Here is a 115,343-nt window from a genome sequence, read left to right as displayed (position 1 = left end):
GTTTTTGGTTATTACCCAACCCAATAACAGTCAAATTAAAAGGCGTTGAATTATTGAGTTGATACCCTTTATGCGTTTTCATTAATGTGACTTTATGCGCCCAATTTGTCTCAGACTCAGCTAGAATGGATGCGGGTCGATAAAAAAGCTTCACCCGCGATTGCAAAGCAATTTGTAAGGTATTCGCATCATGAGATTTAGGCGGAACTTCCCGTAAATTAAAATAAAATACGGATTCCCTATCTTGCGGTAACTGGCTAAATAAAGGCGTAACACTCAAGCGAACTAAACTTTGGCTATTCGGCTCAACACGTTGTAGAGGTGGCGTGGCTAATAATGCACCCTTTATTAACTTCTGACCTTGCTGGTCTTCAATCCAACTCTGCGCTAGGTAAGCTTCTTCTGGGTTATCATTAGTTATTTTGATATTGATCGATTTTGCATTCCCGGGGAAAATGATCCGAGTTCGATCCAAAGTCACGGCTGCATCGGTATTAAAGGACAATATTGGTATGGCAAACAGCACTCTCATAATCCATTGATGATAGATATCTAACTTCCACATAATTAGCCTCACAATCATTTACTTGATGACGAAGAAATTGAACCAAGAGCTTTGACCGAAGAACACGGCAGTAATAATAGATCCGTAAGCTCATCTAATTTTTCAGGTAGAGATAACTCGCACTGTGGCTGGTTATTCCAATACAACGACAGTTTTTCTTGAGGTGAGACCCCCACTAGCCATGTCACTCCACCTTCACCAATAAGTCCCAATTCTTGGTTATTTTTATTGCGAACGCTCGCGCCAAAAGGTGGGTGCCTTCCATCAGACAGAACAAAAACAGCGAATAACTTATGGCCTTTCATCACTGATAAGCTGCGATAACCAATGGCGCCTTTGGTTAAGGTAATATCTGTTGAGGGATCAAGGCTTTCTATATCATCAGGAAGCTGACTCGTATTAATTGAGGCGGTTGATTTCCGGTAACTATTCATATTAGGAATAACAGCTAATCCAAATGCATTGGTTTTAATCACGCCATTATCGAGAGGAACGCCGCTCACATCCGGTGTTTCAATCATAAGCCGTGTATCACCGTGCGCTGAGCGGTGTAATGCCGCCCCTTTAGAGGTTAATGTGACCCCACCATTTATTGACCCACCAATGCTGTGGTATTGATCTGGTACATAGCTCGCATTTATCGATGTACTTGCTTGGGACAGGTCTCGTGAGTAGAAGCCACTCAAACTGGCTTGGTTATCAATATGTTGGCCATGGCTATAACCCACATTGATATTGTAATTGTCTTGCTCCCCATAACCGCTATAACCAACCTGATGATTAAATTGGTTATTTCCTGCTGAGCGTGAGTAGAGCTCAGAAAATGTGACACTATGCCCACGGAATAATGGCAAGGTGAGATACAGATTAATAGCATCATCTTCATTACCATTGTCTCGTTCAGTACGAGTCGCTGATAATGATAAATTTGCCGCATTTCGGGACAGAAGTGGAAAATTTAAAGGCGCATTAATGTATAAGCCATATTGTGTTTGTGAATCATGCTGCCAATAAGTACTGTATTGATAATTAAGAGAAATATTAAAATCATCAAAATATTTATTTAAATATAATTGATAATTTTCTTTTGCTGCCTGAACACCATTGCCTATTCTATCTTCATCCATAAATTGCGTCAGTGTTCGGTATTCTTTGTCAGCAAAGCGGTAACCCGCAAAGGTAATATCGGTACGTAAATCATCGAAAGATTTTGCGTAATTAACACGATAAGAGCGCCCTTGGCGTCTTTTATCTGAAAAATCGGCAAAGGATTGAGTGATATCAAAAGAAACCGCGCCTATTGAAAAAAGATCTCGTCCTATCCCTAGCGCTGCACTTTGGTAATAACCATTAAGCTGAGTTCCGCCATATAATGACCATGCATTTGAAACACCATATGATAATTCACCACTTACAACAGGCTCCCCCGTCAAATGCCGATTGTCATAACGCGTCTTTCCCATCGCAACCTTATAGATAGCCCGTCCAGGACGTGTTAAATAAGGTAACGAGGCGGTACTAATACTAAATTTACTCTCTTCGCCATTTTCTTCACGTACCGTCACATCCAATACGCCACGAATACCACTATCGAGTGTTTGAATTCGAAATGGCCCCGGAGGAACGGCTGTTTCAGAAATAATACGTTCTTGACTGCGAACAGTCACAATTGCATTAGTGTTTGCCACACCAATAATTTCAGGTGCATACCCCACTAATTTAGGCGGTAGCATGCGGTCATCACTTTCTAAAGAAAAACCGGTATATTGCCAAGACTCAAAAATATCCGAATAAAAATAATTTTCTCCCACGGTAAAAATTGAAGCGCTATCTTTCAATGAAGTAAATGCATAAAGACGAGTAAAATCAAAGTTGTGTTTCTCTTGAGGGTAATCCCCCCGTTGCTTCTGATAAGATGTACTGTAATCCCCACGTAAGCGCCAAGCCCCCCAATTTACCCCTGTAATCCCATTGCTTGATAAATAGATTTGCCGATTACTATCCGTTTCTTTAGTTGCAGAAATATTCGCATTGTAATCAATAAATGCGCCATCTATTCCCTCTTCCCATAAATTAGCAGGTACCCAATATGGGTCGCGATATTCCATCCATATTTGTGGAATAATCATTTTCAGCGACAGCGTACTGAGCTCAATGGTAGTTTGAATCCCATCTAGCGCAGAAAAATCGAGACATTTCCCATTATGGGAAAGTGTCACCTTTTTCATTGCAGAACGCTTTAAACCAATTAACTCAAGGACATCAGGAGGAATACAGATAGTTTGTGCCACTTGAGTTGATTCACCTGCGATTGGTTTGTTTTCATAAACAGAGATATCGCGGGGTGCCCCTAAACGTTGCCCATTAACAAAGAGAGTAAAAACATAATTCCCCGGTAGCGTATACCCGGCAACCGAAAACTGGCTCATATCAATATTTTGAATATCATCTGCATCTAACACATCTGTATTAAATTCAGTTGCAAATGCTTTCCATCCCATAAGACTCGGTAACAGAAAAGCAATGTGCCAAGCTAGTTTCAATTTTTCGTTAATTTTGAACACCATGCTCTATACCATCCTAGCTATACCAGATTAAATGCAATAAGAATGCATCTTCAAAATGAAGTTTATAAAAGCGTATTACTCGTGTGTGTTATTGGTAATCGATGAAGAAACGGACCAGTCCGTAATAACGACCTGCTTGGATCGGCTGTCCGGTTAATTCCAAACGTAGGAAATAGCGTAGGAAAAGGCTGTACCCTGATTTATCTTGATACAACACATTGTTAGATAATGAATAATCCTTATTGGGTTGTAATCGTATTTTTGCATTATCTAATACCGATATACCTAATCCTTCCGAGGCACCTTGTAGTGTAAAAGCATCAATATATGGTGCATTTTGGCCAACAAAGCGTATCTTCCATGTTTTTAGATCAATGCTTGAATAGGCACTACCGCAATCTTGTAGCTCGATAATAAAAGGCTGGTCATGCATTTCTCGTTGCAAGTTATTAGATAAAAAAGAAAGAGCCAAAGAAGAAAAATCAATAGTTTGATAGCGGTTTTGTAACGAAATTGAACACGGTGCATCAATGACGCTGCCTTTAAGTAACGTTATTGCATTGACGTTGTAGGGTTTACCATTTTTGGTGTCTGCATGTGAATGAATACTAAAAATAAGCATTACCAACAGTACCGTTATATTCATAATCCTTTGATAACTATCCACAACCCCTCCTATAGCGGCTCACTATTTAACCACCAGTTAATTCTGGCGGTTAAACAATTTAGTTATTGATAGGTAATACGAAAGTTTGTGACTGCACTGAACTTACCTTCCGATACACTTTTCGTTGTATCAACAGCTTTCGCTAATGCTTTGAAAGATAAAACATTATCACCTTTTTTATTGATGATCCGTGAGAGTACATCTTTCGCTTTTCCAAATTCAAATCCATCAATGCCAATTCCCACATTGTTGGTATTACCTGCAGAAGTAGAAAGTAAAGTATTTGTTGCATCCGCATAGCTTTGGCCTGTAAACACTAATTCCATTGATTTAACAGCAATAGGTTTTCCGGTTACATCAGTATCGAAATCAGTGAAATCACACCCAGTAAATTCAATATTAAATTTCACTTCAGCCACACGACCATTTTCCAGTGCTCTACGAGATAACTGTCCAAAATCAATAACTTGCTTTAGTGAAGATTGGGCTATATTACAAGGCGTGCTAACAACGACACCCTCAAAATCAACCGTGCCTGTATTGTCTGCAGCAGAATTTGCTGATAATAAACCCGCCATCAATGCAGTAAAAATAAATAACTGAGTTGATTTTGATAATTGAGGTGCAATATTTAATTTGGTTAATCGCATAGATTTTTCCTTTCAATTAAAAAATAAAACTACAACAAATACACTATTAGAAATTTAATAGCGTAAATCTGATTCCCATATTTAATTCAATGAAAGAGGATACAAAAACCAAGTATCACACTATGAGCGCATAATTAAATTAACGATATATTTGATTGAAAATCATCTTTTTTTTGGTTTTCCATAATAATAGAAAAATGATCTTTCGATGAGGTAAAAAAGCTCATCCTGTGTTCTTATATCTGCAATTTCACTCGAGTAATTAACTAAAACTTTGAAGAAAAATTCTAGCCAGTTTTTTTCTAATACGATCAGAAGGGTATTCAATACTTCAACATTAATACCGGTTTCCCCTCTTTCATAACGAGAAACCTGCTGTTGACTTATTTTTAATATTTCCGCTAATTGGTATCCTGTTAATGATTTATCAATTCTAGCTTGTCTTAAAAACAACCCAATATCTCGACGTAATAATATATTTGTTTTTGTCATATTATTTCCAATGAGTAGTACTCTTATATGAAATTTTAAATTACTCATTGCTAATTTAAAAATCGATTTATTTTTATATAAAATAAAATTTAGACACATCAAAAAATAGATAGAAATAACTTAATTTAAATATAGGTTTATTAATTAATTCTGTAAATACGTTTGTATCGATCGAATTTATATAATTTGATAGTCATTTCCTATTAAATTATATAGCTTGTGTTTCATGATTAATAAAATTAAAAAATAAACAATTAAAATCAAAGTGTTAAAATGAATTTCAATTAAGATAATAGAAAAGTAAATTAATTACATTAAAATATTAACATACCGGGGAAAATAAAATTAAAAGAACACATTAAAGCTTTCAATTAAGACAGATAAATATATCAAATTTACACAAAAATAGAGTTAAATAATAAAATCAATAAATAAAAAAAATGACAAATATAACGCATTAATAATTATTTAAATAATTACTATCAGCTTACGTTATATTCCCCATAATTAACATAATTAAGATTTAAAATAAAATATCCATTTACTGCATTTTTTATGCATTTATAGCATTTTTTATTTAAACACCTAACAACTTATTCAAATATCCGTTAGAGTAAAACTAAAAAGGAATTCACAATGACAGCAAAATTTTATAGTTACCAACCACAGCAAGGTCACAAGCTACCCCACGACCCTATTCCATCACTTATTGGCCCTAGGCCGATTGGTTGGATATCAACCCGTGATAGCAAAGGTAGAACCAACCTAGCTCCCTATAGTTTTTTCAATATTTTCAATTATTCACCACCTATATTGGCCTTTTCGAGCGTTGGGAAAAAAGATTCAGTCACCAATGCCATTGAAACAGGGGAATTCGTTTATAACCTCGCAACATTGTCACTAGGTGAGCATGTAAATATGAGTAGCGCCACACTCGCACGTGGCGAAAGCGAGTTCACACTAACGGGGCTATCAACTCTCCCCTCGACATTAGTTTCGCCGCCTCGTGTTGCTCAAACACCCGTTTCAATGGAATGTGTTGTCACGCAATACCAACAACTTAAACGTGCTGATGGCCAGTTATTGGATACTTGGATGGTGATGGGTGAAGTCGTCATGGTGCATATTGATGAGTCAGCATTGAATGATGGCTTATATGATTGTGCTGGCCAGAAACCACTATTACGAGCAGGAGGACCTGCTGATTATTATTGGATTGAACAACAGCAAAACCTCAAAATGTATCGCCCTAAGTAACCAGAAATCGGAGTAATAAGTATCTTTCTGAGGTTTATTACTCCGATATGTTACTCTTATGGATAGAATTGACAGTTTAGCTGCTCACTGCTTTCTGGATAGGAAAAATGCTCAGTAATTAAATCAAATTGCATTTCAGATGTTTGAAATGGGTTTTCCCCTGCTAAATTGCGGGCCACAAGCCTTGCTTTACACTCATCATTACTGACCTGCAATACATGAAATATATAATGAGCATCAGATGTCTGCGCCAATGATCTTAACCATTGCCTTTGCAAGGGTGTATTAGCAGGAAAATCCATCACAATATTATTTCCAGCCAGTATCAATTGCTTGATATGACCTTCTAATACTTGCTTCACTAAAGCACTTTTCTCAATATAGTGAACTAATTCAGTAATTTCATTAGGGTAAAGTGCAGCAAGCCACTCATCTTCACAAAGCAAAATAGTACAAGGCGAGTTAGCCAATTGTTTTGCTAATGTGGATTTCCCTGAAGCGATTTTGCCACAAAGAAAATGCAAACGAGGTTGATTTTTTAGTAATGATGATGCTTCTGCTAAATTCATAAATCGTTCCTTACTGAAGTATTAACCAGATAAGAACAAAAAACCCGCCTTATCTGGCGGGTTTAGGATGTCGCTTATCCCCACCACTAAGTGATGGTAATAATAATGTTTAAGCTAACGACACCCTGTGACATATAAATTTCCCAAATGGAATTATAATCAACTTATCAGTGGTCAATACAAACTGTCAAACTTAGTTGAATTATGAGCATAAATAAAAGAGGTTTTGAAAATAAATTTGGAAAATCAATTTTTTGATTTTCGGCTGATAACACAAAGCGGGAAAAACCACGCTTTTATCCCGCTTTGTCAACAACCTTAGACCTGAATAAATTCAGGTCTTTTATTTTACTAACTAATGTTTACCATTTTTATGGTGATTAAGTGTTTCTTCTTTTAAATCAAGTTCATCACGTAAACGATGGTACACCCTTTCATTGATATTTTTGCTTTTACGCATTTGATATAACGCGTCCCGTTTTGCTTTTAATGCTGACTTGGACATCTCACGTTCCATATCAATCATCTTATGTAAGTCATACACATCTGACTCAGTTTCATCTGAGTTATCGAGTCGTCTGCCATAAATTTCTAACAGTTGCGCCCCAACCTCAGTACGCATCGCAATTTCATCCATATCATCCGATGGGTGGTTCATCAATTCACGTAAATGCGCCATTGCTGCCTCATTTAAGGCTAAACGCGCTCGAATTTCGTCATTATCATAAGGTAAATCTTGTACCAGCCCCTTGGTTAAAATTGGCAGCGCAATACTGGCAATCAGCAATGAACATAAAATCACTCCCATTGCTAAGAAAATAGCCACATCACGATTCGGAAATAATGAACCATCTGGCATCAGTAATGGTAATGTCAAAATACCCGCTAACGTAATCGCTCCACGCACACCTGCTGTCGCCATAACCGCCATCATACGAATATGCATGACATCAGCTTCTTTACCGCGACGGCGTTTATGGAAGACCGTTAGAGTCATCGAGATCCACACCCAGCTAAACCGTAAAACCGCCAAGGCCACAGTAATGATTGCCACATACACAAATAACATCCAAGGGTGACTCGCCCCAGCCGCTTCTGCGACAGCAGGCATGTTTGTCCACATACCGGGTAACTGCTCACCTAACAAAATGAAAATCATTCCGTTCAACGCGGTTTGTACCGTGTCCCATACCGCTTTACTTTGCATCCGTGTAGCGGCTTGCATACGCCCTGCAATTTTTTCATAGTGCATGGCAATACCAGCAACCACTGCGGCTAAAATACCGGAAACATGTAGATGTTCAGCTAATAAGTAAGCCGTAAATGGCATCAATAGGCTGATCATAATTTGAATAGCAGGCTCTTCACCAGTACGCTTAACTAACAATTGATTTAACCAACCAATTGCCCAAGCCACCAGCAAACCAATTAAAATTCCCCCGAATGCAACGAGCACAAACTGCCCCGCCGCTGAAGCAAGAGAAAATGTACCTGTTAACGCAGCGACCACCGCAAAACTGAAACACACTAGGCCCGTTGCATCATTCAGCAATGACTCCCCTTCTAGAATATGTGCCATTCGCGATGGCAATGGGGAATTGACAGTCATTGCAGACACTGAAACAGGGTCTGTTGGCGACAAAATAGCAGCCAAGGCAAAGGCAACAGCTAAAGAAATAGCCGGAATTAACCAATGTATAAAAAAGCCCATACCAATAACCGTGACAACCACTAGGCCGATGGCTAACGACATGATCGGTTTAATTTCTTGGAATAAGGCTTCTTTAGGAATACGCCAACCGTCCAGAAACAGCAAAGGAGGGATAAATAAAAATAGAAATAGATGAGGTTCAAATTCAACTGTAAAACCGTATAAAGACAAGCCAGCCCCTAATGCTATCTGAATCAGGGGTAATGGAATAATATCTTTGAGCAATCGTGAAACAAAAACGCTCACAACAACGGCTAATAAAAAAACGAGTACAAGTGTCACTACTGACATTGATTGCTCCATGTTTAGCTAATCATTAATTATCAGTTATGCAGTAAATAGATAAATTGAATCAATGTAAAGTAGCAATTAATCATCTGATATAAAAATAATAAATTTAAGAAATAGCCTATCTATCATTAAGTTATAAAATTACCGTCAACTTGAGCCGTCCATAAAAAACTTATTTATCTATTTGATATAGAACAATTAAATTCTTATTTAAACAATAAGTTATGCCTTACTATTAAAAACCAAACTAAAGCACCATTAACTGACTATTCTTTTGTTTCACTAAATCCATTTCCGCTACCCAGCTTTTTCTTTTTATGATTATTATCAGAAGTACTTTTATAGGTAGTATTGGCATTTTCTAGGCTATACCGCTCAATTAATTCTTGTAGTACTTGCTTAATAACCTTACTTTTACGTAACCCCAAGGGCGCTAAAACAGCCTCTTCGTGTTGCTGTGCAGCAATAAGTAAACCATCAACCAATGACATTCCACTTGATGTCACACTAACAAGTGTTATGCGCTTATCACTGCCATTATAGTTACTGTGGCGAACCACGTGCCCCTGCTGCTCTAATCGTTGTAGTACACGAGTAATTGTAGGTTGTTTACTCACCGTTTTTTGTGCAAGTTCGGTGATCCCCATCGAGCCATTTCCTGCCAGTGTGGATAACACTCTCCACTCTAATACTGACAAACCTTTTTCTTCAACAATGGCATGAAACTCGGATGAAACCAACATCCAAGCCTGCCCCAACAGGGCAGGCAAATAGTTATCAACAAAAACCTTTGAGTCTGCCATTCGCTCCCCTTGATAGATTCTTGAATTATTGCGTTTGGTTACAACTCCTCAAGAGTAACAGAAGCCGGCTATAATTCAGCTAAAACTTTCCACTTAACAATGAACCAAACCCATCAACGCGCGTTTCTAAACCCAGTTTTTTTAACATCATATAGGTAGTCGCCACCGAAGAAGATAACACCGGTAAACCAACTCTGTCTTCAATTAGCTGTATTGAAGGTAGTGAAGGCATTTGCACACAAGCAGACGCCACAATTGCATCTACTTGGGTATTGAGCTTTTTAGTAATTTCCGCTGGTGCTAATGGATTTTGCCGCCCCACGTCTAAATTATCGGGGATTTCCAGTGAAATACTGTCTACCACCTCAATGCCTTCACTTTCAATATAATCAATCACAAGCTGTGTCAGCGGTTTCATATACGGCGTTAAAATAGACACTTTCTTAGCGCCTATCGCATGCAAACCATCAACCAATGCTCCTGCGCTAGTCACTACTGGCGCTGAATGGCCGTTATCTACCGTTCGTTGGAATAAGCGTTTTTCGGACACTCGATGATAACCCTTACCCATGCTCATAATGGCCACTAAGCAAGCATACCCCAGCACATCAACCGCGGCATCTGATAATTCAATAGCGCAGCGGTCACTATCAGAGTCCATTTTTGCCAACTCCTCTTTGGTCACTTTTTGCATACGCATACGGCTTGAATGGAAAGTGAAGCGTTCCGCAAACAGGGCTTCTCTTACCCGTAATATGGACGGAATTTCGGTTTCCATCGTCGTATTTGACGATGGGACAATCTGCCCGATACGATATGTACGTGCTAAACTCATGACTCGTTCTCCCCAAATGACTCAGCTGATTCTGGAAATACGTTTAACGCCTCAGTATCTTGCCCATCACCGTGAAAACGTGCGGCGGTTAATGGCCGACGGTTTACCTGTAAATCAAAGATATCAAAACGATTATAATTCCCTGTAATATCATGCATTTGCCGTGGTTGAATGCAGCGATTTAAATTAATTTCACCGTAAACGATACCTTCTTCGTCAATCAATGGTTCGCCGACAACACGCCCATCAGGCCCGATAATTCCAGAAAAAGCACTATTTGGCCGAGCCAGTAGCTCCCGTGCTTCTGGGTAAGTTGTAGACATTGCATCAATAATCTCTTCTGACACCGTCGAACAGGAAACTATCGTGAAAACCTTGCCTTCGAAACAGTGGGCTGAAGCGCGCAGACGGATCGCCTCTGCCATGTCATAGTCTTTCGGCGCAACGGGTAAGGCGATATAACTCGCAATATGGACTAACTCACCCTGTGCCAATAAAGCAAAACGAGCCAGTGTATTGGTGTTTTCCCCACAAGCTAAGGCGCCGAGAGGCCCAATACTGGTTTGGTGCACTTTTAATGAGGACGCATCTCCATTTGCCCACGTCAGTTTTTCCGCCCATGTTGGAACTAATTTGCGATGGCGCCCTAAAATTTTTCCTTCATCTGAAATAGTCACTAACGTGTTATATAACGTAGCAATTCCATTCGGATTGCGTTCATTCACCCCAATCACAACATTGATGTGATGACGTGCCGCCGCTTGAGCGATTTTTTGGATTTCAGGCCCTGGGACTTCAATGGCAGATTTGCACAGTTTTTCAAACCATGGGCTGCCGTCTATCGGGTTCATCACCCAGCTCCAATAGGGATAACCAGAAACAAACACCTCTGGAAACGCGACCAATTTCGCCCCGTTGTCTGCCGCTTCTTCAATTAAACGACAAACTTTATCTACCGTAGCATGGGTATCGAGAAACACGGGAGCAGCCTGTACCGCAGCCGCTTTAAATGTCTGCAAATTCAGCATATTTCCCCCTTAAACGGCAACAACTGGATGACGCAATTCACCAATGCTCTCGACATATGCCTCAATGACATCTCCCGGCCAGACCCATTCTTGTGGCGTTCTACCTGCCCCCACACCCTCTGGAGTACCTGTCGCAATGATGTCACCTGGTTCTAATGTGATCCCTTGGCTAATATCTTCAATCAATGCATTTACATTAAATAGCATATGACGTGTGTTTGAGGATTGTTTGGTTACCCCATTCACTTTTAAGCTTAAATCTAGGGAATGAGGGTCCGGTATTTCATCAGCAGTGACAATGCAAGGCCCAAATGGCGAATAAGTATCTTGCCCTTTAGAGTAAATCCACTGCCCCGCACGACGGCAATCACGTGCGCTCATATCAATCATCAAGCTGTAACCAAACACATAATTAAGCGCATCTTTTGCCGTAACACTTTTCGCACGCGTGCCGATAATCACTGCCAATTCAACTTCCCAGTCTAATTGTTGGGTAATTTTGGCGTTATGTTCAATAGCATCCCCCGGTCCAATCACTGTAGTTGGTGGCTTAGAAAAAATAACCGGTTGCTTTGGAAGCTCTTTTGAGGTGTCTAATGTACGGCTGGATTCCGCCACGTGCTCAACATAATTCAAACCAATACCAAAAATATTTTTACGTGGACGAGGGATTGGAGCCAAAATTTTCACGTTTTGCACCGGCCAAGCAGTCCCAGCAGGAAATTGTCCCTGATAAGAATTTAAGAGTTCAGTTCCAACGCGTACGCCTTGTGGGCCTAAATCGATAAAATCCAACATATTGTCAGGCAAGTATAGCACTTGCTCTTGGGCAAGAAGAGCTAAATCCACTACTTGATGGTTAACAATTGCTCCTAAACGAGCTGCTGCGGTTACATCAGAACGATAAGTTATTAAGCGCATTTTCTTTCTCCTTGAATGAGGTGTCTCACTCACTTCTTCACGTAAATTGGAATAATAAAATGTTTAAATTAATTACTAATAAATATGGTATTCACCTAGCTAATGACTTTTTGGTTCCCATCATTTTCAACTAGAGCTTCTTCATAATAGAGCCCCAAAGATTGCATTACGGGTAAGTCATTAAAGCAAAACAGACATGCATCATCGGTTTGTGAGGTATTCACATGTTCATGGAACATCCATGATGGCACACAGAAAATATCCCGCTCTTGCCAATCAAAACGCTGGCCGTTAATCACCGAATACCCTTGCCCTTTGGCTACTTGATAAATAAAGCTACCCGTATGACGATGAGCTTTACCCACAAAGCCCGGACGTAGTAATTGCATACTTGCCCCAATAGTTGGCATCACCGGCCCACCAGTGAGAGGGTTGGTATAGTGCATTAAAACGTCATCAAATACTGAGCCATCCGCAGCCTTGGCTGCACGGCATAGAGCCTCGTAAGTTGGCCCCCATTGGTATTTAAATAATGGCGAATAAGGTTTATCCCAACCGATATCATGAGGGCGTAATGCCGTTCCCCCCCACATGCCAACTGGGTAGTCGATAGGGCGTGTTTGTGCTTGGTGCAAATCAGGATGCACTTTGTAAAAACCAGCTTCCATGGCATTGACTAACGGGATATCAAGCCCATCTTGCCAGATACAAGGTAAGCCATCTTCCGCAACACCGTGCTCATGCCATGTTCCATTTGGCGTCAGTACAAAGTCGTTGGCTTCTAGCATCATTTTCTGCCCTTCGACAATGGTGTATGCCCCACGCCCTTCCATAATAAAACGCAATGCTGAAGACGAATGAGCATGTGCCGAAGCAGCTTCTCCTGGGTGCATTACTTGCAAACCTGAGTACAGCCAACCGACTGCAGCAGCCACATCTTGGCGGCCGGGGTTATTTAAATAAATTACGCGGCGTCCTGCTTTTTCTGGTGTCACCAATTCGACTGAACGTAACACATGCTCACGTAGGTCACGGTAGCGCCACAACACCGGAACTGAACTTGATTTGGGCTGCCACGGTTCAATCTTGTTTGCTACCGTCCATAGTGCACCTGTCTTCAACGCATCCAATTCTTGGTAATACGCCACTAGTTCAGGGGTATCTGCCACATCGGCACGACCTGCCACATTTTCTCGATATTGGTCATGGGAGCGTGTATTCATGCTATTTTCCTCTTGGTTTACCAAAGCCTTTAACGCGACTTCAAGGATTGAACGAGTTGCTGGCGCCCATACTCATACGGTGCCGGCCAACAAGTTTCCCACCCATAACGCGCACATTCATGTAAGACCCATGCAGAGTCAGAAAGTAATGGTCGAGATAAAGCGCACAAATCTGCCCGTCCAGCGGCAATAATGCTGTTCACTTGGTCTGCGTCAGTAATCGCACCGACGGCAATAACGGGTATTCCAGCCTCATTACGAATACGGTCTGCCATTGGTGTTTGATACATCCGACCATAGATTGGTTGCTGTTGTGGTGATACCTCACCTGAAGAGCAATCAATCATATCCACTCCCACTTGCTTCATTGCACGGCCAATTTCCACTGCATCATCGACCGTCGTTCCACCGTCCACCCAGTCCGTCGTTGAAATACGCACACACAACGGCTTTGACCACACTTGACGTACAGCATGAATGACAGCTAATGGGAAACGTAAGCGGTTTTCTAATGTTCCACCGTAGTTATCTGTACGCTGATTGGTTAATGGAGAAATAAAGCTCGACAGTAAATAACCCTGTCCTGCTTGCAGTTCAAGCCAGTCAAAACCGGCCTCTTCGGCACGTTTTGCTGCGGCAACAAATTGGCTTACCACCACTGTCATTTGCGCCTCGGATAATTCCACCGGAGTTTGTGAAATATTCGCTAAATAAGGCAACGCTGAAGCAGAAACTAACGGCCAGTTATCCGCATCCAGTGGGTGATTTTCTTTTTCCCACCCTCGCTGAGTTGAACCACGGCGTCCTGCATGACCTAATTGAATCCCAATTTTGGCTTCCGTTTTTTGATGAACAAAATCAGTCACCCGCTGCCATGCGGCGACTTGCTCGTCACTCCAAATACCAACACAGCCTTTTGTCACTCGAGCTTCGGGGGTAATAGCTGTCATTTCAGTCATGACTAATCCCACTCCGCCTAATGCACGACTCCCCAAATGTACCAAGTGAAAATCATCGGGTACGCCCTGATTAGCGCAATACAATAGTGTCGGTGATGCAACCACTCGGTTATTAAGCGTGACACCCCGCACGTGATAAGGCGTCAGCATAGGCGGTACTTTTGCCTTTGAAGTCACACCCGTTTGTGCTGCAAACCACTGCTCGTAATTTTCCAACCATGCAGCATCCCGCACTCGCAAGTTTTCATGGGATATACGCTGTGAACGCGTTAAGAGGGAATAAGCAAATTGCTCTGGTGCTAAGTTTTCATAGCGACAGACATTTTCGAACCACTCTGTCGAATTACGTGCTGCATTCTGAATTTTCAGCACTTCGACACTACGCACCGTCTGGTAATGCGCCAGCCCTTTACGTAAATCACCTTCTGCGGTTTTCAAGCTTTCACACAGCTCAATAGCATCTTCTAATGCTAACTTGGTTCCCGAGCCTATCGAAAAATGGGCCGTATGAGCTGCATCGCCCATCAAGACTACTGGAACATCTTTCCCCTGTGTTGGCTGTGTCCAATGCACCCAATTTTCACAGATGACGCGAGGGAAACGGATCCAAATTGCGGCACCACGTAAATGAGCAGCATTAGCAATCAGTTTTTCACCATCAAGCCACGGTGCAAATAGCTTTTCACAATAAGCGATGCCATCCTCTTGAGACATTTGGTCAATACCCGCTTTAAGCCAAGTTTCTTCTGTCGTTTCAACAATAAAAGTCGATAATCCCTCTTGAAATTGATAGGCATGAACTTGGAACCAACCGTGCTCATTTTCGGCAAATAAGAAGGTAAAAGCGTCAAAAATTTTCTTTGTACCCAACCAAACAAAACGGCAACGACGTGGGTCAATATCGGGTTTAAACACGTTTTCGTAACGCGTACGTACCGCACTATTAATACCGTCAGATGCAATGAGCAAATCGGCTTGGTATTCACGAGCAATCGCTTGATCATCTGTGACTTGGGTTTCAAACACCAACTCCACACCCAGTTCCAAGCAACGGTCTTGTAAAATATTGAGTAACTTTTTGCGCCCAATACCAATAAAACCATGGCCACCACTGCGATTACATACACCTTTAAAATGCACATCGATATCATCCCAGTGACTAAATTCTGCAGAAATAGTTTCTGCAGAAACAGGGTCAGCTTGGCGTAAATTAGTGAGTGTGGCATCAGAAAATACCACTCCCCAGCCAAAAGTGTCATAGGGACGATTACGCTCCACCACCACAACACGGTTTTGCGGGTTCTGCAGTTTCATCAGCAACCCGAAATAAAGCCCTGCGGGACCACCGCCAATACACACGATATTCATGGAATTTCTCCTTTACTTACACAGGTTGCTGAGCGGTTAATGCCTGATACAGGGCATCGGGAATGGGGATTGCTTGATGCGTTTCTAATGATGTTGTGACATAGGTTTGTGTCACTTGCATACGCAATACGTTATCAATACCAACACAGCGTTGATGTAACGTCAGAGACTTGCGGCCAATACGTTGGACATGCAGTTCTAGCATCACGTTATCCCCCATTTTACTAATGGCTTTGAACTCTGCTTCTAGGTGTACCGTCGGCAATCCAAAGCGTTGCTCCATGATGTAACCAGCAAAACCTTGAGGAACTAATTCATCAACCCAACGTTCAAGTAAATTATTAAACATCACGAAATACTGGGGATAGAACACGATGCCAGCGGGGTCACACTCCGAAAAGTGGATTTTGTGTAGCTTAGTAAATATCAGTAAACTCATGATGTTGTCCTTAATTCATTGCTAAACGTTGGCGGCATTTTTCTAACTCTTTACCGTGTTCATCAGCTAACGCAGCCTCGCGCAACTCCCGTAAGTTAATGGGCGTTAATTTGCTTCCTTGCTGCACAACGATATCCATTAATATTTGGAAATTACGCAATCCTCTCGCATGAGTGTCGCTATAGCCCTTAACAACACGTTGGCACTGAGTAATTTCTGTCGCTAGAGCTGGGTTAACTTTCGCTGCTTCAATCACAGTGGTGAGCCATTTTTCAATACGTTGCGTTTCTAGTTGATAGCGTAATGTCGAACGCCGGCCTTTTCGCCATGCCGCTAATACATACAACTGTAAAAAACCAAATAAAGAACTGGTAGTGATAGTGCGCCCTTTTTCGGTCATTTTGCGAAGCGCTTTGTGTAACCAATGTGGGCGCATTAACCAGCGCCCCAAATTTTTGGGAAGCGTTTCGCAAATCTCTTCAATTCTTGGATGCATAAATTCATTGATATCCAATAATTGGCTATCTTTTGCCTGTACTTCATTACGAACGCGAGCAAAGCGGCTATCACGAATTTTAAGGTCAGCAACTCGAATGGTGTCTTCATAGGACATCCACAGTGCTAAGTGGCGTGCAAGTGCTCGTTGCAAACGTTCATCTTGTCCACCCTCTTGCGCAAAGAGGTTATTGAGGCGTTCTAAATACAAAGAGGCATATGCAGGATCTTGGTAATCAATAAGTCGGCGAACCCCTTCAGTGACGAGATACTGCGCATGAGGAGAAAATTCGTGTTGGATACGCGCTAATAGCTGCGATACTTGTTTATTTTTTGGTGAATATACGATGCTTTTTGTTGATTCAGATTGGTACGCATCTTCAGGTGTCGCGGCTTTTTCGGCTCCTAATGTAAAAGCTCGCAAACTTGGCTTTACACCAACACCACCGCGGACAATCGTTTCTTCGAATTGTGCACGGCTAAATGGCAAAACACCGGAGCCAAACAATGCACCAAATAAAACAGCGCTGATCACACTGCCGCTTTCTTGTGCCGCTTGCGCCATATCAAAATGAATAAACTGGCGTGCGGATGCCGCAGCATGACGAATCAATGCTTGGCTATCGACTCGCCCATCACCCATCGCTGATTTTTCAGCAATGGAGTAAACCCGATGTGTCGAGCTAATTAATGTTGTGCGCTCTGGGGTAACAAAACCACGCTGTACCGCTCTGCCCGCTTCCATTAACTCAGAAGCCAATACAACATCTACATCACCAGGCATGGGCATCAGAGCTAACACAGGTGAAGGTGTTTGAGGGTTGTCAGCCCCCGGGAAGAGTTCTACATAATATATTGTTGCCCCTGTGCGCTGTGCCACGCCAGGAACTGAAGTTGTTTGGGCAAAATAGCCGTTTTCTTCACCTAGGTTAACAACCCAGTCAGCAAGCACCCCACCACCTTCACCACCCATGGCTAGAATGGCAATTTTAATCGGCTGTAATGCAACTTTTGTCGATGGTAATGCAGTTGATAACGAATTCATGCATCCCCCTTAAAAACTAAATTGTTCACGACGACGTGCATCACGGCGCTGTAGATAACCAATAAACCAACCACGAACACGGTGACGTAACTTGTCCCAACTATTCGGGTTAGTAATAATTTGAGCCTTAAAGAATGAAGGGCACAAAACAGCCGCGTGAGAGACTTCACCACATAACCCACAGCCGACACAGCTATCCATCACTGTTGCAACTGGGTCTGTTCTTAGTGGGTCTTGACTTGGTTTAATGGATAAAGACGGACAACCAGACAAACGAATACAAGAGTGGTCTCCCGTGCAGGTGTCAGGATCGACCCCGAAACGCTCACGTACCACCCGTTTACCGGCAGCAACATCACTGCGTACTTTTTTCTTTTCGCGGCGTTGTTTGTTTAACATGCATTCGCTTTGTGCAATCAGAACTTTTGGGCCTTGCTCATCGGTTGTTAGGGCTTCACGTAGCGTATTGGTCATGGCTTTTAAGTCATAGGTGTGTTTAATGGTTTTCACCCAATTGACCCCAACCCCTTTTACTGCTTTTTCAATTTCATGGCCGGTGCTGCGAGTTGGGTTCAGCGCTGTCGACGAGAGAATATCTTGCCCTCCCGTTGCAGACGTATAGTTGTTATCAATAACAATTGTTAAATTATCACTACGATTAAAAACACTGTTGGCAATACCACTGGTTAAACCGTTATGCCAAAAGCCGCCATCACCCATCACTGAAATTGCACGCTTCCCTGCTTTTGCATTCAAGGCCGCAGCACCTGCGCCACCTAACCCATATCCCATGGTGGTGTTACCTAAATTAAATGGCGGCAAGATAGAAAATAGATGACAGCCGATATCGGCACTGACATGGTGTTCGCCTAATTCACGCTCCACTAATTTCATCGCAGTGAAAATAGGTCTTTCAGGGCAACCTGTGCAAAACCCTGGTGGGCGAGCATGGACAGATTCTTCTAATGTCGGCTCTGCCGCATTGACGTACTCAGGTAAGGATTCATCAGGCTGTTGAGTGGTAATATTAATCGTTGGGATACGAATTTGTTTTGCAGCCGCTTTAACTTGTGGCGCTATCTTTCCATAACATTCAAAGAATGAGCGTAAGCCCACAAGTACTGTCGCAGTATTATATTCTCCCGCCATTGGCAACATATCCTTACCATGGAGAGCAATATCAATCTTGCGTTGACGTAAAATATTCGCCACATTTTGCTCGACAAAATTTGGCTGCCCCTCTTCCAAGATTAAAATCGCTTTTTTATGGCGACAAAAACGTTCAAATTCATCATCAATCAATGGATAAGCTACATTCATCACATATAAGGGAATTTGGCTATTACCAAATACATCGGCTAATCCAAGCTGATTTAATGCGCGGATCAATGTGTTGTAACAACCGCCTTGTAGTGCAATTCCAACATCATCCGAGTCCTCGGAAAAAAACTCATTTAACTCATGTTGTTGAATAAATTTAACTGCTGCTGGCCAGCGAGCTTCTATTTTTTCTTTTTCATGTAAGAAACTAGCGGGAGGTAATACAATGCGACTGACATCTCGGGTTGGGTTCTCGAGTGCATCCTTGACGGTAAATTTTGGATGTTGGTTATCCGCACAAACAAATTGCCCATGAACATGACAAGAACGAATACGCATTTGTAACATAACAGGTGTATTACTGGCTTCAGAGAGCTCAAAGCCATCTTTCACTGCTTGAACGATGGACGGTAAGTTGGGACGAGGGTCAAGCAACCACATCTGCGATTTCATCGCAAAAGCATGGCTACGCTCTTGCATAATAGAAGAACCTTCACCATAGTCTTCACCAACAATAATTAAAGCCCCCCCTAACACCCCACCAGACGCTAAGTTAGCTAAGGCATCAGACGCGACATTGGTTCCTACAGTGGCTTTAAACGTCACGGCGCCACGCAGTGGATAATTTACAGAGGCTGCTAAAGTTGCCGCTGCAGTTGCTTCGCTTGCGCTATTTTCAAAACGAATACCATATTCGGATAAAATATCTTGCGCATCAGCAAGCACATCCATCAAATGGGAGATGGGAGCACCTTGATATCCAGCAACGTAAGATACGCCTGACTCTAATAACGCTTTTGTGACAGCAAGGATCCCTTCACCACTAAAGGTTTCACCTTGCCCCTGCCGTAATTTTTGAACTTCTTGTACAAACGATCGCTCAGCCATTTTAACCTCACCAATCAACATCAGAACGTTTTTATCTTTCTTGTGTTTCTTATTTGTATACCTTTTGTTAATTAAAGGTCAATCCATGATTAATCATGTAAATTAGATTTATGCAGAGAGTGGATAAGGCTTGCAGACAGGGGACAAATAGCGAATTAAAACAACCAGAAAATTCGTTTTCTTTCTAAATAACTTAACAAAAATAACCCAATAAAAATAAATAAAAAATACTGAAAAGTATGAATCAAAAGGAAATAGATCTCACAAAAACAAATGAATCAGGAAAATAAATCACCATAAACAAATTACTTAGAATGTTAATCTAATCAAATAAGAAGTAGATGGGTAAATATAGAATACAACATGAAAAATCATGTATATTTTGCTATTGAAAAATAAAAATAACTTTATTTTTTATATTGTTATCGATATCACAATAATCACATAGTTTCTATTTTCTTGCAGTTTTCGGATAGTTTCTGCATGTTTTTATCTAGGTAAGAAAATATGTTTATGTTATGTTCAGTTCATAGTTGGTTACAAAATAATTAACAAAATGTTAATAAAAAAGAAGAAGGAATCCATTTAACTTAAATGGAAGTCATTCCTTCCTCAGATAATAAACTATCAAAAATATAATAATTAATTGAATTCATTGAGAAAAACATATAATAAGCAATATTAGTCAGACCCACTTTTGGTTATTCTATAAAGTAGGGCTGGCAAATCATTTTGGAGGTACCTCCGATGTTGAGCAACTCATGGTCCCATTCATCTGCACCTCAGATTGAAAACCAACTCTGTTCTTCAGAGCGTTTATTATTTACCTCAGCAGATCCTGAAGAGATTAAATCGATGGTTGGCCGAGTCATGAAGCCTCATCAATTTAACTCACTTAATCCGCATCAACGTCTTGACGCTCGTATGCACTACATCCCAATGGGGGACATTTCTCTTAGTCGCTTGCGCTATGGTGCAGACGTTTCTATTGCACCGGGGCAATTACAAGATTTTTTTCTAGTGCAAATGCCTCTATCAGGTACAGCAATCATCGAAAGTGGCGGAAAATGTATTGAATCAACACCGCAAATGGCGTCACTCCTCAGCCCCGAAGAATCAACAACAATGCGTTGGAATAGCGATAACGATCAATTCATGTTACGTATTTCACGGTCTTTACTTGAAAGATCGCTAGTGGGTCAGCTGGGACATATTCTCGATAAGCCCCTAGTCTTTGAATTAGGATTTGCTTGGCAGTCCTGCATTGCGTGGCGTACTTTAATGAATTACCTCATTGAATGTGCAACCCGTACACCCGATCTTTTGCAACATAAACTGATCACAACACAGGTCGAACAATTAGTTTCTGTCACACTTCTTTCAACCCAAGGCCATAATTATACCGAAGATTCAGGCATGCGAAGAGCAACAATCCGCCCCCGGCACGTACGTCGAGTACAAGAATATTTAGAAGCGCATGCCCATGAGCCAATCACCGTTGAGCAGCTTGCACACATCGCAGGGGTCAGCTTACGTAGCTTATATGCTGGTTTTAAAGAGTTTTTAGATATCAGCCCCATGCAATATTTGCGCGATTTAAGAATGGAACGTGTTCGAGCAGAACTCCTTTCAGGAGAAGCCACAAGCGTCACAGGGGTCGCTTTACGTTGGGGTTTTGCTCATATGGGGCGTTTCAGCGCGGAATATAAACAACGTTATGGTGAGACCCCAAGCCAAAGCATGAAAAAAGCCTAAATTCTCAACAATATCTTTCTTACAAATAGCCCCATATTGTTATGTAAAGGCAATATGGGGGTTTTAATATGCAAATATGTTTTAAAAAGGTATCGATGCTTTCAAATAAATTTGGGAGCCTTCCGGCCGGTTTCTGACTTCAAAATCCTTTTCCCATTTAGCAGTAAATAACCATCCTTGCGGGTTTGCATAGCGAATTGAAGGGCCAATGGAATAAGCTCGAGCTTTCCCTTGTGCTGAATTTGGCCCACTGTCATCTGTCGTTTGCCAAAATGCATAGCCCCCAATTCCTGCCACCCAACCATTACCAAACCCCCAACCTAGGGCGTAATCCGCATGAAAAGCTTGGCCTGAGCGTGTTTTAGTATCGTTATTACGGAAGTTAAAGTCATACATCATTTTCAAGTCAGCATTAACACCAACTGGAGGAATATAGCTAATTGCCCACACTGGCTGCAGTGCCCAGTAATTCTTACCTAGGCTTGAGGGATCTGTTTTGCTGTATTTACCCGTAGGCGCATATGCATCTAGTCCAACCACATAGTGTAAATCAGCTGAAGGGTGAAACCCTAATGCAGGACCAAATGTAATGTCACCAAGGCCGCGACTGGTATCCTTCTTACCAGCGGCTTTCGCAGTGACATCCAATAATGGCACTATCGTATGAAAAGCGAGGTCACCACCAAAGACTTTTTGGTCTGTCACCCAAATCAGTCGAGGTGCTAATACGTTCACATTGACGCTAAACCCCGGAACTGGGATTTTATCTCCTTTATTATCGCGAATACTGTCGTAATGCGCATTTCCACCATACATCAGTACATGAACCCCTTGCGGCGGCAATGCACCTGACATAAAGTTTTCTAGCCCATCAGGGTATACCCCCAAACCGCCGCCTTCGGTGGCAATCGTACCAAACGATAGTACGCAGAGACAAGAACCTGCTACAAGCTTACCGATTATTGTTTTTTTCATCATGTTTCCTGCCATAGTGGATTGTTTTACTGTGTGTGCTTTGCCTGTTATGTCGCAAATCCCTTGCGGATTTATTATGTCCTGCGTTTGACTGTCAATTTTTGGGCAACAAGGTAACCTGAGCCACCACCAAGACCGGGACCAGGGTGTGTTGAAGCACCGATATGAAAAAGATTTTTGACTGCGGTTTGATGTGTCTTTGTTTGGCCCGTCGCAGAAAAAGGTCGCAACCAGAAGAATTGATCGGGAGAACATGTCCCTGAATAAGGATCTCCGCCGACAAGGTTACAGTTATAGTTTTCCAAATCTGCCGGAGAAATGGCTTTGCGGCCAACAATAAGCGAAGAAAAGCCGGGCATAACAAGTTCCAAACGTTGCTGAATTCGGTCAGCAACAGCTTCTCGCACTTGCTCATTCCAACACCCATCATCTGGTATTGAAATTTCACCAGCAGAATCCCCTTTTAAAACTCGGGGAAGCTCCTGCATTTGGATCCATAAGATCCACCCTCCGTCAGGAGCTCGACTGAGATCAAGCGCGGTGGGCTGGCCAATACCAAATGTCGGTTTATCCGGTAAGTAGCCATTATTTGCCTGCGTTACCGACAAACACACTTGTTCCATGCTTTCGGTGAAATGGACCAGTGGTACATTTAGCAATTCAGGGTTACACCACGGGGGAGGAGCGCTTAAAGCAAAATGAATTTGCATTCCCGCCCGTCCATAGCGGTAGCCTCTAGCTTTTTGTCTTACTTGGGAGGAAACATTATCGAGCAATGAGCCATATAACTGCGTTGGGGTGACGTTACAAACCACACTTTCAGACGCAGTGACGATTTGCCCATTCACTTTCACTCCTGTAGCTCGTTGGTTTTTTCCCTCACCGACAGTGATAATTTTTTCAACATGCATACCCGTTTTTAGCTGACCACCGTGTGCTTCAATGACCTTCGCAAAAGCCTCCACAATGCGAGCACTACCGCCTTTCACTACAGGCATTCCCCCTGCGACCACAGCTGCAAAGGTTAATTTTCCAATTAATGCAGAGCTGGCTTCGTCTGGCCCCAGTCCAGTATGCAATACCCACGGTGCCATCAAAGCTCGACTAAAATCATGTTGTAATTCACGTTCTGACCAACGGCGAAAGCTTTCTATTCCCGCTTTTGCAAAATCAAGCAAGCCATCAACCCCACGTTTTCGCCATTCTGAAAATAATAATTTCAACATGTTAGCACTGTAGGGATTTTGCCCTAATAGGCCAAACGTCAGTGCTGCGTCTTGCGTAAACAGTTGTTCAGCCATATTACGAAATGCTAAGCCGTCCCCGGGAGCCAATTGGTCAAGTTGTTTCGCCGCTTGGCCGATATCCCGCTTCAGTGCTATCGACTGGCCATCCGGTTGCACTAAACCCGTTGAATAATCACACTGAGCAAACTCTAATCCATACTGTTTTAAATAGGGTTCTAACTCTTGGTATCCTGGGCTGCCAACAAATAAGGAGTACCAGCAAGAAAGTAGGTCGTGGGTATAGCCTTCAAATAAATTTTCAGTGCGGATACAGCCCCCTAAGCGGTCATTTCGCTCAAGAACCAAGACGGACTTTCCACGTACCGCCAACAAGGTGGCACACATCAATGAGTTCAGTCCACTGCCCACGATAATCACTTGAGGGGTCGAATTTGTCGTCATACCTCACCCCACAAGTGCGAGTACACGTAGCGGGCTACCTGAACCCCCTTCAATTTTAAGTGGCGCAGCAACTATCACGATGCCTGTTGCAGGCAGTTTGTCGAGATTCGTCAAGCATTGCAGGCCATACTTATTATTGCCATGCATTAAAGTGTGACAGGGATAAGGTACTGGCCAACTGTATGATTGACCCGCATCTGTATTAATGGTTTCAACACCAAACCCTTTGACATCACGCTGATGAATTAACCACTCTACCGCTTCTTGAGATGGCCCTGGAGTGTGTGCACCATCTTCTCGCATGCTTACATAAGCAGTAGGGTCATTTGCCTTTTTCGACCAATCCGTTCTAAAAAGTACCCAAGCCCCTTTAGGTATTTTGCCGTGTGTTTCTTCCCACTTTTGTAAAAACTCCACAGTTAACACCCAATCTGAGTTTTGAGCGACTTCTTTACTGGCATCCACCACGACCGCTGGTGCTACAAAATTTTCCACAGGAATAGTATCAACGGTGTTATTGACTTGGTCTTTACCACTAATCCAATGAATTGGCGCATCAAAATGCGTACCAGTATGTTCTCCACAGCTAAAATTATTCCAATACCATGCTGGGCCGTTATCATCGTAGCGAGAAATTTGTTCCATGCTAAATGACCATACTTGTCCAAATTGTTCTGGCAGTTGCAGTGCAGGAAATGATGGAGACAAGGTTTGTGTCAGGTCAATAACTTGAATATTTCCTTGCTGCAATTGTGTAGCAAATGCCATTAATGTTTGCTGGTTCATAGTCTCTCCCGCGCTCAAGGCGCTTCATGTAGGGCAGTAAAGCTACCGCCATGGAACACTAACGGTTTACCCGTTTGACTACCGATACGGCGAACATGCCCCACCATCAATAAATGGTCACCAATCGTGTCTTGCTTATGGTTTTCGCACACCAATGTGGCAATAGCGCCATGCAAGGCAGGAACACCTTCTGGTGTCAGGTGAATCGACACATCTGCAAATTTGTTTTCAATGCGCGGGTTCGCAAAACGCATCGCAAGCTCTTGGTGACCATGCCCTAAAATATTGATAGTAAAGTGAGAACAATCACGAAAGACCGCTAAATTGGGTGAGTGATTTACTAAGCTCCATAGCACTAAAGGTGGATCAAGTGATAACGAAGCAAATGAGTTGATAGTCAACCCAACATCACGCCCATCTGCAGTTCGAGTGGTCACAATCGCCACGCCTGTTGGGTAGCATCCCAGCAGGTTGCGCAATATTTTTGATTCAAACTCAGTTTGGCCCCATTCGCTATCACACATGGCTATATCCTCTGCAACCATAGACATATTGATATCTCCCCCATTAAGCTCTGGCTTCTTCAATCATTTGTGATTGAATATAAGCCTCACAGGCAGCTCCATCTTTCCACCAAGGGAATAATACTGGTGGATAATTAAAGGCATTCGCGATGGTGTGTGCGAGGGATGGCAGCTGCTGGGCTGCACCCAATAGATGTAAAATATGCGGCTCAGGTGGAGCGAGTAAAGAATTGGTCCATTCCACAACATGGCGACCATATTTCCAGAACTGCTCAAATGTGTCATTCATCCACTCGGCAGTGTAGGGCTTGTCACCACGGGCTAAGATTGCGTCATAGTAAACTTTGCAGGCTTTGGTCGCGTTATTTGATCCTTGGCCAGTCAGTGGATCATTGGTGACTAGTGCATCTCCTAAACCAAACACAATGTTACCTGATGGCAAAGTTAACACTGGTTTTCGCACTGTTGGTGCAAATCTTCCTGCTAAGATGCCATTATCATCTGTTAGTTCAACGTTGTGACAACGTTCAGCTTCCCAAGGTAAATAGGTATTGAGAATTTTTTTACTGTAAGCCAAATGTTCCTGTGGAGTACGTGCTTCATTCCATTGATCCATCGGCCCACCGGGGATCCCCTCAAACACCATAATGTGGCAATCACCGCTATTCGTCAGTGATGGGAAGACGAAATACTCCCCTACACCAGGGATCAAATTGAAAGACACTTGTGAAAATTCTGGGGTTGGTAACATGCCATGCACATAAGTCAGTGCTAAGGCACGTTGTGGCTTGTCATAAGGTGAGCGGGTCGTATCGCGCTCAAGCAATTTCACTATTTCCCCTTTCCCGCCAGCCAACACGACTAAGTCGTGCGTTTGCGCTAAGCGTTCCAGTTCTGCGATACCAACATCTTCAATGCGTAAATTCCCCCCACGAGCAGCGAATAATTCCATCCAGTAAGGCATTTTGATACGTTGGTCGACAGCTTGGGCGTAATTATCGAGACGCGAGCGCCAAGAAATCACTTTTTCCCCTGCTTTTTCGGGATGAGGAACAGTAAAACCAATGCCTTCAACTGGCGGACACTTTTCTTCCCAAAAATTGATCCCTAAATCACGCTCAAATTGCAGTGAAATATCGAACATGCACTGACTCGACATCACGCGGCCATTTTTAACATCATCTGGTGTGCGGTTGGTGGCAACCGTGACTTCATAGCCTTTATCAAGTAGACCTAAAGCCAATGGCATACCCGCTTGACCACCACCTACAATAGCGATACGGCGCATAGTATTTTCCTTTGAAAAATAGTGAGAATGGTGTCTTACTGTGCAAGACGAGGGATTGCGGGCTTAGCTTGTTCAGGCCCCATAGCGGAGTAACCGCCATCAACAGCATAATCAGCACCAGTAACAAAACTGGCCAAGTCAGAAAGTAGGAACGCGACAACCTGAGCGACTTCTTCTGGGTCACCAACGCGTTTTAATAAATGGTAGTCAGCAGCGACACGATCAGTTTTTTGGCGGTCACCTCCAGTGATTTCGTCCATTACTCGAGACCAAGTCCAGCCAGGAGATACCGAATTGACACGAATACCCTCACCCGCATAATCCATTGCTTGGCTGCGAGTTACCTCCAACATGGTGGCTTTAGATGCGGGGTAGAGCCAGCGGCCTGTTTGCGCGACAGAAGAGGAAATACTGGTGAAATTGACGATGGCACCTTTGCCCGATTTTACAAAGTGTACTTTTGCAAACTGTGCGGCCATCACCGCACTTACCACATTTATGTTCAATGCAGTGAGCCAATCCTGCCTTGAGGATAACTGGCCTTCATCGAGATAAGTGGCAGCCAGATTAACTAAAAAATCGAGTTGACCATATTTTTGTGCAACACGATCAATACCTTGCTTGAGTTGTTGGTCATCCGTAATGTCTACAGACTGAAAATCAATATTCGGGTTACTTTGTGCAACCTTTTCACCATTCTCTTTATCAATATCAAAAATAGTGACGTTGACACCGTAATCACTGAGTACTTTTGCAACGGTCGCCCCAATTTTGGTTGCGCCCCCAGTGACTATAGCAACTTTGTTATTCAAACCTTTCATTTGCGATGCCCTCTCTATCACACTTATTCGCTCACAATAAATTCACAAATAATTAACAAGAGGAATGATTACGCAAAAAGAGGAAAATGGTGTAGCCGCTAGGCGCGAAAATTATCCATTTCGCGCGGTAATTTAAATAATAAAATGATGATATTTATGAATAAATAGCCACATCTTGCAGTGGCTATCCAGATTATGAAAAGTGTGATGATAGGTAGATGTGAAAAATGCTTTACGGGCGCTCCAAAATTCGTGCTCCGGGGCCTCTTTTTCCGAGTACGTCATCAGGGTTACGCAGTGGGCAATCACTTAATGATAAGCAGCCACAACCAATACAGTTATCCAATTCATTACGTAAACGCGTCAATTGCCGAATACGCTTATCTAAAGATTTACGCCATTGTGTCGACATCTCCTGCCATTGTTCTGAAGTCAGCGCACTATTTGCAGGAAAACGCCCTAGTGCATCTTGAATTTCATGTAATGGGATCCCTGTACTTTGCGCGACTTTAATAATGGCAATATAACGCAGTACAACAGAGTGAAATCGTCGCTGATTCCCTTGAGTTCGAGTACTTTGAATGAGTCCCTTTGATTCATAAAAATGGACTGTAGAAACAGGTACTCCTGAGCGTTTTGCCACTTCGCCCACCGTTAGTGCCCGCGTAAAATCAATTTTTTTCCCCTCGCTTTTCTGAGGTTTTATCGTTTTTGTGTCTTTGTCCGCCATTTTATCTCACCTTTGCTTGACCTCAACTTAACTTAAGGTTTTATAGTGCCACCCTGCTAGTTTGTCAATTGAGGTTACTTTTTAAAAGGGGATAGGTTTATGCCATCGGTGATTACCAAAATGTTAGAAAGCAATAGCTTATGGATTATTGCTCGCTTACTCATCTTGGTTTTATTTATTTCATCTGGTTTAGCCAAAGTTTTTGATTATGAAAATAGTCTGGCCGAAATGCGCGCCGCAGGTCTGCACCCAGATTGGTTTTTCAACATTGCTTCTGCCGCTGTCATGTTAGTTGGCTCTGCTCTTGTGCTATTTAATCGTCTTTTATGGCTTGGAACTGGGGCGCTAGCCGTGTTTTTGTTCCTCACAATTGTGGTTGTCCACACCTTTTGGAGCTACACGGGAGAACAGGCTCAAATCGCGATGTTTTGGGCAATTGAACATATCGCTGTTATTGGGGGCTTAATTGCTATCGCCATTGCAGGGCATTTTCGAGGTCTTTATTTCGCGTTAAAAGCGCAGAAATAGAAGGAAAATTTAATGAATAAAAAAACAATAATGACACTTTGTTCCGTTTTAATCGCTATTGGGGCGGGTAGCGCGATTTATTCGACCTATGCCCAAAATGAGGAAGACGAACAAGCAGCTTACCAATATCCACCCGTAAAAGTGGCATTGGCTCCTGTTAGCTTAGATACCGCGCCTCGCACCTTTTACGGCGTGGGTGAGTTAGAAGCTGGCAGCCAAGTGTTAGTCGCGGCAGAAACCAATGGCCGTATTACGAAAATTGCATTTGAATCTGGCCAACAAGTCAAAAAAGGCCAATTATTAGTGCAGCTCAATGATGCCGTTGAACAAGCGGATTTATCACGTTACCAAGCACAGTTGCGAAATGCGGCTCGCTTATACGAAAGAACCCGTTCATTATCTGCGCAACATTTAGTGGCAGAGGCTCAAGTGGATAGCACACGTGCTGAACGTGATATTGCCCAAGGCCTAATCCGTCAAACCCAAGCATTAATTGCACAAAAAACGATCCGAGCGCCATTCGACGGAACGATAGGTATTCGCCAAGTCCATGAAGGTCAATATTTAAACCCCGGCGAAGCTATTGCCAGCTTGGTGGATACCCAAACCTTAAAGCTCAATTTCTCTTTAGATGAACAGGCCTCACCGGAACTGCATCAAGGGCAAATTGTTGATATTACGGTTGATGCTTATCCCAATAAAACATTTCCAGCTCGTATTACTGCCATTGATCCACTCATTGGTAAATCACGCACTATCGCCTTGCAAGCCACACTGGAAAATAGTGATGGCACCTTAAAAGCAGGGATGTACGCCAACGTGAATGTGGTACGCCAAGCCAGTAATGAGGTCATTACGATCCCAGAAACCGCAGTCACTTATACCGCCTATGGCGATACTGTGTTTATTACGCAAGGTGAAGGGGATGCGATGACCGTTAAGCGAGTGTCCGTAAAAACGGGGCAACGTTGGGATGGCAAAATTGAAGTAGAGCACGGCTTAAGTGCTAACGATAAAGTCGTCACTTCTGGGCAATTACGCTTAAACGACGGCTCCGCTGTCACTCCAGTTGCCCAAGATACATTGTCTGAATCTGTCGCTAACACAGCTCAAGGTTCATAAGGAAGGCGCAATGAAATTTACTGATATTTTTGTTCGCCGACCGGTTCTGGCTCTCGTGGTCAGTGCGTTGATTGTATTAATTGGTTTATTTGCACTGAGTAAGTTGCCTATCCGCCAATATCCACAGCTTGAAAGCTCGACGATCACCATTACTACGCAATACCCTGGTGCATCGGCTAAATTGATGCAAGGCTTTGTGACGCAACCCATTGCCCAAGCCGTTTCCTCTGTAGAAGGCGTCGACTATTTGTCTTCTTCTTCTGTGCAAGGAAGCAGCCTTGTCACCGTACGAATGGAACTTAACCGAGACTCCACTCAAGCCCTTGCGCAAGTAATGGCGAAGGTGAACCAAGTTCGTTATAAATTACCTAAAGAAGCTTATGACCCTGTGATTGAGCTTTCCTCTGGGGAATCCACTGCGGTTGCTTATATCGGTTTTTCCAGTACCAATCTATCCATTCCAGCCCTAACAGATTACATTTCTCGCGTCATTGAGCCAATGTATTCCTCAATTGACGGCGTCGCCAAAGTTCAAGTTTTTGGTGGGCAACAGTTGGCGATGCGTTTATGGCTTGATGCCGATAAATTAGCCGGCCGAGGTCTAACTGCTGCCGATGTTGCGCAAGCGGTTCGCCAAAACAACTACCAAGCGGCTCCCGGCAAAGTCAAAGGTGAGTTCGTAATTTCCAATGTTTATGTTAATACCGACCTCACGAATGTCGATGAGTTTCGTGATTTAGTGATCCGCAACGACGGTAATGGATTAGTACGTTTAAAAGATGTGGGAACCATCGAATTAGGCGCTGCTTCCACAGAAACCAGTGGTTTAATGAATGGTGAGCCTGCGATTTATCTTGGGTTGTTTGCCACCCCAACGGGTAACCCATTGGTAATCGTTGATGGCATGAATCAATTAATGCCAGACATCACCAAAACATTGCCACCCGGTGTCAAAGTGGAAATGGCATTTGAAACTTCGCGCTTTATTAAAGCGTCTATTGATCAAGTTATTAGCACATTAATTGAAGCTCTCTTGATTGTTATTGTTGTTATTTACCTCTGTTTAGGGTCAATTCGCAGCGTAATCATCCCAATCTTAGCTATTCCACTATCAATGTTAGGTGCAGCCGCACTAATGATGGCATTTGGCTTTAGTATTAACTTACTAACGTTACTGGCCATGGTATTAGCGATTGGTCTGGTTGTCGATGACGCTATCGTGGTCGTCGAAAACGTCCATCGCCATATTGAAGAAGGGAAATCACCGGTTTTAGCGGCTTTAATTGGAGCTCGTGAAGTAGCAGGGCCCGTTATCGCAATGACAATCACCTTGGCAGCAGTTTATGCACCAATCGGGCTCATGTCGGGTTTAACAGGGGCTTTATTTAAAGAATTCGCACTCACCTTGGCCGGTGCAGTAATTGTTTCCGGTATTGTGGCGTTAACCCTTTCCCCTGTGATGAGCTCTTTTATGTTGAACTCAAAACAGAATGAAGGGCGTATGGCGCATATGGCAGAAACCTTCTTTTCTACCTTAGCCCATTACTATACCATTGTATTGAATTTCTCTTTGAAAAACCGTTGGTTAACAGGTATTATTGCCATTGGTGTCTTCATTAGCTTACCACTGCTTTATCAATCTGCCCCTCGTGAATTGGCCCCTGTGGAAGACCAATCCAGCGTATTAACGGCAATCAAATCTCCTCAACACGCTAACCTCGAGTATGTAGAACGCTTTTCGCGTAAGTTACATGATGTTTTCATGGAATTACCGGAAACAGAAAGTACTTGGATTATTAACGGGACCGATGGCCCTTCCGCCAGCTTTGGGGGAACTAACTTAACGTCATGGGAACAGCGTGATCGCGCTGCATCTGAGATCCAAGGGGACTTACAAGGGCGTGTCGGTGATGTTGAGGGGAACAGTATTTTCGTTTTCCAATTACCCGCTTTACCGGGTTCAACGGGGGGCTTACCAATCCAAATGGTTCTCAGAAGCCCGCAGGATTATTCCGTACTCTATAAAACCATGGAAGAGATCAAGCAGCAAGCACGTGAAAGCGGCCTATTTATGGTGGTAGATAGTGACCTTGACTATAACAATCCTGTAGTAGAAGTCCGTATTAACCGTTCAAAAGCAAATAGCTTAGGCATTCGCATGCAAGATATCGGCGAATCACTGACCTTATTAGTGGGAGAAAACTATATTAACCGCTTTGGGATGGATGGCCGCTCCTATGATGTGATCCCTCAAAGTATTCGTAGCCAACGCTTAACACCGGAAGCCCTTTCACGCCATTATGTGAAATCGGAAGCGGGGACGATGATCCCACTGTCAACGGTGGTCGATATCAATACCCAAGTTGAACCGAATAAACTCACGCAATTTAATCAGCAGAATGCGGCAATTTTCCAAGCAATACCCGCCCCTGGGGTCACGTTAGGCCAAGCTGTTGCCTACTTAGATAATATTGCCAATGAGCTACCTGCCGGTTTTAGCCATGACTGGCAATCCGATTCGCGCCAATATAAACAAGAAGGAAACACCCTCGCCTTTGCCTTTATGGCGGCGCTCATCATTATTTACTTAGTCTTAGCGGCACAATATGAAAGTTTAGTCGACCCATTGATTATCTTGATTACTGTTCCACTTTCAATTTGTGGCGCGTTAATTCCATTGGCACTTGGCTATGCGACATTGAATATTTACACCCAAATCGGCTTAGTCACATTGATTGGCTTAATCAGTAAACACGGAATATTGATGGTTGAGTTTGCCAATGAATTACAAGCCAATGAAGGGCTAGATAGACGGCATGCCATTCTCAAAGCAGCACAGATTCGTTTACGCCCAATATTAATGACAACTGCGGCAATGGTGATTGGTTTAGTTCCGCTGCTATTCGCCACTGGAGCCGGCGCCAATAGCCGCTTTGGTTTAGGTTTAGTGATCGTCACCGGTATGTTAGTTGGTACATTATTTACCCTGTTTGTTTTACCAACCATGTATACCTTATTAGCCCGTAATCATAGTGCAACCGCACTTACACCAAGGCGCTATGAGCTTGCCGAAGCGAATCGCCTAATCAAAGAAACTGAGGAGACGTCCCAATGAGAAATACGTTAGCTAGCCGTCATCAACGTAACAACCGTACAGTCAACGAAGTGGAAGTGAATGCGATGAGCAATAGCATGGCAATGCTATTAATTTATCATGGTCTCCCTGCTGGCCTGGAAAAATCCCATTCCACCTCGCCCCCGAATACCTTAGGTAAGCCTACGCGCTAATGCAAATAGCCGCCAAATTATTTAGGTTTGGCGGCTATTATCAAACAACATGACAAAGAACTCTATTGGCCTTCGTAAAAAGCTAAAACAAGATTACCTTCCCGAATAATAATTGGGTTGCCGGGTAATGCATCCAACAATTCACGCTGAGAACTTTCTACGACCACCGCCACATCTTTATAATGGTAGTTTTTCAATAAGTCAGGTAGCTGTTTTAAGCTGTAAAACCGATTAACGGCATCTGGGTATTTGAGCCCGTAGCCTAATTCCCCAGTTTGGTGAAGCATTGTAATATCACTACGTTTAAGTACCCATGCTAATGCAGTTCCTAGCCCTACATTATTAGTTAACAATACAGATTTATCAGCTAATTGGTGATGATATTTCGCAATCACCTCTTGCGGGGTATTATTACTAGCAATACGAGATGGGATCACATGCCCTACCGTTAAGCTAATTGCCACCGTACACACTGCAGCTAAATACCAAAACCGTTGTTTAAAAGAGACCAAAGCAACCAATAACCAAAAAATAAAGGCACCCGCAGCTAACCATAATTTTCCACTTTCATCGGCCTGAAACACATTCAGTTTAGGGTAATAAGCAGAAACAATAATTCCCCCAGCAATAGCGCCACCGATTAGTGTGTTAATCAATGCATTCAAGCGAATAGGCAGTGTTTTTTTCTCAGTGAGAATTTTTTCAATGTAGGCCGCCATAAGAACGGCAATAGGTGCAATACAAGGCAAAATATAGGTCAGTAATTTTCCTTTAGTGATACTGAAAAATACAAATGGTGCAATAAACCACATCAGAAAATAAATATGTACCCCTTTTTGCTGCCATGCATGGCGTAGCGCGCCAAAAAGGTACCCCAGCCAAGGCAATACCGCGGCAAGTAAAATAGGAATATAAAACCAGAATGGGGATTTATTTTGCGCATTATTCGCCATAAAACGTTGAATATGCTCAACCCAGAAGAAATAGTTCCAGAAATCAGGCTCACGACTAGCAATGACAAAAGCCCAAGGTAAGCACACGACAAAGGCAGTAAATAGCGAAACAAAAGAGAAAACAAACACTTCTTTGAATTGCTTAAAGTAGATGGCAGTTACTGAACACACCAGCAAAGGTAACACTAAAACAAGAAAACCTTTTGTTAATACGCCTAACCCACAGGCTACTCCCATCATCATGAAGGCGAATAATTTATGAGAGAAGTATTTTGTCGTTAACCCCCATTGGAAAAAGAAAATCACCATAGTGATAAATGCTGTCACGATGGGGTCAAGAATATTGTAGGTGCCGATGGTAAAGACCATCAACATTGAAAGATAAATAAACACCGCGTTGAAAGCGAGACGTGAGTTTTTCCAAGCCATTTTGGCACTGAGATACACAAATAGCCCACTGACTAATGTACTAAATACTACGCCAAGGCGAACAGAAATGTTATTTTCACCAAATAACATTTGGAAAATAGCCCCTACCCAATAACCAAAAATAGGCTTCTCAAAATAACGAATATCTAAAAGTTCAGGAACGCTCCAGTTATAACTAATAATCAATTCCCGACTAATTTCCGCATACCGCAGTTCATCCGGTTGCCACAATAACCTACCGTTTAATGGTAAAAAATAGGTTACTAGGACAAAACCAAATAACAGGCACCATTTAAGGTAGGCAACTTTATTGTTTGCCATAATCATCTCATCTCAACCATTCTTGTTATTGATATTTAATAATTTTATTTAGTTCATTTGAAAAACACTTTCTTTTTATTTAGCTATTATCGTTATGGCGATTAAACCCCATTTAAACAAGTCAAAAGTTAATTGGTATGAATACCGCTATATATAAACAATTAATAAATGGAAACTACATTTTGTCGATAAAAGAGATAAGAATCGCAGATTAAGACTGAATACTTAAAGAATAGTTCAGTATTTAAAAATAAGATAAAAATTAACTTACTCTTAATGTTAGTCATTAATACAAAAAATATACGGTAATTTATAAACAAAAACCGGTCAGGGCATTCGCCATAACCGGTTATTATTCATGCCAAGTAAAGCTATTTGGCCGCAGATAACGCTTGTTCAAGGTCGGCTAAAATATCATCAATATGTTCTATACCAATCGATAAACGAATCATATCTCGGGAAACCCCAGCTTGTGCTAATTCTGCGTCATTGAGCTGGCGATGCGTCGTTGATGCAGGGTGGCAAGCTAGTGATTTAGCATCACCAATATTCACCAACCGCACAATCAGTTTCAAAGCGTCAATAAAGCGAGCTCCTGCTTCTTGGCCACCTTTAATACCAAACGACATAATACTGGCAGGTTTGCCGTTCATATATTTCTGTGCTAAATGATGTTCAGGGTTGCTCGGTAGCCCTGCATATTTCACCCATTCCACTTGAGGGTGATTTTCGAGGTAATTCGCAACTTTTAGTGCATTTTCAGTATGTCTATCCATTCTTAACGCGAGAGTTTCTAACCCTTGTAGAATTAAAAACGCATTAAATGGTGACAATGCGGCACCCGTTCCGCGCAGTGGGGCAACACGGCAACGCGCAATAAAGGCAGCGGCGCCAAAATGTTCAGTATAGCTTACACCATGATAAGCCACGTCAGGCTCTATCAATAATGAAAAACGGTCTGGATACTCTGCCCATGGGAATTTACCTGAATCAATAACCATTCCACCCAGTGATGTACCATGGCCGCCAATATACTTAGTCAATGAATGAACCACGATATCTGCCCCATGTTCAAATGGGCGGCATAAATATGGGGTCGCTACGGTATTATCGACAATCAAAGGCACACCATGGCGATGTGCAACTTCAGCGAGTGCAGCAATATCCACAATAAAACCCGCTGGATTTGAAATTGACTCACAGAATACGGCTCGAGTCTTGTTATCAATAAGCGCTTCAAGTGCTGCTAAGTCATCGTGCTCTGCAAAACGGGTTTCAATTCCTAAGCGTGGCAAAGCGTGGGCAAGTAAATTGTATGTTCCGCCATATAATTTTGCCACGGAAACAATGTTGTCACCTGCTTGTGCGACTGTTTGGATCGCATAAGTAATTGCCGCCATTCCAGAAGCAACAGCCAACCCTGCTACCCCCCCTTCAAGGGCAGCAACACGTTGCTCTAGAACATCATTCGTTGGGTTCATAATTCGCGTGTAAATATTACCCGCGACTTTTAAATCGAAGAGATCAGCGCCGTGCTGAGTGTCATCAAAAGCATAAGAAGTCGTTTGGTAAATCGGTACGGCAACAGACTTGGTAGTAGGATCAGGGGAGTAGCCCGCGTGAATCGATAATGTTTCTAATTTCATTCGTTATCCTTGTTACGACACACTGGAAAAAATGCAATTGTCAGAGGAGGTCCATAATTATGTTGTTATGATGCTGTGATAACTCTAGATATTACCTAAGACACCATAGTGAGCAACTAATTGAACTTGAAATTATTTCACATTGATAGATGCAGCAATGGTGATTATCACACCCTTTAGCTTAAAAATGAGTTATATCTATGTCTATCCTTATAACCTATTTCGTATTGATATAAAAAAAGCCACAACCTATACAGGTCATGGCTTTGCTTCTTATATAACTTTATTTATAACTATAGGAAAGCGCCATAAATAACCGAAGTAATAGATGCTAACCCACAAACAAAGGTGAAAATTTGAGCAGGTTTTGACGTACTAAATTTCTTCATCGCTGGAACAATATTCATCGACACAACAGGCAGAATAAACAGAATAGCGGCAATCATTGGCGCCCCCATCGTTTCAATCATGCCTAAAATACTTGGGTTACGAATAGTCACAATCCACGTTGTAATCACAATAAATAACATGGATGCCATTTCAATTTTCTTTACAGAGAAAGAAGAACGAGACTTGATTAACCCAACTAAACCTTCATGAGCCCCTAAGAAGTGACCAAAGTAACTCGATACAATCGCAGCAAAGGCAACAATCGGCCCTAAGTAGGACAAGATTGGCGATGGATTGATATTCGCGATATGTGATAACACACTGATATTTTGTTCTTTCGCAACAGCAAGTTCAGCTGGGCTTAATGATAGCACCACAGAGAAAACAAAAAACATCACAAAGCCAGTCAGCATTAATGCGGCCCCGCCAGTGATCATATCTGTTTTCACAATAGCATTATTGCCGAATTGTTGGCGCTGGTCTTTGGTGAATTGGCTGATGATTGGGCTATGGTTAAATGAAAATACGATAAGGGGGATCGCCATCCAAACAACCACTGGCATTGAACTCCAGTCTGGTGCCACCTCTAGCATTGACATATTCCATTCAGGAATTAAATACAATGATAAAGCTAATAAAATGAAGACCAAAGGGTAAACCATTAGAGACGTGAGCTTTAACATCAGGTCACGACCAAATACCACCCCAGCAGTCATTGCAGCAATCAGCACGCCAGACAATAACCATCGTGGTAGTGGGTCTATCCCTAGTTGATTGACAAGAAACGAATCAACCGTATTTGTAATACCCACACCGTAAATTAGTACAATAGGGTAGATAGCAAAGAAATAGGCAAAGGTAATAATATTTGCGCCTATTTTACCAAAATGCTCTTCGACCGTGTCGGTAATATCCGCATTGGGATTTTTTGAAGATAAAACAAAGCGAGCTAACCCTTTATGGGCCAACCAAATCATTGGAGTGGCAATTATTGCCAATACGACTAATGGCCAAAACCCCCCGGCACCGGCTTTAATTGGCAGGAATAGAACACCTGCGCCAACAGCGGTTCCAAATAAAGAAAGTACCCAAGTAAAATCCTTATAGGTCCACTTACTGGCAGGTTTATCTACTGCGACTACTGCTTTTTCAATTGTGCTCATCTTGTGTTCTTCATCATTAACGTTATTAAAATAAGATGTGCAGATTTTGCATTAAATGAGCAACAGTACCTAATTTAATTACGCTATTTTTTTCAACTTTTTGGTGTAGATCTCGTTAATAACGTAAAAAAAACAAATACCACGTAATTATTCTGTAAATAAATAATTTCGCAATTAATTAAAAGAATAAGTTTTAGATATAAAGTATTTAATTTTTAATTCGAGAAAGGGCTGAATGATTCATTCAGCCCTTTTTTTATCTGAGAAACTGAAGTTTTACAGATAGACAGGCACTAATATTTCTGTCGCAATCACGACCACAACCAATCCAACTAAAACTGGGATTGACGTTCTTTTCACCACTTCGAACGGAGAGATTTTAGCCATACCAGACACGGCCACGACAACCCCTGATACAGGCGATAAAGTCCGACCTAAGTTAGAGGCTTGCAGCATTGGGATCACTAAATAAGCTGGATTGACCCCCATTTGTTTTGCTAAGTGAGGAATTAACTCAACAAATGCATAGAATGGGGCATTACCCGAACCCGTTGTCATCGCGGCTAACATCGTGATCACCACCAGTGCGATCATCATCACTATAGCGCCTGAACCGAATGATTGAGCAAGGTCAATTAGCCCTTTAATAAAGCCAATCGTGCTTAAACCTTGTGCAAATACCCCTGCTGCCACTAATAACATCACGACCGTTGCAAATGCTTCTGCCATGCCTTTGTAACAAACTTCTAAGCCACTATAGACATGTTTAGCGCTGAAACTACGAATAAATTCAATGACTGCTGCCAAAATAATACAGCCAACAATAATAGTAACAATATGCAATTCAGGCGCCCATTTGCCATCAAACACTAAAACACCAATAATCGGTGTGAAAGGTAAAATAGCGTAGAAAGCAGGTGCATGGGTTTTAATTTCATTAACATCTAACATTTCAGTTGTGACATTTTCTTTTCTGTCGAGATAACGCTGCCAGAAAAAGTGGGCGATTGACATTGCCACAATTGCCGCGATAGAAATCGGTAAGGTCGTTTTAAATGCAAAGTCGATTAATGGCATTTCGGCTGCTTTTGCCGCTAAGATAACATCACCAGACGTTGGCGCTAAAATAATTGCCGCTGGCGATGCACAGATTGCCGCTGCTGCACCACGACTGATCCCGACATTCACCATGACAGGGAATAGCGTCGCCATCAGTAATACTCCGAGGCCGGTTGCAGAGGAAACAGCTAGCGACATCAAACATGCCACAATATAAGCAGCAACCATCAACAAATAAGGTGAGTTGATCATTTTTAATGGCTTAGATGCGATTTTCACCACGACATCATTCGCCCCGATATGAGTCATATAAGATGCAAATCCACATAGCACCATGATCATCATACCAAGGTCGCCACCTCGGCTCATTAATAGGAATTTTATGTATTCCAAAATATCTGTTACACGCCACCCCGTCGTCGGAACAGAACCTGGTAAAATACTTTTTCCCATAATAGCGGTAATGATCAGAAGTAAAATACCCCCGGTCATTAACACTCCCGTTGCGGAATATCCTTTTATGATATAACGCCCAACTCCAATGGCGACAATAACGCCGATTAAGAGCTCAATCATTTATTTCTCCTGCCTGTCTTATTTTGTAATTATAAAAAAAATTACTCTGCCTAATTATTAAGCAAAATTCACTGACAATGATCATGTCAGCAGATGATTTTTAATATAGAAATGCGTTAAAACACAAGAGAAATAAATAAAAAATCTATTTTTGGCGCCCATTTACAGCCGATAGCCCCAAATATTAATAAAGAATAGGAAAATCAGCTTTGTTTAGCGATGTAATGTTTTTCACATTAAAGAGGAAAATTGATTAACTAAATAACTCATAAATCATATCACCAAAAAAGCCGCGATATTGCAGATAACGAATTTGCTTGCTCTTTTCTTTAAAATCTTTAGGAATGTTATCCCCAAACTTCTTATTGCGCACCCATGCGGCCTTTTCAAACCAGTCTACATCTAAAGTGGCAAAATGCTTTTCCACAATTGTTTCAGGAAAACCTTTCTGCCGCATTTCTTGTTTTATCCGCAATGGGCCGTATCCCTTGCGCAGATAACCTTGCATTAATAACCCTGCGACACGGTCATCATCAAGAAAATGTTGCTCACTTAACCGCTCAAGCACCAATTCAATTAAAGGCTCGTCAATAATGCCTTCATTTTTTTCATACATACGCCGTTTCATACGGGCAAATAGCTCAGCTTTACCGTAATCACGGCGGGAAAGCATAAATAAGGCATATTGGTAAAGCTCGGATTCATTCATAGCGTTAAACTTTCATCATTAAATTGGGCGCATTGCGCGCCCAGTCTAACATAAACCTTTGTACTCTAGCTTGAATAAGCATGTGATTTGGCTGAGCGCAGTCAACACCCATGCAGCTTGAAGTATGACGAGTTAGTGAACTTGAGTACCACTTAGCAGTTTATATATCGTATCCGGAGTATAGCTACCGTCTTGGAAATAAATTGTCCAGTCCGTAATATCATCACGTGTTAATGGGTAAACTTCCCCTTCTTGCATATTTTGCACATAAAAAGGATGGTTTATTAAGCGCCCTTCAAATTGGTCACCATGCCAAGAAACAGGTTCAAACCACATATGTTCATGGCCATCGAAATCTTCTTCCGCATCATGGTAGCCAATACCGCATTTCACCAAAAAACGCCATTCAGAGTCTTCAGTTTCCTCGTTTTTACCGAGGAATTTGGCAAAAAAACCCTTCTTCTGAGCAACCGGTTTTGGCCCGTAGTTATCTAACATATGAGTGAAATACTCCCAACGTAACTTAGCTTTGCGGGACATATCGGCCGTTTCTTCGTCAGTACGCATAAACATCATGGCATTTTGATCTTCAAACCCTTCAAAGAAGCTTTCTAAGGTTGGGTTTTCTTGTGTTACACGGAATAACATGGCTGAAGGATGTTGATGAGATTCGTCTCTATCATGCCAATCTCCCATAAAACGCTCTGATGATGCATCTCCAAACTCGAAACTCATCTCTTCTAGCGGTTTTAAATCATCAATGGGTGTGGATTTACCTACATGTAGCAGCCCTTCTTCAAACGGTACTGCAACTAAATATTCATAGCCCGCCTGGGTTTGTCCAATAAAAATCGGCTCATTAAACACGATTTTTCCGTGAGTAATGCTGTTATTCACGAAGCTCCAAAACAGTTCGGGAATACCATAATAAGAAGCAATCGGGTGCGGTATAATAATTTCCGCTTCCGACAAACCACAACGTGCCAACCCGTGCGTGTGGAACCAATACATGGTCGGCGCACGCTCTTCTTCTGGCTTGTCTTCGTTGTCTTCTTGGTCATAAATGGCATGAACAACATACAGAGAGTCAATGCTTGGCATCAAGTCATCAATGAGTTGGAAATTAAGCCACTCACGAGTAAACACTTTCCCTGCGGCAGAAATATCCAAGCCCAGTAATAAGTCAGGTACCAAGATTTGAATGACCTTTAGCTGCTGCAGATAATTGACTAATGGTTGCCCTTGAAATAAACACTCAACAATCACCGCTTGAGGGGCTGCACTTGCTTCTGCATACAGCTCAGGGCTAATTGGGTCAGTGGCAAAATAAGGGTTGATGGTATATTCAGGGTCGCTATCCACTAAAGCGATATAAAAACGCAATTCTTCTTCACCTTTTTTACAGCTAAAGAAAAAACCGCCATCCTCTGGAATGTAATCTATCTCACCCTCGGTGAAATAAGTTTGTTCTTCTAAACGCTGCTCAAGTAATAAAGACGTCAGCTCAGAACCAGGAATAGCAACCATCATTGATGCTTCTTTCTCGCCCTCACCTGCTGCGGTATCAAGGTAGTGTTGTTTATTATTCATTTTCAGACCTATTAATAAGTGACTGTGGCGAGGATATCAGCTTATATTCATTAAGAATATTGTGATTATTCTTAACAAACTGAGATTGTGATTTGATCCTTCGTATTGCAACTAAGTTAATAAATAATCATTATTCGACAATCAGTTATTCTACTTTTCATACGGTATTGGCTGAGGCACAATAATGCTCTTTCTTTAATTTGCTTTATATTGATGAAGCAAAAGTCCTATTTCAATAAAGGTAATTCAAATATGGCTGATTTAACCAAGGCACAAAAAGAATATGTCGATGATCTCGCAATGCAGCGTGTTTTTGATATGAATAATGATGACGTTTTTGTGGATGCTTTAGAACAAAAAATTCACCAATTAGAAGACCATTTGAAAGCCTATTTTCATGAGCGTGTTAAGTTTCATCAGCAAACTAAAAAATAGCCTTTTGCCTGCTCAGTGCCGGTATTGTTTATTATATCGGCACCTGCTCTATCCCTTTCATATAGCCATCTTAAATAAATAATAAACACACATTTCTTTAGTTCAACTTATCAACAAAAAAGCATTAAGCGCCATCTAATAATAAATTTCTAATGATAGAATTCCAATCATCGCTGTACGACTAATAACAATTTATCTATTACACTTCTTTATTGTCCAAATATTGAGCCAATTTTATGAAACGCATTCAATTCAGTACTGCACTGATCCTTTCTTCTATTATGAGCATGTCTGTGAGCTTTGCCGATAGCGATCGTCCATTATTTTCAGTCTCTGTAAGTGAATCTGGAGTACCACAAAATAATAGCGAAGGCGGCATTACTCGTTCTTCTACCACAGAGTCACGAGTACTGCCGATTTGGGGCGATGAAGCCCGTGCTCGAGGGTATGATTTACCGGAACCATTTGGGGCAAGTTATGGTTATATGAATATGCGCCAAGATATTGTGGTGGATAGAATCGGGTTTATTATGCCTAAAAACCCAGATACCGCCGCTGCGCTGAGTATTGATGCAGGCCACACACGACAAAAAAGTGAAACACACACTCTAAAGATAGACTCTTGGATTTTTCCTTTTTTAAACATTTACGGGTTATATGGCCACACTAAAGGTAAATCACATACTACATTAAACGGCGGTAGTTTAGGTGGTTTATCCTTAGATTTTTTACTTAAAGATCAACCTTTTGATTTAGATTTCAAAGGAAAAACTTATGGTGCTGGTTTTACTTTAGCCGGAGGTTATAACGACTTTTTCACAACATTAGATTTAAACTACACCAAAACTAACCTTGATGTTTTAGATGGTGACATTAAAGCTTTAATAATTTCCCCTCGTATTGGTTATCAATTCACTTTTGATCCATTAATTGATGGGCAAGGTGATACAAAAATTCAAATTTGGACTGGTGCCATGTACCAAGACATCACCCAACGCTTTAAAGGGAATGTAAATAAACTCGATTTACCGCCGGCATTTCAAGGTTTTATTAATGCCCTAGATGACCCTGGCATGAAATTCGATGTAAAACAACATCTTGCTCATAAATGGAATAATACTGTCGGTGCTCGTGTCGAGTTTACGCGTAATTTTAATGTGCTCACTGAATTCGGTTTTAATAACCGTAATACCTTCTTTGTATCTGGAGAATTCCGTTTTTAATGTGGCATTCGGCAATTATTCAAAGGCTGGCCTTGCTCAGCCTTTTTATTATTTTTCCTGCTAAAGCAGATTTTCTTCCTGACCGCCAGCAAATCGATGGCTGGCTAAACGATCTCGGTGGGGAAAATAGCTTTGATGAAAGTAAAACTGTTGATTGGGGCATATTGCCAGGACCATTTTATACCCCCGAAATGGGCATTGGTATTGGCACCGCACTGGTTGGTTTATATCGAATAGATAAAGAAGATAAACAAACCCAGCCATCTTCTATTGGATTAAGCGGTTTTGCATCGTCGACCGGCGCATTTGGATTAAATTTTACCAATTATAATTTTATTGATAACGACCAGTGGCGGTTATTTGTTTCCGGCACCATTAACAATATTCCCACTTATTATTGGGGTAAGGGATATTCTGCAGGGAAAAACGATCACAACAAAGAAAAGTACCATTCTCAAGAGTTCCAAATAACTCCAAGAGCCTTATACCAACTGGCTGATTCTACTTATGTCGGGCTCGGTTGGAACTTCTCATCAATCAATGCCAGCGATCCTGATGATGGTGCGAAACAGTATTTCTCCAAGTCAATTGGGGGTCGCTCGGTGTTAAATTCAGGCATCAGTGCATATTACAGTTATGACACACGAGATTTCCTGCCCAATGCCCATCATGGTCAAACTTTTGAGGCCGTTTATACTTATTTTACACCTAGCCTCGGTAGCGATACACGCTTCCAAACCACCCAATTACAATATGCCTATTACCATGCCTTAGCCGAAGAGACTGTTATTGCATTCGACAATTATGCAAGGTTTTCAAGCGGAAATGTACCGTGGAACCAGCTATCATTACTTGGTAATGGTAACCGCATGCGCGGGTATTACGAAGGCCGTTATCGCGATAACAATATTTTCACCAGCCAAATAGAACTCCGCCATAAACTCGATTGGCGCCATGGCGTTGTTGGTTGGTTAGGCACAGGAACCATGAGCGATACTGCATCCGACTTAGGCCAAAGGCATTGGTTGCCCACCGTAGGTGTTGGCTACCGTTTTGAATTTAAACCAAGAATGAATGTTCGCTTGGATTTAGGTGTCGGCCGCAACAGCACAGGGGTTTATTTTCAGGTTGGGGAGGCATTTTAATGTTCAAATGGGTTCTGGCAATGGGGATTGCGCTTTTATTAGCCGCCTGCCAAAGTCATGACAAACTGGAATTGCCTGCCATTGAGCCTGTAATTACCCCCTATACTTTTGAAGCGGCCTCACAAGCTTGGCCTGTGGTTGCTTCCTTAGCTCCTCCACAAGGTTTGCGCGCTTGCTGCGCTTTTGGCTACAACTTGCAAGCTGAACTGTGGGGATTACCAGTCCCATTTTACACTATCGATAATATCGTTGAAGCAGATAGCCTCGGTGAACATCATTATAATGACAGCTTTTTAGGTGCCTCTGCGGCATTAATGGGGCTCAGTAATGAAAAAATAGGCTTACTCTATACGGATAAAAGCGGGTTTATTGATATTTCCCATGTCAGAGATACTGCAGATTATACTTTTTACTTATTTAGCCAAATTTACCCACGCCTTGGCCAACAATGGTCGCTGTCACTTAGTGAAGAGTTGGCGGATAGACAAATTCATTTCAGTGCATTTAAACCACCACAATCTGCCAAACAACGTTATACCCTAAGCGCCTACTTAGCCGCAAAATTAGCTTTCCAGCTCGCAGTATGGCATGAAATTGCGCAGTGGTATGGTTATCAATCTGTACCGGGATTTTCCGAAGGGATTTCCGCATTTTCCCCTGAAGACCTGTACTCAAATTTACTTGGTTCCCGTCTCGCCTTAACTTTGATACTACAAGGCCGAGCAGACTCTTTAGCCACTTATTCTCAATCAATGGAAAATATTCTTCCACGAGCACTTCAGCGGCTAGGTAGCAAAGAAAAAAGTATAACCCGCAAAATGTTTGATAGCGTAGATGGCTTATGGTGGAACAGTTACCGTAGAGTACCGGAGAAATTTCTTGTTTTAACAAGGGATTACCAAACAAGTGACCAACGTTATCCTCTGATGCCCCCACAAATTATGCCATCTGAAAGCTTATTTTTAACGTTGCCTGATCGCTATCTCAAATATGATTTGTCATTACTCGCACAACTGCGTTTGCTCCCTACTGGTAACATGAAACAGCTCCCCAAACCAACCTCTTATTGGACAGTGGCAGATTTTCCACAGCTGGCGGAAGATGCGAAGCAACAAGATTTACTGCAACAAATTTTAAAACCTTAAGGCCTATTTGAGATATCCATATGACTCATCCTATAGGACTTTACTCTGACATTGTTGCACTTAAAAACTAAGGTAAATGTCACTTTTTACTCATTTGCAGATAATAATCTAATTTCACTTTTGTCTCCTCGATAGGCTTTAATAAAACGATGGAGATCTCATTTTGGTTAATAAATAGCCTATTAACTGCTTATTTTTCAGACAAAATAACCTTATAATAACTACATGAATTGTATGCTTTTTGCTCGAATTTAACTTAAGTCAAGCGTGGGCACTGCGGAAATAAACAGTTTAATTAATCATTCTTCATATGAAAATATACCAATAGAAACTTTACACCATTTAAAATCAGTTGATTCATAATAATATAAAAAAGCCTACAAAATAATACAGAAATTTCCCTAATGTCACCCGGATAAATGTAGCTCGTAAAAAATTAATCTGCTAATATTCGCTCGAATTTTGTTCAGAGATACTTAGGAGAAGCAAATGCCCTCTCGAACGATGAGGACAAACGCCGTCTTCGCTTTCTTATTTTTACTTTTATTTTCGAGCCTGAGTATGGGCTCCACCAGTACCAGCACAATGCTCAATAAAGAGTATACTAATAAAACTGTGCAACAGAATGTAAGTCAGGCTAAAACCTCACTCCCTGATTTACGTAAATACCCTTCTGGTACACCTCGAAAGAAAGCATTTTTGAAAACGGTTGTCCCTGTTATTGAAAAAGTGAATAAGCAGATCATGGCTGAACGTACTTGGTTGTTATCAGTACGAGCTAACAAGAAGTGGAGCGCCCAAGAATTGCGCCGTCTTGAGCAAATCTGTAATAGTTATGGTATGAAATGTAGTAACCCAAAACGTTTAAATTGGGACAAACTATTGAGTCGTGTCGACATCATGCCAACGCACTTAGTTGCAACACAAGCAGCAACAGAGTCTGGCTGGGGTACTTCACAACTCGCACTGCAAAACGGTAATTTATTTGGTATGCGCTGCGGTAGCGGCTGCCAAACTAAGCAAGGGAAAGTCAAAGGCTATTCTTCCTATGCTTCTGTAGAAGATACCGTAACTGCTTACATGAAGAACATGAATACCCATAATGCTTATGAGTCACTACGTACTTCACGAGCAAAGCAACGTCTATCAAAAGATGAGCTAGATACTAAAAAGCTAATCAATGATATGAAAGGATATTCAGAGTTAGGTTCAACCTATAACCGCTATTTACAAGAGATGTACGCGAGTAATGAAGAATTGATTACACAAGCTCAACAAAGAGCAGCCACTCGCATTTAATTTTGTATCACCAGGTACAAGACATAAAAAATCCACTTCGTTAAGTGGATTTTTTTATTATTTTTTAGGTTGACTCTATTGCTCTAAATAGTTCGAGTGGTGGCAAGGCGATAAGAGAGGCTCCCTACTGCCAATCAAAAGCATTACTTGTTTTTTAATGGCTTTTATTCATTATTTTAGATTCACGCCATTGCTCTAAATAGTTCAAGTGGTGGCAAGGCGACAAGAGAGGTTCCCTACTGCCAATCAAAAGCATTACTTGTTTTTTAATGGCTTTTATTCGTTATTTTAGATTTATGCCATTGCTCTAAATAGTTCGAGTGGTGGCGAGGCGGCAAGAGAGGCTATCCCTAGGAGCATACATAAGTATGTGACTAGGGTAGCTGAACGTAGCCAACAAAGTCACCATTCGAAATATGACGAGCAATATGACAAGCAATATTCTGATTGCATAGAAAAAGAGATCAAATATCATATACCCTCACCTTCTAACAAAATAATTAACATCTTTGAGTCTAATATGAATTTCTTCTCTTTTGAGTTTCTTGGCTCTTTCTTAATTTTTTTTCTTATTTATTGGGGTTGTCAGCCCAGTGCAAAACTACAGAATGGCTTATTAATCACTGCTAGCTATTTTTTTGTTTATTCATTTAGCCCTGACTTTGCTTATATTTTATTTAGCTACACACTGATCATTTATTTGCTTACCAATGTGGCAACTAATTGGCTCTCTAGTCGATGGATATACGGTATTCTTACCGCCGTCATTATTGGTTTCTTTACCACTTTTAAGTATTACTCATTCTTCCAAGAGACTATCCAGCAAACACTCGACAAATTTGGTTTTAGTGTTGGCCTTCCTATATTGGAGATACTCGCACCTCTTGGCCTCTCCTTTTATGTATTCCACTCGGTAAGCTATACCGTATCGGTTTGCCGCAAAGAAATTCCTAAAGCTGATTTCTTTGACGTGACACTATACCTTGCATTTTTTCCAAGTATCGTTGCGGGACCAATCAATCGTGCGAAGAACTTTCTTCCTCAAATACAAGCTGAAAGCCGTGAGGTTTTAGATCCTCGAAAAGCCATATTGCTTATCTCATTAGCACTGGTGAAATTGTTTTTATTTAGCTCTTACTTATCTGAAAATTTTGTAAACCCTGTCTTTGATGCCCCTGTGGGTTACAGTGCGGGAGAGATTCTAATAGCAACCTATGCGTATGCTTGGAATATTTACTTTAACTTCTCTGGTTATACCAACCTGGTGACGGGCATCGCGTTATTATTAGGGTTTAGAGTTCCTGTTAACTTTAATGCGCCTTATTTAGCTGCAAATTTAAAAGAGTTTTGGGCTCGCTGGCATATCAGCTTATCAACCTTTATTCGCGACTACATTTATATTCCCCTTGGCGGTAACCGCAAAGGTTTTAGTCGTATGAACACTAATGTATTCCTTGCTATGGTCATTTCAGGGTTATGGCACGGTGCTGCAATGACATTTGTGGTATGGGGAGCCATTCATGGATTAGGGATTGTATTACTCAATCTTAAGAGTTTATGCATGGAAAAATTAGGATGGACTCAAGTGATCCCTAATAAAACATTATCAGTTTGGGTTTCGCGTATTATTACTTTCCATTTCGTCTGTTTTGCTTGGATCTTCTTTCGTAGTGCCTCATTTGATGATGCACTGCTAATAGTGAATCAAATCACTGCATCTGGTTTTATCGCTTCTATTAATGCAAGCTTGGGATTATTAGTCGCATTTTGGCTACTACTGATTACCTACCCTTATTTTGTACAAGGCTACCATTATGTGGCGAAAAAATACCAAACTATTCCTTGGTATTATTACCCTATTCCGCTCGCGATTATTCTAACCATTATGTTTATGCTTTCTCCTTCAGGTATGCCGGGGTTTATTTATGCTAACTTCTGAGTTTAAAAATACCCTCATCAAGGTTGGGCAGATTTTATTTATTGTCCTCGTTGCCGGCCTATTATTAATTTGGTTGAATCAAAGCTCACTAGAACGATTTTGGCAGCAGAAATATCATCAAGATACCCCATGGGCAAAAATGTCGGGTAATCCTATCTGGGATTACGGAGCTTATTTACATGATGGTGCACTTGAGGCTGGAAGCCTATTTACTTACTACGCATCAGGGCAAAAAGCGCAAGAGGACAAGCAAGCGGCAGAAATCGCATTGGCCAATAAAGACAAAGCACTCAGTTTTCCCACCGGGTTTCAAGTTGGTCTTCATTTTGTGAATGGCTATGTTTACCCAGCTGAAAGCTTATCGATTACCTTCCCTGAACGCCTGAAACGGCCACAAGCTAGGGAGAAAAACCCCAAAATTAACTTTGGTGGTTTTACTATCAAAACAGATCAGCCAATCGTGCCAAAACATGTTGCCAATATCGAAAAAGGCCAACAAGTTCTGTTTGCGGGGGACTCCATGATGCAAGGTGTTGCTCCACATGTTAAAAACATGCTCTTGAAAAAATATAATATTGATAGCATTAATCTAAGCAAACAAAGTACAGGATTAGCATATCCACGCTTTTTCAATTGGCCACAAACCATTGCCAAGGCATTGAATGATAACCCGAACATTAAGGTTCTCGTCGTTTTTTTAGGCCCTAATGACCCTTGGGATATGCCACCACAAACGGGTTATAAATACGTCAAATTTAAAAGTGAAGATTGGGAAAAAGTGTACCGTGAACGGATTAGTGATATAATATCGACCGCTCGCCAGCACAATGTTGATGTTATTTGGGTTGGCCCCCCTAATATGCGTAAAAATACGCTCTCCGATGGTATGAAATTCTTGAGTAGCCTCTACCAATCTGAAGTTGAGGATAACGGCGAAATTTACTTTTCTGTCAATGATGTCTTTAAATATAAAGGCGATACCTATTCTGACTATATCGGTGATGCAAGCAGTACAATTAAATTGCGAAGTGGTGACGGGATCCATTTCAGCGGAAAAGGCCAACAATTGATTGCTGAAAAAGTATTCTCACTCATTCATTTCGAAGAAGAGGAAGAAAAGGAACCTCATGAAACTGAACAAACTGTGTCAAGCTAAGTCCAAAATATTGGCGGGTAGCGTGATTGCGCTTTTATCGCTGGGCTTATTGTCTTGCCAGAACACATCAGACAAAACACGTACGACTAGCCTCCCCAAAGGCCAGCCTGCGGTTGCACAAGGGCAGTTGATCAATAACGCCGAACCTAATTTGCCACTGTTGGCGAAAAAGCTACGCCAAGGCAACCAACAAGTGCATATCGTCCAAATTGGTGACTCACACACCGCCGCTGACTTTTTCAGTGGCAATTTGAGAGCCTTGTTCCAGCAACGCTATGGGGATGCGGGCCCAGGCTTCATTCCACCTATTTCAGTACCGGGACAACGTACCGCAACCATTAACCGTATGAGTGAAAAGAAAGAATGGTCTCTGGCTTCCAGTCGTAAAGATGAGCGCTTTGATTACCCACTTGGTGGGCTAATTGCCGAACCACAAGCTGCCAACAGCAAAGTGGTGCTTAAGCCTTTACAGCCGGCGCTAGGGGCTTACCAGCTACAGACTCTCTATCAAAGCGCAGGTGATTCACAAATGCGTGTCGCTCCTGCTGTTTCTCCCAGTGTTGCATTGCCAGCCACGGGTAACCAGTGGGTATTTTCATCCCCTGTAAATACCCAACTTCCCGCTCAGGTTACTGTTAATAAAGGTAATGGGTTAAAAATTGGTGGGTGGTTAGTGCGTTCACAAAAACCAGGAGTGATGCTTTCAGCACTTGGGCTCAATGGTGCAACATTAAGTATGGCAGATAAATGGCAGCCACAATGGAGCGAAACTTTAGCGCAAATGTCGCCTGATATGGTGATTTTAGCTTATGGAACCAATGAAGCTTTTAATGATACGTTAGATTTAGCCGCTTATGAGCAAAATTTACGCGCTAAAATCCGCTTAATTCGCCAACAAATGCCTAACAGCGTTATTTTGCTTATCGGCCCGAATGATTCACTTAAATTTAATAATGCAGCTAGTTGCCAAGCTCAAATGCCTGTGAATCTAATGAGTGTGATACAAATTCAAAAGACGGTTGCTGCTCAGGAAAATACGTTATTTTGGGACTGGCAAGCCTTTATGGGTGGCCCTTGTTCAATTCGCACATGGGCAGCTCAAGATTTAGCCCGCCCAGATAATGTTCACCTTTCTGTTGAAGGGTACAAAAAGAGTGCTCAAGGTTTATATAGTCAGTTAAGCCAAATATTAAATTAATTACTGACTCAATGCACGATAAGGCAGAGGTATTTTCAACGTACCCTGCCTTTTTATTTACTACTATTTTTAATATTTATCGCCTAATAGTGGCTATTTCACTTTAGCTTTTTTCTTACTTATCTTTTTGTCACTCTAAAAATCCAATTCCAATTTTAAAGCTAAAATAATTATTTCAAATAAAAACAACAAATTAAAAACATCACTCTCGGAATACTACTGACTAATTACGAATTTATTTTTCCTTCTAAAAAACATAAAAAATCGTGACCATTAATTAAATCAATGTACACCGCATAAAATTAGTATCCCTGCGTCCCTTCTAGTAAACCACATCGCTATACGCTGCGATTTATAAAACAAGGAGGTAATAGCAAACCACTTTGCAGCTTATGCAAGCTCAGGGTTTGTTGTTAAAAAATGGAAACCGTGAACAATTCTTTGACACAACCAGAATAATTTTACGGTCTAAATCGTAGGTAATATTTATTTAGGTTCAAAAAATGTCGACTAATTTCTGTGTAAAATCGTTTCATACCTGTATTGAAGGTCTATCAAATAAAATAAAAAATAGCTTTTATCTAACTCACTCCCTACTCTTTAAACTGAGCTCGGGTGAAATTGACATGCGAATAGAAGAAGGCCCATGGCAAAAACTGACAGCCTCAGATATTTGTTTTCTCCCTAAAGGAGCATCAATTGAGATAATTAATCGTGATAGTCAAAATCTGCTAGCTGTAGATGTACTTCCAATGACCACAGACATGTTAAAATCCTTTTATCAACAACAATCTGCATTATTTATTCATAAGAAAAAAACATCTTCAATAGGTCAAATTTGTTGTACTAACTTACAAGAAAACCCAATTATTGAAGATGTATTTCACTCTGCCATTAAAGAAGTTAACTCAACTGCCAACCAGGATATTATTCATATTCATTTGGGTTTTATTTTGTCATTTTTTTTACTGGTGAATGAATTTATCCCTACATTATATGCATCAATAAATATTTCGATAAAAGATAAAGTATATGACTTAATTTTTCATAGTGCTGGTAAGCAATGCCATACTTTAGATACTATCGCGAAAAAACTCCATATGAGTTCTTCAACACTTAAACGGCGACTGGCCAGTGAATACACCAGTTTTTCTAAAATTAGCTTAATGTCACGAATGAATAAAGCGATGATATTATCGAAAACAGAAAATATGCCTATGACACGTATTGCCCAAGAAGTCGGCTATGATGATGTGCCTTATTTTTTACTGGCATTTAAAAGTTTTCATGCACAATCAAACATTCCTCATTCTTTGTCTTAATTTATTACTGAATTTATTACTGATCCTTTAGCATTCTTAAATAAGTATTCGAGCCTTACCTGTCCATGGTAGGGCTCTAATTTAACTAGAAATAGTGATTATCTACATCCACTTGAATCATTGTGGTATCTATCTGGGGTATATCAATATGGGGAGCGGGTGTAATAGTTGCATCAGGTAACTCAGTATAAATAGTAATATTCCCTTTTAACTGCGCCTGATTTCCCGCTTTGTCATATGCATTAATTTCATAATCATACCCCCCATCTACTAATGGGCTTGCCACCGAAATATCCCATTGCCCTGACTCATTCGCTTTTTGTTCATAGGTATGACTATCAATTGTTAAAAATACTTTAGTATCAGGCTCAGTTATCCCACTGAACTTTGGCGTATTAATATTGGTTATATCATTACATTTTTCACTGATGCCAGTTATTACATCTAAGCTACCTGCAAGCTCAAGGACAGTGGTATCAACCGTCATTTGTCCTACCAGCGCCTTACTATTCCCCACCGCATCTTTGACTTCAATACGATAATCATAGGTTTTATCAATCAAGGTATCAGTTACAAATATCGTCCATTTTCCTTTTGCATCTGCCATCCCTTGATAAATTTTACCGTCAATTTCAAGCTCAATAGCTGCACCAGCCTCTGTGACCCCACTAAATTTTGGCGTATTAATATTCGTTATATTATCGCCTTTATGGCTTGAGTCAGTGGTGGCATCTAGCCCACCTAAAATTTCTGGCGCTTGAGTATCAACAGTAATTTTTCCGGTTAAATTGCTTGTCCCTAGGTTCCCCGCAATATCCGTTACCCTTATATGATAATCATGTGTACCGTCTATTAGTGGTTCTGTTAACGTAAAACTCCACTCCCCCTGTTTATCAGCAAGGATATTCTTGTAGATATCTTGACCCACTGTGATTTCCAAATAAGCACCAGGCTCTGTAATCCCAGCAAGAGTCGGCGTCGTCAGACAGGTTAAAATATTCTGTTCAATGGTAGAGTCCGTAGGGTTCACCGCACCACCAATAAGATATTCAGGCGCTAATGTATCAATCATCAATTGCCCTGAAACTTGGCCTTTAAGACCTTGAATATTATCAATCGCAAAAATCACATAATCATGAATACCTTCACTCAATTCAGTATTAACGTGAATTAACCATTCCCCTTTTTCATTAGCAATGGTTTCAAAAGCTGAGGCCACTTTATTATCAAACACTAATCGAATTGTCGCATTTGGTTCAGTCATGCCGCTAAATATCGGCTTATTTACATTGGTGCAGTTATCCCCCTGAATACCTGAGTCTGCCGTTAGCTCCCCCGTCGCCAAAGCGATAGTTTTTACCGTAAAATTGCCCGATATAGGTTGCATGCTAGTTTGGCCAAGAATGTCATGCGCTTCGATTTCATAAGAGTAAGCCCCCTCAGCCAGTGCTTCCTTATCCGATAGTTTAATTTGCCAGTTACCATCGTGGTCCGCGGCCGTATGATGAATATTTCCATTGATCGTCAAGCGTACTTGCGCGTTAGCTTTGGTTGTTCCACTAAATGAGGGTTGGCTAACATGAATAATTCCATCACTTGTTAGTGGATCGTCTAAGACTGCAGTTAATTCAGGAGGGGAGATGTCATAGACTAAATCAAATTCAAACTGCGTTTCACGACTAACTAAGTCCTTTGCACTAACCGATAATTTAATACTTTCACCATCCTTAATATCGACAGGAACAATGTCGTTGGGTAATTTTATTTGCCAACTCCCTTGGCTATTTGCCTTCGTTGTACCCAGTATTTTTCCATTTGCATCTTTGATGCTCACCAGACTCGCGACGCTTGTAGTACCCGTGAGTGTTAAGTCATTCTGGTTAAAAAGTAATTTGCCGTCTTTTTCAGAAATTAGTTGTTTACCATTCACTCCAAATTCAATACTTGGTGTCGTCTTACCGGACTCATCACTGAGCACTTTAATAATCACTTCATGCTCAGTTTTATTACCGGCGATATCAAATGCCGTTATTTTTGCCACATGCTCACCATCAGGTAACGCTAGCTCATTAGCAAACACCGTTTTAGAACCATTATATTTAGTTTGTAGCTTACTATGCCGAGTCGTTTTCCCATTCACGTTTATCAGGTAATAATCCATGTTTCCATGATAAGTGAAAACCAGTTTAGGATTGGTTACATTCGCAACTTGCGTCCCCGCATGAACCTGCTTATCAACAACATGAAAATCATTAAATGTTGGTGCCTTAGTCAGGATGTTGAGTGTCGTTTGCGCTGTCATAAGGCCACCATCATCTTGAACAAAGGTAATATGATAAATACCATCACCTTGAACTGGTACCTCAAAGTGCCACTCCCCTTTATCATTTGCTTGGATCGAGTAATTTTTACCATTCACCTTGGCTGAAATTATGCCACCTGGGGTTATTTTTCCTTTATAAACTGGGTGCTTATGGTTGGTATAATGATTTCCGTGTTGCCCAGAATCCGTATCTGGGTCCAGGTAAAACTTAAAATCACTAATTGTGACGAAAGAAGAAAACTCCCTTACCGAACCATAAACATCTTTAAATGTTAAGGTATAAGGTACTTCGCCTAAAGGAAGCTGAACATCATCGGGGACTTTAAAATCCCATTTTTTACGTCCATTCGTTAGCAGAACGTTATATTGTTTACCTCCTATCATTATAGAGGCCGAGAGTTCATCACGATCCGACGCCCCAGAAATCGTTCCCTGTAGCTTTGGCGAGCGGCTTGAACTCAGTGAACTATTGATTTCTCCGGTACTGCTCGACTCTGCGGCCACTTGAAATGTCACATTTAAAACACTGTCCTTGATTTGAATGCCTTTTTCTTCAATCGATTGCTCTGTCACTATTCCTGATGATGAAGTTGCAACCAACACCATTTGGTCAAGATCATAACGTCGATCAGCGACAAGAAAACCGGGAGGCAAACTAAAAGACCAATTTCCCTCGTTATCAATATTGGTAATGGGAAAAATATGCTCAACTTTCTTACTCAGTCTAAATTTAAACTTTAAACTTGAACCTGGGGTTACTTTTCCTGTAAAAGTTGCCTCTAAGTCATTAGTCGATTTATCACCATGAAATTTACCTAGGCTCCACTGTGAAGCCAAAGCCGCATTTATTATCTTTGGTGGATTATCATTTATCGTCAGCGTGCCTATTTTTTCGAATTGATTATCTGCCGTATCCGTAACAGTAATTTTATAATCACCAATAAAATCTTTCGGTAATTCATTGGGTAAAGCTAAATTCCAGAAACCATTGTTATCAACAACTGTTGAAGCCAATTCATTATTTAGTTTCAGGGTAATTTCACTCCCCGGTTCACTTTTTCCGGTAAATACAGGTTTACGATGTGCCGTAATAAAGTTTCCTTTGGTTCCGGTATCCGTTTCTGTGCTGAGTTCAATAGCTAATACGGGGGATATCGTATCAATAAAGATATTTCCAGAAATATCCTTTGTTTGCCCATTTGTCGGGTGCTCAGCCGTCACAAGATACGAGTTATTTCCTTCCGCAAGCTCTTTGGCTTGAATTTCCCAGTTTCCAGTCACGTTATCAGCGAATACAGAAAAGCGTTCATTCCCGATGATCAGTGTCACTTTAGCCCCCGCTGTAGCGAACCCTGTAAACTTAGGGGCTGTAATATTGGTGATATAATCACCTTTCTTTCCACTATCACTCGCAGCGTCTAATGTGGCGACAAGAATCGGAAATTCAGCTTCCCCACCTCCCACTGATGGGGGTTGATACGTGAAACTCTGACTGATTGTATCTTGGTTGCCCGCCGCATCCTCTGCGGTGATCTTGTAGTGATTATCCATACCGACATCTGCATCAACATCAAAAATCAGAGACCATTTTCCTTGGCTATCGGCATAAACTGTTTTAATTTGTCCTTTGAATTCAGCCGTAATTTTACTTTCGGGGTCAGCTTCGCCACTAATTTGTGGTCTTTTTAAATAAGTCACCGAAGTATTCGGGTTTTCTTGGCTTGCAGGATCTAAATGTGCGGTCAGTGTAATATTGCTATCGACAATGAACTGACCGTTGGATGTACCAACATTTCCAATGGTATCGGTCACACTCACTTGATAATCATACTTGCCGTCTTTATCCACCGCAGGCAACGTTATTTGCCACTGCCCGTCTTTGTCTGCAATGGTGCTGTACTCCTGCCCCGAAAATTGGATAACAACCGTCGATTGGGGTTTGGTGCTCCCTGCCAAGGTCACCGCTTGTTGTTGGGTGATATGGTCGCCTTTGAGCCCCGAGTCACTGCTTTCGGTCAGTGTCGCTTGTGCGGCGGGTGAGGTGGTATCGATATGCAGTATTTCACTGATTTTCTCACTATTACCCGCAATATCAATAACCTGCACCTTGAGTGAATGACTTCCTAACGTGAGTGGTGAGGTGATCAACACCAACCAATTCCCTTGACTGTCTGCTTGCGTAGAATATGTTTTTCCATCAATCGCGATGCTGATTTTGGCATTTGCCTCACTCAGCCCAGACAACGTTGGCGTCAATTGACTAGTGATAAAATCCGACTGGTTATTAAGCTGTAACGTCGTCGGGTGCAAGGTGGTTTTTATCTGCACAGACTCTGTAACCACCGCGCTATTGCCCGCCACGTCCGTGGCTTTCACTTCATAATCATAAACGCCGTCGGCGAGTATGTTTTGCGCCACTACCGACCATTCACCATGGCTATCCGCCGTCGTATTCAACTGCTGCCCGTCAATCGTCAACGCGATAAGGCTGCCTGCTTCCGCTTTGCCTGAAAAATGCGGGCGGGTCTCGTTGGTGATGTTATCGCCAATATTACCGCTATCCGACTGCGTATCTAGCTGTACCGATAGGCTATCCACCTGCGTATCTACGGTAAAATGCCGGTTGGATGTGCCAACATTTCCAATGGTATCGGTCACGCTCACTTGATAATCATACTTGCCGTCTTTATCCACCGCAGGCAACATTATTTGCCACTGCCCGTCTTTGTCTGCAATGGTGCTGTACTCCTGCCCCGAAAATTGGATAACAACCGTCGATTGGGGTTTGGTGCTCCCTGCCAAGGTCACCGCTTGTTGTTGGGTGATATGGTCGCCTTTGAGCCCCGAGTCACTGCTTTCGGTCAGTGTCGCTTGTGCGGCGGGTGAGGTAGTATCTACCAATAGACTCTGGATAAATATACCCTGATTCCCTACATTGTCTGTTACCGTAACGTTTAATACATGTGAGCCATCTGCTAGGTTATCAGTGATGGTGAGTGACCAATCGCCTTGCTCATTGGCTTTGGTGAGGTACTCTTTTTCAGCCACCTTAACGATAACATTGGAATTGGGATCTGTTTTCCCCGTAAGCGTTGGCTTGACTTTATTGGTCAAGAAAACCGCTGAGTCATCAAGCAGTACACTAGCATCGGGTTTTGATGTTTTGATGGTAACGCTCTCAGTGATGGTTTTTTGGTTACCCGCTGTATCCACTGCAGTAACTTGATAAGCTAGTACACCATCAGACAGTGGCTTCTCGACTGTAATTCGCCATACCCCTTTATCATCAGCAATTGTCGATAATGTTTGCCCTGAAATCGTTAGCGTTACCGAACTCCCTGCTTCAGCTTTTCCTGCAAAAGTAGGAACTTGCTTATTCGTTAGCCTTCCCCCAGTCGTTTCAATATCCGAATGCCTATCAAGGTTAACAGAGAGGTTATCAAGCTGAGTGTCCACTTCAAATTGACCACTCACGGTGACAGGTTTGCCATCACCGGAGGAGGCTACTAATGAATATTCATATATTTTATCTTCTAACGGTTCTGTGATTTTTAATGACCATTTCCCGTCTTTATCCGCGGTTATAGGGTACTTATGATCATTAATCGTTAGATAAGCCTGACTATCGAGAGAAACGACACCCATAAATGTTGGTGTATTAATATTCGTAATGTTATCGCCCTTTTTACCTGAGTCGGACTCTTCGCTTAATTTTCCCTGAATAAAAACCTGTGCCATCGGTTTAGCTATTTGGGGCGTTGCAGATGGTTTATTGGCAGACTGAGTGGATGATGATGAGGAACTTGTTGGCATAGCGACAGGTGCAGATGGTGGAGAGAAGGTTAAGTCGCTGTCTTCTACTGGTACTTTTTCTACTTTGCTTTTTTGATTTAGCTGTTTTTTCGCTTCAGCGAGCTTTGTCAGTGATGAGCTTAATAACACTTCTTTTTCATCTTTCTCTGAAGACAAGGTCTGAAGTGTCTTTTCTAATTGTTGATTTTTTTGATTTAATTCTGCCAATTTTTTACTGAAACTTTGTTCATCATCTTGCCGATTATCATCTTGCTGCTCGTCATCATCTATTTGTTTACTCTTATTTTTTGAGGCTTGATTATCTGCATATTCAACGATATCACTCGTTAATTGCTCTTTGATATAAACGGCATCGGCGCCCACATTTAAGGTTATTGAGGATAGAATTTCATCTTGTGAAAGAATCGCCCCCTGCTCAGTCGATAATGTCATATTGCCTAAAATAACTTCTGACAACCCATTTTTAATGTTCTCAATAGAGCCATCTGGCTTAGTGATAATTAAATCAAGTCCTTGAACTTTAAACTTTTGGATTTCTATATTTTTTAATTTATCTGTGATAGTTTTATCTTTCATGTTCTATATCATTATATTAATAAATGAGGTCATCAGCGAATACTCACATGCTGGCGTTAATAAAAACAATTATATCCATTTAATTAAAAATAAAACGCCTTCTAATATAATTTGGCCTGACATCCTTTCTTTTTGAGCTCAAATTCAAGTGAGTTCATTGCAATAGCGACTATAATATGAGCATGAATTAATAACGTTGTTTCTAAAATGAAAGAATCAGATATGGAAAACGATGACGATAGCTCTGATGAAGAACTCGCCCCAATGGTTGATGGGCTAAGTGGAACATTATGCATAATTATTCTAGTTTCTATGGTATTTATTTTTAGCGGAATGAAAACCGCAGAAACTTATATTCACTATGGAGAACTAAACTTTGAAAAAACAAAATTAGACATACCAAATAAACGAATTTATTTTAAAGGCGGCATTCATTTATCAAAAAGTGAAATTCCTTTAATAAAACAAGAAATAATTAAAAACAAAAGTAAAAAAATCATTATCAATGGTTATATCAATGATAAAGTCAGCCACAGTAAAGAAAAAAACATCTATAACCTTCTTTATATGGCATCACTAATTAAAAATCTGGGAATAAATAAAGAGGTTGTTCTAAAACAAGGAACAAGTGAACATTGCCCAGGTTGGAATTCATGTATTTATTGGGATTACAAATAACATGTACTATCTTGGATTATTTTTTTATGCTGCAACGTTTCTCGCTTGTTTTTTATTACAATCAGTACGTGAAATGGTTCAGCAATGTCTATTACTTGCTCCTGAAATAAGCTACACGATGATTGGGATTTATATTTACCCTTTAATTATCTTCTTATTTCATCGATTTTTTAATAAAAGTAAACAAAGCAACTATACATTGCTTTCAAACCAAACTAAATTATCTGCATCTGTCACGGTATCATTAGGGTTAATTGGAACATTTATTGGCCTAACAGGGATGATCACTGCTATCTCAGCATCACTTGGGGGAGAAGGTGATATCTCAGAAAAAATGAATGCTATGATTTCATCTATCTCAATGGCACTGAATTCAATGTCTTTTGCATTCTTAACGTCCATTCTTGGTGTTTCTATTTCAGTTTTGCTATTAGTTAGTTTGAATTTCTTTCATTTCTTTTACCAAAAAGAAAATAAAAAAACTGCACAACAGACATCTGTAAATTACTCAGAAGAACTTAATCACATTCAAGAAACCCTAAACAAATTACAGAAAGTGAATATTACTATAGCGCAAAAAATGATTTCTGTGACTGAAAGTAATGAACTTGTGACCGATATTTCGTCACACCTCCTAACTTTATCCAACACTGTACAAGACCACTTAGCCGTTTTACAGTCAATAAAAGACGCTGATGACGACTGGAAAAGAAAATTAGCGGTTTACTTATTAGAAGAAAAAATAAACAAAAGAAATGAAAATGAGAAAATATCAGAAGAAATATTAAAAATCGACCAAACTACGCAATGGCTAAAAGAAAACACCATTGAGAGCAGAAAGAAACTTTTAACCTTATTATCAATGGATTAAGTATATGCGCCCTATCACATTAGGTTTATTATTAACTTTACTATCAACAAGTTATAGTTTTGCCAATCAAGGCACAGAAAACTTTCAAACCTTTATTAACCGAGTATTAGAAAATTCTAATCCAGTTCAAATAAAAGCGTTAGAATTAGAGGCTGAAAACCTTAGAGCAAAACAGACAGATTATTATTATCTACCTAAAATATCAGCATCAGGAAAAACAAAAAGCCATGATGGGAGTACCAGTAGTCATATTACTGCCAGTTCATTAATCTATGACACTGCGTTAAGTCACCGGTTTAATGAGAAAAACTTGAAATTAAAAATTTCCGCACTTTCACTAAACAAAGAAAAAGAAGAACTTTACACCGCAACAACAAATAATTTAATTGGTATTTATTACCTCAATGAGCTAACAAAAACAACAGCTGATTTAAATAATAATGCTAAAAATATTTTCAAGCTCATTACTCACCGTTATAAAAGTGGCATAGCAAAATACAGCGATGTTGAGCAAGCCTCTTTGTTGATGCAACGGATTGAAACAGAACTACAGAATATAGAAAAAGAGATTGAACAATATAAATCAAATATTGAGCTTTTATCGGGGATTACCTTTCCTTCGAAAGGTGTACAAGTACCCAAAAATCTATTAAAAAAATTACAAGCAACCGTTATTGATAGTGAAAATGCACAACAAAATAATGAATATAACTTGCTGCGCATGCAAGCTGAGGCAATGAAAGAAAATGCTTATCAACAAAACCCATTCTTGAATGTTAATGTTATCGCTGAAGAACGATTTGTTGATCAAGTTAGAAGCCGTAACGAATCTTACATGGGAATGGAAGTTAAATTAAATATTTTTGACCTTGATAAAATACTGAGCGAAAAATCTCAACTAAAACTGTATGAAGCAACAAAAGGAAAAGCAGATTATAAATATAAAGAATCAACCGCTAAAATTAAAAATTTAAAACTAATTGCTAACTCAAATTCGACTGAACTTACAGGGCTGCATGCACAACGTAAGACTATGCGTTCAATAATTAATAGCCAACAAAGGGAATATGAGATATCACAGTCCTCTTTCTATGAAATGGTGAATACACTTTTTGATATGTTAACAATGGAAAGACGCATCGCTGAGTTAATGATTGCTGATATGAAAAACAAAATGGAATATATCCAATTAACAGGGAAGTTAACTGAAATTGAAACGTTATCTAAATAAACTAAATCAATTACCTAAAAAGGTGAAAATACTTCTCGGTATCACATCCTTATTTATTGGGTATATTTTATTAGCTAAAATCGAAATATCCTCTCCAGGAGAGGGAGTTATCTCAGGTGTCTCCAACCGACTAGAAATAGTCAGCCCAGCGTCTGGGTTTATTAACCAATTCGCGATAAAAACCGGTGATAAGGTCGAGAAAGAGCAAATTTTATTTTCCTATACGAATTTAGATGTCTTTCATCAAGAAAAAACATTAACCAACCTCGTTACATTTGCTAATGAACGTATTAATGAGTTAGAAGAAAATAAAAAATTGTTAAATAAGATCCTTGATGGAAGTATAAAAACAGAGTCTGAATATTTTTTCTTTGCGAAAGGGTTACAGAGTAAAACATTAAGCGCCTATAGAGAACTCTATGGCCACATTCTCTTACGCATGGAGATAAGCAATTTGCGAGATAAATATATCTCACAAATTAAAGAATCTAGTGAATTAGAAAAGCAGATTAACATTCTGAAAAAAAAAGATTTATTATTAAAAAATGCAAGAGCTCCTGAAATTGAAAAACTCAATAATAACGCTGAACTCAGCCGTACCAACGCACTGATGACATCAGGAGAATTAAATGCTCAAGGGCTATTACGAGAAATCTCACTGCTAGAAAAAAAATATACTGCGCGGCTTATCGGTGAGATCCAAGAAAATGAAACTCTCCTTCATCGCCTGAAAAAAGAGAAATTAGAAAACAGTGGGCAGATGGATTTACTGCGCAATAAAATAAGAGCGAATAGTGTGTTATCGCCAGCGAATGGTGTGGTACTAAGCATCGAAAAAGATTTAGAAAAAGGTTCTTATGTTGAAGCTTCTAATTTAGTGATGGTAATTAAAAAACAACAGGATACACGAGTCATTGAAGGTAAAATATTAGCGAAATATCGTCCTTTTATCGCACCGAAACTGCCAGCAAAAATTGTGGTAAATTCCCCCGGATTTAAAAAAATCATTAGCGGAAAGGTCACAAAAATTAGCGCTGACTCCTTCACTGACAGAGAACGAACCAACCAAGAACGCTATTATTCAGTACAAATTACACCTGAACAAAATACCGAGCTTCTTCCAGAGCATGACGGCTTACCGGTGATGCTCTATATCTCAAGTAAAGAGATTTCAGTATTTCATTATTTAACCGCATTAGTTAGCGATAACATGACATTTAACGTTTGGTGACCCTATGTTAGGTTTTATTTCTGCATTATCTGCTGCTGTCGCAACCATGACATTACTCATGGCCGTACTCTTAGCCAATGTGTTATCGAGTACAATGGCAGCTGAACAAAATAAAGGTAAAACTGCATTTATCGGAATTGATGACAACAATACTGAAACTTCCTCATCTATAAATAACGATAGTAGCGATGTAGATGGCAATGGCAATGGCAATGGCAATAACATAGTGAAATCATTAATGTTTAGCCACGATACCTTGAAATTAATTGTTAATAAAAAAGTTAAATCTATTGATGTTTATTGCAGTTATGGAAATAACATATCTTTTGACGCCGCAATGACCTACACCATCTATAACACAGTGTTAATTAAAAAAAACACACCTAATGTACACATTAAAGCATTAAAGCCGGTTGAAGATAATCAAGGGATTAACGCTTGCTTCCTGAAGAGTGAAGAAAATGAAAGAAAGTAATTTCCATGATGTTATTAATCAATATTTCAAGATATTAGGAGAACCATTTACCCCTCCAACACTCTCGTATGACAATAAATATATACTAAATAATATAAACGAATTTATTGATAATGATTTTTTCAATTATCAATATGTTTCTATTGTAGATTTTAGTGAAAGAAAGCTACCAGCACTGTTTATTATGGAGATAACTGATGGAAAATATATTATCATTAAAAATCATCGAGGCCAGCTAACCAATCTAACAACCGATTCTGCGATAACACATCAACTAATTGAAAATAAACATTTATTTTCATTCTCTGCACGTGAAAACATGCTCAATGAAGCGAATATATATAAATCATTGATTAAATTAACACCAAAATCAAATTTATTTTCACTACCTTTAATCGTATTTGCACTATTATTGCCTTTATATTCAAACCTATTTAATTCCCGACTCGTTTATAGCGAGTCCATAAGCTCAATCTTATATATTAGTTTTATTTTCATTGTCGTTATTGGTTTAGAGTTTTTTATTAAACACATTATTCATGAACAAAATATAAAAAAAACAAAGCTTAATATCAGCATTTTTAATCGTTATTTTGTTAACCTATTAAAACAATCTAGCTGTAAAAGTGCTTCAATTAAGGTAAGAACAGCAGAAGCGTCAATCTTACAGATATGGGAAATTAAACCACAAATTATTTATGATATTGGGTTAGCCATTTTATTTTCATTTTGCATTATTGGCATGTTAGGTTTTTATTCATTATTGCTATTGAGCTATTATGCTGGGCTTATCTTTTTATGTCTTCACGTCCGCTTTCTTTCCTACAAAAATATGCTGAGAGCTAATGCCTTAAACTATGAAAAATCAGCCATGTACTACTCATTAGAACAAAAAAAACATGAACTTTGTTTTGCCAGAGATGATCATTTTAAGCAGTACATCAGTATAAAAACTAATGAAGATGAAAAAATAAAATTAAAACTAAGCGAGGCCAATCACCATTGGATGGAAATTATCAAAGTAAATACGTTTTTATCCATGATCGTAATGTACATAGCTAGCTATTTGGCTATCGGTGAAGGGAGTTTAAGCTTAGCTTCCGTAATTGCCGTCATGATCATTAATGGTCGACTTTCTGGTGCAATCACAAGCGCGATTAATCGCTTATTTATCGTAAAAACGCACCTATTTCATATCAAATCCAGTATTGATCAGTTAAAAAACAATCAGTTTATTCATTTCAAAGTAGATGGCATAACAACAGATTCAATAACACATTTTAGTGCAAAAAATCTTAGCGTTAGTATTCATGGTAAAACGATTATTAACCCGCTCAATATTGAAGCCAAACCCGGTGATGTCATCGGTATTACGGGTATTTCAGGAGTAGGAAAGACATCATTAATGAAAGCCTTATGTGGAACTTCAGAATACTCATCAGGGGATATTACAATCAATGGTATTGGTATCGATGAAATTTCCCAATCCTTTTTAACCGAAAAAATTGCCTACCATAATGGTATTTCAGCATTCATTCATGGCAGCATTCGTGACAATTTTAATTTCTACGGTGTATTTGATAACAGTATCATTGTTCGACTAACCAAATTATGTTGCCCGAATTTACTGATAAGTAAAGAAACATTAGACGATACACTCGTCACTGACATCGCCGCCTCTACCGGGGAAAAACAAAAGTTACAGCTCGTCCTTGCTCTATTAAAACAACCTGACATGCTATTTTTAGATGAATCAACATCATTTATGGCAACCTCTGATGCACTTTCATTCTTACAATTAATGAAACAAGAGTTTAAATTAAACAAATCAATTATTTTCTTTTCTACTCACGACTTAGGGTTAGCCTCATTTTTTACAGCACATATTGAATTATCATCGGGTCACGCTAAACGCATTAACTCCCCACAGCATCACAATGAAATTGTTATTCCTAAAATTAGCTTGAGCTAATAAAGCAAAACGCCCACTTAATTGTGGGCGTTTTGCTTAAGTTTTCATTCAATGAATTTAACTTTGGTGTGTTTTTATGAACCGTATTACAAGAACATAAAGAACACCATACCAACGATTGCCCCTGTCGTACCAAGGATAGTTTCCATGACTGTCCAAGTTTTTAAGGTTTGCGCTTCTGTCGCCCCCGTAAACTTGCCATATAGCCAGAAACCAGAGTCATTCACATGGCTTAAGATCAATGAACCGCCTGAGATACAAATCGCTAAAGCCGCCAGCTGTGCTCCTGAGTAACCTAACTCACTGATAACAGGGAGTACCAAGCCTACTGCAGTTAAACATGCAACAGTGGCAGAACCTTGAATAACTCGTACTGCACCAGCTAATACAAAACAAGCAACCGCAATCGGTAAGCCAGCACCAATTAAAGAGTCACCTAACGCAGGGCCGACACCTGAATCCACTAAAATTTGTTTAAATACACCACCAGCACCCGTCACCAGTAAAATGATCCCAGCGGGTTGAATCGCTGCAGAACAAACTGCCATGACCTTTTCTTTATCCATACCATAACGGAAACCTAGGCCATAAATCGCCAGTAAACACGCTAGCAGTAATGCGGTGAAAGGATGACCGATAAACTCTAACCAATGCTCAAGCGTGGTTCCTTTTTCAACTAAATGTGTTCCGATGGTTTTTAAACCCACTAATACCAATGGGAAAAGCACTAAACACAAGCTAAATCCAAAGCTTGGCATTCTGCCATGTTCTGTATTTGGCGCTTGGTAATCTGCTGGAATATCAATATGAACAAAGTTACTGATAAATTTACCAAATAAAGGTCCTGCTAAAATCATGCCTGGGATAGCAGCACACAGACCAATTAAAATCATCCAGCCATAATCTGCGCCCATTTGTGATGCAACCAACATTGGGGTTGGCCCCGGTAATAAGAACGCTGCTGCAGCGGCAACCCCTGCAAATAATGGGATAGCAAGACGAACAACGTTATGGCCAGTACGGTTCGCTACCGCAAACACCACTCCGATTAACAAGACAATCGCCACATCAAAGAAGAGCGGTAATGCACAAATCAGCCCTGCAACACCGACAGCATAATGTGCATTTTTTTCACCAAACAGGTTAAGTAACTTATTCGCTATCTGGTCTAATGCGCCTGTTTCATGCAGAATTTTACCGAACATAGCGCCCAATGCTACGACAATGGCTAAGAAGCCGAGTGTTCCTGCCATTCCTTTTTGCATGGTTTCAGTGATCTGTTGAACAGGCATCCCTGAAAATAGACCAGCTCCGATTGATACGATCATTAATGCAACAAAAGCGTGCAACCGTGCATACATGACTAAAAATAAAAGTAAAACGACCGAGCCAACAGCTGTTAGCACTAAGGTTAACGTGCTAAGCGTTTCGACTGAGTTCATGATTTCTCTCCTGCGACAATTTGTTTAATCGTTGAGCAGGTATTACCGATGACATCTTCAAGTGTTTGGCGAATATCAACAACATGAACATCAGTTTCTGCTGTAGTTGGTTCTTCTAAAGTAGCAAATTGAGTTTTTAACATTTCAGGTTTGAAGAAGTGCCCTTTACGTGCTTTTAATCTTTCTTCAATGACAACTGAATCTCCTTTCAAGTAGATAAAAAATAAGTTTTTATTATCAACTCTTAAAATATCTCGATATTTTTTCTTCAGTGCTGAACAGACCACTAAAGAAACAGAATTGGTTCTCTGCATAGCAAAAATCGCTTGGTTTAATGCTTCCAACCAAGGTTGGCGGTCATCATCATTCAATGCATGACCCGATGCCATTTTTAAAATATTTGATTTAGGGTGAAGAAAGTCACCATCAAGGAAGACAGCTTGCAGTTGCTGTGCGACACCTGTGGCAACAGCAGACTTACCACTACCCGATACCCCCATTAAGACAAATGTATAGTTTTGTTTTTGGGTATCATTCATCGGAAACTCCTCAGATATTCACTATTGTCCTGGCTTTAGTTAAAAACCGGCATTTGTTACCGGTAACAAGTTACGGGTAACATTATCATCAGTGCAGATTTATTTAGCAATCAAATTGGCGAAGAAGAGAACAGATCTGTGATAGTTATCGCAATAATATAGAGGGTGCCAAGATATGAGTTTTTAATAATTTGAAGTTCAACAAATAAAGCTATCGTAAATAATTCACACTACGGCGCGAAGTATGACGGATAAAGCTACCCTAAATAATTTGAATTAATAACTCGCATTATAGCGTGCTCTTTATCCTAAATAATTCGTGTTGTAGCTAGACGCCAATCGAGCTAACCTCTGGGAGCATACATAAGTATGTGACTAGAGTTAGCAAGTGCGGGCAACGACGCTACGGCGCGAAGTATGACGGATAAAATTAGATACTTTCGCCAGTAAGGACAGAAAACCCTACATCAAAATGCGTCTCGACAAGCTTCTTACCAGACATTCTTGCCAACAAAACTTCTGCCGCCTTACGTCCCATTTGGTCTCTTGGCGTCAAAATACTTGCCAGTTTTGGGGTCATCACTTGCCCTACGTCATGGCCATGAAAGCCTGAAATAGCAAGGTCTTGTGGAATTTGAATTCCTAGACGTTGACACTCAAAAATCGCCCCTATCGCCAAGTCATCATTGGTACAGAATAAACCGTCGGTATCTGGGTATTTAGCACGGCAATCGTGCAGTAGTTGGGCGCCTAGCGAATATGACGAGCTAGCTTGTGTCATCACATTACGAGGCTCCAGATTTGCATCGAGCATGGCCTGCTCATAGCCCTTTAAACGAATAAAAGTACGCTCATCATGCCTTGCCCCTAAATACACCACTTTACGGCAGCCACGCTCAATCATCGCCTGGGTCATTTGGCGGGAAGCTTCAAAGTTATCGATACCCACTGCGATATCTAAGCAAGGAGAAACGCTATCCATAATCTCAACAACAGGGATCCCCGCAGTTTTCAGCATACGTAATGTGCGTTCAGTGTGTGTTCGTTCGGCTAAAATCACACCATCAATATTATAAGAAAGTAGCGAGGTCAGCCGCTCTTCTTCTTTTTCTGCTAAATAACCATAGTGAGCAAGCATGGTTTGGTAACCATGACGATCTGTTACCGCTTCAATTCCACGGATGACTTCGGCAAAAACTTGGTTAGTCAAAGAAGGCAGTAGCACCCCAATAGCATGACTGGTTGAATTCGATAAAATATCGGGCGCCTTATTCGGAATATACCCGGAAGCCTCCACCGCTTGAGCAATTTTATCACGCAAAGCTTCTGAAACCTGCTCAGGGTTTCGTAAAAAACGGCTCACCGTCATTTTTGTGACGCCAACTTGGTCGGCAACATCCTGCAAAGAAGGTCTTTTTTTCTTCATAAGTTCAAAGCGATATCCAATTCGTTAACGATAACTATGTTCTGCTATCTATTAATGGATAGCAATCTTTGTTACTGATTTACATCACATAAACATCGAATTTTCTGAGCACGGCAACTTTTATGGTTGACTCTCTATCATGACTCCGCTAATTTTCGCGTTATATAATTATTATCATAACGAAGCAATAAAATTAGATTATGGCAATCAATCGTAGGCAGTTCCTTAAATCCAGTGCAGCGCTGGCTATTTTTTACAGCTTACCGAGCTTTGCACAAACTCGCCTAGCCGTTGAAGCTGCCATATTTGGAAAACTCCCAGCACCAAAAAATATTCACCGAGTCATCAGTTCAGGTCCTCCTTCCGACTTACTGATGTTCGCATTAGCTCCTGAAAAGATGGTGGGTTTCGCCTCTATTTCGCTGAAAAAAGGGCAAACCGGCCTTTTTGCACCACAATGGCTTGAGCTGCCTGTTTATGGCCGCTTAGCAGGCCGTGGGAGTACCCTTTCTCTTGAGCAGCTGCTGTCTTATAGCCCAGACCTGATCATTGATACTGGAAACATTGACGAAACTTATCGCTCACAAGCTGAAAAGGTCGCCAAACAAACTCATGTACCTTATTTATTAATCGCAGGTGGGTTAAAAGATTCACCTCAACAACTTACACAACTAGGTGAAATTTTAGGCGTTATCCCGCAGGCTCAAACACTGAGCCAACTCGCTCAACGCTATATTAATGATGCCACTTTATTTGCCAATCAAAACCAACAGAAATCGCTGAGTTTTTACCTTGCAAGAGGAGCAAAAGGTTTAGAAACTGGCGCTAAGGGCTCAATTCATACTGAAGCAATTGAAATACTCGGTTTACGTAATGTGGTTGATATCCCTAATTTCCATGGCCTGACTACGGTTTCTATGGAGCAATTATATCAATGGAACCCTGACATCATTATAACTCAATATGACGAATCCATTGAATTAATGACAAATTCCACATTATGGAAAGGTCTTGATGCCATCGCCAACAACCAATTATTACTATTTAGTGGTATGCCATTTGGTTGGTTAGATGGGCCTCCAGGCGTTAACCGTCTATTAGGAATGAGACGCCTACAAAGCCATTTTGATAAAAATATTGCGGCGAATATTAAACATGATATTGCTGAGTTTTTTACTCATTTCTACCATTCATCATTAACGGCGCAGCAAGTTGATTTGCTCATGGAAAAATCATGAATGATGTACTGAGACAAGGAAGAAGATCCCTTTTATTAATCATCATTTTATTAATAAGTTTTATTATAGCCTTAATAAGTGGTAAGTACTCACTTACATTCAATGAGCTTTATCATCTATTTGTCAGCCAGTTATCTTCTCATAGCGAGTTGAGCAACCCGCGCCATGAAACCATTTTCTGGCAAATACGATTTCCTCGCACGTTAGCCGCTATTGTCATTGGTGGAGGTCTGGCTATTGCTGGTGCTGCTTATCAAGGTATGTTCCGTAACCCATTAGTTTCCCCTGATATTTTAGGCGTTTCCGCCGGTGCTGGCGTGGGTGCTGTTATCGGTATTTTCTTTGGCCAATCCTTATTTTACATTCAACTGAGCGCATTTATTGGTGGGCTAATCACCGTCTCCTTAGTCTGTTTTATTGCTCGATTAGCGCGGCAGCATGATCCTGTTTTATCCTTGGTGCTGGTCGGTGTTGCCATCAGTGCACTATGTGGTTCTGCCATCTCCTTAATGAAAATTCTTGCAGACCCCTACACTCAACTGCCTTCCATTACATTTTGGTTGTTAGGTGGATTGTCATCGATTACCCAAGCTGACCTAGTCTCCGTGTTACCGATGATGGTTATCGGTATTATTCCGTTATTATTATTACGCTGGCGAATGAATTTACTCAGTTTATCGGATGAAGAAGCCAAAAGCCTTGGGATCAATGTCAGTTTAACTCGTGCTATCTTCATTGTTTGTGCCACTTTACTCACGGCAAGTGCGGTTTCTATTGCGGGAATTATTGGCTGGATAGGCTTGATTGTGCCACATATCACTCGAATGATAGTGGGCGCTAACTTTCGCTATCAGCTCCCTGCATCACTGGCAATTGGTGCTATTTTATTACTCATTACAGATACCTTAGCACGGACTATTGCGGCAATTGAATTACCCATAGGCATTTTAACCTCTGCAATTGGCGCCCCCTTCTTTTTGGCTATTTTGTTACAGACAAGGCGGGTGAAATGAGTATTTTGTCTTTGCAAGAGGTCGCTATTGGCTATCATGACATATCAATCATTGACAGTATTAATCTTTCGTTACCTAAAGGTGAGATTAGCTGCTTATTAGGCGCCAACGGCTGCGGTAAAACCACGTTAATGAAAACTTTACTGGGATTATTACCGGCAATTAAAGGTAAGGTCTGGCTCAATGGGCAAGAGATTCAGAGCCTTAAACCACGCGAAATCGCCAAAACTGTCGCCTATGTTCCCCAAGCTCATGATACCCCCTTTACCTTCACGGTACTTGATATGGTTATGATGGGCTTAACACCGCATATTTCATTGTTTTCGGTTCCTAAAGAAACAGAAAAAAATTTAGCCTATCAACAACTCAAGCATCTGAATATCTTACATTTAGCAACTCGCCTATACAGCACGCTTAGTGGCGGAGAAAAGCAATTAGTATTGATAGCAAGGGCTTTAATACAAAAACCATTACTTCTAATTATGGATGAACCTGCCGCTAGCCTTGATTTTGGTAATCAAATTCGCCTACTGGAGCAAATCGAAAAATTAAAATCTCACGGTATGACAATTTTGATGTCAACTCACCATCCACAACATGCCGCAGCCATTGCTGACAATGTTATTTTGCTTAATCAACAGCAAAAAGCGAGACAAGGGTTACCAAAATGTATGTTAACACTTACTAACTTGTCAGCCCTCTATAATGTGGATAAACATAGTATTCAAGCTCACTTTCAGCTTCCATCAACGTTTTTTAGTTAAGGTCAGAAGCCATGTTAATCAATCAAATCGATTTTGCAAAAATGTACCAGCAACATATGCAACAAGCTCAACGAAGCCGTAAAGAACCGGAACATTGGGATAAAAAAGCACAACAAATGGCGCAAACTTGCGCTAACCCTTATGACCCATATTTAGTCCAATTTCGTGAGTTAATGGATTTAACAGGTGCTGAAACGCTGCTTGATGTAGGCTGTGGTCCTGGCTCCATCAGCCTGTGCCTTGCGAATGAATTCAAAGATGTTATTGGTATTGATTATAGTCGTGGCATGCTTGAGATGGCTGAACTGCGCGCAAAAGAACTCGCTATTCACCATGCACGCTTTGAAGTACTCGCATGGGAAGATGATTGGAGTTCATTGCCAAAAGTGGATATTTCAGTGGCATCGCGTTCAACACTCGTTGATGATTTAAAAGCCGCTTTACTCAAGCTCAATCGCCAAACAAAATTACGGGTTTACACCACTCATACCATCAACCCAACATTTATTGATGAACACATTATTCGCAAGATAGGCCGCGAAGTTATTCGTTTGCCAACCTACATTTACGCCGTGAATATTTTGCATCAAATGGGCATTAATGCGCGCGTTGATTTTATCAAAAGTCCTAAGAAAGGTGGGTTTGATAGCTTTGACACTTTCGCTGACAGCGTCAATTGGTCTCTTAAAAATATCACCCCAGAAGAAACCGCTATCTTACGTAAGTACTATGATGAGCAAACGGCTTTAGGTAAAACAATCCATTATCCATCCAGAGATTGGGCAATGGTATCTTGGGATGTGGTTGATGAATCGGAACTGACATTATGATTTACCTACCCGATACATTAATCGACCAACTACTGCTAGATGACATTCAATACGGTGACCTCACCACACGGGCACTCGGCTTGCACTCTCAAATGGGTGTAATAACCTTTACATCCAAATTCGGAGGTTGTATCAGTGGGCTGATTATCGCCAAACGCATGCTAGAGAAACTGGGGATCACTTGTGATTGCCACTTTCAAGATGGCCAACTTGTTGAGCCGCAAAGTGTTTTAATTTCTGCCACTGGGCCGATTGAAGCCTTGCATCAAGGCTGGAAAGCGGTGCAAAACGTGCTTGAATGGTGTAGTGGTGTCAGCCACTACACCCAGCAAATGGTCAGTATTTTGCGGCAATATCAACCGGATGGGCAGCTTGCGTGTACTCGAAAAACCATTCCTCATACCAAGCCTCTTGCCTTAACTGCGATTTTGGCAGGGGGCGCTATTATTCATCGAGCTGGCAGCGCAGAAAGCATTTTACTGTTCACCAACCATCGTCAATGCCTTGAAAATCTAGATGATTGGTCAAGCCATATAAAAACACTGCGCCAAGCAGCCCCAGAAAAAATGATTATTGTTGAGGCCGATAATTACGAGCAGGCCATTCTTGCAATCAATGCACAAGCCGATATTGTACAACTCGATAAACTGCCCATTGAAAAAATTCAGCAATTACAAGAACTCACTAAGCAACACCACCGACCTTGTCGGCTATCCATTGCTGGTGGAGTTAATTTAAAAACAATAGAAGCATTCGCGCAAACTGGTGTGTCACTCTTAATTACATCAGCGCCTTACTACGCAGCACCGCGAGATATAAAAGTGAAGATTTTTAAGCAGTAAGCTAAGAAGTTAGCGTCAGAAAAACCGTTCGTAAAAACAGCCTACCCCGTAGGCTGCATCCACCTATGGTTAATGACGCATATCGTTGTATAAAAAATAATATATCGTTATTTACAAAACTGGAAAGACATAATGAAAATAAAACAAATTACCTATTGGATTGGGATGGCTTTATTCACGACACAGGGCTACGCAGCCTCACCTAACACTGAAAAAAATACCGATGTGATGTCCGTTTGGAGCACCCCGCTTGCCGCTGATGCTAACATCATCACAGAAAACCAAATGAAGCAGTTGAATAAAACAAACGTCGCACAGGCGCTGAGTACCATGCCAGGAGTTTCTATTCAAAAATCAGGAAACCGCAATGAAACTCAAGTCAATGTACGTGGCTTTGATAGCCGCCAAGTACCTATTTTCTTTGATGGTATTCCAACTTACGTGCCTTATGACGGTACACTAGACCTTGGCCGTTTTATGACTAGTGAGCTAGCCAGCGTTGAGTTATCTACCGGCTATACCTCTCTATTACAAGGCCCAAACCTGATGGGCGGGGCTATCAACTTAACCACCGCCACGCCTCAAAAATCCTTTGAAGCCAATATTAGCTTAAACCAAGGTTTTGCCCGCGGTGCAGATAACGCCCACAATATCAGCGCACGTTTAGGGGGTCGTAACGATCTCGGTTTTATTCAAGTCAGTAGCAGTCAATATAAGCAGCGCTTTATGGGAATACCGGGTTCAGAAAATAATAACCCATTAGCGGGTAATAATGGCCGTCGCCCGAATTCAGCAACTGATGATAAACGTATGATGGTGAAAGTAGGCTGGACACCACGAGAAGCAGATGAATACGTCGTGACTTATTTAAAACAAGATGGCGATAAAAATAGCCCACCGAGTGTGACAAATAGCAAGCCTCAAATTTGGCAGTGGCCTGCTTATGACAAAGAAAGCATCTATTTCAACGGTACAACCCAAGTCACCGACGATATCGCCTTACAGAGTCGCCTATACCACGATACATTCAAAAATACGCTTCATCAGTATAAATCTGTTAAAGATTACGAAAAAGGCCTTTATAACTACAGCCGTTACGATGATTACAGTAACGGTGCTGACATGCGTGTTGACTTCACCGTACGTGAATTAGATATGCTGTCATTTGCTGCACACTGGAAAGAAGACGTCCACCGTGCACGCGCCAAAAGAGATGCCCCATTCGACCGCTATAAAGATAATACCTATTCTATTGCTACCGAATATCAATGGGTTGCCATGGATAACTTAGATATTATTGGTGGTATTGGCTATGACTGGCGCAAAAGTGCTGACGGTAAGCGCTATGATTACAAATCTGGTGATTTTGAAAAATACGATGGTAATAGCCAACATGCGTTCAACTGGGAAGTCATGGCTCGCTACCACTTAGCGAATGAAGATACCGTGCAGTTCTCAGTTTCAGAAAGAAGCCGTTTCCCAACGCAGAAAGAGCGTTATACCAAAGAAAAAATGAAAAGTGACGACACCTTCATCATTAACCCACATATCGATACTGAGCGTGCTCTTACCTATGATTTGACTTACAAGGGACACATCTCCCCCACTTGGTCATATACTTCAAGTCTCTATTATAACCATGTAACTGATGCCATTATGGCACATCGTGTTGGTACTAATCAGGATGGAGGTTATATACTCGAAAATCGTAACAGCGGCAAAGTTGACTACTTTGGGATTGATTTAGGGACTAACGGGCAAATTACCGATTGGTTGGAAGCGGGTTTAAGTTACGGCTACATTCATGCTGATCCAAAACACTACAGCGTTAAACATGTTGCTGAATTACCTACCCACAAAGCCTTCGCTTGGGTGAAATTTACCCCTTATGAGCCATTCAGCATTACTGTAGCCGAAGAAGCAAGAAGCTGGGCCTTTAATTATGTCGATGCGGATAGCAAGGTGCGTGGATATGCTAAGACTGACCTACGTTTAGATTATGATTTTGGACAAGGGATATCTGTTAATACATCAGTTAATAACTTATTCGATAAGTCATATGAATATACTAATGGATATATTGAAGAAGGCCGTAATTATTGGTTAGGTATTGAATATAAATACTAATCTAAATATATTAGGCAATGACTTTAATCATTGCCTAATAATATATAAATAAAATAAGATTAATCTGTGTCCCGCAGAGATAATTAAATATTGAACTAAGTACAAATAACTAGGAACACTCTTAAAAAAGAACATCCACACATCACATTGGAATTATTTAGATTAAAGTATTGTTTTTACGCAAAATTTACCAAAAACACAGACTTCACCGCCTAAAAGTTATTTTTATATAGCTTTTAATTCCAATCAGGGTGTCGATTCAATAAATTTGCTAATTCATTACAAAAAAGCTCACCTCACAATACTTGCAGTTAATTGATTCAGTATTTAAACTATAATAAATAATAATATTTATCTAAAGTTTTTTATTAACTTAAATTAGCTGCAATTATTTGTAGCTTTGCTATTCGTCCTTTTAATTAGAGAGAGCAAGCGGAATCTATGAACGAGGCACATGACTATACTATTGATGAAAAATATATTTTCGAACAGAGTACAAGTTTAATATATCTAAAAAATGATCGAAATCAAAGTATTGAGTTATCTAAACCTGCAGCTAGGTTATTCAATGAAATCATTTTATTAAATATTAAAAAAGGCATCGCAACACGCGATGAACTTTTAACTAGTGTATGGGAAGAATATGGACTAGTTGGCTCTAACAATAATTTAAATACTTATATTAGTGAAATAAGAAAAAAGCTGGAACAAATTGGTATCGACCCTAAGTCGATCGTTACCGTGCCTAAAAAAGGCTTTCGCCTCGATAATCATATATCCATACATGAAAATAGAGAGGCTGAAAATAGTAATGTAAAAGAGGATATTATTTATCTAAATGATAAATATGATTATATTGAAACCTTAGACGCCTTTCCACAGTCAGTCGATAGCCAACTAACGACCCACCCTTCACTCATACCCACTATTGATGAACCACCAAGCTCTATTGGTAAAATAGAGAATGACCATATTTATAATATGGTTATTGATAACACCCCTCCCCTTCAAAATAGGAAAGATGAGATAATCGATAAAAATAAGAGTAAAAAAACCTTAAAAATAGTATTTTTAGCGATTTCAACATTGGCAATATGTTATTTAATCTATTTATTTATTCAGTATTCAATGGATAAACCTAACCCGGTAAATCACTATCTGACAGTGAGTTCAAATGGAAACTGCGTAATACAGACACCGATTGATATGGCAGGGAGCATATCTAAAGATAATATTGCTATCGTAAATAAAAAACTGAATAAATATAATATTCCATGTGATGAGCCAAAGAGAATTATTCTTTTATCAGATTTTAATAAATCTTATGCTATAGATAAAAATATCTCCATCAGTATTTGCAAAGAAATTAATAAAAAATACGATTGTATCTCAATAAATGACCAGAGAATCTAAATGAAAAAATATCTTGTGGCATCATTAGTTTTGATAGCAGCAGCATCGACTGCATCATTCATGATCAAAAAAAATAGTCATAGCATTCAAATTTGTCACTCTGAAATACTATGGATTAAAGATAACAATACTCAAGATGGCTTAAGTTTAAAATCAAAAGTTAATATCCAACTTTCCGCAAACCAGCAAGGCCGAATGAATATGTATGGTTACTTAAAAGATAATAACCAAATTTACCGGTTAGATAGAGCTCTTTATTTTGATTATCAAGATGTTGACCACAAAGGTAACTATGCAGTGACGTTCTCATCGACATCAGTAACCAGTTCAGACAACATTCCAGAGAAATTATTTTCTAACTTTATCCAATTAGAAAAAGATAAAATAAAATATTATGTCAACATTACTAAAATGGACGACAATATTTATATCATAAAAGATGAATCCTACTCCGCTTTCACTTGCCAAATTCAATAAAAAAAAGCCTACCAACAATTACGTTTAAGTAGGCAAAACCGTCAACATGGGAAATGACGAATCCAAATATCTATTTAAATCATGGAATAGTTAAAACAAGGGTAATGCGGCCACTAAATTTCCCCGGAGCAACTGCACCATTGGTTCTTAGTGTTGATGCCACTTGTACTGGCCAAACTTGATTAGCTTTTACTGATTGAACCAATCCTTTTGATGCCGATTGATTATTTAATGTCACGTAAGACTGCAATTCACCATTTGGTCGTAAATACACATTATCTTGCTGCAAGTTTGAAGAAACCTTAACGCTCATATCTTTATTGCATTGAATATAAAATAATCCAGTTTCTACATCACCATTGAGTTCATCCGCATTTAAAGCACCGTGATTTAACTCAAGAGAACTCCCTCCACCTATTGGCGTCGTGAAATAACATTTTCCTGCTGGAGGCGGTGCAATCCCACAGATCCCACCCGGTAATAATTTGCCTTGAGCCCCTTTTGAGGTGGTTAAAAATATCCCTACACATTCATCCGTTGTGATTGCCCCACTATGTTGGCTCTTACCTGTTCTAGGAAAAGAGAGGCCACAAGTCGCCTTTGCATCTCTGATAATGCCAGCCATTGACGTGTAAGCTGCAAAATTGACATCACACGACCAATCTGCACGAGAAGCTATTCCTCCTGTCTCTTTCCCTGAATGTAAATGATTAATTGTAAAATAACAGCGTTTAGCACCGGTACTACCAAGCACCGATTGACATGGATTACCTTCATAAGGGGAGCTTTCCTTCCAATATTCCATCACAAAATGGTAAATATTTTCATACTTAGATAATGATTCAACTTCTTCCACATAAGAAAAATAGGTTGAACCGTAACTTCCCACACCAAAAAATAAGAACGGTATGGCTAATAATAATTGCTGAATTCGTTTTCCCATTTTATATCTCTTTATATTCATTTGAACGTGTTGATATCATCATCGGATGAGGTTCTGAGAATAAAATTACTCGTACTCAAATAAAAAAGTTGCCGTTGCCGCAATACGCCCTGTTTTAATTTGCTTGTTATTGATCGCATCAGGGGTTACTTTGAGAAATGTATTAAATTTCAATTCATTTTTTCCGGTTTTAAGAATCGGTACCAATGATGAAAATTGATTTACTTTAATTTCTTCACCGCTAGAAAGTTCAATGCCAATTCCCAAACCTGGATTAGATTCTGCACCTGTCAAAGCTAAATACCCTGACATTTGTCCATGTTCAGCACCGGTAAATTTCACTTTCATTTTTTGGGCGATAGATAAATCACAATTCGATAATACAAGTGTTAGCTCTTTACGCGGTAATTGGTAGGTCGGGTCATAAATATCTAATAATCGGATATCCCCAAAATCCACATCCATCGTTTTATTTTCAGGTAAAACGACACAAGGTGAATTTACCAACGTCCCTTTGACTTTGACATTATTTTTAGCAGCGAAAACAACATTGCTACTTAAAAATGCCATAGTTATCAAAGAAAATAATGTTCCGATTAATAATGAGGGCATTTTTTTCATTATTGATACTCCACAACCATGGTGCCATTGGCAATAAAATCACCGGTCTTTAATTCATTATTGCCATTTCTGACTAATACAGCCCAAAGTACACCGGGGGAGCTAGGATTAATGAGGTATTTTTTGCCTAACTCCAATTGGGTATCCGCAAGCTGGAATTTTACTGCAAGATTATTAACGCCAGTATTTAACCCATTCCTATCAAAGTCACTTTTTATTCCATCTAACATCAGATACATAGACCAATTATTTTTATTTTCACCACATTGAATCTGGTAATTAACCTGTCTTTTTTGGTCATTACCTTGAATTGACTTTATTGATACATTGCCAAAATCGACTTCAATATCCTTACCATCATCAACATGACAAGGCGGTGGTGTAATTAAATTCCCTTTAATCTTAATCTCTGTTTCATAATCCTTAGCGACTGATGTAAACGATAAAATGGTACTGAGTAACACCAACCCGATTATGTTATTAACAATCTTCACATCTCAGCCCCTTATTGATACTCCACTTTCAACGTCGCATTTGCCGTAAAACTTTTTGCGGGTAAATCTGTACCACTTTTTTTCACTAATACGGCATACAGTTTTAATGGATTTGCAAAATTAAAAGCGCGTTTATTTTTCAGAGGGAAATCGCTGGTATCCGCTTTAAATAACACTGCGAGATTATCAACGTCTGTTTTTAGTAAGCGTTGATCAAAACTTGCTGATATACCCTCGATAAAAATGTTCAGTTTAGGTTGGACGCCATCTTTACACGTCACCGTATAATCAATGGGTGCTTTATAAACCTCATCTTGGACACGTGTCGTCAATACATCACCAAAGTTAATTTCAATTGTTTGTCCATTATTAATTGAACAAGGCTTTGATAGCACTTCTCCTTTAATATCAATGTATAGGAATCCTGAAAAACCAAATACATTCGATATTTGTAAAGTAAGTAATAATACAAATACCTTTGTTAATGTTTTAATAGACATCATGGCGTCAAACCTTATTTTCTGGGTAGCACTGTACATTCAGCTGAACTGCAACTAAATTTCAAATCCATCGTTCCACCAAAATCATTGAGATAGACCAACGTTGGAGATGAACCTAAATCGTTAGCAACTTTGCCTAAACTTGCCTCACTAAATGGCGCGATCATTACAGGTTCAAAATTTTGAACTTCTGTATTACCTTTTTTCAGTTTTGTAATAGATAAAAAGTAAGGCGATGGGTTTTTAACGGTATAATTTGCGCCTTGCTTAAAGATCTTCATCTCATTTTCTTGGGGAATGACTTCCATTCTTTCTTTAATCACAATTGCTGCAGGGCGATAAAAAAGTTTAATTTTTGTCTGTAATGCAATTTGCAATACATTCACTTTTTCACTACGTGGTGGAATTTCTCTCACATTGAGGTAGTAAACACTTTCCCTATCTTTAGGTAGCTGTGCTACAGCAGGAATTGCCTGTATTTTAATTTGGCTTTTAGAATTAGCTTCAATACGATGCACTGGTGGAGTCACAACAAAAGGTGAGTTTACTTTTTCATCTTTGTCATTTTCTATCCACGCCTGAGCTAAATACGGGCTAGTTAAATGTTCATTAGTCAGTCCCATACCGACTGTTTTGTCTTGTTCATTATAAATAACACGAGTTCTATCTAATGCAATTGCTGAATAAGCTGATTGCGTTAATAAAGAAAGACTTATCGCAGTTATAATTTGAACTTTATTTAGAAGTTTCATATTTTCACCGTTGACGTTAAAACATATTTATAATTATTTGCATGGCAGCAACATTGTATGTTCCATGCCACTTTCTATTTTTTCAGGTAATTGAATATGACAAGATGAGTTATTTCCCCAAGTCACCTCAAGAACATCTGATGGGTTAATACCCGCTAAGTAAATAAATCCGTTATCTGAAACGATGCCAACTTCAACATTATTTTCATTTTTGACGGATGCACCAAATGGTGGATAACTATTATTTGCAAGATGAATTGTTCCCAATATTTTTTCACCTTGAATGACATTAAACTTCCGGTATCCAATAGCCCCTTCCGTTAATGTCGCATGCTGTGTCGATTGAATTGCTTCTGCATTATCCGGCACATTATTTAAATCTATTCGTATATTATTACGGTTATAGTCCATAACACTGGTGATAACAGCTTTACCATATCGATTGGTTCGTATCGGTGTTATCCCTGTTTGCACTGGAATATCAGCAACACCATTCGTATCTAACAATATTCTTGACCCGCCATTGATTGAAGTATTACGGTGTAAAGCACCACCTTCTTGAGTCATGGTCAGGCCCCCTTTCAGTTGCATCGAAAGAGCTGATTGATTATCTTGAATATAAGTCCCACTCAGATTAAGTTGCGCTGTATCACCATCATAGTTGTACATCCCTGATGTTGTTACCTTGTCTTTATCCCATGTACCTGCTGAAATAGAATAAGTACTACGTTCATTGATACGGTCATAATAATTAACGCTATGACTGTTCGTATTTCTTGCATAAGATCCTGAGTAACTAATACTCGCTTGGTTATCATTCAATGGAATATTTAAGTTAAGATAAACACCGTCATCATCATTTTGATCTGACTTCGTTTTGTAAGCTGTCAAACTAAGGCTTAAATTTTTAATTTTTCCTAAATCAAAATAATTGGAAACTGTTAAATTGTATTGATCCGTTGATGTTCTATTCCAATAAGTTTGATGTGAGTAGTTTAAATACATATTCGTATTATATTCAGGGAATGCCGTACCAAATATAATCGTATAGAGCTCTTTACCACTATCAACCGTGCTTTCATTATAGCGACGGTCAATAAATTGGTTCATGCTCATATAGTTTTTTTCAGAAAAACGATAACCGGCAAACGTAATTTGGCTGTTAATATCATCAAATTGTTTGGAGTAAGTTAAGTTATACGAATTACCCGTCAAGGTTTGGTTATTTTCAGTTCTTCCCATTTCAGCACGAGATATACTCAAATTTCCTGACAATACGCCAAATGGTGCTAAATCACGACCTAAACCAATCGCAATATTTTGATACTCTGATGAGCCAAGAACACCCCCATAAACGGTTGTATTATTAGTCACACCCCATGATAAAGATCCCAAGCTAAATGCTGGCCCTTGAGTATCATGTTCATTCTTAGTCGGTTTACCCACAACAAACTGGTAAATCAGCTGACCTGGTCGAGTCAATGTTCCTAAACGAGAGGTTTCCACTTTATAGTTGGTCACACTACCATCTTGTTCCTGAATAGAAACATCTAACGTACCACCACCAAAAGAGTTCACATCCTGAATACGAAATGGCCCAGGGCTCACTTCTTTTTGATAAATAATACGGCCATCTTGCTTCACAATAACGGTCGCATTGGTTTTCGCAACCCCCGCAATTTCAGGTGCATAGCCTTGTAAGCGCGGAGGTAACATAGATTCATTGGTTTCTAAACTCGCACCGATATAACGAATACTGTCGAACAGTGTTGAAGATAGATACTGCTCACCAAACGTTAATCTTGAATTTAAAGAACGAATAGCTCTATATGCATATAGCTGATTCCATGACCATGATTGGCCACCTTTATTTAATTGACCTTTCTGCGTTTGCCAATCCCCCCTGAAACGCCAAGCTCCAATATTAGTGCCCATTGTCCCAGTCGCGGTAATACCTGAATCCGTTCCTTTGTCACCCGTTTGTTTTTTAACAACCCGACCCGTCGCGTTATAGTCGATAAAAGCACCGAGAATGCCATCATCCCAACGTGAAGGCGGGTCCCAATTCGGGTCTTCATATTCCATATAAGCTTGAGGAATACTGATGTCGACAATATTTTTTGCAAGATCACCTTGAATTCGCATTTCGGGTACAGAACGAATATCTAGACACTGGCCATCAAGTAACCAAGTGACTTTATTTTTCCACTCTGGCTTTAATCCTAATTGCTCATATAATTCAGGTGTAATACAAGCTAATGATATTTTTTCATCATAATTAGGCGTAAAAAATATAATAGATTGTTCCATGGAAATTTTGACTTTATTTACAGAGATAGCTAAAGAGTAATTTCCAGGTGGGATATAATTGGCATGAGAAAATTTACTAAAATCAACATTTTCAGCACTGTCTGCTTCTAAAAAGTCAGTATTAAAATCAACTGCCTCTTCAGAAAATGCAATCATCGGCGTTAATATTAAAAGCATTAATTTTGTAATTAAATTGAGTTTCATGCTTTTCATTCAACTATGCCGCCTATCAGACTAAAAATGAAATAAAAGGTAGAAACATATGGCGTCATCAATACGCCACATGTTTTTACTTAACTAAGCTTGAACTTATTGGTAAATAATTTTGAAGTTAGCAACCGTGTTAAAGCTACCAGTTGTTGCTTTCGCATCCGCTGCTTCATTACCTTTAACGTATGCAGAGAAGTGCAATGTGGTTTCTTTTCCATCACCAGCATTTAATGCGTATCCATCGCCTGTACCTGGGAATGCTTTACCAAATTCAACAACTTTGTCAGCACCATTAGTGATTACGATACCTGCATTTTTAACTTTTCCACCTAAGCCAAGTAAGTCACCAGTGAAACCTTGGAAACCAGAAATAGTTGGGCCAGTGAAGGTAATTTTTGCGTTTTTATACGTTTCAGTTGAACAGTTTTTCAATACGATATCGAAGTCTCTGTTATCTGAACGGTATTGGTTAGATGTCAGTTCATGTAATGCAATTTCACCAAACTCAACTAATTGTTTTAAGTTGTTTGCATCAATTGAACATGGAACATCATTAATGAAACCAGTGAAACGAACTTCACCTTGTGAGCTTTCAACCGTTGGTGGAGTTACTGGATCTTCAGCCACTGCAACACCAGAAATTCCAACACCTAAACCTAAAGCCAGAGTTAATGCTAATTTATTCAGTTTCATAAACATTTCCTTTAAATGAGTAGGAAGTAGCTGTCTCTTTTCTGATTTTTATTGATAAGGAATCAGTTTTATTTTTTTGATTACTTAACAGTGAAATTTTTCAGTCATCCAACATCATTAATTTCATTCAGATTAGAGGTGAATATATAAATAAGATCCTTCTCACTTATGATTTTTAAAAAGTTTAAATTTTTTAATTCATTATTTTCTATTCAATATTAATTATTCCTATGAAAGTTAATTCTCAAAAATTGATATAGAAATAGAAAATGATTTTTTACACATACCTGCCAAAACTTTCTGATGTCAATTCTACATAACCGATATTTATTGTCAAAATGAACACAAATTTAGAGTTAAACCAGAACAAACAACCTTACAAGTTCAAGGTTAAGATATATAAAACCAAAGCAATGCTAAAATATACATTTCAAATTTATTACTTAGAAAAATTTATATAAAACCATCATTTCTTACTTATAAATATCTCAAAATATGTCAAATTATAGATAAATTTATATTGGAGTTTAAATCTATATAAATTGATTTATTAGAATTTAAATCGGTTATAATTATCAAACACAAACATTAGGTTCGAAAACTGAGCATTAAGAAGTGATAAATCGAAGGTTGTAAATTACAGGTAAGATAAGTCTTAATTAAAATTACATCAAATTGAAACCAAACATTTCAATTAACTGTTCATAATTAGTTATGTATATATAATACATTTGTTTAATATATGTTTCATTTTGTCTGTTTGTTTTTAAATAAAATGAAATATCATTTTTTATATTTTATTTAATTACTCCCTGTATTTTCTTTATTAGTCAAAAAAATACTCAACAAAGCTAAAATTTTTTGATAGCAACGCATTCATCTCTTGATTCTCTATAGTTCAAGAAACTGTGATAAACTTGTGTGCAGTAAACATTTGCATTTTTCAACGGGTGGGGTCAGTAAAATGGAAAAGATGAGTGAAAAAAAAGTTCTTGCGATGGCAGAACATATTTGCCAATCAAGAGGCGTCAGGCTGACACCACAGAGAGAAACGGTATTGAGCCTAATAGCACAACAGCATGGTGCGATCAGTGCTTATGATTTACTCGACTTACTACGTGAAATTGAACCTCAAGCTAAGCCACCTACTGTTTATCGTGGCCTTGAGTTCTTAATGGAGCAAGGTTTTATCCATAAAATCGAATCAACCAACAGCTATGTTGTCTGTCACCATTTTGATAACCCAAGCCATATCTCTGTTATGTTAATTTGCGACCAGTGCGGAAGCGTAACGGAAAGTGATTGCACAACGATAGAAGCCGCGATTATTAATTTAGCAGATGAACACCAATTCCGCTTAAGGCATACCGTTGTGGAAAACCATGGCTTATGTAAAAATTGCGACGAGGTGAATAGCTGCCAAGATCACGAACATTGTCATCATAACCATGAACAACCTATAGTCCCTAAGAAAAAATAAATAGCTGGATTGCTAGATCGTTTGATGAAATGCAAAGAGAAAAAGTATAAGAAAGGAAACAAAACAGGCAGACTTCAGAATAAAACCATGAAATCTGCCTGCAATCGTCTTCACCGTCTGTAACCTACCATTACAGCTGGTTGCTAACGAAAATTAATACCAATCACTGTTACGAATAACCCCAACCGCTAAACCTTCAATAGTGAAATTTTGCTGACGCAAGTCAACAACAATAGGTTCGAATTCTGGGTTTTCTGCTATTAACTCAACACGGTTACCCTGTTGCTTAAAACGTTTAACAGTGACTTCATCTTCGATGCGTGCAACAACCACTTGCCCGTTATGTACATTTTGTGTTTTATGCACAGCTAATAAATCGCCATCCATAATACCAATATCTTTCATGGACATCCCATTCACACGCAATAAAAAATCGGCATGTGGTTTAAACAGCTCAGGGTCAACTTGATAGTGGCTCTCAATATGTTCCTGTGCTAATAATGGTTCGCCAGCGGCTACACGTCCAATCAAAGGTAACCCCTGATCTTCGGTTTCTTCTTCAAGAAGCAGACGAATACCTCGAGATGCGCCTGAAACGATTTCAATAACCCCTTTACGTGCTAAAGCCTTTAAATGTTCTTCTGCCGCATTAGGCGAACGAAAACCAAGGCTTGCTGCTATCTCAGCACGTGTAGGAGGCATACCCGTCTGCGAAATGTGGTCACGCACCAGATCGTAAACCTGCTGTTGTCGAGCCGTCAGTGCTTTCATTCCGTTCCCCTGTTTGTTTATACAGTCAAGCTGTGAGTATATACAGGTAAATGAAGATTTGGAACAGTTAAATCGCTCAATTTAAGCATTTGTTATCGATTTACTTTCTTTTTACCTGATTAAGTAACCAAACACCTTAACTAGGGAAATAGCGCTGCCATAATACAAGTACCCAAATGAGCAACGCTAAACCGATACTCACAAATACTGCGGCAGAACCAATATCTTTAGCTCTCCCTGAAAGTTCATGATATTCACTTCCGATACGGTCAACTACAGCTTCTATCGCGCTATTCAGTAATTCGACTATTGCCACCAGTACAACAGAACTCACTAACAAAATTCTATCTATATAGCTGATATCTAAATAAAATGCGATAAAAATTGCAATAATCGCAGCAACAGATTCCTGCCTAAATGCCGCTTCATTAACCCAAGCTGCCTTCAAACCTTTAAGGGAATACCCCGCTGCTTTAATCACTCGCGTGAAGCCCTTAACTTGACTCGCCATATTTATTCCTTAAAAAATACAAACAATAATCGATTTTTACGGTCAAAGTGAATTGTCAGTAACAGATCTAACCATGTATTTCTGGTATGATTGTGCAGCATTGTTAACAAGAGGCTATAATCATTTATGTCACTATGGCGTAAAATATATTACAACACGTTGAATTTACCACTTAAATTATTGGTAAAAAGTAAACTAATTCCTTCGGATCCCGTCACTGAGTTGCAGCTTGATGTCAACAGGCCAACCCTATACGTATTACCTTATCATTCGAAGTCTGACCTCCTCACGCTACGGCACCAATGCTTAGCTATTGGTCTGCCAGACCCACTGGTCGACAATGATATCAATGGAACAAAGCTTCCGGCCTACGTTTTTATCGATGATGGCCCACGTGTTTTTCGCTATTATTCACCGAATCCACGTAAGGATTCAGTAAAAACATTCCATGCTTATTTAGATTTGCATAAAAACAACCCAAATCTAGATATTCAAATGCTACCGGCATCCGTGATGTTTGGGCGTTCACCTGGCCGTGAAGGCCATACCCCAGCACCACCACTGAAACTGTTAAACGGTATCCAAAAATTCTTCGCCGTTTTATGGTTAGGACGTGACAGCTTCGTACGTTTATCTCCGATTGTCTCTATTGGGAAAATGGCACAAGACCACGGTACAGACACCATTATTGCCAACAAACTTGCTCGTGTCGCACGTATTCACTATTCGCGCCAACGTCTCGCGGCAGTTGGGCCAAAACTCCCTGCACGTTATGAGCTGTTTAATAAGTTATTGACGTCAAAAGCAATTGAAAAAGCCGTTGAAGACGAAGCGCGCAGTAAAAAAATTCCACTCAAAAAAGCTCAGCAAAATGCCGTTGGGATGATGGAAGAAATTGCAGCCAATTTCTCTTATGAAGCAGTACGTTTAACGGATAGGGTTCTTAGTTGGACTTGGAATCGCCTTTATCAAGGCATTAATGTTCAGCACGCTGAACGAGTCCGCCAGCTAGCACAAGACGGCCATGAAATCGTTTATGTGCCATCCCACCGTAGCCATATGGACTACTTACTGCTCTCATATGTGCTATACCATCAAGGGCTAGTTCCCCCCCATATTGCCGCGGGGATCAACCTCAATTTCTGGCCTGCTGGGCCTATTTTCCGTCGTTTAGGGGCCTTTTTTATTCGCCGAACGTTCAAAGGCAATAAACTGTATTCAACCGTTTTCCGCGAATATTTAAGTGAGCTATTTGCCCGAGGTTACTCCATCGAGTACTTTGTGGAAGGTGGACGCTCACGTACCGGTCGTTTATTACAGCCTAAGACGGGTACTCTCTCCATGACGTTACAAGCGATGTTGCGCGGTGACTCACGCCCTATCACCATTGTTCCTATCTACATCGGGTATGAGCATGTGATGGAAGTGGGTACTTACGCCAAAGAACTGCGCGGTGCAGAAAAAGAGAAAGAAGGCTTTTTCTCTATGGTTCGCGGTTTACGTAAATTGCGCAACCTAGGCCAAGGCTATGTTAACTTTGGCCAGCCAATTTCGCTTCCACACTATCTCAACCAGCGTGTACCTGATTGGCGCGACTCTATCGACCCTATCGAACCACAAAGACCAACTTGGCTAAACCCAACAGTCAGTTCGTTAGCCGATAACATTATGGTCAATATTAATAATGCAGCCGCAGCCAATGCAATTAACCTGTGTGCGACTGCGTTACTGGCTTCTCGTCAACGCTCACTGACTCGTGAGCAACTGGTTGAACAAGTCGACTGTTACCTGCAATTATTGCGCAATGTGCCATACACCGCAGATGCTACAACGCCAAATAAAACCGCCGAGCAATTGTTAGAACATGCTTTGCAAATGGATAAATTTGAAGTCGAAAAAGACAGCATGGGGGATATTATCATTCTTCCTCGCGAAAATGCCGTCTTGATGACCTATTACCGTAACAATATCCATCATTTATTAGTATTACCATCACTAATAACTAGCATTGTGTTACACCATGAACGCATTAGCCGCCAAGATATTCACTATCAAGTAGGCCAAATTTACCCATTCTTAAAAGCAGAACTGTTTATGCGTTATAACAGTGATGAGCTACATGAGACGGTAGATACGCTAATTGATGAACTGAATAACCAAAAGCTAATTTGCCTAAAAGAAGACGATATGGTGGTGCTAAATCCTCGCCGTATTCGCCCATTGCAGCTCTTAGCCGCAGGCGTTCGGGAGACTTTGCAACGTTATGCAATCACATTGTCATTACTCAATGCGAGCCCTGAAATTAGCCGTAATACATTGGAAAAACAAAGTCGTATCCTTGCGCAACGCCTTTCTGTTTTGCACGGTATTAACGCTCCTGAATTCTTTGATAAAGCGGTATTCTCGACATTGGTCGATACCCTAAGAGAGGAAGGCTACATTGATAATAATGAAAATGATATCTTTGTTACCAATGCACAGAAACTGTACGCAGTTCTGGCTCGCTTGATGTCACCTGAGATTCGTTTAACCATTGAAAGTGTTAGCCAAGACGATGAGTTTTCTGAAAAAAAACCAACTGAAAGCACGCAATCTCCGGAACAAGTGAAAAGCTAATTGCGTTTTCTCAAGTCCGTAAAACCAAAAAGGTCATGTTAGAAATAACATGACCTTTTTTACTTTGGCTCAATAACGGTAATTTAAAAATAACTAATAAGAATACCAATGAACAAAATTAAGCCAACAAAGTTATTATTCATAAAGGCTTTAAAGCAAGGTGCACGTTCACGATTAACCATCAATTGCTGCTGATAGATAAATAGACCCGCAACTAACACCAATGAAACATAATAAAGAGTTCCCAAGCCCGCCAGTGAGCCAATTACCAATAATAAGCCAACCATCAATAGTTGCAGTAAGCCAATAATCAGTTTGTCATATTGCCCAAATAAAATAGCGGTTGATTTCACGCCAATTTTTAAATCATCATCGCGGTCTACCATTGCATACTGAGTATCGTAGATCACCGACCAAATAATATTAACTAAGAACAGTAACCAACAAACAACAGGCAAGGTTTCACCAACAGCAGAGAAAGACATTGGAATTGACCAACCAAAAGCCGCACCTAACACCACTTGAGGTAAGTTACTGACTCTCTTAACAAAAGGGTAAATCCATGCTAAGGCCAAACCTGCAATCGACAACCAAATAGTCATTGAATTGAGTGTCAAAACCAGCAGAAAAGAAAGGCCAACGAGGCTAGCAAACAATATTTTTGCTTCTTTTTCTGTTACGTCGCCACTCGGGAGTGGGCGGTGTTTAGTCCGCTCTACGTGGCCATCAAAATGGCGATCAGCAAAGTCATTAATGACACAACCAGCTGCACGCATAAAAAATACGCCAGCAGTAAATACAATTAAAAGATGTAAACTTGGCGTACCTTGAGCCGCAATCCATAATGCCCAATATGTCGGCCACAATAGCAACAGTGAACCAATGGGTCTATCAATACGCATTAAACGGCTGTATGCATGCCATTTACTGAGCGTCATACTTCCCTCCACTTTGTCGTGCTCCTTTTCGAATTCCATCATACTTCAAATTGGGTATATTTTAATACCACCAACCTCTGCAACTTACTGATTTATATTTGTTGGCATAGTGTCATTGCAAAGACCTGAAAATTCAAAATACTTAGAATAGTTAACGATATGCAGGTGATTCAGGTAAAAATATTTCTGTTAATAGTAAAGGTTTATCCGATAATCTTAACCGAGAACTACGTACCCAACGGTTTGCACAAGAACCAATATGAATATAATCTCGAGTTAAGCTATCACGGCTAAACAAATAACGCCCTAACGGCATTCTCCCAATATCCACCAGCTGTTGGTCATCATCGGTCAGTGTTTCTTCAGGGATTATCGTTCGCCCCAGTAGCCAAGGGATACCATCGCCATACATGACAACTTCTCTGACCCAATAACGCTGGCTTTCAGGTAAAGACTGCACTTCATCTGCACTCAGCTTATCTTGCGTTATATAGCGCTCTAAATAAGGTATCACGGTAACTTGCTGGCTATGTTGCTCAAAACGTTTTGTCATGGAGCCGAGCTCTAATAGCCAATCTAATACATTGGCAGGCACTATTTTATCGTTCTCCGCCAGCCAGTGAATCGGCTGAGAAGTAAAAAGCGTTTCATCCATTACTTAAAATTCCACCATGAATAACATGGTTATGATTTACTGTATTTCTTACTCAATAGGATATCACGTTGTTTTACGACAAGGTTAAAGTTAGCTAACAATTTATATAAAAAGTCACATTTTCAACACAAAATGTAAAAATATAGTGAAAAGTTTTTTAATTACTAGCTAGTTATCGATAATAATAAAATTCATTAATATCATAATAAACTAGATTTGATTGCTTAAAAAACAATCGAATAAACAATATATCAACCAAACAATATAAGGTAGGAAGCTCCTACCTTATATTGAAGTATTTAAGTAATACGTTAGTAATTTATCGCCAAGCTTTATAACTGTTAATCAAACCATTGGTCGAACTATCATGGCTACTCACGGTATCACTATTTTCTAATTCAGGCAGGATACGGCTTGCGAGCTGTTTACCTAATTCAACCCCCCATTGGTCGAAAGTGAAGATGTTTAAAATCGCCCCTTGGGTGAAAATTTTGTGCTCATACATCGCAATCAATGCACCTAACGAGTATGGTGTGATGGATTTCAATAAGATAGAGTTAGTTGGACGGTTGCCTTCAAACACTTTATAAGGTGCAACATATTCCATATCCGCGACATTTTTACCTTGTGCAGCAAACTCGGCATCGACCACTTCACGCGTTTTACCAAATGCCAGTGCTTCGGTTTGCGCAAAGAAATTCGATAACAATTTTTCATGGTGATCCCCTAACGGGTTATGCGTTACCGCAGGTGCGATAAAATCACATGGGATCATCTTCGTTCCTTGGTGGATCAACTGATAAAACGCATGTTGGCCATTGGTTCCTGGCTCACCCCAAATAATCGGGCCTGTTTGATAAGTAACAGGTTTTCCATCACGGCTAATATATTTACCGTTCGACTCCATATTGCCTTGTTGGAAGTATGCAGCAAAGCGATGCATGTATTGGTCGTATGGCAGAATCGCTTCAGTTTCTGCTTCAAAAAAATTGTTGTACCAAATGCCAATCAAACCTAACAACACAGGGATATTCTTTTCTAATGGAGTTTGGGTAAAATGTTTATCCATCGCATGGGCGCCGCTCAATAATTGAACGAAATTATCAAAGCCAACCGATAAAATAATTGATAAACCAATTGCTGACCATAATGAATAGCGGCCACCAACCCAATCCCAGAATTCAAACATATTGTTGGTATCAATACCAAACTTCGCAACTTCTTCGCTATTCGTTGAAAGCGCCACAAAATGCTTAGCCACTTGGCTTTCATCTTTTGCCGCAGCCAAGAACCAATCGCGAGCAGAATGCGCATTAGTCATCGTTTCTTGCGTTGTAAACGTTTTTGACGCAATTAAAAACAGTGTCGTTTCTGGGTTCAGTTTTTTCAGCGTTTCCGCAATTTGTGTACCATCCACATTCGATACAAAGTGCATATTTAGGTGGTTTTTGTATGGACGTAGTGCTTCTGTCACCATAAATGGACCAAGGTCTGAACCACCAATACCGATGTTCACCACATCAGTAATCGCTTTACCGGTGTACCCTTTCCAATCACCGCTGATAATGCGCTGACTAAATTGCTGCATTTTATCCAATACCGCATTCACTTCAGGCATGACATCTTTGCCGTCGACATAAACAGGGGTGTTATCGCGGTTGCGCAAAGCAGTATGTAATACAGCACGGTCTTCAGTACGGTTAATTTTCTCACCTTGGAACATGCTGTTAATAGCGCTTTCTAGCTCTGTTTCTTTTGCTAAGGCTAATAAATGTTCCAATGTTTCTTGTGTAATTCTATTTTTGGAGAAATCCACTAAGATTTGACCATCGAACGTCGCCGAAAAATGAGTAAAGCGGTCTTTATCCTGTGCAAACAAATCGCGCATATGGACATTTTTCATTTGCGCAAAATGTTGCTCTAGCGCCCGCCATGCAGCCGTTTGGCTTGGATTAATACTTCTCATGGATAACACTCTCCAAATAATATTAAATAGAAATAGATTGTACCCCGTCACGAAAACGAGACTTATCGGTTTTCTGCGTTACATTGATATTCCCCAATTCTGCCGCACTTTTCCAGACTTAATTACCCCTTTTATTAAAATACGCACTTTCAATGCATACCACTTAAAAAAACAGCGGGTATATGTTCTCAATAATTCAATGAACGCAGACAACACCCATGTAGCTTGCAGTATGACGAGTATATTGAGAAAACCGATAATAAATTACCTATCATTAGAATTACTGATTTACTTCGATTCTTGATTGACGCAATCCCATTTACCCGATAAATCTATATAAAGATTAGGTTTAACCAAAGGGATTGACACCATGAATACCGCAGCGCCTTCAACAGGCAACCATCAGTATGTTATCGCCAAATTTGGCGGCACCAGCGTCGCTAACTTTGAAGCGATGAACAACAGCGCCAATATCGTTCTTTCCAACCCAAATGTGCGAGTTGTGGTACTTTCAGCTTCTGCTGGCATTACCAATTTATTAATCGAACTGGCTGAAGGCTGCGATGCGGATAAACGCAATGAACTGCTAAAAAAAGTGAAGGATATTCAATACGCAATTATTGATAATCTACAAACAGCTGATGTTATTCGTGAAGAAATCAATCGGTTACTCGATAATATTGCACATTTAGCTGATTCGGCTGCTTTAGCCACTTCCGATGCATTAACGGATGAAATGGTCAGCCATGGCGAATTAATGTCAACCTTACTATTTGTTGAAGTCCTACGCCAACGTAATGCTAATTCCCAATGGTTTGATGTACGCAAAGTGATGAGAACGAATGACAGTTTTGGTCGTGCTGAGCCAGAACTGACTCAGCTAAAAGCATTGTCAGAACAACAACTCATGCCGCGCCTTTCCGAGTCGGTTGTGATCACCCAAGGGTTTATTGGCCGTGATGAAAAAGGCCGTACGACAACGCTTGGACGTGGTGGAAGTGACTACACCGCCGCTCTGTTAGCTGAAGTACTTAATTTATCACGCGTCGATATTTGGACTGATGTTCCTGGAATTTACACCACAGACCCTCGCGTCGTACCGAATGCCCAACGCATTGATGAAATTGCTTTCGATGAAGCGGCTGAAATGGCGACTTTTGGTGCAAAAATTTTGCATCCAGCGACACTCCTTCCTGCAGTACGTGCCGGGATCCCCGTTTTTGTTGGTTCAAGTAAAGCACCCGAAGCTGGCGGTACCATTGTGTGTGATAAAACCACTAATCCACCACAATTTAGGGCATTAGCACTGCGCCGCAAACAAACATTACTCACCTTACACAGCCTAAAAATGTTGCACGCTCGAGGTTTCTTAGCGGAAATTTTCACCATTTTACTGCGCCACAATATTTCCGTGGATTTAATTACGACGTCAGAGGTCAGTGTCGCACTCACCTTAGATACAACGGGCTCAACGGGAACTAACGGCAGCTTACTCACCAATGCGCTGATGACAGAGTTATCCGCATTATGTCGTGTCGAAGTGGAAGAGAATTTAGCGCTCGTTGCAATCATTGGTAATGAACTGTCGCAAGTGAACGGCCTAGGAAGGCAAATTTTTGGCGCACTTGAGTCATTCAATATTCGCATGATCAGCTATGGCGCAAGTAGCCACAATATTTGTTTATTGGTCCCAGGAAATGATGCTGAAGAGATCGTTCGTACCTTGCACAGTAACTTATTTGAATAGTGTAGAAGTTTGATCAAAATACCAAAAGGCGATCATCACGATCGCCTTCTTTTTTATAAAATTAATCCCTTCCAGTATTTTTGTTGGGTTGTGCAACACTGCTGGTGTATTGCAACATTTTACCTGTCACACCTTTATTCTGTGTTAAAAGCGCTAAATTCCCTTTTGCTGTTTCATTATCGAGCTCTACCGCTCGTTCAAACCACATTACCGAACGGAAAATATTTTTTTCCCCTCCCTCGCCTCGTGCATACATCACCGCAAGGTTATTTTGTGCATCACTGTTCTTTTTAAATGCCGCTTTTTCCAGTAATTGCCGAGCTTTCTGCGAATTTTTCGCCACACCCGTTCCCGTTAAATAAAAGATAGCTAACTGGTTTTGAGCTTCGATGCTATCTTCTTGTGCCAGTTGCAGCCAACTCACAATTTTATTTACATCCACATTTTTCAATTCACCAGACACATACATCTTCGCTAACTTAATTTGAGCCGCATTATCATCACTATTAGCAAGTGACATATACCACTCAATGGCCTTTTCTGGGTCTTTTTTAACGCCACCTAACCCTTTTTCATAGAATTCAGCCACTTTCATTCCTGCATCTTGGGATTTGTTTTGTGCCGCACGTTCATACCAGATAAAGGCTTCGGCGAGGTCTTTACCAACGCCATCGCCTTGTTCATAGGCTTTCGCAATCGCCAGTTGCGCTGCAATATTGTTTTGTTGCGCAGCACGTTTATACCAGTACATCGCTTGGTAGCTATTCTTTTCTATTGCACTATGGCCTTCTTGATAAAAGTCACCCATATTCACTTGTGCTGTCGCAGAACCCATATTGGCGGCTTGGCGATATAAGTAAATCGCTATTTCGTCGTCCGGCTCTACACCTTCGCCATTTTCATACATCACCGCTAAGTTATTCACAGCAGCGGCAATATTATTTCCCGCACTTCTTTCATACCATTCTCTCGCCTTTTGGTAGTCGGTATCACCACCTAGCCCATCATGATAAAACAGCCCCATCGCAAACTGTGCGTTAGCGTGCTCTTGCTCTGCGGCTTCTGCATACCATGCTTTCGCTTGTTTTAAATTTTGCTCCACCCCAATACCATGTTCATATAAGTAACCCATCGCATATTGGCAATATGCGTCGCCTTTTTCGGCGCCTCGGCGATACCATTGTTCCGCTTGCTGGTATTTTTCCTGATTATGCAACAACATCCCAAGATAGTAATCGCCATCTGTATTATCTCGGTCAGCCACCTTTTTGAACCAGCGATAAGCTTCTTGCTCATTGACAGCTAAAAATTCAGTCCCATCCATATAAGCAAGCCCAACATCCACCATCGCTTCTTCATCTCCGGCAGTCGCTAACTTCAATTTTGCTTTGAATTCATCAGGTATAGGCGTACTTTTAGGCTGCGCCTGTAGCGCATTCGGCTTATCTTTCACAGAAGGTGCTTCAACGATATTGCCAGCTTGCGCAAGGGAAATACCGCTAACATAGAGAACTAACAGAAAAGAACGTAATTTCATCACCATGACCTATTTATTGGCGTTATCTCATTAACATATCACTCCAATAAAAAATTCATAAGGGATGTTGGCTGAAAAAGTAGAATTACAAAAGAATTATTAAGAAAATGGAGGAGACGCCAGCTTCTTACCGAAACTTTTGTCTCCAAAATAAACCGCAGAGTTTAATTAACGCGGTAACCACCATGTTTACTGGCAAATAAATTAAATTTACCCCACTCAATTAACAGGGCTTCCAATGTGCGGTGGCTAATTTTACACAGCTCAGAAATCTGAGAAACAACAAAGTGATTTTCACTCACGAGTTCTGGTGAAAACACTTCCGCAATCCACTCACACTCTTTCGTGGTCACCAACCAACCGTCATTAGTCGAAAATTTATGTACGGGTACCATACCGTCTTTAGGGCTTTCTTGGGATAACAGTTTATTTTCATCAACTTGGGCTTGATAAAAAGCAGCAATTTCTTCCTCTGAAGGCACGGGTTCTACCGCTAAATTTTCTTCTAAAAACAGATAAATTTCTTCTGCTCTTGCCGGTGTTAGCTCACTTTTCAACCAAATCTGATTAAAACAGTGCTCATTCAGTGAGTCATCGGTATCAAGCTTATCCATGATCTGTAAAACACTCATCATAGCGCTCACCGCGTCTTCACTCATCATAAACGTTTCAGGCGCCGCACTGTTTTGGATCTGATAAGGAAAAACTGCCGAACGCGGCAGCTCTTCTTCAATAATAAATTCATAGCTCATCATTGGACCCCTCTAATGTATTACCTATAAGATGGTGCCGAATACATGAAAAATCAATGTATTGTTCTGGTTTTAATCTTCAGGGTCATAAGCTAAGTTTGGTGCTAACCAACGCTCCAACTCCGTTACCGACATCCCTTTACGTTCTGCATAATCCTCAATTTGGTCTTTTTGTAGCTGAGCTACCGCAAAATATTTACTTTCGGGATGGCTAAAATACCAGCCTGATACCGCAGCACCTGGCCACATCGCATAGGAACTGGTGAGTTTCATGCCGATTTGCGTTTCCACATCCAATAACTGCCAAATTTTGGCCTTTTCTGTGTGCTCAGGACAAGCCGGATACCCCGGTGCAGGGCGGATACCTTGGTAATTTTCACGAATAAGCTCTTCATTACTCAAGTTTTCATCAGCTGCATAACCCCAATATTGCTTGCGGACTTGTTGGTGTAGATATTCAGCAAATGCCTCCGCTAGCCTATCCGCCAGCGCTTTAACCATAATTTTATTATAATCATCATGCTGTTGTTCATATTCATCAGCAAGCGCGTCTTCTTCTAAGCCCCCTGTCACTGCGAAAGCCCCAATATAATCGGCTTTACCACTATCTTTTGGCGCGACAAAGTCAGATAAACAATAGTTTGGAAACTCAGTTTTTAAGGTTTGTTGGCGTAAATTCAACCCCATCACTTGTACATGGCTTCTTGACTCATCGGTATAAATTTCCACATCATCGCCAACTCGGTTTGCAGGGAATAAACCAAAAATACCTTTTGGTGTTAGTAAGCTTTCTTTATCAAGCTTATCTAACATATTATTAGCATCTTTCAATAGTTTACGCGCTTCAGAACCAACCACTTCATCTTCTAAGATCCGCGGGTATTTCCCCGCCAGCGACCAAGTCATAAAAAATGGTGTCCAATCAATATAGTCTCTCAGCGTTGAAATAGATGCTGTGACTTTTTGAATACCCAGAAATTTTGGTACAGGTGGTTGATAGCTTTGCCAATCAATATTTACCGCATTCGCACGTGCCACATCCAGTGCCACTGGGGGTGTTTTTGGCCTTCTTCGGCCATGCTGTAAGCGCACAGTGTCATATTCACGGCGCGTACGCGCAACAAAATCTGCTTTTTGTGTTGCTGACAATAACGCCGAGACAACCCCCACTGTTCGAGAAGCATTTTGCACGTAAGTTGTTGGCCCACTGTAATTTGGCTCAATTTTCACGGCAGTATGTGCTTTTGATGTCGTCGCCCCACCAATCAGTAATGGTAAGGTAAACCCTTGTCTTTCCATCTCTTTAGCGACATGCACCATTTCATCAAGAGATGGTGTAATCAAACCAGATAACCCAATAATATCGACGTTTTCTTCACGCGCTGTTTTTAGAATAGTTTCACATGGAACCATCACGCCTAAATCAATGATTTCATAGTTATTACACTGTAAAACAACGCCAACAATATTTTTACCAATATCATGGACATCGCCTTTTACCGTAGCGAGTAAGATTTTTCCTGCACTGCTACCTGATTGTTTAAGCTCTTGAATATAAGGCTCTAAATAGGCTACTGCTTGTTTCATTACACGGGCGGATTTCACCACTTGAGGTAAGAACATTTTGCCTTCCCCAAACAAGTCTCCAACCACATTCATACCGTTCATCAAGGGGCCTTCAATCACTTCGATTGGGCTAGAAGCACGTTGACGAGTCTCTTCAGTATCTTCAATAATAAATTCAGTAATCCCTTTCACTAGTGCATATTCAAGGCGCTTTTCAACTTCCCAACTACGCCATTCCGCTTGTTGAACTTGCTGCTCTCCGGCTCCTGCTCCACGGTATTTTTCCGCCAGTTCAAGCAAGCGTTCCGTACTGTCATCACGACGATTTAAAATCACATCTTCAACAGCGCCTTTTAATTCAGAAGGTAAGTCATCATAGATAGCGAGCTGCCCCGCATTAACGATCCCCATATCCATTCCATTACGAATGGCGTAGTACAAGAAAACAGCATGAATCGCTTCGCGTACAGGGTCGTTCCCTCTAAATGAAAAAGAGACGTTGGAAACCCCACCAGAAATCATCGCATGAGGTAACTGAGCCTTGATATCCTTACAGACCTCAATAAAATCAACTGCATAGTTATTATGCTCTTCAATTCCTGTGGCTACGGCAAAAATATTTGGGTCAAAAATAATATCTTCAGGAGGGAAGCCGACCTCTTCGGTCAGGATCTGATAAGCACGACGACAAATTTCAATTTTCCGCTCACGTGTATCTGCTTGGCCAACTTCATCAAATGCCATGACGACCACTGCAGCACCGTATTTGCGTAACAGTTTAGCGTGCTCAATAAATGCCTCAACTCCCTCTTTCATTGAGATTGAATTGACGATCCCCTTACCTTGTATGCACTTAAGCCCCGCCTCGATGACCTCCCACTTTGAGGAGTCAATCATAATCGGTACACGTGCAATATCTGGCTCGCCAGCAATGAGATTCAAGAAACGTACCATCGCCGCATGGGAGTCCAACATTCCTTCATCCATATTGATGTCGATGATTTGAGCACCATTTTCAACTTGCTGACGTGCCACATCTAAGGCTTCTTGGTAATTTTCTTCTTTAATCAGCCGCTTAAATTTTGCTGAGCCTGTCACGTTGGTTCTTTCCCCAACGTTCACAAATAATGATTTTTTGCCAATATTTAGCGGTTCTAAACCAGATAAGCGGCATTCAACAGGCAGTGACGGTAATTGGCGTGGAGTGATGCCTTTTACTGCATCTGCCATTTTTTTGATATGTAATGGCGTTGTTCCACAACATCCACCAACAATATTTAAGAACCCTGCGGTTGCCCATTCATGAATTTGTTCGGCCATATTTTGCGCATCAAGGTCATACTCACCAAACGCATTGGGTAGCCCTGCATTGGGGTGCGCACTGACATAACATTCAGCAATTCTTGATAATTCAGCAATATACTGGCGTAACTCATCAGGACCTAATGCACAATTCAAGCCAAATGATATCGGCTGTGCATGGCGCAATGAATTATAAAATGCTTCTGTTGTTTGCCCTGATAACGTTCGACCTGAGGCATCCGTGATCGTCCCCGAGATCATAATCGGTAGAGATACGCCCAAAGCTTCCAATTCGGTTTCTACCGCAAAGATCGCTGCCTTCGCATTTAATGTGTCAAAAATGGTTTCGATCATGATCAGATCTACCCCACCTTTGACTAAAGATCGGGTAGATTCTCGGTAAGCTTCAACGAGTTGATCAAAGGTGATATTGCGATAAGCGGGATCATTAACATCCGGAGAAATAGAAGCGGTACGGTTTGTCGGGCCTAAGACTCCAGCAACATAACGCGGTTGCTCTGGCGTTTTACGTGTCCACTCGTCAGCACATTCACGGGCAAGACGTGCAGCAACTTCATTAATTTCAGCGGAAAGAGATTCCATTTTATAATCAGCCATCGCAATGGATGTTGAGTTAAAAGTATTGGTTTCAACAATATCCGCTCCAGCTTCAAAGTATTGAGAATGAATATCTCGAATAATATCTGGTTGAGTTAAGACTAATAGATCATTATTTCCCTTTAAATCACTCGGCCAATCCGCAAATCGCTCTCCGCGAAACTGGGCTTCCGACAACTTATGTTGTTGGATCATTGTTCCCATAGCGCCATCTAATACCAATATACGTTTTTTTAATTCTTGTTCTAATTGATTAACTTTTGCGGACACTGCACTGCCCTCCTGAAATGGAACACTGAGAAATAAGTCAAATTTTTACCTTTAACATCCTATCACAACTTTTCTCGTGAAAATTCGCTGTTATGATGAGAGTTTTTCAAGGTTGCACAAGAGCACACTTTTCACTGATCCGATGAGTATTTTCAAGTGAAATAGTTCATAATAGAAGCTAAATGACAGTCAGGAGAGACTTAATGGCAACGGCACCAATTACTAAGAAACTTAAAAAAGCAAAAGGGCCGGCAAGTGGCGCAGCTGCAGCAGGACAAGTTCAATCATTAAGTCGTGGATTAACACTGTTGGAATATATCTCCGAATCAACAGGGGGAATCGCCCTCACTGACCTTGCGATGCAAGCTGGCTTACCAAACTCAACAACACATCGCCTATTAATGACGTTGGAACAACATGGATTTGTTCGCCAAACCGGCGATTTAGGCCTATGGGTTATTGCTTCTCATGCCTTTATCATTGGTAGTAGCTTCTTAGAGAGTCGTAATTTGTTAGCCCTCGTTCACCCGATACTGCGTCGCTTAATGGATGAATCTGGGGAAACCGTCAATTTAGCTATCCTAGACCATACAGAGTACGATGCCGTCATTGTTGACCAAGTACAATGCAATGCGCTAATGAGAATGTCAGCACCGATCGGTGGAAAACTGCCATTACACGCTTCGGGTGCAGGCAAAGCGTTTATTGCTAATTTAACAGAAGACAAACTGATTCCACTTTTAAGCCGTAAAGGTTTACATGCTTATACGCCTTATACATTAACTAACCCATCCGCCTTAAAAGAGAATTTACAACAAGCTAAAAAACAAGGTTTTTCTTATGATGATGAAGAGCATGCTTTAGGGCTACGCTGTATTGGGGCTTGTATTTATGATGAGCACAAAGAAGCGTTTGCAGCTATTTCTATTTCAGGCCCATTATCACGTATCACGGATGACCGTATTACTGAATTAGGCGCCATGGTAATCAAGGCCGCAAAAGAAATAAGCCATGAATATGGTGCAAACCGCTAGCTTAGCGGTGAAAAGTGAAATACAAAGCAACCTGTATTTCACTTTAGCTTAACCTTACAGAGCTTTTACTGCCCTCTAATCACCTTGCTGGTTTGTTGATACATTAGGCAACAGCGAGGTCTTTTCAAATAACTTAAATTTTTGCATATCACGGTACTTTTCAATGAGTGCCAACGCGATAGCCTCTGTTTCAGCATCCGCTTGTCCTTCAATATCTCTCGGCCGGAAATGCAGTTGGAAAGCACGTAATGTTTTTTTCGTCTGTGAATCTAACTTACCTGATAGAGGAATTGTTGAATAGCCGTAAAAATGAAGTGCTTTTTGAATGTGTAACACGCTTGCAGGCTCATTAGCATTACGCCCCGCCAAAAATTTAGTCACGGTTTTAGGATCTGGCCAAGCCCCTATACCATGTTGAGCAAGACGTTGCCATGGAAATGCTTTACCTGGATCTTGCTTGCGCAGTGGTGCGATATCACTGTGACCAATAATATTTTCTGGGGGAATGCTATAGCGCTTCATAATATCTTGGAGGAGAGGGATCAGTGCAGTAATTTGCGCTTCATTATAAGGAGCCCAATATCGTTTTCCTTTTACATCTTTTTGTAATCCAGCATTGACGATTTCAATCCCAATAGAAGTATCATTCAAACCATTATGCTGTAGCCAATAACTTTCACCTGCATGCCATGATTTTAATGACTCAGGAACGAGTTGTAATACAACAGGCCGGCCATTTTTAGTTTCAGGTACACTTGGAATGAGGTAATGGGAGCTCACCTTACCTTGCGTTAATGTGACTATAGAATGCGCATCATCAGAAACGGTGTAGTGAATAATGACATATTGAATACGTTGACTACTATTTTTTGATGGGTAACGGTTATCGAGATAGTAACCCTTGTTCGAGGCCGAACAGCCTAGTAGTAAAAAGGTAAATAATATCCCTATATATTTGAACATCGAACCATAACCTTACTCTACTATTAATTAAGCTATATTTAAGCATTCCGTGGTCAACAATACTATCAATTTTCATACACCAAAAACCTAATAATATAGATAAAACAATAAAATAAATGTTAAAATACATAGTGTTAAAACCTTTTCAGTTCATATTAGAAACAAAAAAGGTTTCATTACTCCGTAGAAAGTTCCTTTTGCATTAAAAAGTAGGAGATATCACAAAAACAGAAGTAAGTACTAGAAAAGTTATCATTATGAGTACCAACAAATTCATCGACCATTAAAATAAAGATAAATTGAATTGATTATTTTTATTTCTAGAAGCTAGATTTTAAATTATTTTCAATTTTAAGTACTTATCATAAAAAATAATTTTCCAGCTACTATGTAAAATTAATCGTTTAGTTCTCTGTAACGTATAAGTTATAAACTATTTTCTTATACTGGAGATTTCTATAAAGAATAAGGTAATTCATAAAATTTTATAAAGAGAAATAAAAAAATAATCTTACTTAGTTTACTGCTAGCTCATTTTTTCATACTCAACCTGCTTAGCAATTATTTTAGTAACTTCATTAATATCAATATCTAAAAAAATGACAATTTCAATTAGTTTATCTAAGCTCAACTTATTAACACCTAATTCATACCGTGATACCTGCTGTTGACTCAAATGAATAATTGAACCTAACTCATTTCCTGACAATCCCTTACTTACTCTAGCCTTACGTAAATGATTACCTAATAATGCATAAACATTTTTCTTTTTAGCTATATGCATAACCATCTCCTAAATTTAAATAAGAAAAATAATTTAGCTAGTCTTATTCATTATAAAATTAATCATAACTATTTAAAATAGTTATGAGCAATCAAATGTCACAAGATTGATAGGCAAACATCATTTTTATATACAAAAAAAAAGACCTGCATAATATGCATAAAGCAATCTATTGCTTTACAATAGTTTTTTTATTTTTATAAAAAAATCATCACTCTATATTTTTTTTGATCAAATCGATAATTTAATATACTTTTACATTTTAAATGTTACTAGCAATAATTAGTAACCAATCAAAATAATTGTATGTTTTTTATTATTAATTATTTTTCATTTTATGTGTTAATTTTATACAGACATAAATATTGGATTTGCTCATTTTTTAAATCAAAAAAACAGGCTAATAATTTATTTTATTATTATAATTCCCATAATAACCAGATTAATAATCTGATTTAGGCCTAAAAACAACAATCCCTGCCTTCCCTTTTAAATAACTATTCAGTTCGATATCAATAACCTGAAAACTTCTACGCAGTGAAGAAGCATTTCTAAATATTGTTTTATTCTCTTTACGTATTACAACCCCTACATGGCTCACATCTAACCCATGATTTTCTGAATAAATACCAATGTAATCCCCCGTTCTTAATCTTGACACTAAATCATCATCTATATATTTAACTGGAATATAGTTTATTACTCTATCCTTTATAGGTAAACCCGATATATATCGCTGATCATGATATTTTAAATTAAGTTGTTTATTGACTTTAATGGCATGTGAACTTAGTTCGTTAGTAATATCTACCACAATAGCTTCAGGTTCTTGCGCCCAATCAGAAAAAAAATGCCGACGATGCTTAAAGGTAATATTTTGGTTGATATACCGAATATTGGTTAAGTTTAATACAAACTGTTCGTAATTTTTTGAACGCTTAAACGCTTCGGTGTACTCTATGAATGTCATACAGTCCATCTCTTTCAAATTAATCACTAATTCTTCGGCTAAAAGTGGGCTCATATTCAATGTTTGTTTATTGTAAGGTGTGGTTAAAAAGTATTGTGTCAATGCATCAATTTTTTCTGCTTGTGAGGCATTGTGTAATTGGATTGCCGCTTGCCCATTAAAAACCTCAGTTAAAATGTTATATGACCCCGAAGCTAAAACAACCTCAGCCCTAACAAAATTTGCTAATAACAATATAAATGCAGCTATAGCTAACCTTAACATTCCACCGTTCTTCTCATTAATACAACCTAATCTTCGACAATTATCTAATTGAATTTTGATGATAAAATCACCAAACAAGCCACTATAGCATGCTTATTTGTCTATTTCCTACCCTGTCCATACCATATTATAAATTTGATTCAGATCACAGATAGCTTCGAATATTCATTTTCTATATTGCAACGCCTTCGCTTTCATTTAACAATGTTACCGGTAACATTAGTGCTATAGTACTCGAGTAAATAACGATAGGCATAACCCAAATTGACTTGCAGTTTGATTCATCTTTTTACTGCACTATGGAGCAATTATCATGAGCGTGACCACCTCTAAAGAGACAAATCCTTCGGTGATCAATAAAGAACTTGATCGCATCACTCAACGTATCATCTCTCGTTCAGTGAGAACTCGAGCTGCTTATCTCAAAAAAATAGAACAAGCTCGTAGTATGACCGTCCATCGAGCATCACTCGCTTGTGGTAACCTTGCCCATGGCTTTGCAGCATGCCAAAACGAAGAAAAACAAATTCTTAAAAGTATGACTCGCTCTGATATTGCTATCATCAATTCCTACAATGATATGCTTTCAGCGCATCGTCCCTATGACAAGTACCCAGAACAACTCAAAAAAGCATTATTAGAAACAGGCTCAATTGGCCAAGTCGCTGCAGGTGTTCCCGCAATGTGCGATGGTGTAACACAAGGTCAAGATGGGATGGAGCTATCGATGCTAAGTCGAGATGTCATTGCAATGTCAACTGCCATTGGCTTATCCCATAATATGTTTGATGGTGCGCTCTATTTAGGTATTTGCGACAAAATTGTTCCAGGTTTAATGCTTGGCGCACTTTCATTTGGCCACCTTCCTGCGATATTTGTCCCAGCAGGCCCAATGGCAACGGGTTTACCAAATAAAGAAAAGGTTCGCATTCGCCAGCTGTATGCTGAAGGCAAAGTTGATAAACTCGCCTTATTAGAAGCGGAAGCTGCGTCTTATCATGGTATCGGCACTTGTACTTTTTATGGTACTGCCAACTCAAATCAAATGATGATGGAAGTGATGGGATTACATCTACCCGGCGCATCATTTGTACCACCTGATTCTCCACTACGAGATGCATTAACAGAAGCTGCCGCACGACAAATTACGCGTTTAACTGAACAATCAGGTCAGTACTTACCTATCGGTCAACTGGTTAACGAAAAAGTGATTGTCAACGGCATCGTCGCATTACTTGCAACGGGCGGCTCAACTAACTTAACTATGCATCTTGTGGCTATAGCTAGAGCGGCTGGGATCATTATCAATTGGGATGATTTCTCCGATATTTCTGCCATTGTTCCACTTATTTGCCGTATCTATCCTAATGGCCAAGCGGATATCAACCAATTCCAAGCCGCAGGTGGCGTCGCTTTGCTTATCCACCAGCTATTGCAAAAAGGTTTATTGCATAATGATGTCCACACCGTCTCAGGGTTTGGACTAGCACGTTATACTATGGAACCATGGCTAAATAATGGTCAATTAGAATGGAGAGAAGGCCCTAAAACCTCATTCAATCCTGAAGTTATTGCTGAAATAGACCGCCCTTTCTCACCTCATGGCGGTACAAAATTACTCTCAGGGAATTTAGGACGCGCCGTGATGAAAACATCAGCAGTTCCTGAAGAAAATCAAATCATTGAAGCTCCAGCAGTCGTATTTAGCAACCAAAATGAGATCGCAGCACACTTTGAAGCTGGCGAACTCAATAAAGATTGTATCATCGTTGTCCGCTTCCAAGGCCCATCTGCGAATGGTATGCCTGAGCTTCATAAGCTAATGCCACCTCTTGGTGTCCTTATGGATAAAGGCTACAAGGTCGCGCTAGTCACTGATGGCCGCTTATCCGGTGCATCCGGCAAAGTACCATCCGCAATTCATGTCACACCTGAAGCTTATAATGGCGGACTGTTAGCAAAAGTAAAAAATGGCGATATCATTAGGGTAAATGCATTGACTGGAGAATTACAATTACTGGTTGATGAAGAAGAACTCAATAAACGCCAACCCTTTGAAGCTGATTTAACTGCTGAACGTAGTGGCTGTGGAAGAGAGCTTTTCGGTGCATTAAGAAAACACTTATCAGGTGCCGAAGAAGGCGCTTGTAGCATTGATTTTTAATCTATTTTCATTGAATAGGAATAGAAAATGAATAATTGGAAAATGACCGCTGAAAGCGTATTAAAACAAGGCCCTGTTGTCCCTGTTATTGTTATCAAAAAATTAGAACAAGCGGTTCCTCTTGCAAAAGCACTAGTCAAAGGTGGCATTAAAGTTTTAGAAGTCACTTTACGTACCGAATGTGCTATTGATGCTATTCGCCTCATTGCCAAAGAAGTACCAGAAGCGATTATTGGCGCGGGTACTGTTATTAATGCAAAACAACTCTCTGAAGTCACTGAAGCTGGAGCACAATTCGCAATTAGCCCCGGCTTGACGGATGAATTACTCAATGCCGCTACCAAAGGAAATATTCCTTTAATCCCTGGCATTTCAACTGTTTCTGAACTTATGCTTGGCATGCAGTATGGTTTGAAAGAATTTAAATTTTTCCCAGCGGAAGCCAACGGTGGCGTTAAGGCGCTAAAAGCTATTGCCGGCCCTTTCTCACAAGTCAAATTTTGCCCAACGGGTGGAATATCACTCGCTAATTACCTTAGCTATTTAGAACTAGATAGTGTTCTGTGCATTGGCGGCTCTTGGTTAGTTCCTGAAGAAGCTTTGAATTCAGGTAATTACGAAAAAATCACCCAACTTGCACAAGAGGCTGTACAAGGCGTAAAAAAATAACGCCTCGAAAAACGACTCAGTCCCTTGCTGGGTCGTTTTTAGCTGCCTTTAATGAATACTATTATAATGATACAACCTCATTGAAGTTATGACAAAAACGTAATTCTTCTCGGTAGGCATAAACATCTTCTACATGCCCCGCTAAAATCCTATTTTGTAACTTTTGCCAATAATCTGCTGAAAATAAATCTGCATGATATTGTTGCAAGTAATGACGAATTTTCTCATTTTGACAAATAAAAGAGGCAAACTCTTCAGGAAAAACATCTTGCTCACCAATGCTATACCATGGCTCACTAGACAACTCTTGCTCAGGGTATAATGGCTCAGGAATTTTACGAAAATTCACTTCAGTCATATAACAGATTTCATCATAATCATAGAAAACAACACGGCCATGACGTGTTACCCCAAAGTTTTTAAATAACATATCTCCAGGAAAAATATTTGCAGCCGCTAATTGCTTAATCGCCCAGCCATATTCATTTAATGCATTATGCAATTGTGTATCAGAGGCATTATCCATATAGATATTCAATGGGATCATCTTTCTTTCCATATACAGATGACGAATCAATATGTTATCACCTAAATCTTCAATTTGAGATGGAGTCTCTTTCAATAACTCCGTCATTAGTTCATCGCTGATAGAGGATTTACTAATCACAAAATTTTCAAACTCTTGGGTGTCAGCCATACGACCAACTCTATCGTGCTCTTTAACCAAACGATAGCATTCTAAAACCCGCTCTCGTGTTACCTGTTTTTGTGGTGCAAATTGGTCCTTAATAATTTTAAAAACCCGATCGAAAGAAGGCGATGTAAAGACCAGCATCACCATTCCTTTCACACCTGGTGCAACCGTAAATTGCTCTCGTGAAAAATTAATATAGGCGAGGTATTCTCTGTAGTACTCTGTTTTTCCATGCTTTTGACAGCCAATTGCCATATATAATTCAGCAATTGATTTACTGGGTAAGATCTCCCTCAACCAAAAAACCAGTGCTGCAGGAAAAGGGGCATACACCATAAAATAGGAACGAGCGAAACCAAACACAATACTGACTTCATCAAACTCGGTTAAACACGTATCGATATAAATGTTCTGGAAATCATCATGATGAATAGGAAGTAAGAATGGATAAACCTCATCATTAATATAAATTTTACCAATCAGCCAAGCGGCCTTATTACGATAAAATAGCTCATTTGCGATATGAAAGCTGACTTTCTGGCTTTCAATATTGGGAAATTTTGTTTTTAATACATTGATAATACAATGAATATCTAAATTCAAATCCCGCCATTTTAGCCTTAGTGGCAATCCACTTAATATTGCAAACAATAACTCACCTAAATTATTATTAACAACGTATTCTCGAGCTAGAGGCCTAGGAGCAATAGAAAAGCGTCTCGCAGGCTGAGACGTAAAAATAAATAGGTTATCTTGTGTCAGCTCCCGATGCTGAAATAGCCGGCAGTAAACTGAATTAAAAAAGCTTTCCGCAATTTCAAACCTTGGGTAATCCGGTAATAAGGTTTTATAAACATTTTTTATCTGTGCCAGTTTATCTGGCGTTAAAGATTGAACTAACCCCATAAACTGTAGCTGAGCGACAACTAACCCAACATGGTGGTCATACAGTTGAATTCGCCTTTTCATTGCATGCTGAATTGCATGCCAATCTGCCTGTTCAAACCTTTCTTGTGCACCTGAGGTTATTTCAAGGAAACGACCATATTGAGCATCAAACCCCTGTAAAATAGTCTGAGCTATTATCTGTTCTGTCGTCAATATCATAACCACCCCTATTAGAATACAGACTCATTTTGAATAAAAAACAGGCACTAAACGTGCCTGAAAAATTAACAGATATAGCTAACCAACAAAGACACCAGAAACACCGATCAAAAGGAAAATAATCTGACTAGAATTGCTCTTCTTCAGTCGACCCAGTTAAAGCCGTCACTGATGAAGTACCACCTTGAATAACGGTTGTCACTTTATCAAAATAACCTGTTCCCACCTCTTGCTGATGCGAAGAGAAGGTATAACCCTTATTAATTGCAGCAAATTCGCATTCTTGAACTTTTTCAACATAATGCTTCATGCCTTCACCTTGTGCATAGGAGTGGGCTAAATCAAACATGTTGAACCACATACTGTGAATACCTGCCAGCGTAATGAATTGGAAGCGATAGCCCATTGCTGAAAGTTCATCCTGGAAACGCGCGATCGTGCTGTCATCTAAATTCTTTTTCCAATTAAATGATGGAGAGCAGTTGTAAGCTAACAATTTACCAGGAAATTTAGCATGAATAGCCTCAGCGAACTGCCTTGCTGCTTCAAGGTCAGGTTTTGACGTTTCACACCAAACAAGATCTGCATATGGTGCATAAGCTAGCCCGCGGCTAATCGCTTGCTCAATTCCTGCTTTGGTACGGAAAAAACCTTCAGAGGTGCGTTCTCCAGTAACAAAAGCCGCATCATAAGCATCGCAGTCAGATGTTAGGAGATCTGCTGCATCGGCATCCGTTCTAGCAACCAAAATAGTTGGTACACCTGAAACATCCGCCGCTAAACGAGCAGCAACCAGCTTCTGAATAGCTTCTTGAGTAGGTACAAGGACTTTCCCACCCATATGACCACACTTCTTAACCGCGGCTAATTGATCTTCAAAATGGACAGCCGCAGCCCCTGCCTCTATCATATTTTTCATGAGTTCGAAGGCATTTAATACCCCACCAAACCCAGCTTCCGCATCCGCGATAATAGGTAAAAAATAATCAATATACTCTTTGTTGTCAGGGCCAATACCATTCGCCCACTGAATTTGGTCTGCACGACGGAAAGTATTATTAATTTTCTTAACTACCGATGGCACTGAATCAACAGGGTAAAGTGATTGGTCTGGATACATACTTGATGAAGTATTTGCATCCGCGGCTACCTGCCAACCTGATAAATAAATAGCTTCAATACCTGCTTTCGCTTGTTGTAGCGCTTGCCCACCCGTTAAAGCTCCCAGTGCATTTACATAACCTTTCTTTGAACCGCCATGTAATTGCTCCCAAAAGCGTTCTGCACCTTTGCGTGCTAAAGAGTGTTCGATATTCACAGAACCACGTAATTTCACTACTTCTTCCGCAGTATATGGGCGAGTAATACCTTTCCAACGTGGTTTTTTCCATTCACTTTCTAATTGGGCAATTTGTTCTAAGCGCGATGTTGTCATGATCCAATTCCTTTATAAGAATATGTAGGGTTTATCGAATTTTCTATTTACTATGCTTAATCTAATAATTGGTATCCAGGGATAGTTAGGAATTCTATAAGTTCATCCTGCGTTGTAATGCGCCTCATTAATTCCGCAGCCTCACGAAAGCGGCCGCTTTGAAAACGCTTATCACCAAGTTCTTTTTGGATAACCTGTAACTCTTCATCCAGCATTTCTTCAAATAATGCCTTAGTGACTTTTTCACCGGTGGACAATGTTTTACCGTGGCGGATCCATTGCCAAATTGAAGTACGTGAAATTTCTGCTGTCGCAGCATCTTCCATCAAACCATAGATAGGTACACAGCCATTCCCTGAAATCCATGATTCAATATATTGCACAGCAACACGAATGTTAGCCCGCATCCCTACTTCGGTTCGCTCGCCCTCACAAGGCTCTAACAGCTGATTAGCAGTAATTTCTTCATCTAAATCACGAGATACATGTAGCTGGTTTTGGTGCCCAGCAAGTGCTTGATCAAACACGTTCATAACGGTATCTGCTAAACCTGGGTGCGCAACCCAAGAACCATCGTGCCCATTCTTCGCTTCTAATTCTTTGTCTGCTTTTACTTTCGCTAAAATAGTTTCATTTTCTTGAGGATCTTTGCTCGGTATAAAAGCAGACATTCCCCCCATCGCAAATGCGCCACGCCGGTGGCATGTTTTAATTAATAAGCGTGAATAAGCACTTAAAAATGATTGTGTCATTGTGACAACTTGGCGGTCAGGCAATACTCGGTCTGCATGCTCTTTCAGTGTTTTGATATAACTAAATATGTAGTCCCAGCGCCCACAATTTAGCCCCACGATGTGGTGACGCATGTGATACAAGATTTCATCCATTTGGAATACTGCGGGTAATGTCTCAATCAGTACGGTTGCTTTAATCGTTCCCCGAGGTATGCCCACCAGATCCTCTGCCATACTAAAGACATCGCTCCACCATTTAGCTTCCTCCCAAGACTCAAGTTTTGGGATGTAAAAATAAGGACCACTTCCTTTTTCTAATAACGCTTGGTAGTTATTAAAAAAGTAAATAGCGAAATCAAATAGTCCACCAGGAATCGGTTTGTCGCCTAATAAAACGTGTTTTTCATCTAAATGAAGACCACGAACACGTGCAATCAAAACTGCAGGAGCTGATTTTAATTGGTAGACCTTTCCATTTTCATTGGTATAAGAAATATCACCGCGAACTGCATCCCTTAAATTGATTTGTCCATCGATCAATTTTTCCCATGAAGGTGAGAGGGAATCTTCAAAATCTGCCATAAATACTTTTACATTAGCATTCAAAGCATTAATAACCATTTTACGTTCAACCGGCCCCGTAATTTCGACACGGCGATCTTGTAAATCTTTAGGAATACCTTGTATTTTCCAGTCTGATTTTTTTATGGAATTAAATTCCGAAATAAAATTAGGCAAAGAACCTGCGTCTATCTTTTGCTGTCTGAGCACTCTATCTTTTAATAGTTTTTCTCTATGAGGAAGAAACTCTTCAACCAGCCTAGAAAGAAATGCAATGGAATCAGTATGTAATACTTGATTATCAAGCTGTTTAATATTCTTTGTGAATGTTAATTCCGATATAGATAATTGCTGCTCCATCGACCAAACCCTCATTCATCGTTGACTATGAATTAAGCATAAGATCAAAATATAAATAAATCAAAAACGATTTCCATTATATTTAAAAACAATCATATCATATTGATAAAAATGAATTTTTAACAAAATTACAAATTGACTATCTATTCCTTTAACTATATTTAAATGTTAAATAGTCGTTAAATCAACTAATTATAGAAAACTGTATTTTTAAAATTTTTCTTTGGAAACAAAAAAAAGCAGCTAAAAATAGCTGCTTTCAGACTAACTATGGTTCCACTTTTTACTATATAAGCTTGATTTAAACTGGTATAACCAGTTTAAATTCTTATTTAATTGTAATTCTTAAATTTATATTTCTTTTTTTAATCTAATGTTGGTTCCATATTCGTAAGATCAAACGGTGTGATCTGATACACATAATAATTCAGCCAATTTGAGAACAACAAGTGCCCATGACTACGCCAACTCACGATCGGAGGGCCGTTGGGATCATCATTTTTGAAATAATTACATGGGATCTCAGGCGAAATTCCAGCCTCTAGGTCACGCCAATATTCTTGTGCCAGAGTGTCACCATCATATTCAGGATGGCCAGTCACAAATGCTAAGCGTTTATCTTTTGACCCAAATAAATAAGCGCCTGCCTCCTGTGAACTTGCTAAGATCTCTAGATCAGTATGCTGTCGGATAAGATCTTCAGGAAAATCGGCGTAACGAGAGTGAGGTGCATAAAATGATCCATCGAACCCTCTAGTCAATAAAGCGTACGGTTCTAACGTATCATGCTGATAAATCCCTGATAATTTTTCTTCTCTGGTCCATTTTGGTAAGTCATACAATACCTTTAAAGCAGCTTGTACAGCCCAACACACGAAAAGCGTTGAAGTAACATGCTTTTTTGCCCATTCGATAACTTTTTCAATCTGCTCCCAATAGCACACATCAGTAAATTCAACTAGCCCAAGCGGTGCACCAGTTACAATCAACCCATCAAAGTTTTGATCTTTAATATCTTCAAAATCACAATAAAAATTATTCAAATGCTCAGTAGGGGTGTTTTTAGACTCTCTCTGATCGATACGCAATAATTGGATATCAACTTGCAAAGGCGTGTTTGATAAAAGCCTAAGAAACTGATTCTCCGTTTCTATTTTTTTAGGCATCAAGTTCAGAATCAGCACTTTCAAGGGACGGATCTCCTGAAGACTCGCTCTTGTCGTTGTCATGACAAAAACATTTTCTTCACGCAAGAAATTAACAGCAGGTAACTCGTCTGGTAAACGAATTGGCATCATTCATCCCCTTTTACACATATATACGTTTAGACTTCTAGAATGCTAAATAATCTAACCAATGTTATTCGTCTTGTCGAGCGTTTCAAGGTTAAATGAAATAATTTCAAGCACTGTAATTTATAGCTTATTCCTAATGATTATATACAAACATTAATCTTTTTATTTTCAATATATTGTATTAGTGACTGCTATTTTTATTTACCATAAACTATTTAAATTTTTCGATAAATTATATCTAAGATACCGTTATTTGATTGGCCTATCAGGTTAACTTCTATACCACCGGCCAAGTTATGGTGATGATTTAATTTCCATTACAAATATGAAATCAGAGTTGTTACTCACTACTTTGCATCCCTCAATCGCATTCCTCCCCTGAATGCTAAGGGTGTAGCTCCTTGATTTAATTCTCCCCCTCTTAACTCCCCATCCCTCTTTGCAGCCCAAATAGAAGTGAGTTGTTACTCACTACTTTGA

General features: G+C 40.1%; 90 protein-coding genes (1 of these 90 running past the window's edge). 35 read left to right on the top strand and 55 right to left on the bottom strand.

All coding sequences use genetic code 11. From position 1 onward, the window contains the following. The 5 genes from PSF28_RS16900 to PSF28_RS16880 form a co-directional block, all read right to left on the bottom strand. Window positions 1-532, bottom strand: the 5' portion of a protein-coding gene (locus PSF28_RS16900) for a fimbrial biogenesis chaperone (RefSeq protein WP_247605249.1). The gene continues 173 nt to the left of window position 1, outside the view; only the first 532 of its 705 coding nucleotides appear in the window; the start codon lies at window positions 530-532; the stop codon falls past the left edge of the window. 47 nt (window positions 533-579) lie between these two features. Then, window positions 580-3,132 carry a fimbria/pilus outer membrane usher protein gene (locus PSF28_RS16895; protein ID WP_210835741.1) on the bottom strand — a complete coding sequence of 851 codons (2,553 nt, stop codon included), beginning with the start codon at window positions 3,130-3,132 and terminating at the stop codon, window positions 580-582. A gap of 88 nt (window positions 3,133-3,220) precedes the next feature. Then, on the bottom strand, window positions 3,221-3,799 hold the full coding sequence (locus PSF28_RS16890; RefSeq protein ID WP_272685403.1) for a fimbrial protein: 579 nt from the start codon (window positions 3,797-3,799) through the stop codon (window positions 3,221-3,223). Between the two features lie 62 nt (window positions 3,800-3,861). Next, complete coding sequence (locus PSF28_RS16885) at window positions 3,862-4,377, bottom strand: fimbrial protein (protein WP_210835751.1); 516 nt, start codon at window positions 4,375-4,377, stop codon at window positions 3,862-3,864. 234 nt (window positions 4,378-4,611) lie between these two features. After that, window positions 4,612-4,941, bottom strand: coding sequence for a helix-turn-helix domain-containing protein (locus PSF28_RS16880; RefSeq protein WP_272666255.1), 330 nt, complete (start codon window positions 4,939-4,941; stop codon window positions 4,612-4,614). A gap of 636 nt (window positions 4,942-5,577) precedes the next feature. Between PSF28_RS16880 and PSF28_RS16875 the strand changes: the two genes are divergently transcribed. Beyond that, window positions 5,578-6,198: a flavin reductase family protein gene (locus PSF28_RS16875; protein WP_210840431.1), complete on the top strand. Its 621-nt coding sequence runs from the start codon at window positions 5,578-5,580 to the stop codon at window positions 6,196-6,198. Window positions 6,199-6,254: 56 nt separating this feature from the next. Here PSF28_RS16875 and PSF28_RS16870 read toward each other — a convergent pair whose 3' ends face one another. The 11 genes from PSF28_RS16870 to PSF28_RS16820 form a co-directional block, all read right to left on the bottom strand. Beyond that, window positions 6,255-6,767, bottom strand: coding sequence for an AAA family ATPase (locus tag PSF28_RS16870; protein ID WP_210840430.1), 513 nt, complete (start codon window positions 6,765-6,767; stop codon window positions 6,255-6,257). A gap of 355 nt (window positions 6,768-7,122) precedes the next feature. Next, window positions 7,123-8,769 carry a Na+/H+ antiporter gene (locus PSF28_RS16865; RefSeq protein ID WP_004915075.1) on the bottom strand — a complete coding sequence of 549 codons (1,647 nt, stop codon included), beginning with the start codon at window positions 8,767-8,769 and terminating at the stop codon, window positions 7,123-7,125. Between the two features lie 266 nt (window positions 8,770-9,035). Beyond that, window positions 9,036-9,572 (bottom strand): MarR family winged helix-turn-helix transcriptional regulator, encoded by a 537-nt coding sequence (locus PSF28_RS16860; RefSeq protein ID WP_210840027.1) that lies wholly within the window; start codon window positions 9,570-9,572, stop codon window positions 9,036-9,038. Window positions 9,573-9,651: 79 nt separating this feature from the next. Then, window positions 9,652-10,407: a maleate cis-trans isomerase family protein gene (locus tag PSF28_RS16855; RefSeq protein WP_004915080.1), complete on the bottom strand. Its 756-nt coding sequence runs from the start codon at window positions 10,405-10,407 to the stop codon at window positions 9,652-9,654. Next, window positions 10,404-11,435: a carbon-nitrogen hydrolase family protein gene (locus PSF28_RS16850; protein WP_210840026.1), complete on the bottom strand. Its 1,032-nt coding sequence runs from the start codon at window positions 11,433-11,435 to the stop codon at window positions 10,404-10,406. The genes PSF28_RS16855 and PSF28_RS16850 overlap by 4 nt, the downstream gene beginning before the upstream one ends. 9 nt (window positions 11,436-11,444) lie before the next feature. Further along, on the bottom strand, window positions 11,445-12,356 hold the full coding sequence (locus PSF28_RS16845; RefSeq protein WP_272685402.1) for a fumarylacetoacetate hydrolase family protein: 912 nt from the start codon (window positions 12,354-12,356) through the stop codon (window positions 11,445-11,447). A 95-nt stretch (window positions 12,357-12,451) separates the two neighbouring features. Next, on the bottom strand, window positions 12,452-13,579 hold the full coding sequence (locus PSF28_RS16840) for a cupin domain-containing protein (RefSeq protein WP_210840024.1): 1,128 nt from the start codon (window positions 13,577-13,579) through the stop codon (window positions 12,452-12,454). A gap of 29 nt (window positions 13,580-13,608) precedes the next feature. After that, window positions 13,609-15,906 carry a bifunctional salicylyl-CoA 5-hydroxylase/oxidoreductase gene (locus tag PSF28_RS16835; RefSeq protein WP_210840023.1) on the bottom strand — a complete coding sequence of 766 codons (2,298 nt, stop codon included), beginning with the start codon at window positions 15,904-15,906 and terminating at the stop codon, window positions 13,609-13,611. Between the two features lie 16 nt (window positions 15,907-15,922). Beyond that, on the bottom strand, window positions 15,923-16,345 hold the full coding sequence (locus PSF28_RS16830) for an acyl-CoA thioesterase (protein ID WP_272685401.1): 423 nt from the start codon (window positions 16,343-16,345) through the stop codon (window positions 15,923-15,925). A gap of 10 nt (window positions 16,346-16,355) precedes the next feature. Then, the gene (locus tag PSF28_RS16825; RefSeq protein ID WP_272685400.1) at window positions 16,356-17,885 is read right to left on the bottom strand and encodes an indolepyruvate oxidoreductase subunit beta family protein; all 1,530 of its coding nucleotides are present in this window, start codon (window positions 17,883-17,885) and stop codon (window positions 16,356-16,358) included. Window positions 17,886-17,894: 9 nt separating this feature from the next. Beyond that, window positions 17,895-20,093, bottom strand: a complete 2,199-nt coding sequence (locus PSF28_RS16820) for a thiamine pyrophosphate-dependent enzyme (protein WP_210840020.1) — start codon at window positions 20,091-20,093, stop codon at window positions 17,895-17,897. A gap of 747 nt (window positions 20,094-20,840) precedes the next feature. On the opposite strand from PSF28_RS16820, the gene PSF28_RS16815 reads away from it, so the two are divergent. Then, complete coding sequence (locus tag PSF28_RS16815) at window positions 20,841-21,848, top strand: AraC family transcriptional regulator (protein WP_210839531.1); 1,008 nt, start codon at window positions 20,841-20,843, stop codon at window positions 21,846-21,848. 81 nt (window positions 21,849-21,929) lie between these two features. Here the strand turns inward: PSF28_RS16815 and PSF28_RS16810 are convergent, their stop codons facing one another. The 7 genes from PSF28_RS16810 to soxR all read right to left on the bottom strand — a co-directional run bounded on the left by PSF28_RS16810 (window position 21,930) and on the right by soxR (window position 28,660). Further along, window positions 21,930-22,823 (bottom strand): SphA family protein, encoded by an 894-nt coding sequence (locus PSF28_RS16810; RefSeq protein ID WP_247605437.1) that lies wholly within the window; start codon window positions 22,821-22,823, stop codon window positions 21,930-21,932. Window positions 22,824-22,897: 74 nt separating this feature from the next. Next, window positions 22,898-24,511 (bottom strand): phytoene desaturase family protein, encoded by a 1,614-nt coding sequence (locus tag PSF28_RS16805; protein WP_210839535.1) that lies wholly within the window; start codon window positions 24,509-24,511, stop codon window positions 22,898-22,900. A 3-nt stretch (window positions 24,512-24,514) separates the two neighbouring features. After that, complete coding sequence (locus PSF28_RS16800; RefSeq protein ID WP_210839537.1) at window positions 24,515-25,297, bottom strand: cyclase family protein; 783 nt, start codon at window positions 25,295-25,297, stop codon at window positions 24,515-24,517. Between the two features lie 14 nt (window positions 25,298-25,311). After that, window positions 25,312-25,848, bottom strand: a complete 537-nt coding sequence (locus PSF28_RS16795) for a flavin reductase family protein (protein WP_247605438.1) — start codon at window positions 25,846-25,848, stop codon at window positions 25,312-25,314. Between the two features lie 16 nt (window positions 25,849-25,864). After that, a complete protein-coding gene (locus tag PSF28_RS16790; RefSeq protein ID WP_210839539.1) occupies window positions 25,865-27,109 on the bottom strand; it encodes a styrene monooxygenase/indole monooxygenase family protein in 1,245 nt (414 codons plus the stop codon). Between the two features lie 35 nt (window positions 27,110-27,144). Next, window positions 27,145-27,930 carry an SDR family oxidoreductase gene (locus PSF28_RS16785; RefSeq protein WP_272685399.1) on the bottom strand — a complete coding sequence of 262 codons (786 nt, stop codon included), beginning with the start codon at window positions 27,928-27,930 and terminating at the stop codon, window positions 27,145-27,147. Window positions 27,931-28,162: 232 nt separating this feature from the next. Beyond that, on the bottom strand, window positions 28,163-28,660 hold the full coding sequence (soxR, locus tag PSF28_RS16780; RefSeq protein ID WP_272685398.1) for a redox-sensitive transcriptional activator SoxR: 498 nt from the start codon (window positions 28,658-28,660) through the stop codon (window positions 28,163-28,165). Between the two features lie 99 nt (window positions 28,661-28,759). On the opposite strand from soxR, the gene PSF28_RS16775 reads away from it, so the two are divergent. From PSF28_RS16775 to PSF28_RS16760, 4 genes are read left to right on the top strand one after another with little or no spacing between them, the layout of a single operon-like run. After that, window positions 28,760-29,188 carry a DoxX family protein gene (locus PSF28_RS16775; protein WP_210839543.1) on the top strand — a complete coding sequence of 143 codons (429 nt, stop codon included), beginning with the start codon at window positions 28,760-28,762 and terminating at the stop codon, window positions 29,186-29,188. A 12-nt stretch (window positions 29,189-29,200) separates the two neighbouring features. After that, window positions 29,201-30,310: an efflux RND transporter periplasmic adaptor subunit gene (locus tag PSF28_RS16770; protein ID WP_272685397.1), complete on the top strand. Its 1,110-nt coding sequence runs from the start codon at window positions 29,201-29,203 to the stop codon at window positions 30,308-30,310. Window positions 30,311-30,320: 10 nt separating this feature from the next. Next, window positions 30,321-33,425 carry a MexW/MexI family multidrug efflux RND transporter permease subunit gene (locus PSF28_RS16765; RefSeq protein WP_272685396.1) on the top strand — a complete coding sequence of 1,035 codons (3,105 nt, stop codon included), beginning with the start codon at window positions 30,321-30,323 and terminating at the stop codon, window positions 33,423-33,425. Further along, window positions 33,422-33,598, top strand: coding sequence for a hypothetical protein (locus PSF28_RS16760; RefSeq protein WP_210839549.1), 177 nt, complete (start codon window positions 33,422-33,424; stop codon window positions 33,596-33,598). Before PSF28_RS16765 ends, PSF28_RS16760 begins: the two co-directional genes overlap by 4 nt. Window positions 33,599-33,660: 62 nt before the next feature. On the opposite strand, the gene arnT is transcribed toward PSF28_RS16760, so the two are convergent. From arnT to PSF28_RS16730, 6 genes are all read right to left on the bottom strand, one after another. Next, the gene (gene arnT, locus PSF28_RS16755; protein ID WP_210839563.1) at window positions 33,661-35,307 is read right to left on the bottom strand and encodes a lipid IV(A) 4-amino-4-deoxy-L-arabinosyltransferase; all 1,647 of its coding nucleotides are present in this window, start codon (window positions 35,305-35,307) and stop codon (window positions 33,661-33,663) included. A 365-nt stretch (window positions 35,308-35,672) separates the two neighbouring features. Then, window positions 35,673-36,947, bottom strand: a complete 1,275-nt coding sequence (locus PSF28_RS16750) for a bifunctional O-acetylhomoserine aminocarboxypropyltransferase/cysteine synthase (RefSeq protein ID WP_164528334.1) — start codon at window positions 36,945-36,947, stop codon at window positions 35,673-35,675. 293 nt (window positions 36,948-37,240) lie between these two features. Then, window positions 37,241-38,500 carry an aromatic amino acid transport family protein gene (locus PSF28_RS16745; RefSeq protein WP_272685395.1) on the bottom strand — a complete coding sequence of 420 codons (1,260 nt, stop codon included), beginning with the start codon at window positions 38,498-38,500 and terminating at the stop codon, window positions 37,241-37,243. A 276-nt stretch (window positions 38,501-38,776) separates the two neighbouring features. Continuing rightward, complete coding sequence (dcuC, locus tag PSF28_RS16740) at window positions 38,777-40,135, bottom strand: anaerobic C4-dicarboxylate transporter DcuC (RefSeq protein ID WP_004915139.1); 1,359 nt, start codon at window positions 40,133-40,135, stop codon at window positions 38,777-38,779. Window positions 40,136-40,388: 253 nt separating this feature from the next. Continuing rightward, the gene (locus PSF28_RS16735) at window positions 40,389-40,844 is read right to left on the bottom strand and encodes a regulatory protein RecX (protein WP_272685394.1); all 456 of its coding nucleotides are present in this window, start codon (window positions 40,842-40,844) and stop codon (window positions 40,389-40,391) included. A gap of 132 nt (window positions 40,845-40,976) precedes the next feature. After that, a complete protein-coding gene (locus PSF28_RS16730) occupies window positions 40,977-42,434 on the bottom strand; it encodes a DUF4026 domain-containing protein (protein WP_272685393.1) in 1,458 nt (485 codons plus the stop codon). Window positions 42,435-42,686: 252 nt separating this feature from the next. On the opposite strand from PSF28_RS16730, the gene PSF28_RS16725 reads away from it, so the two are divergent. The 9 genes from PSF28_RS16725 to PSF28_RS16685 all read left to right on the top strand — a co-directional run bounded on the left by PSF28_RS16725 (window position 42,687) and on the right by PSF28_RS16685 (window position 53,296). Next, complete coding sequence (locus PSF28_RS16725) at window positions 42,687-42,869, top strand: hypothetical protein (protein WP_210838271.1); 183 nt, start codon at window positions 42,687-42,689, stop codon at window positions 42,867-42,869. Between the two features lie 236 nt (window positions 42,870-43,105). Then, a complete protein-coding gene (locus tag PSF28_RS16720; RefSeq protein WP_210838269.1) occupies window positions 43,106-44,092 on the top strand; it encodes a hypothetical protein in 987 nt (328 codons plus the stop codon). Next, window positions 44,092-45,237 (top strand): BamA/TamA family outer membrane protein, encoded by a 1,146-nt coding sequence (locus PSF28_RS16715; protein WP_210838267.1) that lies wholly within the window; start codon window positions 44,092-44,094, stop codon window positions 45,235-45,237. The genes PSF28_RS16720 and PSF28_RS16715 overlap by 1 nt, the downstream gene beginning before the upstream one ends. Continuing rightward, entirely contained in the window at window positions 45,237-46,382 is a 1,146-nt protein-coding gene (locus PSF28_RS16710) for a DUF4056 domain-containing protein (protein WP_272685392.1), read from the top strand. The genes PSF28_RS16715 and PSF28_RS16710 overlap by 1 nt, the downstream gene beginning before the upstream one ends. A 489-nt stretch (window positions 46,383-46,871) precedes the next feature. Further along, window positions 46,872-47,681, top strand: coding sequence for a protein bax (locus PSF28_RS16705; RefSeq protein WP_210838263.1), 810 nt, complete (start codon window positions 46,872-46,874; stop codon window positions 47,679-47,681). Between the two features lie 520 nt (window positions 47,682-48,201). Further along, window positions 48,202-49,620, top strand: a complete 1,419-nt coding sequence (locus tag PSF28_RS16700; protein ID WP_272685391.1) for an MBOAT family O-acyltransferase — start codon at window positions 48,202-48,204, stop codon at window positions 49,618-49,620. Then, complete coding sequence (locus PSF28_RS16695) at window positions 49,607-50,776, top strand: SGNH/GDSL hydrolase family protein (protein ID WP_272685390.1); 1,170 nt, start codon at window positions 49,607-49,609, stop codon at window positions 50,774-50,776. Before PSF28_RS16700 ends, PSF28_RS16695 begins: the two co-directional genes overlap by 14 nt. Next, on the top strand, window positions 50,748-51,974 hold the full coding sequence (locus tag PSF28_RS16690) for an SGNH/GDSL hydrolase family protein (RefSeq protein WP_210838260.1): 1,227 nt from the start codon (window positions 50,748-50,750) through the stop codon (window positions 51,972-51,974). Before PSF28_RS16695 ends, PSF28_RS16690 begins: the two co-directional genes overlap by 29 nt. Before the next feature lie 626 nt (window positions 51,975-52,600). Next, window positions 52,601-53,296 carry a helix-turn-helix domain-containing protein gene (locus PSF28_RS16685; protein WP_272685389.1) on the top strand — a complete coding sequence of 232 codons (696 nt, stop codon included), beginning with the start codon at window positions 52,601-52,603 and terminating at the stop codon, window positions 53,294-53,296. Window positions 53,297-53,381: 85 nt separating this feature from the next. Here PSF28_RS16685 and PSF28_RS16680 read toward each other — a convergent pair whose 3' ends face one another. Continuing rightward, the gene (locus tag PSF28_RS16680) at window positions 53,382-60,008 is read right to left on the bottom strand and encodes an Ig-like domain-containing protein (RefSeq protein ID WP_272685388.1); all 6,627 of its coding nucleotides are present in this window, start codon (window positions 60,006-60,008) and stop codon (window positions 53,382-53,384) included. Window positions 60,009-60,230: 222 nt separating this feature from the next. On the opposite strand from PSF28_RS16680, the gene PSF28_RS16675 reads away from it, so the two are divergent. Genes PSF28_RS16675 through PSF28_RS16650 form a run of 6 tightly spaced genes read left to right on the top strand, consistent with a single transcriptional unit; the run spans window position 60,231 to window position 66,466 of the window. Beyond that, complete coding sequence (locus tag PSF28_RS16675) at window positions 60,231-60,686, top strand: hypothetical protein (RefSeq protein WP_272685387.1); 456 nt, start codon at window positions 60,231-60,233, stop codon at window positions 60,684-60,686. Between the two features lies 1 nt (window position 60,687). Then, on the top strand, window positions 60,688-61,557 hold the full coding sequence (locus tag PSF28_RS16670) for a hypothetical protein (protein WP_198642011.1): 870 nt from the start codon (window positions 60,688-60,690) through the stop codon (window positions 61,555-61,557). Window positions 61,558-61,561: 4 nt separating this feature from the next. Continuing rightward, on the top strand, window positions 61,562-62,788 hold the full coding sequence (locus tag PSF28_RS16665; RefSeq protein ID WP_210839322.1) for a TolC family protein: 1,227 nt from the start codon (window positions 61,562-61,564) through the stop codon (window positions 62,786-62,788). Next, window positions 62,769-64,019, top strand: coding sequence for an HlyD family efflux transporter periplasmic adaptor subunit (locus tag PSF28_RS16660; RefSeq protein ID WP_210839320.1), 1,251 nt, complete (start codon window positions 62,769-62,771; stop codon window positions 64,017-64,019). The genes PSF28_RS16665 and PSF28_RS16660 overlap by 20 nt, the downstream gene beginning before the upstream one ends. A gap of 4 nt (window positions 64,020-64,023) precedes the next feature. Continuing rightward, window positions 64,024-64,494 (top strand): hypothetical protein, encoded by a 471-nt coding sequence (locus tag PSF28_RS16655; protein ID WP_272685386.1) that lies wholly within the window; start codon window positions 64,024-64,026, stop codon window positions 64,492-64,494. Then, window positions 64,481-66,466, top strand: a complete 1,986-nt coding sequence (locus tag PSF28_RS16650) for an ATP-binding cassette domain-containing protein (protein WP_272685385.1) — start codon at window positions 64,481-64,483, stop codon at window positions 66,464-66,466. Before PSF28_RS16655 ends, PSF28_RS16650 begins: the two co-directional genes overlap by 14 nt. Before the next feature lie 86 nt (window positions 66,467-66,552). Here the strand turns inward: PSF28_RS16650 and gntU are convergent, their stop codons facing one another. From gntU to gntR, 3 genes are all read right to left on the bottom strand, one after another. Further along, entirely contained in the window at window positions 66,553-67,908 is a 1,356-nt protein-coding gene (gene gntU, locus PSF28_RS16645; RefSeq protein ID WP_210839314.1) for a gluconate transporter, read from the bottom strand. Beyond that, a complete protein-coding gene (gntK, locus tag PSF28_RS16640) occupies window positions 67,905-68,447 on the bottom strand; it encodes a gluconokinase (RefSeq protein WP_272685384.1) in 543 nt (180 codons plus the stop codon). Before gntK ends, gntU begins: the two co-directional genes overlap by 4 nt. Window positions 68,448-68,877: 430 nt before the next feature. Then, a complete protein-coding gene (gene gntR / locus PSF28_RS16635) occupies window positions 68,878-69,873 on the bottom strand; it encodes a gluconate operon transcriptional repressor GntR (RefSeq protein ID WP_004915189.1) in 996 nt (331 codons plus the stop codon). A 200-nt stretch (window positions 69,874-70,073) separates the two neighbouring features. Between gntR and PSF28_RS16630 the strand changes: the two genes are divergently transcribed. The 8 genes from PSF28_RS16630 to PSF28_RS16595 all read left to right on the top strand — a co-directional run bounded on the left by PSF28_RS16630 (window position 70,074) and on the right by PSF28_RS16595 (window position 78,577). Further along, complete coding sequence (locus tag PSF28_RS16630; protein WP_272685383.1) at window positions 70,074-71,111, top strand: ABC transporter substrate-binding protein; 1,038 nt, start codon at window positions 70,074-70,076, stop codon at window positions 71,109-71,111. Continuing rightward, window positions 71,108-72,124 carry a FecCD family ABC transporter permease gene (locus tag PSF28_RS16625; RefSeq protein WP_272685382.1) on the top strand — a complete coding sequence of 339 codons (1,017 nt, stop codon included), beginning with the start codon at window positions 71,108-71,110 and terminating at the stop codon, window positions 72,122-72,124. The genes PSF28_RS16630 and PSF28_RS16625 overlap by 4 nt, the downstream gene beginning before the upstream one ends. Beyond that, window positions 72,121-72,888 carry an ABC transporter ATP-binding protein gene (locus PSF28_RS16620; RefSeq protein ID WP_272685381.1) on the top strand — a complete coding sequence of 256 codons (768 nt, stop codon included), beginning with the start codon at window positions 72,121-72,123 and terminating at the stop codon, window positions 72,886-72,888. Before PSF28_RS16625 ends, PSF28_RS16620 begins: the two co-directional genes overlap by 4 nt. Window positions 72,889-72,899: 11 nt before the next feature. Beyond that, window positions 72,900-73,718, top strand: a complete 819-nt coding sequence (locus PSF28_RS16615) for a class I SAM-dependent methyltransferase (protein WP_272685380.1) — start codon at window positions 72,900-72,902, stop codon at window positions 73,716-73,718. Continuing rightward, complete coding sequence (gene modD, locus PSF28_RS16610) at window positions 73,715-74,560, top strand: ModD protein (protein WP_272685379.1); 846 nt, start codon at window positions 73,715-73,717, stop codon at window positions 74,558-74,560. The genes PSF28_RS16615 and modD overlap by 4 nt, the downstream gene beginning before the upstream one ends. A 132-nt stretch (window positions 74,561-74,692) precedes the next feature. Next, window positions 74,693-76,687 carry a TonB-dependent receptor plug domain-containing protein gene (locus PSF28_RS16605; RefSeq protein ID WP_272685378.1) on the top strand — a complete coding sequence of 665 codons (1,995 nt, stop codon included), beginning with the start codon at window positions 74,693-74,695 and terminating at the stop codon, window positions 76,685-76,687. 441 nt (window positions 76,688-77,128) lie between these two features. Then, on the top strand, window positions 77,129-78,100 hold the full coding sequence (locus PSF28_RS16600; protein ID WP_272685377.1) for a winged helix-turn-helix domain-containing protein: 972 nt from the start codon (window positions 77,129-77,131) through the stop codon (window positions 78,098-78,100). After that, a complete protein-coding gene (locus PSF28_RS16595; RefSeq protein WP_210840238.1) occupies window positions 78,101-78,577 on the top strand; it encodes a FidL-like protein in 477 nt (158 codons plus the stop codon). 79 nt (window positions 78,578-78,656) lie between these two features. Here PSF28_RS16595 and PSF28_RS16590 read toward each other — a convergent pair whose 3' ends face one another. The 7 genes from PSF28_RS16590 to PSF28_RS16560 form a co-directional block, all read right to left on the bottom strand. Continuing rightward, window positions 78,657-79,520: an MrpH family fimbial adhesin gene (locus PSF28_RS16590; RefSeq protein WP_210840237.1), complete on the bottom strand. Its 864-nt coding sequence runs from the start codon at window positions 79,518-79,520 to the stop codon at window positions 78,657-78,659. Window positions 79,521-79,586: 66 nt separating this feature from the next. Continuing rightward, window positions 79,587-80,141 carry a fimbrial protein gene (locus PSF28_RS16585; protein WP_272685376.1) on the bottom strand — a complete coding sequence of 185 codons (555 nt, stop codon included), beginning with the start codon at window positions 80,139-80,141 and terminating at the stop codon, window positions 79,587-79,589. Beyond that, window positions 80,141-80,635: a fimbrial protein gene (locus PSF28_RS16580; RefSeq protein ID WP_210840236.1), complete on the bottom strand. Its 495-nt coding sequence runs from the start codon at window positions 80,633-80,635 to the stop codon at window positions 80,141-80,143. The genes PSF28_RS16585 and PSF28_RS16580 overlap by 1 nt, the downstream gene beginning before the upstream one ends. Window positions 80,636-80,646: 11 nt before the next feature. After that, window positions 80,647-81,138 carry a fimbrial protein gene (locus tag PSF28_RS16575; RefSeq protein WP_210840235.1) on the bottom strand — a complete coding sequence of 164 codons (492 nt, stop codon included), beginning with the start codon at window positions 81,136-81,138 and terminating at the stop codon, window positions 80,647-80,649. Window positions 81,139-81,149: 11 nt separating this feature from the next. Continuing rightward, window positions 81,150-81,887: a fimbria/pilus periplasmic chaperone gene (locus tag PSF28_RS16570; protein ID WP_272685375.1), complete on the bottom strand. Its 738-nt coding sequence runs from the start codon at window positions 81,885-81,887 to the stop codon at window positions 81,150-81,152. Between the two features lie 33 nt (window positions 81,888-81,920). Continuing rightward, on the bottom strand, window positions 81,921-84,410 hold the full coding sequence (locus PSF28_RS16565) for a fimbria/pilus outer membrane usher protein (RefSeq protein WP_210840233.1): 2,490 nt from the start codon (window positions 84,408-84,410) through the stop codon (window positions 81,921-81,923). Window positions 84,411-84,506: 96 nt separating this feature from the next. Next, the gene (locus tag PSF28_RS16560) at window positions 84,507-85,100 is read right to left on the bottom strand and encodes a fimbrial protein (RefSeq protein ID WP_125894947.1); all 594 of its coding nucleotides are present in this window, start codon (window positions 85,098-85,100) and stop codon (window positions 84,507-84,509) included. A gap of 964 nt (window positions 85,101-86,064) precedes the next feature. Between PSF28_RS16560 and zur the strand changes: the two genes are divergently transcribed. Next, complete coding sequence (gene zur / locus PSF28_RS16555; RefSeq protein WP_210838972.1) at window positions 86,065-86,580, top strand: zinc uptake transcriptional repressor Zur; 516 nt, start codon at window positions 86,065-86,067, stop codon at window positions 86,578-86,580. A gap of 153 nt (window positions 86,581-86,733) precedes the next feature. Here the strand turns inward: zur and lexA are convergent, their stop codons facing one another. Continuing rightward, window positions 86,734-87,351, bottom strand: coding sequence for a transcriptional repressor LexA (gene lexA, locus PSF28_RS16550; protein ID WP_004915217.1), 618 nt, complete (start codon window positions 87,349-87,351; stop codon window positions 86,734-86,736). 136 nt (window positions 87,352-87,487) lie between these two features. Next, window positions 87,488-87,862, bottom strand: coding sequence for a diacylglycerol kinase (locus tag PSF28_RS16545; RefSeq protein ID WP_210838974.1), 375 nt, complete (start codon window positions 87,860-87,862; stop codon window positions 87,488-87,490). Between the two features lie 126 nt (window positions 87,863-87,988). Between PSF28_RS16545 and plsB the strand changes: the two genes are divergently transcribed. Beyond that, window positions 87,989-90,478: a glycerol-3-phosphate 1-O-acyltransferase PlsB gene (gene plsB / locus PSF28_RS16540; RefSeq protein WP_272666311.1), complete on the top strand. Its 2,490-nt coding sequence runs from the start codon at window positions 87,989-87,991 to the stop codon at window positions 90,476-90,478. 83 nt (window positions 90,479-90,561) lie between these two features. On the opposite strand, the gene ubiA is transcribed toward plsB, so the two are convergent. The 3 genes from ubiA to pgi all read right to left on the bottom strand — a co-directional run bounded on the left by ubiA (window position 90,562) and on the right by pgi (window position 94,037). Then, window positions 90,562-91,416, bottom strand: a complete 855-nt coding sequence (gene ubiA, locus PSF28_RS16535; protein WP_210838978.1) for a 4-hydroxybenzoate octaprenyltransferase — start codon at window positions 91,414-91,416, stop codon at window positions 90,562-90,564. 151 nt (window positions 91,417-91,567) lie between these two features. Continuing rightward, a complete protein-coding gene (gene ubiC / locus PSF28_RS16530; protein WP_210838980.1) occupies window positions 91,568-92,071 on the bottom strand; it encodes a chorismate lyase in 504 nt (167 codons plus the stop codon). A 319-nt stretch (window positions 92,072-92,390) separates the two neighbouring features. Beyond that, entirely contained in the window at window positions 92,391-94,037 is a 1,647-nt protein-coding gene (gene pgi, locus PSF28_RS16525; RefSeq protein ID WP_210782687.1) for a glucose-6-phosphate isomerase, read from the bottom strand. A 370-nt stretch (window positions 94,038-94,407) separates the two neighbouring features. Between pgi and lysC the strand changes: the two genes are divergently transcribed. Next, complete coding sequence (gene lysC, locus PSF28_RS16520) at window positions 94,408-95,784, top strand: lysine-sensitive aspartokinase 3 (protein ID WP_210838982.1); 1,377 nt, start codon at window positions 94,408-94,410, stop codon at window positions 95,782-95,784. Between the two features lie 61 nt (window positions 95,785-95,845). Here lysC and PSF28_RS16515 read toward each other — a convergent pair whose 3' ends face one another. The 3 genes from PSF28_RS16515 to metH form a co-directional block, all read right to left on the bottom strand. Then, entirely contained in the window at window positions 95,846-97,321 is a 1,476-nt protein-coding gene (locus PSF28_RS16515) for a tetratricopeptide repeat protein (RefSeq protein WP_272685374.1), read from the bottom strand. Window positions 97,322-97,485: 164 nt separating this feature from the next. Next, window positions 97,486-98,076, bottom strand: a complete 591-nt coding sequence (locus tag PSF28_RS16510; protein ID WP_210838986.1) for a hypothetical protein — start codon at window positions 98,074-98,076, stop codon at window positions 97,486-97,488. Between the two features lie 69 nt (window positions 98,077-98,145). Beyond that, the gene (gene metH / locus PSF28_RS16505; RefSeq protein ID WP_210838988.1) at window positions 98,146-101,829 is read right to left on the bottom strand and encodes a methionine synthase; all 3,684 of its coding nucleotides are present in this window, start codon (window positions 101,827-101,829) and stop codon (window positions 98,146-98,148) included. 203 nt (window positions 101,830-102,032) lie between these two features. Between metH and iclR the strand changes: the two genes are divergently transcribed. Beyond that, entirely contained in the window at window positions 102,033-102,863 is an 831-nt protein-coding gene (gene iclR / locus PSF28_RS16500) for a glyoxylate bypass operon transcriptional repressor IclR (RefSeq protein WP_210838990.1), read from the top strand. Between the two features lie 75 nt (window positions 102,864-102,938). On the opposite strand, the gene PSF28_RS16495 is transcribed toward iclR, so the two are convergent. The 3 genes from PSF28_RS16495 to PSF28_RS16485 all read right to left on the bottom strand — a co-directional run bounded on the left by PSF28_RS16495 (window position 102,939) and on the right by PSF28_RS16485 (window position 105,844). Next, the gene (locus PSF28_RS16495) at window positions 102,939-103,826 is read right to left on the bottom strand and encodes an N-acetylmuramoyl-L-alanine amidase (RefSeq protein WP_272685373.1); all 888 of its coding nucleotides are present in this window, start codon (window positions 103,824-103,826) and stop codon (window positions 102,939-102,941) included. Between the two features lie 526 nt (window positions 103,827-104,352). Further along, entirely contained in the window at window positions 104,353-104,610 is a 258-nt protein-coding gene (locus PSF28_RS16490; protein ID WP_238563030.1) for a helix-turn-helix domain-containing protein, read from the bottom strand. A gap of 442 nt (window positions 104,611-105,052) precedes the next feature. Continuing rightward, window positions 105,053-105,844, bottom strand: coding sequence for an N-acetylmuramoyl-L-alanine amidase-like domain-containing protein (locus PSF28_RS16485; protein ID WP_272685372.1), 792 nt, complete (start codon window positions 105,842-105,844; stop codon window positions 105,053-105,055). A 313-nt stretch (window positions 105,845-106,157) separates the two neighbouring features. Between PSF28_RS16485 and edd the strand changes: the two genes are divergently transcribed. Both edd and PSF28_RS16475 read left to right on the top strand, forming a co-directional pair. Further along, window positions 106,158-108,008, top strand: a complete 1,851-nt coding sequence (edd, locus tag PSF28_RS16480; RefSeq protein WP_272685371.1) for a phosphogluconate dehydratase — start codon at window positions 106,158-106,160, stop codon at window positions 108,006-108,008. A gap of 27 nt (window positions 108,009-108,035) precedes the next feature. Next, window positions 108,036-108,677, top strand: a complete 642-nt coding sequence (locus PSF28_RS16475) for a bifunctional 4-hydroxy-2-oxoglutarate aldolase/2-dehydro-3-deoxy-phosphogluconate aldolase (RefSeq protein ID WP_272685370.1) — start codon at window positions 108,036-108,038, stop codon at window positions 108,675-108,677. 61 nt (window positions 108,678-108,738) lie between these two features. Here PSF28_RS16475 and aceK read toward each other — a convergent pair whose 3' ends face one another. The 4 genes from aceK to metA all read right to left on the bottom strand — a co-directional run bounded on the left by aceK (window position 108,739) and on the right by metA (window position 114,863). Next, window positions 108,739-110,478, bottom strand: coding sequence for a bifunctional isocitrate dehydrogenase kinase/phosphatase (aceK, locus tag PSF28_RS16470; RefSeq protein ID WP_272685369.1), 1,740 nt, complete (start codon window positions 110,476-110,478; stop codon window positions 108,739-108,741). A gap of 127 nt (window positions 110,479-110,605) precedes the next feature. Continuing rightward, window positions 110,606-111,913 carry an isocitrate lyase gene (gene aceA, locus PSF28_RS16465; protein ID WP_140172881.1) on the bottom strand — a complete coding sequence of 436 codons (1,308 nt, stop codon included), beginning with the start codon at window positions 111,911-111,913 and terminating at the stop codon, window positions 110,606-110,608. Window positions 111,914-111,969: 56 nt separating this feature from the next. Further along, window positions 111,970-113,568, bottom strand: coding sequence for a malate synthase A (aceB, locus tag PSF28_RS16460; RefSeq protein WP_210840174.1), 1,599 nt, complete (start codon window positions 113,566-113,568; stop codon window positions 111,970-111,972). A 365-nt stretch (window positions 113,569-113,933) separates the two neighbouring features. Beyond that, window positions 113,934-114,863, bottom strand: a complete 930-nt coding sequence (metA, locus tag PSF28_RS16455; RefSeq protein ID WP_210840517.1) for a homoserine O-acetyltransferase MetA — start codon at window positions 114,861-114,863, stop codon at window positions 113,934-113,936. Window positions 114,864-115,343 lie beyond the last annotated feature (480 nt).

The sequence above is a fragment of the Providencia sp. PROV130 genome (assembly GCF_028482225.1).
Taxonomy (GTDB): domain Bacteria; phylum Pseudomonadota; class Gammaproteobacteria; order Enterobacterales; family Enterobacteriaceae; genus Providencia; species Providencia rettgeri.
Note: the sequence above shows the minus strand (reverse complement) of the source record. Positions and strands in the feature narration are given on the sequence as shown.

Excerpts from the sequence above, each read along its gene's own strand:
- metA (WP_210840517.1), bottom strand. The coding sequence starts at position 114,863 with ATGCCAATTCGTTTACCAGACGAGTTACCTGCTGTTAATTTCTTGCGT.
- PSF28_RS16720 (WP_210838269.1), top strand. The coding sequence starts at position 43,106 with ATGAAACGCATTCAATTCAGTACTGCACTGATCCTTTCTTCTATTATG.
- PSF28_RS16770 (WP_272685397.1), top strand. The coding sequence starts at position 29,201 with ATGAATAAAAAAACAATAATGACACTTTGTTCCGTTTTAATCGCTATT.
- edd (WP_272685371.1), top strand. The coding sequence starts at position 106,158 with ATGAGCGTGACCACCTCTAAAGAGACAAATCCTTCGGTGATCAATAAA.
- PSF28_RS16595 (WP_210840238.1), top strand. The coding sequence starts at position 78,101 with ATGAAAAAATATCTTGTGGCATCATTAGTTTTGATAGCAGCAGCATCG.
- PSF28_RS16545 (WP_210838974.1), bottom strand. The coding sequence starts at position 87,862 with ATGGCGAGTCAAGTTAAGGGCTTCACGCGAGTGATTAAAGCAGCGGGG.
- iclR (WP_210838990.1), top strand. The coding sequence starts at position 102,033 with ATGGCAACGGCACCAATTACTAAGAAACTTAAAAAAGCAAAAGGGCCG.
- PSF28_RS16650 (WP_272685385.1), top strand. The coding sequence starts at position 64,481 with ATGAAAGAAAGTAATTTCCATGATGTTATTAATCAATATTTCAAGATA.
- PSF28_RS16490 (WP_238563030.1), bottom strand. The coding sequence starts at position 104,610 with ATGCATATAGCTAAAAAGAAAAATGTTTATGCATTATTAGGTAATCAT.
- PSF28_RS16815 (WP_210839531.1), top strand. The coding sequence starts at position 20,841 with ATGTTGAGCAACTCATGGTCCCATTCATCTGCACCTCAGATTGAAAAC.
- plsB (WP_272666311.1), top strand. The coding sequence starts at position 87,989 with ATGTCACTATGGCGTAAAATATATTACAACACGTTGAATTTACCACTT.
- aceK (WP_272685369.1), bottom strand. The coding sequence starts at position 110,478 with ATGATATTGACGACAGAACAGATAATAGCTCAGACTATTTTACAGGGG.
- PSF28_RS16880 (WP_272666255.1), bottom strand. The coding sequence starts at position 4,941 with ATGACAAAAACAAATATATTATTACGTCGAGATATTGGGTTGTTTTTA.
- PSF28_RS16870 (WP_210840430.1), bottom strand. The coding sequence starts at position 6,767 with ATGAATTTAGCAGAAGCATCATCATTACTAAAAAATCAACCTCGTTTG.
- PSF28_RS16885 (WP_210835751.1), bottom strand. The coding sequence starts at position 4,377 with ATGGCGGGTTTATTATCAGCAAATTCTGCTGCAGACAATACAGGCACG.
- PSF28_RS16845 (WP_272685402.1), bottom strand. The coding sequence starts at position 12,356 with ATGCGCTTAATAACTTATCGTTCTGATGTAACCGCAGCAGCTCGTTTA.
- PSF28_RS16570 (WP_272685375.1), bottom strand. The coding sequence starts at position 81,887 with ATGAAACTTCTAAATAAAGTTCAAATTATAACTGCGATAAGTCTTTCT.
- PSF28_RS16860 (WP_210840027.1), bottom strand. The coding sequence starts at position 9,572 with ATGGCAGACTCAAAGGTTTTTGTTGATAACTATTTGCCTGCCCTGTTG.
- PSF28_RS16725 (WP_210838271.1), top strand. The coding sequence starts at position 42,687 with ATGGCTGATTTAACCAAGGCACAAAAAGAATATGTCGATGATCTCGCA.
- PSF28_RS16675 (WP_272685387.1), top strand. The coding sequence starts at position 60,231 with ATGGAAAACGATGACGATAGCTCTGATGAAGAACTCGCCCCAATGGTT.
- PSF28_RS16820 (WP_210840020.1), bottom strand. The coding sequence starts at position 20,093 with ATGGCTGAGCGATCGTTTGTACAAGAAGTTCAAAAATTACGGCAGGGG.
- PSF28_RS16710 (WP_272685392.1), top strand. The coding sequence starts at position 45,237 with ATGTTCAAATGGGTTCTGGCAATGGGGATTGCGCTTTTATTAGCCGCC.
- PSF28_RS16830 (WP_272685401.1), bottom strand. The coding sequence starts at position 16,345 with ATGAGTTTACTGATATTTACTAAGCTACACAAAATCCACTTTTCGGAG.
- soxR (WP_272685398.1), bottom strand. The coding sequence starts at position 28,660 with ATGGCGGACAAAGACACAAAAACGATAAAACCTCAGAAAAGCGAGGGG.
- PSF28_RS16730 (WP_272685393.1), bottom strand. The coding sequence starts at position 42,434 with ATGAATAATAAACAACACTACCTTGATACCGCAGCAGGTGAGGGCGAG.
- PSF28_RS16750 (WP_164528334.1), bottom strand. The coding sequence starts at position 36,947 with ATGAAATTAGAAACATTATCGATTCACGCGGGCTACTCCCCTGATCCT.
- PSF28_RS16700 (WP_272685391.1), top strand. The coding sequence starts at position 48,202 with ATGAATTTCTTCTCTTTTGAGTTTCTTGGCTCTTTCTTAATTTTTTTT.
- gntU (WP_210839314.1), bottom strand. The coding sequence starts at position 67,908 with ATGAACTCAGTCGAAACGCTTAGCACGTTAACCTTAGTGCTAACAGCT.
- PSF28_RS16785 (WP_272685399.1), bottom strand. The coding sequence starts at position 27,930 with ATGAAAGGTTTGAATAACAAAGTTGCTATAGTCACTGGGGGCGCAACC.
- PSF28_RS16840 (WP_210840024.1), bottom strand. The coding sequence starts at position 13,579 with ATGAATACACGCTCCCATGACCAATATCGAGAAAATGTGGCAGGTCGT.
- PSF28_RS16670 (WP_198642011.1), top strand. The coding sequence starts at position 60,688 with ATGTACTATCTTGGATTATTTTTTTATGCTGCAACGTTTCTCGCTTGT.
- lysC (WP_210838982.1), top strand. The coding sequence starts at position 94,408 with ATGAATACCGCAGCGCCTTCAACAGGCAACCATCAGTATGTTATCGCC.
- PSF28_RS16895 (WP_210835741.1), bottom strand. The coding sequence starts at position 3,132 with ATGGTGTTCAAAATTAACGAAAAATTGAAACTAGCTTGGCACATTGCT.
- modD (WP_272685379.1), top strand. The coding sequence starts at position 73,715 with ATGATTTACCTACCCGATACATTAATCGACCAACTACTGCTAGATGAC.
- gntK (WP_272685384.1), bottom strand. The coding sequence starts at position 68,447 with ATGAATGATACCCAAAAACAAAACTATACATTTGTCTTAATGGGGGTA.
- PSF28_RS16475 (WP_272685370.1), top strand. The coding sequence starts at position 108,036 with ATGAATAATTGGAAAATGACCGCTGAAAGCGTATTAAAACAAGGCCCT.
- PSF28_RS16590 (WP_210840237.1), bottom strand. The coding sequence starts at position 79,520 with ATGGGAAAACGAATTCAGCAATTATTATTAGCCATACCGTTCTTATTT.
- PSF28_RS16685 (WP_272685389.1), top strand. The coding sequence starts at position 52,601 with ATGCGAATAGAAGAAGGCCCATGGCAAAAACTGACAGCCTCAGATATT.
- PSF28_RS16680 (WP_272685388.1), bottom strand. The coding sequence starts at position 60,008 with ATGAAAGATAAAACTATCACAGATAAATTAAAAAATATAGAAATCCAA.
- PSF28_RS16835 (WP_210840023.1), bottom strand. The coding sequence starts at position 15,906 with ATGAATATCGTGTGTATTGGCGGTGGTCCCGCAGGGCTTTATTTCGGG.
- PSF28_RS16625 (WP_272685382.1), top strand. The coding sequence starts at position 71,108 with ATGAATGATGTACTGAGACAAGGAAGAAGATCCCTTTTATTAATCATC.
- PSF28_RS16790 (WP_210839539.1), bottom strand. The coding sequence starts at position 27,109 with ATGCGCCGTATCGCTATTGTAGGTGGTGGTCAAGCGGGTATGCCATTG.
- PSF28_RS16600 (WP_272685377.1), top strand. The coding sequence starts at position 77,129 with ATGAACGAGGCACATGACTATACTATTGATGAAAAATATATTTTCGAA.
- pgi (WP_210782687.1), bottom strand. The coding sequence starts at position 94,037 with ATGAGAAGTATTAATCCAAGCCAAACGGCTGCATGGCGGGCGCTAGAG.
- PSF28_RS16855 (WP_004915080.1), bottom strand. The coding sequence starts at position 10,407 with ATGAGTTTAGCACGTACATATCGTATCGGGCAGATTGTCCCATCGTCA.
- PSF28_RS16605 (WP_272685378.1), top strand. The coding sequence starts at position 74,693 with ATGAAAATAAAACAAATTACCTATTGGATTGGGATGGCTTTATTCACG.
- PSF28_RS16565 (WP_210840233.1), bottom strand. The coding sequence starts at position 84,410 with ATGAAAAGCATGAAACTCAATTTAATTACAAAATTAATGCTTTTAATA.
- PSF28_RS16695 (WP_272685390.1), top strand. The coding sequence starts at position 49,607 with ATGCTAACTTCTGAGTTTAAAAATACCCTCATCAAGGTTGGGCAGATT.
- PSF28_RS16760 (WP_210839549.1), top strand. The coding sequence starts at position 33,422 with ATGAGAAATACGTTAGCTAGCCGTCATCAACGTAACAACCGTACAGTC.
- gntR (WP_004915189.1), bottom strand. The coding sequence starts at position 69,873 with ATGAAGAAAAAAAGACCTTCTTTGCAGGATGTTGCCGACCAAGTTGGC.
- PSF28_RS16665 (WP_210839322.1), top strand. The coding sequence starts at position 61,562 with ATGCGCCCTATCACATTAGGTTTATTATTAACTTTACTATCAACAAGT.
- PSF28_RS16735 (WP_272685394.1), bottom strand. The coding sequence starts at position 40,844 with ATGAATGAATCCGAGCTTTACCAATATGCCTTATTTATGCTTTCCCGC.
- PSF28_RS16575 (WP_210840235.1), bottom strand. The coding sequence starts at position 81,138 with ATGATGTCTATTAAAACATTAACAAAGGTATTTGTATTATTACTTACT.
- PSF28_RS16585 (WP_272685376.1), bottom strand. The coding sequence starts at position 80,141 with ATGAAAAAAATGCCCTCATTATTAATCGGAACATTATTTTCTTTGATA.
- PSF28_RS16655 (WP_272685386.1), top strand. The coding sequence starts at position 64,024 with ATGTTAGGTTTTATTTCTGCATTATCTGCTGCTGTCGCAACCATGACA.
- PSF28_RS16620 (WP_272685381.1), top strand. The coding sequence starts at position 72,121 with ATGAGTATTTTGTCTTTGCAAGAGGTCGCTATTGGCTATCATGACATA.
- PSF28_RS16875 (WP_210840431.1), top strand. The coding sequence starts at position 5,578 with ATGACAGCAAAATTTTATAGTTACCAACCACAGCAAGGTCACAAGCTA.
- zur (WP_210838972.1), top strand. The coding sequence starts at position 86,065 with ATGGAAAAGATGAGTGAAAAAAAAGTTCTTGCGATGGCAGAACATATT.
- aceA (WP_140172881.1), bottom strand. The coding sequence starts at position 111,913 with ATGACAACATCGCGCTTAGAACAAATTGCCCAATTAGAAAGTGAATGG.
- PSF28_RS16715 (WP_210838267.1), top strand. The coding sequence starts at position 44,092 with ATGTGGCATTCGGCAATTATTCAAAGGCTGGCCTTGCTCAGCCTTTTT.
- PSF28_RS16865 (WP_004915075.1), bottom strand. The coding sequence starts at position 8,769 with ATGTCAGTAGTGACACTTGTACTCGTTTTTTTATTAGCCGTTGTTGTG.
- PSF28_RS16630 (WP_272685383.1), top strand. The coding sequence starts at position 70,074 with ATGGCAATCAATCGTAGGCAGTTCCTTAAATCCAGTGCAGCGCTGGCT.
- PSF28_RS16850 (WP_210840026.1), bottom strand. The coding sequence starts at position 11,435 with ATGCTGAATTTGCAGACATTTAAAGCGGCTGCGGTACAGGCTGCTCCC.
- PSF28_RS16775 (WP_210839543.1), top strand. The coding sequence starts at position 28,760 with ATGCCATCGGTGATTACCAAAATGTTAGAAAGCAATAGCTTATGGATT.
- PSF28_RS16745 (WP_272685395.1), bottom strand. The coding sequence starts at position 38,500 with ATGAGCACAATTGAAAAAGCAGTAGTCGCAGTAGATAAACCTGCCAGT.
- PSF28_RS16805 (WP_210839535.1), bottom strand. The coding sequence starts at position 24,511 with ATGACGACAAATTCGACCCCTCAAGTGATTATCGTGGGCAGTGGACTG.
- PSF28_RS16495 (WP_272685373.1), bottom strand. The coding sequence starts at position 103,826 with ATGTTCAAATATATAGGGATATTATTTACCTTTTTACTACTAGGCTGT.
- PSF28_RS16515 (WP_272685374.1), bottom strand. The coding sequence starts at position 97,321 with ATGAAATTACGTTCTTTTCTGTTAGTTCTCTATGTTAGCGGTATTTCC.
- PSF28_RS16615 (WP_272685380.1), top strand. The coding sequence starts at position 72,900 with ATGTTAATCAATCAAATCGATTTTGCAAAAATGTACCAGCAACATATG.
- dcuC (WP_004915139.1), bottom strand. The coding sequence starts at position 40,135 with ATGATTGAGCTCTTAATCGGCGTTATTGTCGCCATTGGAGTTGGGCGT.
- arnT (WP_210839563.1), bottom strand. The coding sequence starts at position 35,307 with ATGATTATGGCAAACAATAAAGTTGCCTACCTTAAATGGTGCCTGTTA.
- aceB (WP_210840174.1), bottom strand. The coding sequence starts at position 113,568 with ATGGAGCAGCAATTATCTATATCGGAATTAACATTCACAAAGAATATT.
- PSF28_RS16690 (WP_210838260.1), top strand. The coding sequence starts at position 50,748 with ATGAAACTGAACAAACTGTGTCAAGCTAAGTCCAAAATATTGGCGGGT.
- PSF28_RS16825 (WP_272685400.1), bottom strand. The coding sequence starts at position 17,885 with ATGAATTCGTTATCAACTGCATTACCATCGACAAAAGTTGCATTACAG.
- ubiC (WP_210838980.1), bottom strand. The coding sequence starts at position 92,071 with ATGGATGAAACGCTTTTTACTTCTCAGCCGATTCACTGGCTGGCGGAG.
- PSF28_RS16510 (WP_210838986.1), bottom strand. The coding sequence starts at position 98,076 with ATGATGAGCTATGAATTTATTATTGAAGAAGAGCTGCCGCGTTCGGCA.
- lexA (WP_004915217.1), bottom strand. The coding sequence starts at position 87,351 with ATGAAAGCACTGACGGCTCGACAACAGCAGGTTTACGATCTGGTGCGT.
- PSF28_RS16800 (WP_210839537.1), bottom strand. The coding sequence starts at position 25,297 with ATGAACCAGCAAACATTAATGGCATTTGCTACACAATTGCAGCAAGGA.
- ubiA (WP_210838978.1), bottom strand. The coding sequence starts at position 91,416 with ATGACGCTCAGTAAATGGCATGCATACAGCCGTTTAATGCGTATTGAT.
- PSF28_RS16485 (WP_272685372.1), bottom strand. The coding sequence starts at position 105,844 with ATGTTAAGGTTAGCTATAGCTGCATTTATATTGTTATTAGCAAATTTT.
- PSF28_RS16810 (WP_247605437.1), bottom strand. The coding sequence starts at position 22,823 with ATGAAAAAAACAATAATCGGTAAGCTTGTAGCAGGTTCTTGTCTCTGC.
- PSF28_RS16560 (WP_125894947.1), bottom strand. The coding sequence starts at position 85,100 with ATGAAACTGAATAAATTAGCATTAACTCTGGCTTTAGGTTTAGGTGTT.
- PSF28_RS16705 (WP_210838263.1), top strand. The coding sequence starts at position 46,872 with ATGCCCTCTCGAACGATGAGGACAAACGCCGTCTTCGCTTTCTTATTT.
- PSF28_RS16795 (WP_247605438.1), bottom strand. The coding sequence starts at position 25,848 with ATGTCTATGGTTGCAGAGGATATAGCCATGTGTGATAGCGAATGGGGC.
- PSF28_RS16765 (WP_272685396.1), top strand. The coding sequence starts at position 30,321 with ATGAAATTTACTGATATTTTTGTTCGCCGACCGGTTCTGGCTCTCGTG.